The organism is Paenibacillus vulneris (genome assembly GCF_039543185.1).
In the GTDB taxonomy this organism is placed as follows: domain Bacteria; phylum Bacillota; class Bacilli; order Paenibacillales; family NBRC-103111; genus Paenibacillus_S; species Paenibacillus_S vulneris.
Genome location: NZ_BAABJG010000022.1, coordinates 1 through 115,343, shown reverse-complemented (window position 1 = coordinate 115,343; position 115,343 = coordinate 1). Strand labels below are relative to the sequence as shown.

The window sequence follows — 115,343 nt, the reverse complement described above, 5'->3', positions numbered from 1 at the left end:
CCTGGGGAACCAGCCCTGGTATGGGTACGGATATTACAGCGCTTGTACCGGATCCTCAAAGCTTCGCAACAGAGAACGAACGTAAAGCCGCTGAAAAAGCGATCGAATATATGGGCATCACTCCAGGTACTCCGATGACGGACTTGGCTGTTGATTATGTATTTATCGGTTCCTGTACGAACGGCCGCATCGAGGACCTTCGCGCTGCTGCCAAAGTAGCTCAAGGACATAAAGTATCCCCGAATGTGACTGCAATCGTAGTTCCGGGCTCCGGACGCGTTAAAATTCAAGCGGAAAAAGAAGGCTTGGATAAAATCTTCACCGAAGCTGGCTTCGAGTGGCGCGATGCGGGCTGCAGCATGTGCTTGGCGATGAACCCGGACGTATTGAAACCAGGTCAACGCTGCGCATCGACATCCAACCGTAACTTTGAAGGCCGCCAAGGCCGCGACGGACGTACGCACCTGGTATCCCCGGCTATGGCCGCTGCCGCAGCAATCAAAGGACATTTCTATGATGTTCGCAAGTGGGATTTCAAAGTGAAGCAAGAAGCTTAATTCAATTTATTTGAGTGAGGAGATAACGACATGGAAGCTTTTAGCAAGCATACAGGCCTCGTAGGTCCGGTTGACCGCGTAAACGTAGATACAGATGCGATTATTCCTAAGCAATTTTTGAAACGGATTGAACGTTCCGGGTTCGGACAATTTCTATTCTTTGAATGGCGTTTTGACAAGCAAGGTGAGGTTATTAAGGAATTCTCCTTGAACCAGCCTCGTTACCAGGGTGCTTCCGTATTGATCTCCCGTGCCAACTTCGGCTGCGGATCTTCCCGTGAGCACGCTCCTTGGGCAATCCAGGATTACGGATTCAAAGTTATCATTGCTCCGTCTTATGCGGACATTTTCTACAACAACTGCTTCAAAAACGGCATCCTTCCGATCAAGCTGAGTGAGGAGCAAGTGGAAGAGCTGTTCCAACGCACGGCTAAGACTGAAGGCTACAAGCTGACAGTGGATCTGGAAAACAAAAAAATTACGGACGACCAAGGTCTGAGCATTGATTTTGACCTGGATGAGCACCGTCGTCAATTCCTGCTGCAAGGCTTGGATGACATCGGCTTGACTCTTCAGCACGCAGATGCAATCGCTGCTTATGAAGAAGCTCATAAAGCACGTCTTGCATATAAATAAGAACGAATCCTTTATAACGGTTTTTGCTCCCATGGGGCAAAAACCGTTTTTTTATTAAAGAGCTCCCGCAAAGCATTTCCAACCAGCTTCGAAGGCAAGGTCCTACTTTATAGGGGCAAGTGGTTGCAGGAGAAGTCGAGTTTCCTATTGTTGATTCCAGGATCCTATGATAACATGGATAAAATTTACTTTTATCCGAGGGGGTTAGAGAGGCTATGAATGTGTACCATTATGACCGTGCTTCCCGTTTCCTTGAGAAGGTGGAGCCTGTTTTGGAAAAACATGAAGCCGTGAACAACCTTCTTCTGGGCCTGCTTCATATGGAAGCTAAGGGGGAGACTGAAGGAAGAGCTGCCCTGGATTCTTACAAGATGGTTGTAGAGGACGGTGATGAACGAATCCGGCTCATTGTACTCATAAATTCCAATAATGCCATCCTGTACGGAGCAGAGCCGTTTAGTCTTGAAGCTGTAAAAGCGGTGGTGGTCGATCTTAGGGCAAGGGGAGCACAGGTACCCGGCGTGATAGGTCCTAACGAGATAGCGAGGAGTTTTGCAGAGGAATGGGCGGAGAGCAATCGTTTGGTGCCGGTCCTTAAGATGAATCAACGAATTTACCAGCTGGATCGGGTGATTCCCGTCAGCGGCAGCAAAGGACGGTTGAGGCTGGCTACCGTACTTGATCAGGAGCTCATAGCAGCCTGGATCAAGCAATTCGCCGATTCCATTCATGAGCGGATCACGACGGAGGAAGCGTCCAACAAGACGGTCGGCTTCATTAGACAAGCAGCCGTCTATCTTTGGGATGATGATGGGGCGGTCAGCATGGCCAAAACAACCCGGCCGACGAAGCACGGCATCGTCTTGAGCAATGTCTATACACCCCCGGAGCACCGGAACAAAGGCTATGCCTCCTCCTGTGTTGCGGCGCTTAGCCAGCGCATGCTGGACGAAGGCTATTCCTTTTGCAGCCTATACACAGACTTGGCGAATCCGACCTCTAACCATATTTATTCTCAAATTGGCTACCATCCTGTCAGGGATTCTGTCATGTACCGTTTCGCCGGAGAGCCTGGCGGCAAACAGGAGTAATAAGGGGGAGCCGCAGCAATGGACACGATGGACACACGAAAAGAAGAAGCACAAATGCTATTAAGCCGATATGGACAGGAGCATCTGCTTCGGTACTACGACGAGCTGGACGATGCGTCCAGACGGAAGCTGATTAGCGGGATCATACAGCTGGACTTGCAGGCCGTCGAGCAGGCATGGCAGCGCTGGAAGGATTCACCGGCGCAATCATTGGCGGGCATGGAATTGGCACCCCTGCAGGCATCAAGCTGGGACGAGTATACTGAGGAGGAGCGTGAGAGGTATGCCTCTGCAGGCTGGAGCCTGCTAGAGCAGGGGAAAGTCGGCGCCATCGTTGTAGCAGGAGGCCAGGGAAGCCGTCTGGGCTATGAAGGACCGAAGGGTGCATATGATATCGGGCTTCCGTCTGGCAAATCGCTGTTCCAGCTCCAGGCCGAACGCTTGATCCATCTGTCGGAAAAAGCGGGGAAGCCTATTGCATGGTATATCATGACAAGTCCGGAAAACCACGAACAGACCGTCCGTTTTTTCGAACAGCATCACTATTTTGGCTATCCCAGGGAACACTGTACGTTTTTCGTACAGGGGGCTATGCCTGCGATAGATGAGCATGGCAAAATCCTGATGTCGGCCAAAGACGAAATATGCCTTGCGCCAAGCGGGAACGGCGATTGCTTCGCAGCCCTTAAGAGAACGGGAGCACTGCTTGACATGAAGCGGCGAGGTCTGGAATGGTTGTTTTACTATAATGTAGATAATGCGCTGGTGAGGGTCGCTGATCCTTTGTTCATTGGGGCTGCTGCAAGCCATCCCTTTCCGGTAGCTGCAAAATCGGTGGATAAGCTGTATCCCGAGGAGCCGGTAGGCATCTTTTGCTATCGTAACGGGCTGCCGTCGGTCGTCGAGTACACGGTTATCCCGGAGGAAGTAATGTATGCGAAGGACGATCAGGGCCGTCTTCTGTACCGTCAGGGTCATATCTCGATTCAGCTGTTTCGCCTTGATTTCATCGAGAAAGCAGCCGACCTGAATCTGCCTTATGAACTGGCCCGCAAAAAAATCCGGCATATCGATGCGTCTGGGGCTCTAATCAATCCGTCGGAGCCGAATGCCTACAAGATGGAATGTTTTGTCTTCGACTTTTACCCGGCAGCCGGCGATATGACGGTTTGGAAGGTTCGGCGTGAGGAGGAATTTGCTCCTGTGAAAAATAGGGAAGGAGATGACAGTCCGGATTCCGCCAGACTTCTCTTGCTTGAGCATCACCGTAAATGGCTGATAGCAGCAGGTGTAACGACAGAAAGATTAGGCGATCGACAGGTAGAAATTTCCCCTTTGGTCTCGTACGCGGGAGAAGGTTTGACACAAGATGTGTTACGGAGCCTCGGGATATGAAAAAAGGCTGATATCAGCCTGATGGGATAGGACGTTATCCTCCTCCATCTGCCGATATGCGGCCTTACTTTCTTGCTACCTGCCCCGGTGCTTGAGCTTCGCTTTCTGCACCTTCAGAGCAAATTTTCTTTCCTTTAATTCCTCTTGCCGGCGCTTGGAATCGCTCTTTCGTTCTAATTTCCGGTGTTCATACTCCATACTCATGACCTGTTGGGCATAGGTGGATGCTCCCCGCTGGCGTATCTCCTGCGCAGCAAGTCGTGACATCCTCTTCGGATTGGTCCGCCGTTCCTCGCGAGGCGAGGTTTGTACGGTTTGGGTTGTTGCATCCAACAGCCGCTGCAAGTCTAGATGGATAAAATCGAGAATCTCAGCTTCCTTCGGCTCTTTGCCGAAAATATGCCTGACGGCCCTCAGACGTTGTTCGTCCTCGGATTCCACGACACCTACCCAGAATTGGAGCTGTTCATCGAAAAAAACGGTTAGCTTCATCTAAGCTTCCCCCTCTATGTGTAGTGCGGAGTGAGGGACATCCCGAGGGGGAAGGTTACTGACACGAGGCAAAAGCCCAGTGCGCCCGGACTACCGACCGGACCGTGTTTTTACACTCCTATGTGCAGTATATAGCAGCAGATCGCCGGTCTTCAAGCAGGAAAATCCCTATCTCGGATCATCCGTGGGCAAGCAGTCATAATGACGGAGTATGCGGATTCGCATCCGGTGAGGAAGGATTCTTCTCTCCCGCAGCCTGCTGCATCCGGAATGCCTTGGGCGAAATTCCGTACTTCTCCCGAAAGACGCGGTGGAAATACGAGTAGCTTCCGAAGCCGGATGTTTCGGCGATTTGTTCCAGCGTCATGTCGGTATAGTTCATTCGCTCGATGGAGGTGGATAAACGAATCTCCAGCGTATATTGAATCATGGTTTTGCCGAAACATTCCTTGAACAAATGCACGGCCCGCGAAACGCTGAGCCCGACGTGCTGGGCGACATCCTCCACCTTGAACGGCAGTATCGCATGCTCCTCGATAAAGCTTTTCATGCGCGAAGCCAGGAACGAGCTTCCGTGCAGAGTCCGCGTTTCCGTGATGGCACGGTCGATGTATAGACAGAGCGCTTTCAGCAAGTAATCGGACAGCTCTTTATTCTCGTCCTCGATCCGTCGCTTCTCCAATATAATTTGCCGCCACAGGGAAAGCAGCCTTTCGGCAGCTGCGATTCTGACCTTCTGCGGTTTTTTGCTTTTTCTCCACCAGGCCTCGAGCCATTCCCCCTTACACATGATGTAATAATCTCCGCTGGAGATCAGCGTTTGCCCGAGCTTATTCGTATGCTCGTCAATTTTCAGGTCATACACGTCACCGGGCTGGTAGAGCAGCAAATCGCCCGTTTCCACTCCCGACATGGTTCCGTTGACCCATGCTTGGCAGAACCCTTCTGTTTGCAGTCGAAACAAGTAATGCTTCATTTTTTCCCTATGTCCGGTCTGGAATTTTTGCGAATGATAGGAGTAGCCGCAAGATAGAATTTGAGACTGCATAGCGGGACACCTTCTTTTTAAAAGTATAGAATTTCTCAAAATTTCGAGGCTCCACGCAAAGTATTTAAACCCGCTCTAAAAGCCAAGGCCCCACTTAGAATGTAAGTGATTATAGCAAAATAGTTCATGTAACAAGCACATCGTTCATAGTCATTATAGGGCATTTAGGATTAAAATAATATCAAATAGATCAATTTTCCTGGAGGATGAGCAAATGAGAAGAATGGGTATTGGCGTACAGCTGTATACGGTTCGCGACGATTTGTCGAAGGATTTCAAAGGAACGCTGCGGCAAGTAGCCGAGCTGGGATATGAAGGGGTCGAATTTGCCGGTTACGGCGGGCTTCCAGCCCAAGAATTGAAGCAGCTGCTGGATGAATTGAACTTGAAGCCTATCGGAGCTCATGTCAGCTTGAATCAAATGCGTGAGGATCTGGATAAAGAAATCGATTACTTGCTTGCTATCGGAGCCGAGTATTTAATTTGTCCTTATGTAGCGGCCGAGGAACGGGAGAATGCGGAAGCGTGGAAAAGCTTGTTTGTTTTCCTGGGTGAAGCGGCCCGCAAGGCTAAAGCTAAAGGATTGAAGTTCGCCTACCACAACCATGCTTTCGAATTTGAGACGAAAATCGAAGGCCAGTATGTATTCGATGCTCTGTATGCTTCCGCGCCGGAGGATATTCTGGTGGAAATGGATGCCGGTTGGGTGCAATATGCCGGTTTGGATACGCTTCAATACATGGCGGACTATACAGGAAGACTGCCGCTGCTTCATCTGAAGGATTTTAAAGGCATGATCAATAACCAGATTAATACGGTAGAGCTGGGCCAAGGGGAAATCGACTTGCCGGCTGTGATTGAAGCGGCTTCCGAAGCAGGAGTGGAGTGGCTGATCGTCGAGCAGGACCGCTGTCAGAATCCGCCTTTGGAAAGCATCGGCACCAGCTTGAAGTGGCTTCAACAAAACTATTTGAACCAATTCTAATAATGAACCATTTCTCCCATTCTAAATTCAAAGGAGCAAGATCGATCATGAGTAAATTGAAAGTTGCCGTAGTAGGCTGCGGCGCGATTTCCGAGCGTAGACATATTCCGGAATATGAGGCGAATCCGAATGTTGAGCTGGTTGCCTTTGTTGATATTATCAAGGAGCGGGCGGACAAATTTGCTGAGAAGCATGGCGCTAAAGCCTATACCGATTACAATGAAATGCTTAATGAAATCAAGCCGGATGCAGTCAGCGTATGTACACCGAATGCACTCCATGCTCCTGTCTCTATTGCAGCGGCGAAAGCTGGAGCCCATGTCCTGGTAGAAAAGCCGATGGCCGTCTCGGAAGAGGAAGGCTTGGCCATGATCGAAGCGGCGCGGAACAACGGGGTTTACCTGATGGTAGGCCATAATCAACGCCTGATGCCGCCTCATATGAAGGCAAAAGAAATTTTGCAGTCAGGCAAGCTGGGTAAGGTGCTCACATTCCGCACCGCCTTCGGTCATCCGGGTCCTGAAGGCTGGAGCGTGGATGGCAAGGAGAGCTGGTTTTTCCGCAAGGAAGAGGCGATCATGGGGGCTATGGGCGACCTGGGCGTTCATAAATCCGATCTGATCCGCTGGCTGCTCGAGGATGAAGTGGCGGAAGTGGCTGCTTTCGTCAGCACTCTTCATAAGGAAGATACCGATGTGGACGATAATGCGACCTGCGTGCTTCGGATGAAAAGCGGCACGATAGGAACGCTGGTGGCCAGCTGGACTTATTACAAGGGCGGCGATAACAGCACGACATTGTGGTGCGAGAACGGGGTTATGAAAATCGGCACTCATGCGGATGATCAGGTCATTGTCGAGCTGTGCAACGGCTCCGTCGAGAAATACAAGGTAGGCGCCATGGCTACTAATGAGAAGCAGACGGCCAGCGGCGTTATCGATGAGTTCGTTCGCTGCATTACGACAAATACGCCTCCAAGCATCTCCGGAGAGGAAGGCCTGAAGTCGCTGAATGTGATTTTGGCTGCTTTTGCCTCGCAAGATACAAAGAAAGTAATAAGCCTTTAAATAATCAAAGGGAATGTTCAAGTCCTGTGCTGCAGCCGCGGCGCAGGGCTTATTTGTTGTGTGCCCCAAGGGGGCTGTACGGTATGCCAGCACTTCACAACAATGCCACAAGAAGTTTTTTCATTTGGGCTTTCAGGGGTGTATAATAAGCTCAAGCAGGTTAAGCGGCCTGTCTTAATTAACCACTGGTTTATAATGAAATATTGCGAATGAAAGCGGTTAAGGGGGGAACGGCATGCATTGCAGCAAAGTCGGAGTTATCGGTGCCGGTACAATGGGCCAAGGCATCGCTGAGATGCTGGCAGCACAAGGAATGGATGTACTATTAATTGACCGTACATACGAGAAGCTGGAGCAGGCTTTGGAGCAGATTGAACTGAGCCTTGATAGACAGCTGGAGAAATGGGCTATCACCACAGCAGAAAAAAAGCTTGTTTTATCCAGAATTCATAAAGATACCGTCATGTACAGTCTTGCGGATTGCGACCTGGTTATCGAATCGATCAGTGAGGATTTGGAGCAGAAGAAAGAGCTGTTTCAGCGCTTGGACGACATATGTCCATCATCGACTATATTGGCGAGCAACACGTCCACGCTAAGCTTAACGGAAATCGCCGCCGCCACGAAGCGGCCGGATCGAGTCATTGGCATCCATTTTCTACACCCTGTATCAAAAATTCGTTTGGTGGAAATTATTAGAGGATTGAAAACGTCGGAAGAAACGTTTTCGTTTACGAAGCAATTTGTTGAAAATACGATCCAAAGAACGGGGATTCAGGTTTATGAATCGCCGGGTTTTGTCACGACCAGGCTGATTTGCGTTTTAATTAATGAAGCCATGCATACGCTGTCGGAACGGGTAGCGAGTGCAGAGGATATTGATACGGCGATGCGAATGGGTTACGATTTCCATTACGGGCCGCTCGAAACAGCGGATCGAATGGGCTTGGACGCTCTGCTGGTAGCCATGGAACGGATGTTCAGGGAATTCGGTGATGTTAAATACCGTCCTGCCGTGATTCTAAAGCAAATGGTACGCGCAGGCCAGCTTGGAGTAAAGACAGGACAAGGCTTCTTCCGTTATGATAAGGATGGTGACCGTCTATGAAGATCCTCGTAATCAATGCAGGCAGCTCCTCGCTTAAATTCCAGCTGTATAATATGGAGAATGAAGAGGTTCTTGCCAAGGGCAAAGTAGAACGCATAGGAATGGATTCCGCTATTGTGTGCTACGAGCCCGCAGGCAGCTCGGAGGTACGTGAAGTATCGGAAATCTTGGAGCATACGACTGCCATCCGCAAGGTGCTTGAGATGATTGCGCATCCCAAGTACGGCGTTCTAGAATCCATTCAGGAGATTCAGGCCGTTGGACACAGGGTTGTCCATGGCGGAGAATCGTTCACAGGCTCAGTGATTGTCGATGAGAATGTGAAACGAGAAATTCGCAATCTGTTCGATCTGGCACCGCTGCATAATCCGGCGCATATGCTCGGCATCAATGCGGTGGAAGCGAATATGCCGGAGGTGACTCAAGTGGTCGCTTTCGATACGGCGTTTCATCAGACGATGCCGCGGGGCTCTTATTTGTATCCCATCCCTATGGTGCTATATAAAAAGCATAAAATCCGCAGATACGGCTTCCATGGCATCTCTCACGCTTATGTAAGCGAAAGAGCCGCCGAGCTGGTGCAAAAGCCGCTTGAGCAGCTTAAGCTGATCTCCTGCCATATCGGTAACGGGGCCAGCTGCACCGCCGTATTGAACGGAAAATCCTTCGATACGAGCATGGGTCTGACACCTCTGGAAGGATTGATGATGGGAACACGCAGCGGTGATATTGATCCGGCGATCGTTCCTTTTGCAATGGGAAAAGAGGACTTGACGCTGAGCGAAGTCAATTCGATGCTGAACAAACATAGCGGACTTATGGCCATTTCGGGTATCAGCAGCGATATGCGGGAAATACTGGATGCTATGAAGGAAGGTGATCGCAACGCTTCGCTCGCCTTCGATATGTATGAGTACCGGTTAAGAAAATACATCGGTTCATACACAGCGGCTATGAACGGAGTGGATGTATTGGTATTCACGGCCGGAGTCGGTGAAAATTCGGCTGCACTGCGTCAGGCTGTATGCCGCAATTTGACGTTCCTCGGACTGGAGCTGGATGAGAAGGCTAATGAGCAGCGTTCCAATGAAGAGCGCATCATCTCTACCGAGCAATCCAGGGTACAGGTTCTTGTAATTCCGACGAACGAAGAGCTGGTTATTGCCCGCGATACGCACCAGCTCCTGTTAAATAGCAGAAATGTAGTATAATGAAATAACGATTCTGTATGTAGGAAGGATGATCCATTGGATGAGCCGAAATTTGTCCATGATTCGTGATGTCGATCAGCATAAAGATGGTACAGTGACGATCGGCTGCTGGCTGCATAATAAGCGTTCAAGCGGTAAAATCCAGTTTTTGCAGCTGCGTGATGGCTCGGGGTTTATACAGGCGGTAGTCGTTAAGAGCGAAGTGCCTGAGGAGGTCTGGGAAACGGCTGGCAAGCTGACGCAAGAAAGCTCGCTGTATGTGACCGGGACGGTACGGGAGGATACCCGCAGCAAGAGCGGCTACGAGCTGACGGTGACCGGAATTGAAATTATCCAGGTGTCCACTGATTATCCGATAACTCCTAAAGAGCATGGTGTCGATTACTTAATGGATCACCGTCATTTGTGGATTCGTTCGCCGCGGCAGCGGGCGATTCTCGTCATACGCGCGCAAATTATCCGCGCAATCCAGCAGTTTTTTGACGAACGGGGCTTTCATCTGGTCGATCCTCCTATCTTGACGCCATCATCATGCGAAGGAACGACGAACCTGTTTCATACGAAATATTTTGATGAGGATGCTTTCCTGACGCAGAGCGGTCAGCTCTACATGGAAGCGGCTGCCATGGCGCTAGGGCGCGTTTATTCCTTTGGTCCTACCTTCCGGGCTGAGAAATCGAAGACAAGACGCCATCTGATCGAGTTCTGGATGATTGAGCCCGAGATGGCTTTTGTTACGCATGAAGAAAATCTGGAGGTCCAGGAGCAATTCGTATCGCATATCATTCAGTCCGTACTGGAGAATTGCGGCAAGGAGCTGGAAGTCCTGGAGCGGGATACGTCGAAGCTCCGGAACATTCAAGCGCCGTTTCCCCGGATTACCTATGACGAGGCCGTCCAATTCCTCAAAGCTAACGGACATGAAATTGAGTGGGGAGAAGACTTCGGCGCTCCTCATGAAACTGCTATCGCGGAGAAGTATGATAAGCCGGTCTTTATCACCCACTATCCTACGGAGATTAAGGCGTTCTATATGAAGCCGGATCCGAACCGTCCGGAGGTCGTGCTCTGCGCCGATATGATCGCTCCGGAGGGTTATGGGGAAATTATCGGGGGCAGTCAGCGTATCGACGATCCCGATCTGATGGAAGAGCGGTTCACGGAGCATCAGCTGTCCAAGGAAGCCTATCAATGGTATCTGGATTTGCGGAAGTACGGATCGGTGCCGCATTCGGGATTCGGGCTGGGACTGGAGCGGACCGTTGCCTGGATTTGCGGATTGGATCACGTGCGTGAGACGATTCCTTTTCCAAGGCTGTTGTACCGTTTGTACCCATAATGCAGAAGTCTTGAGTTAGAATCGGATATAGGATCAAGTATGGGAGAGTGAGGCGGTTCCGATGCGGGACGCTTCACTTTCTCGCTTTCCTTCCGGTACAATAGTTGAAGAACGGATACGTGTTTTTGGCAAGGAGAGGTGATCGGATGAAACAGCAAAGTAAGGAAAACACGGAACTGCTTGCGGCATTTGCGGCCGGCTGGCGGGAAGGCAGCGTAGGAATTCCGTATCTTCTGTTAAAATATTACCATGAGTGGAAGCTGACTGAGGTTGAGGTCATGCTTATGATTCATGTGATGGCATTCATGGAAAGGGAGCGCAAGGATTTCCCAACACTTGAAGAGCTCCAGGCCCGGATGACGGTTCCCGGCGAGAAAGTCATTGCGGCATTGCAAAAGCTGCTGAAGGAAGGACTGCTTTCCATCGACGATAGCGTGGATCCTGTCAGCGGCGTTCAATATGAAAAGTACAATTTCAGTCCGCTGCTGGAGCGTCTTGCGATCTGCTGGTATGAGGAGATGCAGAAGAATAAGAAGCAGGCGGAGCCGGAAGCCCGCAAAGATATATTTTCCATCTTCGAGAAAGAATTCGGCCGTCCTTTGACCCCTATGGAGCTGGAGTCGATTACAGGGTGGATTGATAAAGACAGTTACCCGGAGGAATTGATTCTGGCGGGCTTGAAGGAAGCTGTATTTGCAGGGAAAGTGCATTTCAGATACATTGACCGGATTTTACTGGAATGGAGCCGCAATCGCATTACAACCGTAGAGCAGGCACGGGAGCACTCCCAGAGGTTTCGTTCCATGCGTTAGTTGAAAGGCATATTGGAATATACAAAACCTTCCCAGGGCAGGGAAGGTTTTTTGCTACATTTATAGGATTGAGGTTCACCCCAATATCAGGCTCACAACTCATGCCTCGTATTATAGAGGTTCTCCTATTATTTTAGCCCGATGGTCAGCGTATCCGCTTCGGTTGAGACCTCGGCTTTAAGAATTCGATCGAAGAAGGAAACGGGAACATATAAGGACCCTTCCTCATTGATAAAAGGCGCGGCGCCCAGTGATATGGGGGCCATTTTGTTATAGGTATAAGCGTCTTTACCGACGGTAACCGCTGTCCATTGTGCGCCCTTATTTATTTCAGCCTGCATTTTCTCCGCATTCCATTGCAGCTTGAAGCCCAGGTCTTCAGCGACAGCGCGCAGAGGGGCGAAGGCTGTACCGTTCTCGTCCGTTAACAACGGGAGCTCCTGACCGTTCACCATGAGCTTGGCCGGCTTGGCTTCTTCTTTGCCGGATGAATCCTTTGGAATGGCGACTCGGAACTCCGGTGATCCGGAAGAATAAGGAGCGATTTCATATTGGCTGAACACAATGACGGCATCCCCTTGTTCGATATAGAAGGATTGCGAATCCGAGATTCCTTTAAAGCCATCCTCGAAATATTTTTCCGGCTGCTTGGCGATTTCCGCTTCAATCTGCTTGTTAATCGTTTCTTTGAAATGCTCTCCGAACAGAGAGCTGAGCTCCAATTTTTCCGCCGGATCGCTATTGATGACGTTGTAGTTATCGATTCGCGTCGCTCCATGCGCGCCGCCAGTGTAGGTGTAGGTAATCATTTGAATAGACAGGCGATGATCGCTGCCGTTGCTTCCATCCGATTTGACCTTATATTGAATCATCAGCTCATAAGGCCGCGGGTCAAGCCCAGCCTTCTTGGCTTCCTCAGCATCCTTTTGGGACTGCTCCTTCATGCTCTCCAAATCCTTAGCGGCATGACTTGCAATCTGTTCATTAAGCTCGGCCTGGTATTTCGTATCCTTCATTCCGCTAATAACAGGGACATCCATGTCCACTTTTAATTGATCGAACTGTTGATGAACTGGGGTGGATGTCACTTGAACCGCCTCTTGATTAGACTTTACATCAGGAATAGAAACGGCAAACTCCGGACTTCCTGCCGCGTAAGGAGCAATTTCATATTCACTGAACACGATATAGGCCTTTCCGTCCTTTAAGTAAAAGATTTGATCGTCACTAATGCTTTGGAATGCATCGGGGAAATATTGTTCTGGATTTTTGGTAATTTCTTCTTTAATATGTTTATTAATTACATCTTTGTAACTGGAACCAAACAGGTCGCTTAATGAAATGGCGGCAGCTTGATCGCGGTCCGCTACGTTATAGGTGTCAATACGAGACATGCCGTGCGCTCCCCCTGTATAGAAGTAGCTGGTTACTTTGATCGATAGGGTGTGATTGGCGTTAGTCATGACCTCGTAGCTCGCATCCAGGGAATAGGGTCTGAATTCGTAGCCGTTCTGTTTCGCCTGTTCAGCCCCTTCCTTAGCCTGCGTTCTTATTGCTTCCAGGTCTTTGGCTGCCGTTTCGGCGATTTGGCTGTTCAGCCTGGTTTGATAGGCCGTATCCTTTAACCCGCTAATCAGCGGCAAGTTCAAGCTTGCTGTGATTTCATCCGAATGTTCTTTTTCCGCTTGGGTGTTGACTTGAATTTGTGAATCGGAAATGAGTGCGGCAACAGGAACTGCGGTGATGGCGCCGGCGGCCGGAAGAGCTGCGGCAAGCGTGTGACTTGTGTATGAACCGAACAAGCAGCATCCTGCGATGCCTAATGATAATAGTTTAAAAGGCGTTTTCATAGCAAGTACCTCCTGGATGATTATGGATTGATGTAAATCCTATAGTCATTATAACGGACCTGATTTTTCCATTGGTTACGGAGAGGTTACAATTCTAGCAAATATAGCATGCGGCTATCAATCCTTTTGAATAGAAAGATAGGATGCCGGAGGAAGATATCGTTGATCTGGCTTCAAGTTTTCCCCAGCACAAACCACAGGAAGCCTTGCTATGACTGGATCCGGATTCCGGAATTGGATAAAATGAGAACTTTTTTGAAGACAATTTGTAACTTTTTTGCTTTATCCCTCGTCTATAATTTGGAAGTACTGGTTTTGCTAGATACATAGAATGATTGTCCAGAACAGCTAGGAGGGTCGAAATGCTTGGTTGGCTTCGCCAAAAGAACAAAAATCATCCTGTAAAGGCGGAAGGGGAAGCGGGAGCCGAAGTGCCTTCCACTATGCCGCAGCAGGGATCTGACATCCTGGATAGTCCGTCAGCAGCGGATGAACCGGTCGATCATACAAGTCCGTTATTGACCGTTCAAGGAGTAGAAAGGTCCTTTCCTGTCGGAGGCCAGGAGCTGCATGTGCTTAAGGGAATTCATATGTCGTTGTATCAAAGGCAGCTCGTCATGCTCAAAGGGCGTTCCGGCTCGGGTAAAACGACGCTGTTGAATTTGATCGGAGGCCTGGATCAGCCGAACAAGGGAGAGATCGTCTTTAAGGAATATCCGTTTCACTTATGCAGCGACGACAAGCGGACCCAAATAAGGCGTAAGGAAATAGGATTTATTTTCCAGTCGTTTGCACTGATGCCTCTTCTCTCCGCTTGGGAGAATGTAGAGCTGGGGCTTCGAATGGCGGATGTTCCGCGTTCGGAATGGAAGCAGCGTGTGTCTCACTGCCTGGAGCTGGTCGGGTTAAGTAAGCGGATGCACCATAGGCCCTTTGAGCTTTCCGGCGGTGAACAACAGCGTGTGGCCATAGCCAAAGCTATTGCCCACAGGCCCAGCCTGCTGCTTGCCGACGAGCCGACGGCGGAGCTTGATTCGCAAATGGGGGCTCAGGTCATGGCGGTATTTCGGGAGATTATCCAAACCGAGAAAGTGACCATATGTATGACAACTCATGATCCAACAATTATGGAGGTTGCCGACCGTGTATTTGAGATGGTGGATGGAAAATTTATTAACACATAATAGAAAGGCCAAACCTCTTCTTGCATTGTGCATGGCGGCCGTATTGACCGTCAGCTCCGGCTGCTCGCTGCTTCCCAAGGAGGCGGAGGAGGAAACGCTGCCTACCGTCACTCCGCCGAAGCTTTCGAAGAAGCCGGAGTATGTCGTGAAGACCGAAACGCTGGAGACGAAGGTTCGAGGCTCCGGCAAGCTGATGGGAACGAAGGAAGAGGATCTTTATTTCACCGATGAAGAAAGCCGCAGAATTAAAGCCGTTTATGTTAAAAGCGGTGACAAAGTGGAGCAGGGACAGGTCATTGCCGAGCTCGATGTGACGGAGCAGGAAAGCCAGCTAAAGCAAAAGCGGCTTCAGACCCGCAGGGATGAGCTTACGATGATTGAGACCTTGCGAAAAGCGGATGAAATGAGCGCAGAGGATCTCGAAAAGGCTAAAATTGATTTTGAGCTGAAGCGTGAGGATTTAACCAAGCTGGAAAACACTATAGCGAAAGCGAAGCTGACGGCGCCTTACTCAGGAACGATCGTTTCCGTGTATGTTCAGAAAGGCGATACGGCTAAAGCTTACGATGCCATAGCCACTATTGCGGATTTGACGCAGCTGGCCGTTGTGGCAAGCTTGAATAATGAAGACTTGAAGAAGGTCGCCGTCGGTATGGAGGCGATCGTTGATATCAACTCTGCCGGTCAGCACAAGGGAAAAGTTATTCAGCTTCCTAATCCGAGTGCGGATACGAATAATAATAATAACAACAACAACGGTTACTATGGCGGGCAGAACGGAAACAACCAGCAGAAAAAGCCGGATTCCATAGACAATTATATGGTAGTGCAGCTGGATCCGTTTCCTGAAGGCTTGAATCGCGGCACGTTCCTGAGTGTATCCGTCATTACGTCGCGCAAGGAAAATGCAGTAACGATCCCGCTCGCTACGCTACGTTCCTACTCCGGACGCAATTACGTGCAGGTTGTTGATGAGCAAGGGAACAAGAAGGAAGTGGATGTCGAGATCGGCCAGCAAACCCCAACGGATGTAGAGATCCTGAAAGGATTAACGCCGGGGCAGAAAGTAGTGGGTCGCTAATGTCGATGCCTATGCTGCGGTTTTTGTACCGCAAGATGTGGAACACTCGCTGGCTGACGCTAAGCTCTCTGGTCGGGCTGATCATGGCGGTCGCTTTTACTACGAGCATTCCGATGTATTCCGACGGGTCGTTAAAGCGGGTCGTCAGCAAATCGCTGGAAGAAAAAAGCGGCGGTTTGCCCGCAGGCTCCGTACTAATTCGCTATCAGGCTGCAGGGTCGGAACGTGCGGAGCTGGACGCGTTGAAGGATGCAGACCAATACATAACTAACGATATACCCAAAGATATTCAGTTCCCATATCAAGCGTTCGTCAGAAGCTATTCGATCCGCGCTTCCCAGCTGGCGCCTGAAGATCCGGCGAAGGTCGATCCGAGTAAAAAACGGCAGATGACGCTGCTGGCTCAGAATGCCTTGAAGGATCAGGTAGAGCTTAAGCAGGGGCAATGGTTTAGCGAGCAGGTCCAGAACGGCGTCGTAGAAGCCGTCATATTGGAAGAAGCGATGTACCGCAACGATATCCATGTAGGGGACGTGTTCAATTATCCTATTAGCGGCGGCTTGGGTATTGCCCCGGTTAAAGTCAAGGTGGTCGGAACCATCGTACCGAAGAATGACCAGGATCCCTATTGGTTTCAAGGAATGGAGGGGGTCATCAACTCCTTCTTTATGAGTGAAGCGGGGTTTGAGGAGTATATTCTGAAAAACAAAAAAATACCGCTGAACCTGGCCAACTGGTATTATGCCTTTGACTTGAAGGAGATTCAAACGAGCCAGTTATCGCCCTTGGAATCCAAGCTGGAGCGGCTGGATATCATTTTGTACCAGAAACTGAAAAATACACGGGTGGATTTGTCTTTTATTCCTATTCTGCAGGAATTTAAGACACAGAGCCTTCAGCTGCAAATCCTTCTGTTTACCTTGGCAGCTCCCATGATTGCCATGGTATTTTATTACATTGTAATGAACTCGAGGCAGTCTCTGGAGAGGCAGCGCAGCGTCATCGCTGTTCTGCGAAGTAGGGGCGGAAGCACGAAGCAAATTATCGGCATCTACTTGCTGGAGGGGCTGCTGCTTGGGTTAGCGGCGATGATCGTGGGCCCTGTGCTCGGATGGTTTATGGCTAAAAGTATCGGGTCGTCCAGCGGTTTTCTCGCTTTTGTAGACCGTAAGGCCGTTCCGGTCGGGGTGTCACGGGAAGCGCTTCTCTACGGTGCGGCAGCCGTGCTTATTGCACTGCTAGCCAGTGTTATCCCGGCGATCGTCTACGCAAGGGCATCCATTGTAAGCTACAAGCAGAAGCTCGCACGCTCAGACCGCGCACCGTTCTGGCAAAAATGGTTTCTCGATGTTCTTCTCATCGGTCTTGTAGGTTATGGCTATTATTTGTTTGATCAAAGGCAGGTGCTATCCGTCCAGACCGGTCTGACTACGGATCAGCTGCAGGTGCATCCGCTGCTGTTCTTCGTCCCTGCCTTATCGATCATCGCTCTCGGATTGTTCTTCTTGCGTATATTTCCTTGGCTGCTGCGTTTGTGGAACTGGCTTGGCAAGAGATTCCTGCCGGTACCGGTCTATCTGACGCTAACCCAGCTGTCCCGTTCCGCGCAATCCTATTATCCGTTAATGCTGCTGTTGATTCTTACGCTGGGCTTGGGAGTATATAACTCCTCGGCTGCCAGAACGATAGATCTGAACTCGACGGACCGTATTCTGTACAATTATGGCACGGATGTTGTCATACAGGCTGCATGGGATGGAGTCTCAGACGAAATGCCCCAGGATCAATCCAACGGGCAAAACAACGGGAATAACGGAAGCGGATCAGCCGGAGGCAATCAAGGAAACGGCAATAACGGGAACGGAGGGGGCAACCCTAGTCCCGGAGGAGGTTCAGGCGGCGGCAATGGTATGGAGGAGCCTCCACCCAAGCTTCGCTTTGTAGAACCGCCATTCATCATCTTTCAGCAGTTGGAAGGTGTAGAGCATGCGGCTCGTGTCCTGAGAACCAAAGGCAATGTCGTCATGTCAGGCAAAACTCTGGGTCAGGGCATGGTGATGGGGATCGATAATGTGGACTTCTCCAAGGTGTTCTGGTACAGGAAGGATTTGTTCAAAGTACATCCGAATGCGTATTTGAACCTGCTTGGGACTTATGAGCAAGCGGTAATTATTCCTACCTCCTTTGCCGAAAAGCATCATATCAAGGAAGGCGATATCATCAGTATCTCGATCCAGCAGCAGCAGGTCGAATTTGTCGTCGTAGCCACCGTACCTTATTGGCCGAGTCAATATCCGGATCAGATGCCTTTCTTCATTGCGAATCTGGACTACATATACGATCAGGCTCCTATTACCCCTTATGAGGTATGGCTGAAGATGAAGGATGGAGCGAAGGTTGCGCCAATCATGGAGGAGCTGGCGAAAAAACAGATTCAGATTGCCAGCGTAAAGGATGTCCGCAACGAATTAATTACACAGAAGAAGCACCCGGCTCGCGGTGGTGTATTCGGGATATTAAGTCTCGGCTTCCTGGTCTCCGTATTCATCTCGCTGATCGGCTATATTCTCTACTGGTTCTTTAATTTGTCCAGCCGGGTCGTGCAGTTTGGCGTGCTGCGGGCGATGGGGCTGTCACGGCGGCAGCTGACGGGAATGCTCCTGCTCGAGCAAGGGTTTACAGCCGGATTGTCTATCGCACTTGGAATCGGCATCGGGAAGCTGACCAGCTACTTGTTCCTTCCCTTCCTTCAGACGGCAGAAAATGTAAAGATGCAGGTCCCGCCGTTCCAGGTTGTCTTCAATGCCCGTGACACTGATCAGCTGTATGTGGTCGTTGCATTCATGATGTTGACCGGAGCCGGACTGTTGTTCCTGCATATCCGCAGGTTGAGGGTTCATCAAGCCGTCAAGCTCGGAGAGGAGAAATAACGATGATTACATGCGAAGAGCTCGTCAAAATATACAAAACCGACGATATCGAGGTCGTCGCCCTCAAAGGCTTGAACATTTCCGTCGCAGCCGGAGAAATGATGGCCATCATCGGCAACAGCGGCAGCGGCAAATCCACCTTTTTGAACATCCTGGGAGGCCTTGACAGGCCTTCCGCAGGCACGGTTCAGGTTGGAGAATGGAATTTGCTTAAAATTACCGATGAAGAGCTGGTCAAGTATAAGCGCAAAACGGTCGGCTTCATTTGGCAAAACAACGCGCGAAATCTGGTTCCGTACTTAACGGCGCTGGAAAATGTGGAAACACCGATGATGCTGAGCGGAGAATATGACAGAGCCTATGCCAAGCAGCTGCTGGAATGGGTCGGTCTGAAGGACCGGATGAGCAACAAGCTTCAGCAATTATCGGGCGGCGAGCAGCAGCGTGTGGCTATCGCCATTTCGCTTGCTAACAGGCCGTCGCTGCTGTTGGCAGATGAGCCGACCGGTTCAGTAGACACGAAGACATCGGATATGATCATGGATATTTTCCGCAGGCTCAATCGCGAGCTGGGCGTGACTATCGTCATAGTTACTCACGATATGGCGCTTGCTAGCAAGGTGGATCGCGTCGTCGCCATTCGCGACGGGATGACCAGCACGGAATTTATTAAGCGAAATCCGAATCTGGAGCAGGGGCAGACGGAAGCTGCTGCAGGGTTGCAGGCAGCGAATAGCGTCCATGAAGAGTACGTAGTTCTGGATAAGGCAGGGAGACTGCAAATTCCGAAGGCTTATCTGCAGGCCTTACAGATAGATACAAAGGCCTCCATGGAATTCGACGGGGAAAAAATTATTATTAGGCCGCCCAAATCTTTAGATTAGGTCGGAATAAAATCAGTTGTATATGTTTCGATGGCATGACTATATTGTTGGAGGGATTAACCTATGAAACCGTGGATGAAGAAATCATTGCTGTTATCCATCAGCGCCGGTCTTATGGTGCCTACGCTGGCAGCTTGTACCAAGACGAAAGGAGCGGATTCCAATACGGAGAAAGTATTGAGGGTCGCTACCAGCTTCGGTTTCGGTGATGATGAATATTTCCGTCAGCAGTTCACCGAAATTTTTGAATTTGCCAACCCGAATATCAAGATTGAAATTATTCCGACGATGGATGACAGCTATCGCTACGGCGGCAGAATGGATCCGAACAAGAAACCGGTTGATCCGATGGAAAAGCTGAAGGAAGTGATGCAGGGAGATAATCCGCCTGACGTCGTGATGGTCGGTTACGAGCAGCTTAACGACTTAATATCGAACAATTTGCTTACACAGCTGGATCCGATGATAACGAAGGATAAATTCGATATAACCGACATGGTCCCTGCCGTTATTGATGGTCTCAAGAAGACTGGAGACGGGAAGCTGTATGCGTTGGCGCCTACTTTCAGCTCTTCAGCGTTGATTTACAATAAACGTATGTTTGACGAGGCGGGAGTACCGTATCCGAAGGACAAAATGACTTGGGATGAGGTCTTTGACTTGGGCAAGCGGTTAATTAAAGGCGAAGGAGAAAACCGCAAGGCCGGATTCTCTTTCAGCACGCAATCCATGGGCGACCTGTTCTACTCGATGCAGATGTATACAGCGCCTTTACAGCTGAGAATGTTCGATGAGAAGGGCGAGAAGATGACGGTGGACTCCGATCAGTGGGAGAAGATTTGGAAATCGATGCTCAAGCTGAAGCAGGATAAAGTACTGCCGGAACAGCAGGACCCTTCCAAGATGAAAGGACAGATGATGAGCGGAGAAAACTTCAATCCGTTTCAATATGATGATTTTCTGTCTAACCGCGTAGCGATGTCCATCATTAATTACAGTCAATTGAATCAAATTACGAATGCCAATAAAAATGCCGCCAACTTCCCTGGCTACACCCCAATTGACTGGGACGTTGTGACTGTGCCGGTTCATCCGGAGGCCCCGGACGTGGGAGGCTATATCGGAATGAACGGCATCATGGGGATTAATGCCAAGGCTCAAAATGTCGAGGATGCATGGAAATTCATCAAATTCATTAACAGTGAGGATTGGGCACGTCTGAAATCCAACAGCTCCTACAACCTCGTAGCCCGTAAAAAATTCATTAAACCGAAGGATGGCATACAGTTCCATATCGAAGCATTTACTACCCTGACACCGGCCCCTACCCAGGACTATAAAATTTATCAGGAGAAGCCGAGCATTTATCAAGTGCAGGATCTTGGACGCCAGCTGTTTAACGATGTAGTCGATGGAAAACTCCAAGTTCGGGACGCGCTGAAAAAATGGCAGACCGACGGGGACGCCATGCTGCAGCAAATCAAGGAAAATCCTAACGGCCCAATCAACAATGGTACTATGATGAGGGTAGGCTAACCATCCTGGTATTGCATTACGAATCTCAATTCTTCAGGGAGGCTAACAGACATCATGAAAATAAATAAGAAAACGACCCAGATTTTGCTCCTCAGCGCGGCCTTAACCTTAAGTACTGCTGTCCCGGCTTTTGCCGACGATAGCAGTAACCCGCCGGCCAACACATCTAATGTTTTGTCCACCGGGTCAGCTCCGGCATTGGGGCAAGTAAAGGTGACGGCCGACAGCTATTTTGAATTGAAGAATGTTACTATCCTGCCGGAAAAGGGCAGCAAGACGGTTACTTTTACGGTGAGCGTCCATAACGAGGGAAGCAGCGACCTGCTGTTTATCGACTACTGGCCTCACCTGAAGACAAAATCCGGCAACCAAATATCCGTCCGCATTCTGCCGCAGGATAAGGATAAGAACCGGATAACGCCGAAATCCGTTCAGGATATCAGCTTCTATGCCTCTGTGAACGAGAATACGGACCTGACCGACCTGATCTTTGAATTTATCAAATGGGACTTCAGTCAGCCGAATTTTGAACGCAGCATAGGTGAGATTGCCGTACCGGACAACTATTCCGTGGTTACGCCGGTCAATGATTCTCACAACATTAATATGGCGGGCACGGAGGTCAAAACCTCGATTAAAAAAATATTCATGACGAAGAACGAGAAGAATGTGACTCCTACCGTCGTGCTGAATATGGAGAACGTCGGAAACCGTTCTGCGGCCGTGCCTGCATATCAATTTTTAATTCGAACCAAGGAAGGCTACATGTACCCGCTCGACGCCAAGAACATGAAGGACTTGGTTATTAACCCGCAGGTAAAGAAAGAGATCGAAATGACAGGTTCGATTCCGGTCGAGGTCAGTAAGGAAGGATGGCAGCTTGTCATCATTCAGAACGCTTCAGACCTAAAGCTGAATCTGCCTATAGCTTACTTCGAGCTGCCTCAGGTATCGGAGCCTGATAGCGTTGATACCGGGATCGAGTACAAATTTACGAACAAGGAAGGAACCTATACCACCAAGCTGAATTCCCTTCAGCGTCTGCCGTTGGAGGATCAGGACATCTTATCCGCGAATATTACGCTAATGAACCAGGGCGAGAATTCACTGCCCATTCCGGAATTGACCGGCCATTTTCTCCTTGATGATAAGGTGAAGGTAGAGGCCAAGCTGATTCAGACCGACAAGGTAATAGGACTTCCCGTTGGCGGCTCCAGCACCTTCCAATTTATTGGCAAGATGCCTTACACCTATCAATTCTCTACGGTAAAGCTTGTCCTTCAGGAGAAAACCGGAGAGAAGGAAACCGAGGATCTGCTGGAATTCGCCCATCGTTCCGAGCTGATGAACATGCCGTATTACAATGTCGGAGAGACGTACAAGAATATCAATATCGGACGAAACGCAAGCTACCAGGTTCGCAATGTAAAAACCTATGCCGGAGATACAGCCGATATTTTCACGGTTCAGATGGAAGCCGTCAACCTGGAGAAGCGCTATACCGATGTAACGAAGCTGGTGGCGCAATTTAAGACAACGGATGGCTCCGTCTATCCCGCTGCGGTTTCGGAGATCAAGAATAAGATTACCCCGGGAGGAAAAGCGCTGCTTATTTTGTCCAGCACGCTGCCCAAAGGGTTCCCGACCTCGAATATGAATGTAATGATCGGCGAAGCTGTAACCGATAATAAATTCTCGACAAGTAAGGATGCACCAGATGCTTATGTGAATGCCGTCGGCTTCTGGCTTCCTTTGGAGAACTTCGAGGTCAAGGATAATTTATTGGATATCGACCTGCTGCCTTATACGCTTTCTATTAATAAAATTAACACATGGCTCGACCGGGAGAAATTAAAGGTTACCTTCAATTACGAGCTGACCAAGAACTTATTGATGGAAACCAACACGGAAGGGCGCAAGCTGATCATCGGTCTCGAGGATGAGAATGGCAACAAATCGTTCACGCGGGAATTTGATTTCAAGGATTTTGACATGGTTGATGCTTCCGCGAATACGGAGACGAATAAGGATACCAAAATCAGGCTCGGCAAGCGGGATAAATTTGTTATTGAAGAGCAGGACCAGGACCTTATTTTCCATTTAGAAACATTAAAGACGTACAAGCTTAGCGTTTACGATTCCTATCAAGGACAAAAGAAATTGCTCGCTTCCCAAAAAATCGATTGGTTCTCTACAACGGACTAATCCTGAAGTTGAAAACCGCCTATGTCCATGCGTATAAGCATAGCAAGGCGGTTTTTTCTTGTGCCATTAATGGGGCTAGCTTGCCGTTTTGAAGCGATTGTTAAGAGAGAGTTGGACCCATTTATAAATGAATGGTTAAATTTGTCTTGGAAGTATTGACACATTTTTCAAAACGAATTATGTTATTATCGTTAACAACATTCTTAACGATAATAAACAACAGTGAGGAAGAGTGATATGAAACCACCGCATCCGTCTTTTGCTGCCTTGAAGCAAAGCATTAGCAACCATATGTCTCTCTCTTTTGAGGCGGAAGGCTTCAGCCCGTTGGTTGGTAAAATTTTTGCTTTCCTGTTATCTGCTCCTAGGCCTGTAAGCTTGCAGGAAATGGCCGATGAGCTGGGAGTGACTAAAGCGGCAATCAGTGTACAGGTGCGAACGCTTGAAAAGCATATGATGTGCCATAAAATTCCGACAAGCAACGATCGCAAGGATTACTATTTTATCTCCGACGATATCTGCATGACGGCCCTGCAAGCGAACATACAGAAGATGAAGAGAATTCAACAACAAGTAGAACATACACTACATATTTTCGAGCAGCTGGAAGAGATCGGAGAGGATGAGCGGGCATCCCATGATGCATGCAAAAAACGCTTTATTGAAATGCAGGCCATGTACGAAATGTTCTTGAATCGGCTTGACGGACTGGAGGAGGAATGGAGTCAACGAAGGCGGCAAATATTCACTCATTTAGAATAGGGTCTTCATTATGAAAAAAGACCAAAATTTATGAAAAAAAATGAAGGGGTAATGAAAAGCGCCTCGTCTAAAGGTTCAGTTAATGTAATGGAGGAGTAGAGATGAATAAATTAACCCAGTTTTCAATGAAAAACATTACGGCCGTCATCATCATCGTCCTTCTGCTGTTTGGAGGAGGCATTTATGCCGCCACCAGCCTGAAGGTTGAAAGCATGCCGGATATTTCGTTCCCGGTCGTATTGGTTAACACTCAATACACAGCTCCCCCCAAGGACGTTCTGGAGGACGTAACGAAGCCGCTGGAGAAGGCGGTTGCCGGCTTGGAAGGGATGAAGAATCTGACGTCGACATCAAGCGATAACTTCTCATCCATCGTCATCGAGCTTGAACAGGATAAGAAGCCGGAAGACGTCAAGAAGGACGTGGAGAGTCTTATCGCCAACGTCAAGCTTCCACAAGGCTCGGAGAAGCCGAAGGTACAGACATTTGGTTTTGCGTCGCAGCCGGTATACTATTTATCCGCTTATGCATCAAACGGAATGAATCAGGAAGAACTTGATAAAGTCTACAAGGATGTGATTCTTCCGGGATTTAACTCCTTGAAAGGCATCGATCACGTTGATTCTATCGGCAATCAGGAATCAGTGCTTACGATGAAGCTTGACATCAATGCCATCAACAACTATGGTTTGACCCCATCCGGAGTTTCCTCCAGTATTAAAGCCGCATTGCTTACAAGCCCGGCTGGATCCGTTGATTTCAACGGCAACACGCAAATGGTCCGGGTAAGAAGCGATCTGAACTCCATTTATAACCTGGAAAACATGAAAATCACGACGCCGAACGGCGATACCCTGCTGCTTAAGCAAGTAGCTAAAGTCGAGGCGATTACCGAATCGACTTTCTTATCGAGGCTGAACGGACAGCCGGCCATCGGCATTAACTTGTACAAAACGAAAAATGCCAACGCCGTAGAATTCGCAGCCGATGCCGACAAGCTGATGGCGCAGTGGAAAAAGGACTTCCCCAACATTACGTTCCACACCATCTACAATAGTGCTACCGACATTAAAGAATCGGTCAACGGTATGGTTCGCGAAGGCGGATTAGGAGCGATTCTTGCGTCCATTATGATTTTGCTCTTTTTAAGAAATGTACGGATGACCGTTATCGTACTTGTATCGATTCCGCTGTCGATTCTGGTGACCCTGCTCGTTATGGCTCCGCTAGATATTTCGCTTAATATTATGACGCTGGGCGGCATGGCCATTGCTGTCGGGCGTGTCGTGGACGATAGTATCGTTGTTATAGAGAATATTTACAGCCAGCTGCAAAAAGCTCAGGAGCGTAACGAGTCCGTTATTAAGCTGGCAACCTCTCAGGTGGCATCAGCCATTACATCATCGACCATTACGACCGTAGGTGTATTTGGGCCTATTGCCTTCGTCGGCGGGGTGCTCGGAGAAATCTTCCGACCTTTTGCGATAACACTTGTTGTTGCTCTGCTCTCTTCCTTGCTCGTAGCCTTGACTGTCATTCCTATGCTTGCGAAGCTGCTGGTGCTTAGGAGCAAGCAATTCAAGCATCATGACGAGCATCAGATGGGGAAATTTTCGCTTGGCTACAAAAGAATCTTGCTCTGGTCTCTCGGTAACAGGAAAAAAACGATTTTCCTTGCCATTCTGCTGTTCTTTGTCACCATCGCAGGTACCGTACCGTTCTTGGCAGTCTCGTTCATGCCGGAGAGCTCTACGGATAAGCTGATGCAAATTACGATCAAGATGCCCCGTGAAACGACCATCGAAAGCATGGATATGAAAGTAAAGGAAATCGAAGCGAAGCTGCTGGCCTCTAAGGACCCGGCAGGTCAACCTACGTTCGTCTACTTCGATGCATTGATCGGTTATGATCAGGGCGAGGATCGGATTCCGTACCGCAGCTCCATGTTTGCGGAAGCGTCGCCGGCCACGGATGCCAAACAGCTTGTTAAGGATTTGAAGGAAGAGATCTTGTATATGCTGCCTAAAGGCTCCGAGGCGGAGGTTCAGCTTTTGAGCTCAGGCGGGCCGCCATCCGGGGGAGCGGATTTCTCCTATATGCTGAAGGGCGATGATTTGCTCATGCTCTCCAAAGGTGCGGAGCTGGTTAAGGAGAATATGAAGGAGTTCCCGGCCCTTATTGATATTAAAGATTCCTTGAGCGAATCGAAAACGGAAGTGGAAATCAGCGTTGACCAAAATAAAGCGCGCATTTACGGCTTATCCTCGGCTCAAGTTAACGAATCCGTTCACAGCTGGCTGGCCGAAGAGAAGATTGGCGACCTGAAGTTTGATAACACTACATTTAAAACGAAAATTATGCTGGATCCGAACTTCAAAAATTCCATCGACAAAATCGGGCGCTTCCAGATTAAAACGCCAACCGGGGTAACGATCAATTTGAATGAAATAGCCAAGGTTCGGCAAATTGACGCGCCTGTAGCCATAACCAGGGAAATGCAAGAGCAGTATGTAAAGGTTACGGCCAAGATCGATAATGTCGATAAAGCCGGTATCAGCAAGCAAGTAGCCGAAGCACTGAAAACCGTTGACCTGCCTTCCGGTGTAAGAACGGAGGTCAAAGGGGTTTCCGACGACATTCAAGAGAGCTTCAGCCAAATGTTTGTCGCTATGGGAGCATCCATCTTTATTGTCTATTTGGTCATGGTATTGGCCTTTGGCAACGGCAGCGCGCCATTTGCCATTCTATTCTCCTTACCGCTTGCCGCCATCGGCGGTTTGCTAGGGCTATTGGTTACTCACGAATCGGTTAACATCACTTCATTGATTGGTTTTCTGATGCTGATTGGAGTCGTGGTCACCAATGCGATTGTTTTAGTCGATAGAGTGCAGCAGCTTCGTGAAGATGGCTATGAAGTGAAGGAAGCGCTGATTGAAGCAGGGTTGACGCGTCTTCGTCCAATTATTATGACGGCGGGAGCAACGATTATAGCTTTGCTGCCTCTCGGCTTGGGATTGTCCAAAGGAACTTTGATATCGAAAGGCCTCGCCGTAGTTGTTATCGGCGGTTTAACAACGTCTACCTTGCTAACTTTGATTGTCGTGCCTGTCGTTTATATCATGATCGATAATATCAAAAAAAGGTTTGGAAAGATGTTCAGAAAAAACAAAGCCACGTTGGAAGCGAACGCTGCTTCCGGAGCTAATTAATCGGGAACTCGGAAAAGGAGAAGAAGCTAATGAATCCGACATTTGCAAAAACGCTAAAACAAAGCACCAAAGTCATGGGGGCCGTAGTCATCAGCTCGGCACTGATCGCGGGGTGTACTTCCAAGCCTGCGGCTCAGCCCGAGGCAAGTGCAGCTGAAACGAAAATCAAGACCGTTAAAACAGCCAAGATTGAAAAGAAAAAAATCGGAGATCCACTCGAGCAGGTAGCCGACGTGGCCTCTTCCATTCAAGTGGATGTCGTGAACAAGGTTGGCGGCGACATTCTGGAAATATTGAAAAAACGGGGAGACTCGGTAGAAAAGGGCGAGGTTATTTTCCGGATCGATCCTACCGACGTGCAGCTGCAAAAGGAAAGAGCTCAAATCTCGCTAACCGGCAGCCAGCAGCAATTGGTGAAATCCAAGGAGGATTTAGTCAACTCCCGGCAAGAGCTTCAGAACGGGATCACCAAGCTGGAAACCTCAATAAAGGATACTGAGAAAAATTACAGCAAAATGCGCAACGACTACGATATGGGGCTGGTCACCAAGTACCAGCTGGAGCAAATGGAAAGTCAGCTTAACAATCTTAAGCTTGACCTGGAAAACTCCAAAGCAAAGCTGAAAACTTTGGATACGACCAATTCTTTATCCCAGGTGGAGCAGTCGCTGCAATCTTCTGAGCTATCCATCCGGGAAGCGGACCGGACGTTATCCAATATGGAAGTAAAGGCGCCGGTAAGCGGTGTGTTGACGGATCTCCCTATCGAAACAGGAATGACGCTGCAAGCGGGCTTCCGAGCGGCACAGGTTCAGCAGCTTGATCCGATCAAGATTAAAGCGGAGCTGACGGAGGATGCGGCGAACATGATCCGCGGGAAGCAGGAGCTTACCTTCTACGTACCGGGCACGACCGATAAGCAAACAGCCAAGGTGAGCTATTTGGCCGATGTGATGAGCGCTCAGTCCAAATCGTATTCCCTCGAGCTTGAAGTGCCGAATGCGGACCGCAAGCTGAAGCCTGGCATGAAGGCTCAGGTGCTGCTGTCCGAGGAGAAGGACCAAGTGGTTGTTACGGTACCGACCTTGAGCGTTGTACGTGAGGGTGGAGATACCTTCGTATTCGTCTTGGCAGGCGACTCGGTAGAGAAGCGTAAGGTTCAGCTTGGCCGTCTGAACGAGGCGGAGCAGGAAGTGATCTCGGGAGTGAAAGAGGGGGAACAGCTCGTCATCTCCGGGCAGAATCAGTTAAAAGATAAGGAAAAGGTAGAGCTTGCGAAATAATCGCATGAACTGGAGGAGAACCAAGTGAAAATGTACTGGAAAAAGACCGTAACATCCGTCGTCATTACGACCTCGCTAATGACAACAGGCTATACCGCGCTGGCTGCGGAACCCACAGAAACAGCTAATCTGGCGGCTCCGGCTGCTTCTTATACCCTAACCGATGCTTTGAGCGTGGATATCAAGAGTGTATTGAACGAGCATGTACTCGAAGGCACGAGAATCGGCGTTGTCGTTCGCATGAAAAACAACAGCGGAGCCATTACCCGGGTTCCTGAATACGAGCTTCGCGTCAAAACCGCTGACGGAGTCGAGTACACGCTGCAGCCCAGCGCCTCGAACCCTAAGTCTATCCAACCAAGAGCCAACACGGAATTGAGCTACATGTCTGTAATTGACAGGACGGACAACGTGACGCTGTCCGAAGTGAATTGGACCGATGTCGATTATTATGTATATCCGAAAACGGAAACTCTGATTGTAGCAGCTCCGATCGCCGGCCAGTCCTGGAAGGGCAGCGATATGGCGATCACCGATCCGATGGCCGTCAAAAAATGGGGAGAGACCTTCAAAATCGCATCCTTCGAGTCTCCCCTGGTATACACTCCCGTTAGTATTGAGAAGGAAATGACCGATAAAGGAACGGTACAAGTTGTTCAGCTGTTAGTGAAGAATCCGTCGGAGGGAAGGGAGACGCTGCCGGACTTCACATTGGATGGCAAGTCAGACACGCAAGTGTATGCAGGCAAGAGAGTCGAGCAAGGAGACATCGTGCTGGAAGCCAAGGAACAAAAATATATTCATTACGCTATTTCTACCGATAATGACACGGTGCTTTCAAGCATCAACTTGCTGACACCGGAGAAGTTTGCCCAATCCGGAAACGGCGGACAGCCCACTTTGGTCAATTATAACGTCGGAAGGCTGAACATCTTACTGCAGTCTACTGGGGCAGGTACGGCTTATCCGGTTTATCAGATGGGCAGCGCCATGAAATTCGACAGCTTGAGCGATTTGATTCATCCGAACATGCAGGTATCCCTGGTAGAGTTTCATATGGATGCTAATGAAGAAGAGGGCTCAAAGAATGTAACCGCCAAGTTTAAGTTAACTAATAACAGTGATATGCCGATTGCGGTTCCGGAATTCCAGACGGATCTGGTCAGTGCTGACGGCTATACGTATAGCGGTAACCGCCAACTCATTTCAACCAAAAGCGTACTGCCGAACTCCAGCCTGGTTGTCTCTTATTCTTATACACTACCGAATTCAGAGCAGGGTAACGGGCTTGCATTAAAAGTACAGGATACCCAGAAGGCAGCTCCGTACAAAACAACGATTGCGGCTTATAGCGTTGTCCTTCAGCCGGATGAGCCGGAGAATGAATTTAAAGTATACCCATTTGGGGCAAAAGTAACCTACTGGACGATCACGCCTATTTTCAACCGGCTGGGCAATTCGCTAACCTATTCTTACAAAGCTAGATTTGATCTGGAGCTGACCCGCGATGAATCGGTTCAGGTTGATCCAAGCTTTTCCAAGCTGCAGTTTGAGATCTATGATTCTATCGGTCGGTTGATAGGTACAACGACTGGCAAGTTTATCGGTGCGGGAAGACTTGTAACCGGGGAAAATAACATTATTTTCGAATCCACGACCGAGCAGTTTGAACGACCTCTGACGATTCGCGTCTATGAGCTGTTTACTACACAAGCCGGTGAATCCAAACGTTTGCTTGGTGTATTTAAGCAATAATCCATATATCATCAAGGAGGCTGCCTTCGGGCAGCTTGAGTCTGTCGAGAAACCTTGTTTTGCGAGAACTTTGCTAAATATGGAGGTGGGGTATTCCTCGGAAGAGTTTACGTCCGCCTTTGAAACCCGTGAAAATACAACTAAATCTGATCCCTTTCACGGGTTTCAACAGCGGCTGGAGGGGCATACCCCACCGCAGTTTATTAGCAATAGTTCAAGCCTTATAGGTTTCTCGACAATCTGAGGCTGCCTTCGGGCAGCTTCTTTTTTTCTTAGAATATCATTATGAAATATCGGAAAGTTCGCAAGGTGCGTGAATCAGCCCAAAAAATTATCTCCTATATTATGGTTTTGTTGAGTAAATGTGGAGAAATAAAAAGAGGCGGGATGGAAAATAAGCCAATTGATTTTTGGATATGCTATATACTAACACACTGAAATATGAATTAATCGGAGTGAACGAACATGAATTGGGTATATTGGGCTAAGCTGTACGAAAGCAAATTTCAGGCCGGCTGTCTTGCCAAGAGAATGGAAGAGGATTGGTGGATTTACGGCTACGAGTGCCCTCAAGAGGTTGAAGTGTACCGCTCCAAAAAAGGCCGTTTTGGGGTCCGTTACATCGTATAAAATTTTTTGTTATTTTTTTCTTGACAACTCTTCTATCTATATTGTATTATTGAGTTCGTCGCTAAGACAACTAGCCAACTAACGCGGGGTGGAGCAGCCCGGTAGCTCGTCGGGCTCATAACCCGAAGGCCGCAGGTTCAAATCCTGCCCCCGCAACCAAACCCATCTTGTGGGCCCTTAGCTCAGTTGGTTAGAGCGGTCGGCTCATAACCGATTGGTCGGGGGTTCGAGTCCCTCAGGGCCCACCACCATTGCAATTTGATCGTGGTCATCATCATGTTTGCCGGAGTGGCGGAATGGCAGACGCACAGGACTTAAAATCCTGCGGGGGCGACCCCGTACCGGTTCGAGTCCGGTCTTCGGCACCACAATCATTCCATAGCGTACATAACAGTCCCGTATGATTCATGCAGCAGCGTGAACCTTACGGGATTTTTTATTGGAGCAGGCCTTGAACTCGTTCCCCTATAAGGGCTTCCTGGGAAGCCCTTGTTCGCTTAGAGAAAAGCGGATGATCAAATTTTCTCGTTATTGTATTCCATTCTGGTATCCACCTGGATAGTCCACTTGCGCGAATCCAGGTCATAATGAATTTGAGGCTTATCTTTATCATAAAACCAATATTTCCGAATAGGCTTACCAGGCTCTTCAAAAAAATAAAACAAATTAAGATTCCATATGTTATTCTCCACCAATGCGGCCGCCTCCGGCTCTACATCCTCGACTGTAAAGATCCACTCGCCTTCTTTTCCATCGAGAGAGAATGACTTTTGCTTCCCGCTGACATCGAACAGCATACGGCTGCCGATAGCATGCTTAATATAAAAATGAATTTTGGACATCCTCTTGTTCACTCCCCGGCTTTATGACCTTTTTATGGCAAATCGATGAGCAGCAGCGTCGCACCTTGCTCTGTATTCAACGACAGATCGGTTTCATGAGTGATTCTAGCCGCATCCCGGCGGTTCAGATGATTCGACTCGTTAATAGATAAAGAGCCCTCTATCACGAAGATATACGTTCTGCGGTCCGGCTTTTGCCGGAATGTGATCGATTGTCCAGGATCCAGCTCCGATAAATACATCGTTAGATTTTGATGAATGTGTGCGATATGAGGTCCTGATGCGTCCGAAACGATAGGAAGCAGCCGATTTTTCATTAGAGCAGGATCATAGCTCGTCGTTTCGTAAGAAGGCTCTAACTGCCGCTGATTCGGTGTGAACCATATTTGCAGCAGCTCTACTTCCTCATCTCCGGGATTGACTTCCGAATGGATAATGCCGGTCCCCGCCGTCATTCGCTGGATGCCACCGAAGCCGGTGACTGCCTTGTGCCCCGTGCTGTCTTCGTGCTGCAGCTGGCCTCTCAATACAATGGAGACAATCTCCATCTCGCGGTGGGGATGAGCGCCGAAGCCTCGATGTCCTGCAACCACATCGTCATTAAAGACGCAGAGGGGGCCGAATTCGGTATTCTCCGGATCGTAGTAATCTCCGAAGGAGAAGCTGAAATTGCTTTGAAGCCAGCCGTGGTCGGAAGAATAACGGGAATCGGCAGGATGGATTTGTATCATGGGATTCACTCCTTTACAAAATATAGTTGCTTATCTTTAGTATATAGAAAGGGTGGAACAATTTCAATGATTGTCATCCGGTTCTTTTTTCGATAATATGGACCATGATTGATAAAGAATTCCATTGGAAGTGAATGAGGAGGATGTGAATATGGCAAGAACCAAAATGGAGCATGTCGGCGTTATGGTAACCAATTTGGAGTGTTCTATTACTTTTTATCAAGAGATAGTAGGACTGACCTTGAAGGATACGCTGATTCATTCCAATGGCGTAATGAGGCTTGCATTTCTTGGCTTCGGCCAAGCAGGCGAGACGGAGCTGGAGCTGATTGAAGGGTACAATGACGGGCTGCCCGTTGAAGGGAAGGTACATCATATTGCCTTCACTACAGACGATATCGAAGAGGAATTCACGAGAATCCAGTCGCTTGATGTGAAGCTTATCGATTCGGAGATCACTACACTGCCTAACGGCTCGCGGTACTTCTTCTTTCACGGACCTGACGGGGAATGGATCGAATTTTTCCAATCGACAAGATAACAAAGCTTAGGATTCATGTGTGATATACTAAGGAGGCTGGTTTTTCACAAACCGCTAAGCAACCAAGAGGAGTGAAAGACCTTTGTCCAAGCAGGCAAGAGTTGAGGAAATTCAATATTTACGCGGCTTTGCTTTCCTGGCCGTCGTGCTTCAGCATGCGATTGGTCATTACGCTTATTTGCCCGAAACGGGGCTAGATAATGGCGCTGTACTCGGACTGCTGCTTATAGCGGCGAAATTTGCCGTACCGATCTTTATTTTCATTACCGGATTTGTCTTGTTCTATAATTATAGAGACAAGGTCCCCTTTGTTCCTTTCATCCGCAAAAGGTTTAAAGATATCGTGCTGCCTTATTTGATCTGGTCTACCTTGTACGCGATCTTTTTTGGAGATTTGGGTGCCGAATGGCGGGATGTAGGCAAGCGGATTCTGCTTGACTGGGTGACGGGGAAAGCATCGTACCATCTTTGGTACGTTGTCATGAGTATCCAATTGTATCTTTTGTTCCCGCTCCTTCAAAGAGGTGTGCTGCGCATTTGGGAGATAACCAAGCCTTGGATGCTTAGGGCTGGCTTTATTCTGTTATGCCTGGCCTATATCGGCTTGACTACGAAAATAGGTGACATAAGTTCTGCGGCCGAAAGCTGGCATCTTCCGGTTGTTACGCCCTTGTTCACCGAATACGCGGATCGTAATGCATTGTACTTTTTGCTTTATTTTATTATGGGCGCCGCAGCCGGTCTGAATATCCGGTACTGGAAACCATGGATGATGAAAACAAGAATGGTCTGGCTCTCGCTGTACCTTCTTTGCAGTCTGGTATTATTCTACAAGATTGTTCACAGCTTTCCGACCGGCAGCGGCTACGTGATTCAGTACAATGCGACATTGCTGCTTCAGCCTTTTATGGTCGTATTTCTGCTGCTTTCCGTCATAGCCATGTGCATCATGGCGGTTTGGCTGCAGGAAGGGACTAGCGATGCGCTTCGCAGGACATTCCATTATTTGGGCAAGCATTCCTATGGAGCTTATTTGGCTCATGCATTAATGCTTACCTTCGCAACCGGTGCGGCGGATTATATGCTTCCAGGGGGAAATATTTCGATAAGGACCGTAGCGGCCTTCCTTCTATGCGCATTCTTATCGGTGCTGACAGCGGTGGTGTTGAGCAAGCTGCCTATCGGCCGATGGCTGGTTGGGGCCCCCTCTCCCCGCAAGAAGATAGCCTAAGCTGCCGCTTTTCCAGTAACATTCGCAAAAGCCGAGTCTTCGTCAGAAGGTTTCGGCTTTTGTTATATACTTTTTGATTTGTGCAGCTTGCTGACAGTTGGGATTTATAGCATCCATGCAACATTTACCATTGCATAAGCCAAGTCCTCTCAGGATATAATGGAACATATGTTCTGTATGGAGGGATGGCAGGTTGTTCAAGGAGCTTAAAAGGTATGCAGGCCGACATGTGCACATCATCTACTGGGATCGGAAGGGAGCTATGACCCAGCGCCGGATTTGGATTCAAACGGTTGACGACATGCTGCTGCGTGCTTATTGCTGTGAGCGGCAAGCGCCAAGGGTTTTTGCCGTGAATCGTGTATTGGCGGTTTTCCCCGCTTATGGAGAAGCTGTTTCATCTAGAAAATAATAAGCGCTGCCGTGCTTTATGCGGGTACAATCCGGCTTCCGCCTACATAGTATACATCAACCCTAGTGTTGAGGTGATCGCTATGAGTGGCAAAAAAGTCAAAAAGAAAAACACTCCCGTTTCAAGCATTGATAAAAACAAGTTCAATATGAAAATCGTTACCTCTGATGTGTGCAGCCGATGCAGAAAATGCGAACGCGGACTCCGTTACCTGGAAAAAATGTTTCAGCCAGGCGCAATTGGAAAAGGAGTTCCCTGTATTTTAACGAAAGGTAAGGCATATGTCTGAACAGTACAGGTGAGGGGGTCCGTAAACTGCGGACCTTTTTTTGGTTTTTGGAGAAATAGGGAGTACGTGTAGCAGCTTACTTGGTAGAATCCGGTCCCGCTTTGATAGGATCGAAGTCTATTTTTTTCTTACATATATTGACTGCGAACAAATGTTTGGTATAATAGAAATAGAACAAGCGTTCCTATTAATGAGAGGGGTGTATGCTATGAATTCGAAAAAAGTTAGATTTATTGAACGAGACTATTACAGAACGTTGATGGTTAACAACAGCAGCTATTTAAGCGATAGTCAGATCGACAAAATCCTTGACGCAGCCGGCACGCAATGGGCAGATCTCACTTTTAAATTTTTCGATGACGGTTCCTTAACCATCATTGACAATGATACGGATCAGCATATCCCTCTCAAAGAGTTGAAGGGAGCCGCTTATGATTTTTATGTAAGGCAAAGAATATCCATGATACGTACGAATCTGGAGAACAAAATTCTGCAGTCTGCTTGATGGCTAGGTTTAACGGCAGGATGCTGCTTCATCATATAAGTCCCTTTTCTTTGTCCGTTTAAATACGTTATAGTTATGGGAAACGATGTAATCAGGGAGAAGGGTTGCAGAATGACGACAGAGTTCAGCATCAAATTGAAGCAGCTGAGGATGCAGCAAGACATCTCATTACGTAAGCTGGGGGAGAAAGCGGGTGTAAGCTACTCTATTATCAATTCAATTGAGAACGGGAGATTTCAGCCGACTCGGGAGACGGTAATCGCAGTAGCTAAGGCTTTGCGTTATGAACCGGTCACTGATCTCCTGGTTCTTGCGGGTTACCAGGACGAACTATAAGTAGGTCATTGTGACTACGAAATTCGACAAAAACTTCCAAACTCCAGTATAATAGTAGCAGATAGAGAGAGGAGAGACTTCCTATGTTACTAATTTGGAATGTTATAGGCTTGATTTTATTAGGTGCACTTCTATACTTATCCCTTAAAACACTTCTGCAAAAGGTGGATTAGACGAACAAGATGCAGCAAGATCAGCATAGGCCAATATGTAAAACGGAAGATCAGGAAACCTTAAGACTTAACAGATTGATGCGCGAAATCAAAAAAATAATAAATCATAAACAAGAACAGAGCATCATAAAGAGGTATATTCGTTACAGGAGGAAGCCAAAGACGAAACCACAGGGATGGTCATAGACCGCTGTTTATATGCTCTATATAGATGATTCATGGGAAAGTATGTGTTCGAATGAATGCGGTGAAGGGTTCACTAGCATTCTTTTTTATATCTTAGTTGCTAAAAGATACTTTTTGAAATGGAAAAATAATGATAATATTGTAAGAATATAGAGAAATGGTGTATAAGCGGATAAGGGACCTTTCCGAGTGGTAGATGAGAGCATTCCAATTCCTGCATGGTCAGAGAGGTGTAGTAGATTGAGAATGGCGTTTACTGTGGATGTTGAGGATTGGTTTTGCAGCCCGGAGTTATCCCTAGATGAATGGGAACGTTACGAAATCAGGTTGGAACGGCCGCTTCATCACATATTAGACCTGATGGAAGAGCGGAGTGCCCACGGCACTTTTTTTGTATTGGGCTGGATAGCCGAGAAAAGGCCGGATCTGGTGAAGGAAATCGCTCGAAGAGGCCATGAGATCGCATCGCACGGGTACTCCCACCGTCTGGTATACCATCAATCGGCCGATGAGTTCCGAGAGGATATCCGGAAGTCCAAGCACATATTGGAGCATATCACTGGCGAGCAGGTCCTTGGGTATCGGGCACCTTGCTTCTCTATAACGGAAGCGGCTTTGGATATATTATCGGAGGAGGGCTTTGTCTACGACTCCAGTATCATTCCGAATACACTGAACACCTCTTATTCCAAATTTAATTTAGCCCCATCCTTGCTGACTCCTTTCCGGATAAAACGGAATCTATGGGAAGTTCCGATGCCTGTTTTACCTGTGGGCAGGCTTAACATCCCGTGGGGCGGCGGAGGCTATTTTCGAATCTACCCCTATTGTCTCTTCTATAGCGGGGCCCGATCGATTATCAAAACAAACGGTTCGTTTATTTATTACACGCATCCGTATGATCTCGATGAGGGTCAACCGCAAATTTTCAATTCATCCTGGATTAACAGCCTCAGGAGATATTACGGTTTAAAAAATACGGCAAACAAAATAAGGCGCCTGCTATCTCATTTCACGTGTACCTCGATCCGCGAATATCATCCTGTCATTTTCGAGAGGAAGTAAACCGTTGTGGATATGAAAGCGCAAATTCTGCTGAACAATGGACTGCTGCGTAGTGTAGCCTCTATTTATGCCTGGCAGGAAGGATTACAGCTTAACGGAACATCCGGTTTGCTTGAAGAAAACAAGCAAGTTCTCTTGGCTCATCGGATTGTATCGGAAGATTTGAAGCTATTGGACAAGCGATTCGGCTACACTTGTTATGAGCATTACCGTCAGAACCTCGAGCCGGAATATTTTGATACCTTGTTAATGAAGGAATCGATACATCGTGAATCCATATTAGATCTTTGCTGTGGAGGAGGCGCGACCATTCGGGCGCTGCTTAATCATGAGCCGCGGATCATCTATGGAATAGATTCAGATGCGGAGCAGCTGCAGCTGCTTCAATCAGTCTACAGCTCCATGAGGGGGATGAATACCCAGCTTGTCACCAAGGTGTCCGATGCACATAGCATTCCGCTCGATAATGAGTGCGTTGATATGGCAGTCTGCCGGGTTGCCTTGCATTATTTGAATGAAAATCTTGTGCTGACCGACATTTACCGCATCCTTCGCCCGCATGGAAAGCTGTTTTTGCTTGTTCATGGAATCGGCTATATCTATCATTACTTGTTTACTAGAAAAAGGATTTTTAGCAAACAGATGATTCACTTTCTCTATAATCATGGGGTACGACGCAACCCTATATCACACTCCCTAAATCAACGTTCGAGCGCAAAGGTGCTCACCATTCGTCAGGTAAAACGGCTCCTTGCCGATTCGGGATTTGTGAATGTGCAGGCTTACACGCACAGCAGCATGATGATATTAGGGAAGCTTCCCGTATATTTCGCCGTTGTTGCTGAGAAGTCAAGGACGAAAGATACGAGATGATAAGAGATGAAGGAGAGATAATCTGTGGCAGAGCGTGTTGAATTAGTGAAACCGACGGCAGATTGGCAAAACGAATACATGGAGTTTTATCTCGAATGGAAGCGCAGCGGGGAACATATGGTTCCGTGGGTTATAAGTAAGGATCCTTCCGATTTTCAGGGGATGCTGCGATCCCTTCAAGATAATGAGAAAGGCGATAACTTGCCCGAACACTGGGTCCCGGATTCTACCTATTGGCTGGTTACCGAATCCCAAAAAATCGTAGGAGCAGTGAACATCAGGCATCGCTTGACGGATAAGCTTCTTCAATCCGGCGGCCATATCGGATATGGCATTCGTCCATCCGAACGGCGTAAGGGATATGCAACAAAGCTGTTGTCGTTAGCGCTGAATAAAGCAAAGGATTTAGGGATTCAGAAGGTTCTAGTTGTCTGCGATGCTTGGAATATAGGGTCGGAGAAAACGATTCTATATAACGGCGGGATCGAGGATTCGAGCTATACAGAGGAAGACGGCAATATAATCAAGCGATTTTGGATTGAAGTATGAGCAGAGCGGGGTTACTAGTCGTTCTAAATGGTTTGTGTTATAGCCATTTCTACATTCAGATGGGGTTAAATGCTTTTGAAGTGTCCTATCCTTTCCTGGAGGGTGGGCACTCTTTTTCTTTTAATTAAATGATTCCCAATATTTTTTTAGGAACTCTTCGTGGTTTACCTTGCATTACAAGACTAATAAAGTTATACTAACTACATCATTATCATGTAATGCAAGATATTTTACAGTTATATATCTTGTATTGCAAGCTACCGGAGAGGGGGGGAGATATTTGTCATCAACAACACAAATGCTAAAGGGTATTATTGATGGATGTATACTGGCGATTATTGGAAAAAAAGAGGTGTATGGATATGAATTGGCAGAGGAATTGGGCAATTGTGGGTTTGAGTCCTTTAGTGAAGGGACCATTTATCCATTGTTGATGCGGATGCAAAGGGAAGAATTAGTTACATCAACACTAAAAAATTCAACAGCCGGACCAAAAAGAAAATATTACTCACTAACAACTAAGGGTGAGCAGGAATTGAAAAATTTCGTGGAACGTTGGACCGCGCTGCAGAACAATGTTAACAGAGTATTAGATTATGGGTCAGATACAAAGTTTGCAAAAGGAGATGAGATGGTTGAAGAATGAATTACAGCTTTCTAAAAAGAGCCGAGATTTCTTAGAAAACTTACGGCTATACTTATTTTCGAGTGGAAAAAATTCCGATGAAATCGAAGATATTGTAACAGAGTTAGAAATCCATTTATCAGAAGCCGAAAAAAATGGTAAACCCATCGAAAAAATTATTGGTAAATCACCGAAAGAGTATATGAAGATGGTTTCTAATGAAATGACCCTTGACTACCGAACATGGTTCAAATACATTTGCATCATCGTTTTCGGGTCGTTTTCATTTACGGTTTTCCCTGATTTATTAGAAGGCAACCTTTCTTATTCCGTCTTGGAAATTTTCGGGCATATTGTAATTGGCATTATATTTATTGCTTCTATTTTCACTGGATTTAAATATATTGCTTCAGTTCATCTATCTATCAAAAAGCAGGGAATGATCATATTCGGTATAGGGATACTGCCAATCGTTCTGTTTATTGGTTTAATCTACCTAAATAGAGCCATCGACACTCCCGTCATTCATTTTGGCCATACGGGGAGCTTGATTATCGGCGTAATCACAGCACTGTTGATAGTAGGCGTATCCATTTGGGCAAAATCATGGACTCTAATCATTATCATGGCATTGTTAACATTGCCAGATTATTTACTTAATCTAACGCCACTTCAAAATGAAACTCAACTCATCATAAGTACGATTATAACCTTTGGTGGAATTGCCATTTACCTTTGGATATTATCTAAATCGGAAAAAAGTAGATGAGGATTGAAATCTGTAACTACAGACTCGTGGAAACTTAAATCAAACCCTTATTTTCATTATAATTTCCACGAGTGTTTTCGATAGCTATTATCATTTATATTTTGATGAACGTATTATAGAAATTAAACATAGTAAAATAACTATTGGGGAAATGATGTAGATTGTTGTCTGGGTAACGCTTGTGTCATTTGGACTAACGGTAATCAAAAGAATGACACTTGTTATTATGGTTAAAAAACTGGTTATATTGTCACTTTTCATTTAATCAACACCTTTCTTTTAAAGGGGAGATGCCATTGTTGGATAAAGAATTACTATTTACTCTTGATAGAGTTCCAAAAGGTCAAAAAGACATCATAAAAAATCAATACATTGAAAAATTCTTCTCAACAAATGGTGAGTATTACGAAAATTATGTAAATGTCGGTGATGGATATTACCTTTGGTGCTGTTTTAAACAGCAAGGCCAGATTTATACTTTCTCCGTCGAAGAGTTTGGAATTGAAATGGATCGTACGGCCGCAAAAGATGTGTTCCTGTTCTGGGATCACCACATACTACCGGATCTTATGGATTTGGGGCGGAAGGAGTTGTTCACTTGTTCAAGGCAATTTTTAATTGATAATGTAAAAGCTTTTCCGCGTGATTTTTACGTATTTGATAATACTTTAGAGTGGACAATCATTATGACTCACGAGTATCAGAATGAAACAGCGGATGGAGATAATGGGTTCGTCATAAACCAAAATGAGGAGCAAAATAAAAATAGACAGCAAGAAACCCCTTAATTAATAAGGGGCTTCGCTATACATCGTTATGACCTGTGCTGGGTTCGAACCAGCGACCCCTACCCTGTCAAGATAGTGCTCTCCCGCTGAGCTAACAAGTCTTATTAAGTTCGTCACCTCATCAGCGACAAGTATTAATATACCAAGATATTGGGTCCATGTCAACGGTTTGCATAAAAAAATATGAAAAGTTTACTTTACGGGTTTGTGATGAAGATTGCAGCACGCAATCCGATACCTTATGCTATAATATTAGGATATCAACCTAGTGAAAGAAGGTACAGGATGAGGGAGTTTCAACGGTCATTTCAACCTATTCAATTGCAAATGCAGCAGGAGCCGCTCCAAGACGAATCCATCGATTGGGGAAGCAAGGAATGGGGTACTCACCGGTTTCATATTCGCCAGCTGGTGACTCATGCCGTCGATCAGCTGCAGGTGAAGGATAAGGCGGTTGTACTCGGGGCGGGGACTCACGGGGATGTTGATTTACCTGAGCTCGCCAATCAATTTATGCAGGTTTTGGTGCTTGACACGGAGTCCAATGCTCTGGAAGATATTATAGAGTCGAGCGGCGGATTATTATCTGGTAAAATGAAGTCTGTTACCCATGTAGACTATACTTGCTTGGATCAGGTGCAGTTCTACGAGACTTGGGAAGAAATGCTGTTGAACCAAGCTCCCGCCGCTGAGATGGCGGCTTATATAAAAGATTGTTCGTTTCGAGTCCGACATCGCGAGGCCTTCCCGCAATGGAAGAAGAGCTTCGCTCTTGTTGTGTCATCCTCAGTACATACGCAGCTGTTTTATATTCATGCGCTGACCCAATTTGCGGGGTACGCCGATCAATATGAAGAAGCGGATGTTCGTCTGGTGATCGAGGCGTTAGCGTATCTTCGCGACAGTCTCGTCACGGATTATAACAAGCTGTTAAGCACGCTGCTGAAGCCGGGCGGCAGGCTGGTGATGTGGTCGGATATGATTCGGCTGGACGAGCATAATGAAGCATTGCTTGAGACCTTGTACCAATTGAAAACAGAGGAAGAGCGGCTTCGCTTTTTGTTCCAGGCCTTCGGTCAGTATGGTATGGAAGCGGCCGTCCTCGGCTTGAAGGATCTTCATGATCAATTGCTGCCGGATCACCGTTTGTTTAAGTGTTGGGTTTGGATGTCAGATCAGGATAAGAAATATATTACGGCCGGCTTTTCCGGTACGTTTCGCGGATAATCTCATTACATCAGGGTAAGGCATAATAACAAGGAGCAGGTTCCATGAAAAATGATATAGAAGGCATCGTTACGGAAGTTTTGGAGAACTATTTTGAAGACAGCCAGTGGAGGGTTGAGGCGAAGGAAAGCGGCGTCAACAACACGACCCGGTTCGTGTACACTCCAATGGGCGCATTTGTATTACGAATTTATGAAAACCATGAAGATATGAATAAAATTATCTATGAGAGCACTGTATTGCAGCAGCTTCAAAGGGTAAAGCTATCCTATCGCGTACCGAAGCCGGTTGCTACTATCAAAGGAATGCCCTATGTAGTTACGGTGTCAGGCAAAATAGCCGTCTTATTCGAATATATCGAAGGCGAACGGGCCGATTTAGCCGATCCCGGACATGCAGAGGCGATAGGCAGGGCTATGGGGGAATTGACGGATGCACTGTCTCGAATCCAGCTGGATGTAGACGCAGCATACGAGCCTTATTACGAGCTCTATGAGGTCCACCCGCTGGTGAAGAAGGACAGGCTGGATGCCTGGATGAAAGAGATGAGTGAAGGACCGTATCACAATGAAATCCAGCTGTTAAGCGGAGGGATAGACCGTTTACTCAATAATATTCCAGGGTTATGCCGCTTGCCGGTCCAATTGACGCATTCCGATATCGTTGCGGGCAACGTGCTAATCCATGACGGCGAAATATCCGGCGTACTGGATTTTGAATTTGTCACCCCGGATCTTCGTGCCATGGACGCGGCTGTATTTCTGTGCGAGCTGATCCGCCAGCAGGAAGCGAATGGCTGGAGCTTGGTAGAGGCTTTCATCGCAGGCTACGGCCAAGCGGCCCGCTTGAATGAGGATGAGATTGAAGCTTTGCCGCAGTTGATTTTGCTGCGCAGTATGGTGCTCTGCATCCATTTCCTTGGAAGACATTGGGACGGTATCGATGAGGAGCAGGTTATCGGCCGTTATTTAACCGAGCTGAGTCAAGTATATGCATGGCTGGAGCAAAATAAAGAACAGCTGATGGACCTTTGCCGGGCACAATGGGGGTGATTGGATGAAGAAGCTGTACAGCCAGATGTCGCCGGGAGAGCTTGATGCGGAGCTGGCGGACATTCTGGAAGCGCTGGCCAAGGCTGAGTTTCCAAGCCAGAAGGAGCTTTTAGAACGCAAATATTACACTGCCAAATCGTATTTGCTGGACCCGTCGGATTTTCAGCCTGGCACATATCATGTTGAGGGGTTCGAGGAGCCCTTCGAGCTGGAATATATCAACGGAATGATGGGCTGGGGCAAAATGGGAAGTGACCCGGAGGCCAGCTTTCCTATCTCGATGCTGACCCGGGCCTAAATCCGGCACATATCTTTGGGACAATTCTCGCATTGACATACGTTTTTCAAATATTCGATATTTTCAATAACCATATAGCCGTTATCCACGGACAGGATGCCTAGCTTCTTAAGGTCGCTGAGCATGCGGTTGACACTTTCGCGGGTTGCGCCGATCATATCGGCCAGCTCGCTATTGGTCAATTTCTTCGTGATCAAAATTTGGCTGCCGCTGCTTTGTCCGTAAGAGTTGCTCAAGCGGATTAACGTCGAGCATAGCGCCCCGGGCTTTCCGAACATCATCAGGTCACGAAACTTTGTTTGTGTCATCCGATGCATAAGTCCCATCCATTTCATAAATTCAATGGATAGATCTCCATGCTGCCACAGCAGTGTCTCCAGGTCCTTTTGCTGAATAATCCCGATCATGCTGTCTTCCATGACCTCCGCATTAAAACTATGAACCGATTGATGGAAAGGGTCCAGCTGACCGAATAAATCTCCATCCCCGTACATGTATAGAATAAAGCTTTTCCCCTCATCGCTTGTTTTCGTAATTTTGACCCGTCCCTGAATCATGAAATATAGCTTATCCGCAGGATCGCCTTCCCAGAACAAATACGAACCCGAAGTCACCTTCTGTTCATACATGATGTCCTTCAGCTTTTGCAGGTTTTCCTTAGAAAAACAGTCGGTATTATGAACGCCGTCCACCATAAGAGAACAGTGCAGCATGTAATTTTCCTCCTTGCCCTATCGCACGTTACCCGCATGTTGTATAGGACTTAGTTTATTAAACCAATCCCTCTTGGAGCACGCGGGAGGTGTCTCGCCGATAAGGTTTTTCTTTTGCTTTAACCATATCGGATTCATCTCACAGGCGATGTGACAAAAATCACGCTTTTCCTGAAAAAGCGCCCAATTCTGTGATATTTGTAACATGCAGAGGCGTCCCCGGCTTGATATAGTTATAAATAGCAACAGGCAGGGGATTTCAGCTTTGCAGGAAAGGATGTGAAAGACACATGCTGAGCGGAGTCATACTGGCCGGAGGAGAGAAAGGAGTAGCGAGGTCGCTGCGTCTCGTCGGCGGTGAAGCTTTCATTGAATGCCAGATTCGCGAAATGCAAAAGGTGTGCCAGGAAATCATAGTTGTAACTAACGAACCGAGGAGGCTGCTCCCAGTGGTTCCGCGGTCCATCCGGATTTTGACGGACTATTATCCCGGGTTCGGTGTATTGAGCGGTATGCATGCCGCCTTTGCATTAAGCAAGTACGACGATTTATGGGTCATAGGAAGCCATGCTCCCTATGTGTATTCTTCAAGCTCCATTCTCCGGTTGTCGGAAACAAAGCAGCGGCAGTCCGTTCAAGCGGTCCTGCCGGTCATGGAGGAGAAGCCCGAAGCGCTCGGAGGCGTGTACAGCAGAAGCTGCCTGGACGTCATCACGGAGCTGATCAGGCAGGAGGAGAGCGGGGTTATAGAGCTGCTTCAGCGTATTTCTTGGATAGGGATAAAGCTTACCGATTGGCGTATATGGGATTCTTATGTACCAACCAACCCTAATCCCTGTACGAATTAAGGTTCGGCTGGTGAGTAGAAGTAATAGGGGTCACATTCTGCAAATATCCGGAGGGCAATCGGGGCACTGGACAATAGAACGCAAGTAAGCAAGATCGGTAATGACAAGGTGACCGTCCATATAGGTGATGGCGCCTTGCTCCTGATATGCGCTCAGCATACGGCTGACCCCTTCTCTAGTCGTTCCCATCAGGTTGGCCAGCTCGGTTTTGGTCATCTTTAATTGAATACGAATGCCTGCCTCGCACGGCTCGCCGTAAGAATTGCTCATACGTATCAGTGTGGAAGCCAGTGCGCCGTTCTTGCCATACAGCATCAGATCGCGGAACTTGGACTGCGAGGTTCGATGAAGCAATCCCATCCATTTCATGAATTCTACCGCGAAGCTCCCGCTGCCCGCAACCAGCTCTTCCAGAGCATCGCTCGATATCAACCCGATTTCGCTGTCCTGCATCATTTCTGCACTGCAGCTAAACTGCGCCTCTCCGTTGCCTATCTCCATATAAAAATCCCCGGGTTGAAGCAGCTGTAAAATAAGCTCTTGACCGTCCTTAGTGACTTTATACACCTTCACCAACCCATGCTTGATGTAAAAGCAAGAGCGTGCCGACTCACCTTCCCAAAACAGGTGATTTCCGGATTTTTTATGTTCAAATGCCAGCCGCTGCTCCAGCTGCTTGAAATTAGCTGCGGATAAATAGTCGGCAATTTGTGTATGAGCATTCATTCTCATGGACATCGTCAGATCAAACCTTTCTGCGTAGGTCGTAGTTCTATTGTATCGGAATTAAATCCAATAACCTACAAAAACTTTATACAATATTCATATTATTTGTGCTAAGATGATGTTAAAGGAATATTGAAAGCGTTGTCATTTGATGTAGGACGGTGTTGCTTTTTATGGGCAAAAAGGTAGCTGCATTCTGGATTTGGCTTGGTTTATGTATGGCATATTCCTGCATCATTTTAGCTCAAGATAAAGAGCCGGCATTTACCTATATAAGTCCGGAAGGGATTCGCTTTCAAAGCTACAGCACGAAGTGGGATTTGGATAAATTGAAGGGATTGTATGAAATGCTGCTTCATTGTGAGCATGGGGAGGAATTGGCAGAGCTGAAGCAGGTCGCCCTTTATCCGGATCGAAGTGTAGGCAAGAGCGGCTACAGAGTGGGCTATTACAATATAAAAAACAAAAGTATTGATCTGTACGAAGTCGATGCGCTGCCTATTGAACGGACGCTGATTCATGAGTACGGACATCATTTTACTTATTATTGGCTGCAGAAGAAGGAAGGCATCTATCCTTCCCAGTTGACGGAAGCATCCCAATGGTCACAAATCCGCCGGCTGGATGGTTTTCCTATCCGGTGGGCGGGAACTACTTTACCCTACAGCCATAAATGGGACCCGGAAGAAATTATGGCGGAAGATTATGTATTGCTCTTCGGTATCGACTCCAGACCTCTTCCTGACAGACCTAGCGATGTTGTGAATTGGTTGCGGCACGAGAATGATTACATTCCATCCGTGCTGTCCATTCCGGCTGTGCGAAGTTATTGGCAGACCGCGGCGGGACTTCCGCCAAAGCCGGCATTGAAAATGCCTGTTCTTCAACAGTGGGAGCTGGTAAAGGATGAAACGCCGGACGAAGCCGGCCCCAAAATTCATGTTGCGTTCTCCTCGGCCGCGCCGTCTAATGAGCATAAGCTCATGTATGGCATTCGCATCATGGGCTTCGGTGAGCAGGGAGGGATTCCTGTCAGCATAACAACAGGGCTCGAAGCAGAAGGCAGGGGACAAGTGGAAGCCAGCCTGGATATGCGGCCTTTGACACAGGAGCTCCAAACATTTTATCTCCATATTCAAGTATGGGCCTTGGAGCCGGAGAGCAAACAGATCATGTATACCCCTTATTATATGAATTGGTTCTCATTTGATACGGAGACCGGGACGCTGAAGCCGATGACACTCCCGCTGGATAAACAAGGCCTTCGCACTATGCTGAAGAACGAAGGGATGGAGAGCTGGCCGCTTGTTCTTATGTATTTGAACGGAAAGCCTTATAATGCCGTACGGAAGTACCAAGAAAGCGGCGTCGACTATATTCCTCTAAGATTATTTTCTGATGGGGATGACGCTAACCAGCCATTGAACAGCGATGGCAGGCCGCTGGACGTTCAGTTTCAACAGCGATCGGTGAAGGTTCAAATGAATCAGGACGAAGCCTGGATTGACGGCAAGAGTGTTAAGCTTGGACATTTTATCAAAAAGCTGGGGTCGGAGCCCGTTGTAGCCGTCAGTGAGCTGCCACAGCTCTTCGGCGTGGTCATTCAATGGGAGGGAGACGGCAGCGGAAGCATTGTTCAAATGGATACACCTTAGGATGTATAGAACGCCCCAAGATACAAAATGCTATGCTTGAGGTGATACGATGAACCGTGCTTTAACTACGGCTCTGCTCTCCGTCGGCTTGGCCCAGCTGGCCAAGGTTCCGCTCGCATACCAGCAGACAGGCAGGCTGGACTGGTCGAATTTGCTCAGAACCGGAGGAATGCCAAGCTCACACTCCGCTGGTGTAGCCGCATTAGCCTCCTATGTCGCCTTAAAACGAGGAGTAACCTCTATCCATTTCGCAACAGCCAGCATGCTCGGCCTTATTGTTATGTTTGATGCAATGGGAATTCGAAGACAAGCGGGAATTATTGCGACGGAAGTGAACGATTTGGGAGATACCGTTGCTCTAATGGCAGAGAAGGACCCGTCCTTAGGGCATGAGAAGCGGGAGAAACAGCTGGAGGAAAGGCTTGGCCATATCCCGCAAGAGGTGCTTGGAGGAGCGCTGATGGGCACCTTTATCGGGGCGGGCAGCTTTTTGCTGGAAAAGCCGGCGCGGAAACGCAAATTATTTATTCCATGGTTTGATTAAATCAACGAACCCTGTATGGTCATCATGACCGGTACAGGGTTCATTCTTTGCTACATGGAGCTTCTATTCCCGCTAAGGCTCATCTGAGGAGAGGCGTCCGGATGACTCAGCGGCACCGTGATCGTAAATTTGGTCCCTTTACCGATTTGGCTTTCCACTTCCATCGTGCCTTCGTGGTCCTGCACAATTTTATGGCAGATGGATAATCCCAGGCCCGTACCGGATTCTTTGGTTGTATAGAAGGGAAGGAATATTTGGTCCAGCTCGTGCTCGGGAATGCCTTGGCCGGTATCGGATATTTCTATGACGGCATGATCCTTGTCCTTAGTAAGGCGAATTCGCACAAGTCCTTCATCAGGCATGGCTTCGAAAGCGTTTTTTATCAGATTCAGCAGCAGCTGCAGCATTTTATCCTGATCCATCAGCATCATAAGCGGCTCGGAGGATGATTCAAAATCGATATGATGCCCCAGCCGGGATGTTTCCGAGTCCAGCAGGGAGATGACCCTTTGGATGCAATCCTTAATCGAATGGACTTTGAACTGCGTAGCATGCGGCTTGGAAAACTGAAGGAATTCGGCCGTCAGCATACTCATGCGTGTAATTTCATCCATAATTAAATCATACCACGGTTTAATATTATAATTATCCGATTTTGATATTTGCAGGAAACCCTTAATAGTCGTAAGAGGGTTTCGGATTTCATGGGCCATGCCCGAGGCTAGCTCTCCGACGACACGCAGCTTTTCGGAACGAAGCATATGCTCCTCGCGTTTTAACCAGGACTCTCTTTTCATAGTATACAGATTGCGCTCTGCTATAAAAAACAAATCATCCTTGGATGCACCGTCATCGGGGTAAAATGCCATACCGTAGTTAATCTCGATCCCCGTAAGCTTAGGGAATTCCGAGGCCATTAATTGCGAGATATTATTCTGCGTATGGCCGGTATCACTATAATCCAGAACGATAGCAAATTCGTCGCCTCCATAGCGGGAGATAACGAGGGCTTCGGGAAACATAATCCTCAACAGCTGAGCCACCTGCTTCAGTATCCGGTTCACTCCATGAAAACCGTTGATCGTATTGAGTGATTTCAAGTCCTTGCAGTCGATCAGCACAAGCGCTACGGACTTGTGAATTTGCACCAGATGCTCCAGCTGGCGGTGGCATTCCTCATAGTTGTACAGCCCGGTTAAAGCGTCGTGGGTGCTTAGGTGCTTTTTCTCATTGTCCAGCTGCAGCGTTTGGTTCTCAATGACATGCAAGTACCTTTTAAACAAATAGCCTACAATCAGGCAGCTGCACGCGCAAAATAGCAAAATAAACAACCGGTAGCTTGTAAATGGCATATACATACATGCGATAAGCACGTATCCGGCAGTATAGATGATAGTGACGGGAGTTGCGAACTGTGGGTTTTTGATGGAGTGCATCGATTTACAGATTTGAACGATATAGAGCGGTAAGATTAAATCCATTTGGCTTATCCAGTGAAAAAGCATAACCAGACCCATCTGGAGGATAGGAGATCCTTTAAGCTTGTTCTCGGCAAGATGGGCAGCCAGGTAAGCTATGGCACCTATAATTAGCAGCCAAGGATGATCCGTTATGTCAAATCCAATGGAGGAAGCGCAAATAACGGCAGTGTAGGCAATCAGAATCCAATGATAGCTCATGCTTTCATACTCCTTATCATAATTTAGGAATGAAAGGGTATTAATGGAATTCTCTGTGAAGCGTTCAAATCCTTCCGTGTAAATCGGAATTATCCGGCTGTTTAATAAAAACTTTTGATTGCTATCCTAGTAACCAAGGGCAAGTGGTTGAGGAAGCCCCCAACGGTTTTAAGGGGTAAACGTTTTCATGTGCATGGACAAAGAGCGTACATTCGGCTAAATGGCCGATGTCCTTCGTATACCCCAATATTGATCTGTACGGTGAAGTGGATCATGATAAAAACCTGACCTTCATAGGAGGTCAGGTTTTCTCATGATAGGCAGCAGCCATTAAGAAGCCGGTAAGACATCGCCTATCATAGTTTGAACATCCTCTCGATCCGTCACACTTAATCGAAATCGTAGCGTTTATGTTGTTCGATGAAGGACATCTCACCTGTCTTGCCTCTATATTGCTCCATAGTATCGTCGTAATGCATCAAGTATACGCTGCGCTGAATGTGGGAAGGCAGAGTAAGCAGCTCTTCGAGGCACGCATGCACAAGACCGGGAGATGATAGCTGGCAGTCATGCAAAATATACTTGCATCTTTGATTCTCATATAAACTCATTAGAAGGGAAGGATTGAACGTCGTATCGGCGCTGAAAAAGACAGTATCGTTCAAAAGCACAGAATAGCTTGGTTTATCAGGTATATGTATAGAACGGATGATCTCAATGACTAATCCCGGCGAGAGATGAATCGGAGAGGCTTCGTCCAAAGCGACAACGTCGAAATAATCCTGCAGGCTGGTTAAGCCTTCAGCTGCATTCTCAAGGCCTCCTCTCAGGGAGTGGTCCCATAAGGCTTCAAGAACTTTGTCGGGCACGAACAGCTTGATTTTTCGCTTGAATTCATATTTAAACCGAAAAGCGAATTCTTCGAGACCTCCAACGTGATCCGCATGAATATGGGTGATAAGCAGGGCGTCAATCTGGTCTATATCGATATCCAGAGCATGCAGTGCTCTAGGTGCTGTCGCTCCGCAATCGATTAATAAGACGAACCCGTTACAGGTTACCAGAGCATTATTGTTAAAATATTTTTTTGAAAAAGCACTTCCCGTGCCGATCATCTGAATTTGCAGGCTCACAAACGATCCTCCACTCGTGGTTCCGTAGCACTTAAGTCATTTTTAAATCTACCATGTCTTTGAACCTATTTACAAGAGAAATTTGACAAGCTTATTTTGATTTCATTTGTTCTAGGATATAAGAGTCCAGCTTTTGACTGATGGCTAACACATCCGGATGACCGAAATTGTACTGGTGCTTCACTACAACTTGCGCCAAGTGCCTCTTGAGAGCCTCAATTTCCTCTTCCAGCCGACTTGGGTCTGATGACATGCTACCATCTCCATATGACAGATTAGGATTGCGATAATTGCAATATACCACGTTTAGTATGGAAAACAAAGCAGTGTTCAATTTCCCGGGGAAGCGCAAAAATCGTCAAAAGCTTGCATGGAGTGATCCGGACAGGCTGCAGATAACTGCAGAATTGGCGTATTTTGTATGAAGGCGGGAAGAAAATTGGTTATTATTACTATATCTAGTCTATCGGAAAAACATTTTTTTTGTTTAATAAGGAAATGAGCGCAACTCTTTCCACCGATCGGAGTATAAGCATATAGAACAAAGTACAAGACACGATGGAGGTTGCTGGAATGTTTAAAGTACCGCGGATGCTAACGCTGGTGCTCTCTTTATCACTCTTCGGAGCAACGGGGGCTATGGCCAGTTCAATATGGGGCGACTATGAGGGCTTCAGCAAGATCAAATTGGTAGTGAATGATGTGGAAAAGCAGTTCAAAGATAACGAGACTCCGGCCTTTTTGATTAAAGGCAATGCGGTTTTGCCGGTTCGCGCTTTATCCGACTCGCTGCAATCGCTAGTTCGTTGGGACGACACTACCAAGACCGTATCCGTCTTTAAGCCTAACGTTCATATGTTCGTAGCGGAAAAAGTGAACGACGATTACTCGGTAAAGTCTCCGTTTGGACGGGTGCCAAAGGGGAAAAAGATTGATTTTGCCGTCTTTGCTCAAGTGGACAGCTTGAAGACGCCATTTTACTCTTTCAAAATTTCCATAGTAACACCTAGCGGTAAAGAAGCGGTGCCGGCCCACGAGAAAATCGTCAACGGGCAAAAGGAAAACTTCTGGTACCCGTGGCCGTTCTCGGTTTCTTTCAACGAGGCGGGGGATTACAAGATCAAATTCTCCATCAAGCTGGATGAAGACGGAGAGTACACGGACGTTTCCGAGAAGGTCATCGTATCCGAGTAAAGGAAACCCGAAGGCCAAGCTGCCTTACATTGACCTCAACCTACGAAACGTGTTACCATACGAGGGATGACTAATTTAGATGAAATGAGGTTTTCCCATGAGCGATCACATACACGATGAGAACTGTGATCATGACCACGATCACGAAGACGATATTTTTATCGTAACAGATAAAGACGGCGTTGAGCATGAAATGGTTATGGTATATACGTTTGAGGCAAGCGACCAGCCTTATGCAGTCTTGCTGGACCGCAATGATCCGGAAGCGGACGGGGTTATTTTCCGAATCGAGGAAGAAGATGACGAGGCTTATCTCGCCAGCATCGAGGACGAGGAAGAATGGGACCGCGTGGTTCAGATTTACAATCAGATTATTGAAGAGCAAGCAAACGAATAATGAGCAAAACCTTCTTGCCGAAGCAAGAAGGTTTTTTAACATTGTAGTGTTTATGAAATTGGAAAGGAAGCCTTGCCGTTTTACATGAATCCACTCAAAGCAGCCTCCCCAGTTCATGAGGGGAGCTTTACACACAGTCACGCTAGGACGGGAATTACTTGCGCGGATTGAAGTACATAATACGTCCATTGAATAGATGAAGCTCGGCTTTCCAAAGCTTGGCTAAATATTTACAAAACTCGTTGCCCTTGGATTTGTCCCCATGCGTACAATCGTCTGGAAGAACGACTTGAATATAGTGCCGTTCCTGATCCGTATGCTGGTCTTTGCCTGACCCCATGACGATATATTTGTACAAGGCGTTCTTGCCTTTGAGGTAAAACCATTTGCCCTCGCCTTCGGGCTTGGACTCTATGCTGTACGGGAAACCGGCATCTTCATAATCCCACCCCAGCTGCTTGCCGGTGAGATTCAGCTGCTCTTTGTAATGCAGCAATTGATCTTTCAATTCATCCAAAGTTACGGAAGAAACGGTGGAGCCTTCTACAAACTTTATATAAGCGCTTTGAGCCATAACCGATACACCTGCCTGTAAGATGGACTGGAAAGGGTTTCACAATCATAATAAGACCATCATAGCATTTCAAGGTTGGATTGACAATATGATCAAGCATTGTATCATTATGGAGAAACTATCAACATGTTAGAAGCAGGGAGAGGAGACCGCAGGAATGAAACGATTTGAAGGCTATTTGCTGGTAAGCGATATGGACGGTACTTTATTGGACAGCAGCAAATCAATTAGTGAAGAAAATAGGAGTGCGATCGAACGATTCGTTGCAGAAGGCGGACTCTTTACATTAGCAACAGGAAGAATTGCAGGCTCGGTAAAGCGCTTCGCCGATGTTCTGCCTATTGGTGCGCCGGCCATATTATATAACGGCTCCGTGATTTACGATTTCTCGACGGACAAGGTCGTCTGGCAGCGTACGCTGGACAGAACCGTGATGCCGGTGCTGGAGCAGGTTATGCGGCAATTTCCTGAGATTGGCGTAGAGGTGTACTGCGGCAGCGATCCGTTCTTTCTTCGCGAGAACCGAATGACAGAGCATCATCGGCGAATGGAGAATTTCAGGAGACCGTTGACTGAAGACATGCATCAGCTGACAGATCCATGGTTGAAGGTACTTCTTGCTTGGGAGCCGGAGCATCTGGATGAGGTGGAAAGCTATGTTCAGCAATTCAGCGACCATTTTACCTGGGTGCGGTCTGACGACAAATACCTGGAAATATTACCGGCAGAAACGACCAAGGGTCATGCCTTGGAAGAGCTTATAAGCATGACGGGAATCGAACGTTCTCGCTGTATTGCGATGGGAGACCATTTAAATGATCTGGAGATGCTTCGCAGAGCAGGGGTCGGCGTTGCCGTAGCCAATGCGCATCCATCGCTTGTGGAAGTAAGCAATCGGTCCTGCAAGCATCATAATGAGCATGCCGTCGCAGATGTGATCGAATGGCTGGAATCTCAAGTGTAAGGACGGGATATAAAGGAAGGGAACACGACGTCATGGCCGTGTTCCCTTCTGTCTTTATTAGCATTAGAAAATCGCTTGAGTTTCTACTATGACCTTTACATTCTGAATGCTTCTGTCTTCCGGGCCCTTGACCGGAAGGCCTACTTCCACATGCTCGGTAATGTAATCGATCAAATCCTGAGAGATAACCTCACCCGGCAGCAAAATCGGAATTCCAGGAGGGTATACGTAGATAAATTCCGCAATGATCCGGTCAGCAGACTCCTTGAAAGGAACGACTTCCGTATCGCCGTAGAACGCATCCCGCGGCGTTAAGGTGAGCTGAGGAATTTTCGGGATTTTGATGACCAGCTCGTTGACTTCCCTTATATTATAATTTTGTTTGGAAAGCTCTCTTAGCGCGGTCAGCAATATATCGACGTTGTCTTGGGTATCTCCGGGAGTGATGAGACACAAGATGTTATATAAATCGCTTAGCTCGACTTCAATATTGTAATGCTCACGAAGCCAGTTCTCCGCATCATAACCGGTGATGCCCAAGTGCCTAACATGGATGTTCACTTTGGTCGGGTCATAGTCATAGGTTGCTTCCGTACCGAGAATTTCTTCCCCAAAGCAGCTAAGCCCCGGAATTTCATTAATCGATTTGCGGGCATATTGCGCCAATTCGATCGCGTGGTCGGCAAGAGCCTTACCGTTCAAAGCCAAATGGCGGCGGGCCGCATCGAGCGAAGCCAGCAGGACGTACGAGGTCGAAGTCGTAGTCAGCATGCTGATGATGGTTTTGGCACGGCGCACATTGACCCGGCCTTCCTTGATATTAAGAACGGAGCTTTGCGTCATCGAGCCGCCCAGCTTATGAACGCTGGTTGCAGCCATATCAGCCCCTGCGCTCATAGCAGACATAGGCAGCTTGTCGTTAAAATGAATCAGTACTCCATGAGCCTCGTCTACCAATACGGGTATATTGTAGCTGTGAACGAGATCGACGATCTCCTTCAGGTTGGCGCACACGCCATAATATGTTGGATTGATGACGAGAACGGCTTTGGCATCAGGATGCTTCTCAAGAGCCCGTTTAACGGAGCGGGTAGTAATTCCATGATCGATTCCCAGGTTTTCATCACGGACGGGTGAAATAAAGACAGGCTTGGCTCCTGCGAAAATGATCGCGGACATAATGGACTTATGTACGTTCCGCGGTACAATGATTTTGTCTCCCTGAGAGCAGACGGTTAAGATCATTGTCATGATGGCGCCGCTCGTACCTTGAACGGAAAAGAACGTATAATCGGCACCAAAAGCGTCGGCGGCAAGCTTCTGGGCTTCCTCAATGACACCGGTCGGCTGATGCAGATCATCCAGTGGTGCTATATTGATAAGGTCGATGGACAGGGCGTTGTCTCCGATAAAATGCCGGAACTCCGGGTCCATCCCGACTCCTTTTTTATGGCCTGGAATATGGAATTGAACGGGGTTATGCTCTGCGTGCTGCTTTAACGCAGTAAAAAGAGGAGTACGTTGATGATCCACTGTCATGCCTACCTTTCATAGTAAAATAAATACGGGAAGAGGTCCGGTATGGGACCCCAACTAAGTTATACTAAACCATAATGGGATAGGGATGCAAGAGGATTTTTTGATGTGTGGAGGAGCATCCGAAGATGGAAGGGATTTCAGGAAGCGGAAGGGCAAAGAACATGCATCCTCCGGCGGTTTTGTCCAAATTGTTAATCTTCGCTGAGAAGATTTCCCTATGGAAAAAAGTTATGATACCATAGCAGTATAACTATATATTGGGGGGCAATGGATAACACTATGAAAAAACAGCTGGCCATCATTATGGTACTGCTGATGACGATATTTATCGGCTTCGGCATCATCATTCCGGTGCTTCCCGATGCGGTGACAAGCTCTGGAGCTAGCAGCTTTCATTTAGGCATGCTGCTGTCGATCTACTCCTTGGCTTCCTTTCTCATGTCGCCCATTTGGGGCAGCATCTCGGACCGGATCGGCAGAAGGCCGCTAATTATGATCGGAACGCTGGGATTCAGCGTGAGCTTTCTTATATTCGGGCTGGCGGACGGCAATTTGCTGCTGATGTATGTGTCCCGCATTCTGGGCGGGCTGTTCTCCGGAGCGGCAACCGCATGCGCTGTAGCTTATGTGGCTGATATTACGACGGAAGAGAACCGTACCAAGGGCATGGGGCTTGTCGGCATGTCCATCGGGCTTGGCTTTATTTTCGGCCCTGCGGTGGGCGGGATCTTAAGCCACTGGGGCTATCAGGTTCCCTTCTTCTCTTCCTCCATCCTGGCATTGCTGACCTTCCTGTTTGCCTTGGTCATGCTGCCGGAATCCTTAAGCGAAGAGAAGCGGCGCAAGCCGCAAGCAGGAGAGGCCAAGCCTTCGCGCTGGTCGGCCTTTGTCGGCTCGCTCAAATATTTATATGTGCTGTCCTTCTTCGTTTCATTCACGCTGGCCGGGCTTGAAGCGACGCTGCTCTTGTTCGAAAAGGACAAGATAGGAGCTTCTTCGCTTGACCTGGGCATCATGTTCGCGGTGAGCGGCGTTGTTGGGGCATTGATTCAGGGCGGGGTCGTGCGAAGATTCATTAAAAGAGGCGATGAGGCGCGCGTCGTTGGGCTCGGCTTGATCTTGTCCGCCATCGGCTTCGTGCTGATCTTATTCTCGAGCAGCCTGGTGACCGCTTCCATCTACCTGTCGGTATTCGGCGCAGGAAATGCATTGATTCGTCCTTGTGTGACTTCGCTGATCACCCAGAAAACGAAGGTCGGACAGGGGGTTGCTTCCGGACTCAGCTCCTCTATGGACAGCTTGGGCCGCATCACAGGACCTCTGCTAGGAGCTGGAATCTATCAGTACAGCATGAACCTTCCGTTCTACACGGGGGCAATTTTGTCTGTGGCAGCGCTGTATTTGCTTTACCGGTTCATGGTTATTGACAAGGAAACCGCTTCGCTCGGACAAAGAGCTTAAGCTTCATAACGCGTGGAAAGCCGCAGGCGCTTCAAGGGAGCGACTGCGGCTTTCTTTTGCATTATAGGCTTTCTTTAGCATAAAAGGATGGGTTCCATGCAATCCCCCTGAATCGAACCTCTGTAGCATGGTTCACGTAAAACTAGGTTTTTAACAATCTGGCCCCACAATGTGGGGTTATTTTGTTATGCAGCAGGATGGAGCAGCCGGTAAATGACGGCGACGGCCTCGGCGCGAGTCATTTTCTGGTCGGGACGGAACGTTCCGTCCTCGTATCCGTCAAATAGGTGCGCTTCCTGAACCGCACTAATAGCCTCTCCAGCCCAATAATCGGACGGTATGTCGCTAAAAGATGGGGAAGAGGCAGCTGCCTTCAGCATTTCGCTTCGTGACAGTATAGCCGAAATTTCAGCGCGCGTTATCGTATTGTTCGGACGAAACGTGTGATCCGGGTAGCCGTTAATAAGCCCGTATTCTACGGCCGTAATAATATAAGTCCGGTCTTCCTTATTAGAGCCTATATCCGTAAATTCAGTTTCGGTGCTGTTGGACAAAAACAATTCCTTCGCTTTCACAAAATACCGGATAAACTCGGCACGGGTAATGTACTGATCCGGCTTGAAGGCCAGCTTGTCCGTCTGTTTGTCCAAATAACCGTCGATATACTTTTTGTCGTATAAATCCGTTATCTCTTTTTGAGCCCAGTGTCCTTGTATATCGCTAAAATCCGTAGGAATACCATTTAAAGACAGCACGTACTTGCTTACGGCTTTGTATTCGTCTTCGGTCAAGGAGCCGGGTGCACTTTCTGGCATGTTACGGCTAATAAAATCGTAGGCTTTATCGTACGTGCCCAGCTTCTTCTTAACATGATCGCTCGCTATGGCGGGGAATTTGCCAGAACCTTTGCCATCCGCTGCATGACAAGACAGACAGTGCTGCTGGTAGACCGCCTCGCCGCTTACAGGAACGGCCGCTGAAGGTTCGGGAGCCGCTGCCGCTGCTGCCGTCCTATCCTTAGGTAACGAAGTCTGGAGCAGCATGCCTCCGGCTAGCAAGGCAGCGCCGAGCAGCAGCAATGTGCTTTTTCTAATGGGTCGATTGCGAAACATAGCAGGCACTCCTTGTGATTGTCACTTTTCTCCATTATAAACGAAAAAGATGACGGAAGTGTGAAATTAATCACGTTTTTTGCTGAAATTGCGAAAAAAAGCAGTCCCCCGTCATATCCAATGCGGAGGACTGTGTTTGCCTTAACCTTTCGGGTTGAACGGACGGTTACTTAGCTTCCTTGCTTTTTTCTTGCAGAGAGCCGCGCTTGTGCTCCACCATTTTCTCGATCCAAGGAGTCATTTCCTCCTTAATCTTGGCGACCAACTGCTCCTTATTCATGCCTTTGGCAGCGGCGATCTCGGCCAGGGACTTGCCTTCCTTCAGCTCAGCTCTCAGCTGATCCTCCGAGATTCCGATAATCGCGGCAAGCTTGTCCGGCGCCGGGAGCATCTTATGCTTCATACCGTGCTTGCCATGCCAGAAACCGCCTTTATGGTTCACCATAAATTTCAGATGCTTGTCCATATTGGCTTTCATCTTCTCGGCCTGCTCGGCTGTCAGCTTGCCGGCTTTAACTGCCTCATCGATTTTACCGCTGCGAACGGCTTTCAGCTTGCTGATCAGATCCGTCTCGCTGATTCCTTTTTCCTTTGCGATATCCACAAGCGACTTTTCTTTGAGTGCAGCAGAGAGAGCGGCCTTATCCATATTTAGAATCGCAGCGGCCTCTTCGAGAATAGGGATGGCTCTGCGCTCGCCCTTCTCCAAATGTTTGCCTTCCTTGCCTTTTTCGCCGCGGTCCTGCTTTTGATCCGTGGGCCCTTGCTGCTCAAGGGTTGTCCGTTCCGAAGGATCGGCAAATGCTTGCTGCTTAGACCCGGAGAGAGCGACTCCGCTCAGCAGTAAAGTGAAAGCCAGGCTTGTGACAATAACCCTGTTCGTATGAACGCTTCTCATCTTCTGTCCGCCTTTCGCATGATAATTTGATCCCCCATTGGATGAGGTAACCAATTATAGCGTGTGCAAATGAACTTAATGTTACTTTAAGAGAACCTTAGTGCTACATAAATTTTCTAAGACACTCGTATAACATTACGAAACTAAGAGTTTGCAGTTTCAGCGGCTTTTATACGAAAAGGAATTAGTTGGAAGCCCTTCTGGCTATTTGGTACAGCGGCATTAATGTTTGAATAGTGCTTCGCACGAGCTCAAGAAATTGCGGGCCGTTGGAAAGTACGGGATCGGCGGATGACAGGCTGAGACCGATCAGCAGCTCGGCCTTCTTGACGTCACGGAATCTCTCCAGCGCCTTTTGCAGCTCGGTATCGCTCAGTTCGCTGATCGTAACGGCATCTTTTTGCATGTGGTCGAACGATAGCTTATAAGAATCCGGAATCGCCGAACGAAATTCGTCGAATTCATTCAGGTACGCTTGGGCTATATTTTGTTTTGCAGGGAGCTCATAGATAAGGGCAAGCCATATAAATACGCGATCATCGAAAAGCCCAACCTGGAAATGGGGGTACATCTTATATCCCCGTTTGTTATGACAAATGGCCATCCAGGTGTCTACAGGGGCGTTAACCGTACGCCGGGCGTGCTTGGCGATGTGCAGGAACATTTCGTCCCCGGCGAGCATAGCCGTTTCATCACACAGCGCATCTCCAATAGCCTTGAACTTGGGCTGAATTCTTTGCTGGATCCCTTGCATTCGGCCCTCCAGGCCGGGGATCGCGAATACGTCAAAATCCTCTTGCTGAAAACCTTCGAAAGTCATGTCCATATCCTCCTGAGCGACAAAAATCCTTATGTATAAAAATACTATATCATACCGCTCGCCTGCCAGGCGAATAAAACCATAGTCATAGGAGGCTGCCGAAACAAGAAAAGCCAGCAGAGCGTGAACGGCACACTCCACTGGCTTTGGGGTTGTTATGTCAATTAATCCTGGTTCGGCTTGACGAGAATTTTGCATTGTTTTTTATCATGGCTCAACAGCTCAAAGCCCTTTTCAACAATGTCGTCCAGATCGATGATGCTGGTAATGACAGCTTTGCCGTCAATGACTCCGTCAGCTAACAAACGAATGACCTCAGGGAACAGACGGATATAAGCATAAGAGCCGCTAATTTTTGCTTCGGTACGTACGATGGTATTCGGATCGAAGGTGACGGGTTTTTCCCATACGCTCACAATTTTGAACTCTCCATACGGACGTACGGCACGGACCCCGGAGTGGAAGGTGGCTTGAACGCCTGCGGCGTCAAAGGCTACATCTACACCGCCTCGAGTCTCATCGAGAATAAATTGGGTGGCGTCGACTTCCATAGGGTTGAGAGTTACTGCAGCTCCAAGCTCCATTGCCTTTTGTCTGCGTTCCTCGGAAACCTCCACGACATAGATCCGGCTTGCTCCGGCCGCTTTTACGGCTTGCAGCAGCAGCAGCCCGATTGGACCTGCACCAAAGATAGCTGCGCTGTCTCCAAGACGAAGCTGGCTTTGCCGAACGGCATGAACGGCTACGGCAGTAGGCTCCACAAGAGCACCCAGCTCCAGGCTCATATGCTCGGGTAGCAAGAATATATTTTCTTCCTTGGCAACAACATATTGGGCAAAACCGCCGGATATAGTATAGCCGTATCCTTGACGGCTGATGCACAGATTCACAAGACCTCTTTTACAATTGTCGCATTTGCCGCAAGGGATCAAAGGCTCGACGGCTACTCTGTCACCAACCTTAATGGTAGTAACATCCGGTGCGACTTCAACCACAGTACCGGAAAATTCATGACCCAGCACGGGCTGCGTTCGCATCGGATAGACTCCGGCCATATATTCATGCATGTCGCTTCCGCATATTCCGGCAAATTCTACTTTGATTTTAGCCGTTCCAGCTTCCAGTACAGGAATTTCTGCATCCTCCACTCGAATATCTTTAGGGCCGTAAATTTTGGCTGCTTTCATTTGGGAACAGCTCCTTTATGAAGAGTAAGTACGAAAAAAATGATGAAGAAACATTGTTCGCTTCTATTGTAAATCCGCTTATTGTTTAAGTAAATTTATATATATTTAAGTTTGGTTAAGCATAACTTAAGTAAAAATCGCAAGAAGCATCACCCGAATGGAGGGGCGGCCTCATTTTCAAAGCAGCTATGGCTGCAGGAGGGTATGCTTCAAGTGATTGATAAATATTTTGGCGGGATTGGACAATTTCTTTTCCTTGGACAAAACCAGGCTAAGATGTATCGTTCTTTGGAAAGGGTTGTCCAGTTCAACGACGACAAATTCACCCTTTAAGTATTCGGGCTGGTTCCTGAAGGAATAATCTAGCCCGATCGTAACCGCGGTACCGTCCTCTGTCGCCCTTCGAATCGCATCCTTATTATTGGTGGAGAAAAGAATGGTGACATCGCCGTACCGGTTCTGGAACTGGTCCATGTACCACTTCAAATAGTCGTCATTATACAAAACGATAGAATGCTTTCTTAATTGTTCCGGCGAAATGGACCTGTTCAAGGCAAGCGGCGATTTACGGCTTATGCACACGACGACCTTGCCTTCCAGCAGGGGCTCAAGCGTTAAACCGGCGCGGTTCTCCAAATAAGGCTCGAACGCGATGATCAATCCCATATCGATCTTATTATGCCGAACCTCCTCAATGATCTCCTGTGTCCCTTTCTCGACTATTTCCATTTGTATCTTGGGGTACTGCTTCTTTAAGCTCAGGATCGTATCAAGGTATAGCGATAAAGGACCCGGAATGGTCGCTATCCGCAGCTCGCCGCTCTGAGTGTTGGCATACCCGCAGGCTTCGTCACGAAGCTCCTGTAATTTGCCGAGCACTTCGGCTGCCTTATGGATGATGGCTTTTCCTTCGGCTGTCGGAACGGCTCCCGAGCGGGAGCGGGTGAATAAGGTGATGTTAAGCTCGGCCTCCAGATTGGAGATCGATTGGCTGACGGCGGATAAAGTGACATGAAGATTTTGTGCGGCCGCAGTTAACGAGCCCGTCTTGGCTACCTCGACTATGAATTCAAGCTGTTCCAAATGCATAAGATCATCCTTTTGCGTTTTATAAAATGGAATAAATAGATTGTATCCGACTTTTTGTAGAGTAGCAAAAAATGAACTCCACCGACAAATCGGAGCTCTAGGTTGAAACCAAGAGCGATTTGTCCTGCCTGAAGGAAAAAATAAGAACGTTCATATTCATAATTTGCCAGACATGGTACAATCATATAGAGCGGTTTCAAGCAGTTAAGTAAGCGTTTTCTATAGGGAAGCTAAACAAACTTGCCGGAGGTGGATCTTTTGAACACGAGTTTAAAGGGGAAAATCGCACTGGTTACAGGCTCGAATACGGGCATTGGGCGTGCTGTCGCCATTCTGCTGGCGTCTCACGGTGCAAAAGTTGGGATTACTTATTTAAACCATAAGGATCAAGGAGAGGAAACGGTAGCGAGGATTCGCGAAGCGGGAGGGCAAGCCGAGCTGTTCCGTGCCGACGTGACCGATATCCGACAGATTGACGATTTGGTCGGCGCCGTCGAAGCGGCATTCGGAGACACTGTAGACATTCTCGTCAATAATGCGGGACATCTGGTCGAGCGTCGTTCGAATTATGAGATGAGCGAAGAGCTGTATGATCAGATCATGGACGTCAATTTCAAGAGCACCGTCTTTATGTGCAAAAGAGTGCTGCCTGGAATGAAGGACAAGCGGGCGGGCCGCATCGTCAATATGTCATCGATAGCGGCGCATAATGGGGGCGGCGCAGGTGCCAGCATTTATGCAGCGAGCAAGGCTGCGGTATCGAGCTATTCCAAGGGGCTGGCCAAAGAGGTAGCCGGGGATGGGATCACAGTCAACGTAGTATCCCCGGGCTTTATCGGGCAAACCGCATTTCACGCTACGTTCACAACGGATGAAGCGAGAAAAGCGACCGTTAACGGAATTCCGTTAAAACGGGAAGGTACCCCGGAGGACGTGGCTGGGGCGGTACTGTATCTGGTCTCCGATCTGGCAGCTTATTTGACGGGAGAGACGATTGAAATCAATGGCGGCATGTTCATGCGCTAAACTGCATGCAATCTACAATCGAGTTGAACCAAGAAGGAGCCATATCTTATGAGCCACCTGTTATACCAACCTATTGCCGGGCCTCTTACGGTCCAATACCAACCGGACAGCGACACGCGGCTGACGGAGAACCCTCCCCGGTTTACCTGGATTCCTGCACAGCTGGAAGAGGACCGTTATACGCTGCAATATTCCCGTTCTCCTGAATTCGAGGAGGGTTGTACGGTAACGGTGAAGCGGATTCCGTATAATTTGTACACTCCGGATGAGCCCCTGGAGCCGGGAGCCTATTATTGGCGCTATGCCTTGCTCCTTGACGCTTCATCCAATGAACAAGGAGACGAGCATTCCGAATGGAGCGTAATAAGAAGCTTTACGGTTCCCGAGGGGCTTCCGCTAACGCCTTTGGCCCGGAGAGAGGTACGCTATCAGCAAGCGGCTGCCGGGCATCCACGTCTATGGCTGCAGGCCTCGGAGCTGCCGGATTTCAGACGCAGGGTCAAGCAGGATGCCGCATTCTGCGGGTGGGACGTGTTTATTGAGAAATCCGTTCAGCCCTGGATGGGGAAGGAGCTGATCGCCGAGCCGAAGCCTTATCCCGACAACAAGCGGACGGCTAAGCTTTGGCGTCAAATGTACATGGACTGCCAGGAAGCGCTGTATGCGGTTCGTCATTTGAGCGTTGCAGGACTTGTACTGGAGGATGAGCTGATTTTGGAACGAGCCAAGCAATGGCTTCTTCATGTGGCCTCCTGGGACCCTCAAGGGCCTACAAGCCGAGACTATAACGATGAAGCAGCCTTCCGGGTAGCCGGTGCTCTTGCATGGGGCTATGACTGGCTTTATGACCGTTTGACGGCTGCGGAACGGGAAGAGGTCAGGGGCAAGCTCAGGAAAAGAGCGGAGCAGGTTGCATTCCATGTAATGGAGCGATCCAAGATTCATCATGTTCCATTTGACAGCCACGCGGTACGCTCGCTTTCCTCCGTGCTAGTTCCGTGCAGTATCGCGATGCTCGGGGAGGAAAGCAAAGCCGTGGAATGGCTGGATTATACATTGGAATATTACGCATGCTTGTATACACCTTGGGGCGGTGCGGACGGCGGATGGGCGGAAGGGCCGATGTACTGGACGACAGGCATGGCGTTCGTTACAGAAGCGATGAATCTGTTAAAGAAATACACGGGCATTGATTTTTACCAAAGACCCTTCTTCCAAAAAACCGGCGATTTTCCGCTTTATTGCTTCAGTCCCGATACAATACGGGCGAGCTTCGGAGACCAATCGACCCTTGGAGATCCGGTCAGCTTGAAAACGGGCTTCAATATCCGGCAGTTCGCAGGAATTACGGGTAACGGATACTATCAATGGTACTATGAGCAGACAAAGGCGATCGATACCGATTCGGAGCTGAAGTTCTATAATTATGGCTGGTGGGACTTCCGCTTTGACGAGATGATGTACCGGTACGATTATCCGGAGATACCTGCACAAGCTCCATCGGATATTGAGCCCGTAAAATGGTTCCGGGATATCGGATGGGTCGCCTTTCATGCCAGGATGGACAAGCCGGAGGAACATATTATGCTGCTGGCCAAGAGCAGCCCGTACGGTTCCATTAGCCACAGTCATGGAGATCAGAACGGATTTTTGCTCCATGCCTACGGGGAGCCATTAGCCATCGAGAGCGGGTATTATGTCGCATTCGGCAGTACGATGCATATGAATTGGAGGAAACAGACCCGCTCCACGAATAACGTGTTAATTGATGGACTGGGACAGTATGCCGGAACGAATAAGGCACTCAATATCGCTGCCTCCGGAACTGTTGAGGACGTGGAGCAGCATCCCGGCTATACCTATACCCGGTGCAATGCAACGGCGGCTTACCAAGAAAATGTACCCTATCTGGAACGATATGTCCGCGAGCTGTATTTTGTTAACGAGTCCTATATCGTCGTCGTTGATAGCCTGGATTTATCTCGGCCAGGAAGAGTGGATTGGTTGTTCCATACCCTGTACGAAATGAAGCTTGGTCCTCAATCGTTCCGGGTCCAAGGCCGTAAGGCCAATATGGACGGCAGGTTCGTGTACTGCTCTTCAGGGGAACTGAATCTATCCCAAACCAATGAATTCGCGGAGGTTGATCCTTCCGAGATCGAGGGACTAGATCTTCAATGGCACTTGACCGCATCGACGGAACCGTCGGCAAGTCATCGCATAGTAACCTTGCTGGTACCCATGCGGAAGGACGACCCGAAGTATGTATCCTATTTTATGGACGATCAGGGTCATGGCGTTGACTTGTATTTTACGGAAGACGGTCGAACGCATCGTATCGAGGTCGCCAAGGTATATTAATCGGTCTTATTTCATTAGAAACATACAAAATCCCCCTTCACGGCAGCAGAAGCATTCATTCCGCCGGGTGAAGGGGGATTTCTTATTATTGAATACAGGGTGAATTATTTACCTGCTTTGACTTCTTCGAGAAGGCTCAAATCTACGAACTTGCTAAGATCGAGTTCTTCCTTCTTCACATCTTTAATGTAGCCGGCATCGATAGAGACTTTTGCCATCTCCTCGATAGCTTCCTTGCTTACGTCGGTCGTCAAATTCAAACGGGAGAGGGCTGCTTTAATGAGTGCAATGTCCATCCCTTTGCCGCTGAGTGCTTTCAAACGGTTGTTGATCAGCTCATAGGATTGATCCGGATTTTTCTTGATAAAATCAATGGCCTCGGCATTGGCTTGAATCGCTTGCTTCGCCATATCGCGGTGCTCCTTCAGGAACTTGTCGCTTGCCACCAGAATCGTCAACGGATAGTTGCCATTGTTAGGCGGGATTTTATCCCAATCCACGATGATTTTCCCGATGCCTTCCTGTTCCATTTGGGTGCCCCAAGGCTCTGGAATCAAGGTAGCGTCAATTTCTTTTTGGCGCATGGCTACCATGGTATCGGCAGGAGCGCGCGCGATAATCTGAACTCCGCTTTTATCTGTTGTAATATTCAGGTTGTTTTGCTTCAACAGCAAACGCAAAGAAATTTCATTCGTGCTGCCTTTGGTTGGAATTGCGACGGTTTTGCCAACCAAATCTTTGACATTCGTAATACCCGAATCTTTGCCGGCAACCAATACGGCGCCGCCGTTGTTCGAACCGGAAATGACTTTGAAGTTTTTACTTTTGATATATTGGTTCGTCGAAGGGCCTGGGCCTACGAAGCCAAGATCGATTTCTCCTGTAGCTAACGCAGTGGAGAAATCGGAGCCGTTATCGAATGGTGTGACTTCGATTTTTACGTTCTCACCCCAATATTTTTGGAATAAACCTTTTTCCAATGCGACATAGCCTGGGGCGTGGGTAACATTTTTGAAAATGCCTAGCTTGACCGTTGATGCAGGTGCCGATTTACCGCTGCCGTTCGCTGCATCCTTGGAAGTCTCCCCGCTCTTGCCGCAAGCCGACAATACCAGAACGACGACCAGCAAGAGGGCCAGTGATAAGGAAATGCTTTTTTTCATGAAAATAACTCCCCTTTGAAAGCTTATTTTTGTTTGCCTGATAATCCGTAGCGGACCAGTATCGTATCTTCCAGCTTTTTGAAGCAGAAGTGGTCGGATAACGTGCCCAGAATGGCGATGATAATGACAATACAGAGCATTAATGCCGTGTCCATCAGATTGCGGCCGTCCTGCAACAGCTGTCCCAAGCCGACGCCTTTGGCGATTAATTCACCGGAGACAAGCGCGCGCCAGGCAAAAGCCCACGCAACGCGAACGCCAGTAATCATATGAGGGAAAGCGGCAGGGACCATCACTTGGTAAAACATTTTGAACCCGTTGCCGGTTCCCATCGTCTGGGCCGCCTTGAGATAAATCCGGGGGATGTTCATAATCCCTGTTCGGCTCGACATGGCCATCGTCCAGGTCGCTCCCAATGTCGTAATAAAAATAACGGAGAAATCGTTCATACCGAACCAGATGATGGCGAACGGGAGCCAGGCGATGCTCGGAACTGTCTGCAAAGCGACAACCAGGAAGCCGATCGTATCGTCCAAGAACCGGTATCTGGCGAACAGGAAGCCAAGCGTAGTACCAATGACAATCGATATAATAAATGCGGTAAGCAGCCGGCGGATACTTTCCAGTGTGGCCTCAAGCAGCTGGCCGTGAACGAAGCCGTCATAGAAAGCTTGGAACGTTTGTGAAACCGAAGGGAATTTCCAGCCCCAGTCAAAGATTCTAAATCCCGCTTCCCATGCTATCAGCAGCAGAACCAGAAAGAGGGTTCTTCTTAATGCTGTACTCATCGCCCATTTCCTCCTTTACCACTTTTTCCAGCTCATCGGCCAGAGCATCCATGATGCTGTTTTCCACGTGATGGAGGAGGGGATCCGACCAATCTCTCGGCCTTGCCGCTTGCACGGCGAATTCCTTCTTGATCGTACCGGGACGCGTTGACATAACCAGAACCCGATCCGAAAGAATGACTGCTTCGCGGATATTGTGCGTAATGAACAGTATCGTTTTGCGCGTCCGCATCCAAATATCTTCCAGCTCTTTATGCAGGATAAGGCGTGTCTGCTCGTCGAGCGCAGCGAAAGGCTCATCCATCAATAAAATTTCCGGATCCATAGCCAGAGCTCGTGCTATCGCTGCTCTTTGCTTCATACCGCCGGACAATTCATGTGGATACCGATCGGCAAATCGGCTTAAGTGAACGGATTTGATCTGCTCCATCGCGAGCTCTTCCCGTTCCTTCTTGCCAATGCCCTTCTGCTTCAAGCCGAAGGCCACGTTATCCAGTACGGTTAACCAAGGAAACAACGCATGCTCCTGAAAGACGACTACGCGATCCGGTCCAGGTTCCTTACAAGGCTTTCCGTTGACGGTTATTGAGCCCTGCTCGGCCTGCTCCAAGCCCGCTACCAGATTCAAAAGCGTAGATTTGCCGCAGCCCGACGGACCAAGCAGGGAAACAAACTCCCCTTTTTGAATCGTAAGAGATACATTATCAATGGCTGTAAAAGAACCACCCGTTCGCTGATGAAACGTCTTGCTGACACCTGTGATTTCGATCAATGACGCTCACTCCCCTGAAATCCGAAACATAGTTTTTCTTTTGTAAGATCAAACATGAACCGCATGAACAAATATCGAAAAACGGTACTGGTCCAAACGTCCTATAACATTTTCGGCCGCTGTGTACGATAAATAAGTAGGAGTATGCCGATTAACGATACTATTTCGCTTTCTGCGTGCGATTCCGCTTTCTTATACCAACCTATTCTATCGGAATTAATATGTTTGTCAATATAAAGTTTTCATTTGCAGGAAATGGTTGGACTTTCGGCATAGACGAGGCCGCTTGAGGCTGCCTTCTTGTCAAAATTTCAATGGGGAAAGGTTTGAGCTGTGATGAAGCAATGGAAGAGATTTTTGATTATGGGTGCGGTGCTGGGAAGCACTTTTACCGCGGGTGTGTATGCGGAAGACATCTTACAAAGAGTCGAAGCCTACCTGCGTCCGGATTTCAATATCGTCGTGGACGGCAAACCGGTGAAGCTGGAAGGACCGACGCTGGTATACCAGGATAAAAGCTATTTGCCATTAAAGGAGCTGGGCAATATGCTGGGTGCTAATATTTTGTGGAAGAGCGACAACAAGACGATATACATTAACAGCCGCATTAATTCGGAGCAGCCGACTGAGGATAAAGACGCGACCTATGAGGAGTTTACGCTTCGCTCGCCTGCCTCCCAGTGGGTGACGTATTTAGGGGCGGATTATCCGCTGCTAACCGTGTACTCCGACAAAGGTTCCGGGGTTTATTACCGGCTGTCTGATTTAAAAAGGATGGGGATTGATACGGAAGGCTTGAAGAAGAACCGGGAGAAGCTGACCGGGGTTCTGTATGTAAGCGATGCGGAAGCGAGAAAGCGGTGGCGGCAAGCGCCGTCCGTGTCCCGCCAGAACAAGGAGAATTACATCATTGCTAACGAGGTGAATACGGAGAAGCTCGCCAAGCTCAAGGAATACGTCAAAAGCACAGCCAATTTTACAATCAAAGATTATTACTACTCGACCAAACCGATCATGATAGAGAAGATTGATGGCGAGGATCGTTACGAATATTTGGTGTACCAGACGATGAGCGGCAGAGGCAACGGCTTCAACATCAACCAAAGCCATTATTTCCGGGCTATACTCCGTTTGGACAAGCAAGGGTTTGGGGATAACTTGACGTATAGCGTCAATGTGGAAACCCGTACCGACTTGAATGACGAGCTCGACCGCAAGATCAACCAGGCAAGCCAGCAAAGCGATGAACAGAAATAATAGCCGAGTCCATTCAAGGATCGTCTCCAGGAGGCGGTCCTTTGTTTTTCTTATAGCTGCCGGGTCTTTCTGCAAAGTTGTGTAGCCGCTTCGAAGTTATGACCCCGCTTTGCAGAGGTATCTTATTAAAAAAATGGATTGAAATTCAAGGAAAAAAGTCAATAATCCAAGTTGCTAAATCATATGATTCATAATAAGATAGAATTAAGTAACTGAATTGTCTGAAAATTCTATCAAAATCCGGGCTATCCAGATCAGTCGATAATAAGGGATAGATGGCCATGGGTTATGTACCATTTGGGAGGGGATTGCCGTGAGTAAAAGTCATGAAGTGGAATATTGCAACCTTGAGTTACGATTTGACCGTCGGCTAATCCGTAACTTCATTAAAGCGCTGATACAAGAGGGGTATTCTCTATATTGGAACGAGAGCGATCAACAATTCATCGTCTCGATCCGAACCGGCCGCAAGCTGGTGAAATTGAAGTTTCAGCGCATAGGAGACCGATACAAAATTGTCGGGAATTATTCGTTCAAGGACGAAAAGCTGGCGGAGCTGATGGAGAAAATGATCGGCGATACGCGCGGGCATGCCGTAGTCAAACGATTCAAGGACAGACAAATATTAATCGAAAATATTATGTTTGGTGAAATCATCCGAATGGTCGAAATTTCCGGTGTCGAGCATAAAGTACTTTTTCAAAAGGAGCCGGTGGTTACGGTGGAAGAAATGATGCAAGCTTTCCGATCGAAAAGACCTGATGACCGTATTCCTGTCCTGAGGCTGGAGCTAGATTATGAGCTTGCAACTCTCCATGATGCATTGAAGTCGGGAGATGCCAAAACGGTGAAATTGTGCAAAGAAAGGTTGATGGAACTCAGGCATGAAATGTTGCAGCTCGAAATGTAAACGTTACGATTAGAAGGGTCTGTGTATAGTATGCACAGACCATTTTTGTTGGCTTTTTGGGTCATACGGGGGAACGGGAAGGGGAAATGCCGTGTCGCAGCTGCAGAGGGAGCTAAAGAAGCAGCGGCACTACGGGGTGGAGACAGGCGATATTTGCGTAAAAAGAGCAAAACAGATCAATACTTCGCAAAAAATGTTCGTTGTTAACGTGTGCAGCTGTATGATATTATAAAACGGAGGTGGTAGGATTGAGTGTTACGATCAAAGACATTGCCAAGCTGGCGAATGTTTCGCATACTACGGTCTCCAGGGCTTTGAACGACAGTCCGCTGATCAATCAGGAGACAAAGGAGCGGATCCAGCAGCTCGCGGCAACCTTGAATTACACCCCGAACTACAGCGCCAAGAGTCTGGTCCTTGATCGATCATACAACTTGGGATTGTTTTTTTCAACTCTTCATACCGGTACATCTGCCGGCTTCTTGTACGAGGCGGTTAAGGGGGTCAACGATGTCATACAGGATCAATACAATTTGATCGTGCGAGGCATTGATGATTACAAAAGCTATCATAAAATTAACCGCAAAAGCTTTGACGGCATTATCGTCATGAGCCAAAGCTCCTCCGACCAGCCGTTTATCGAATATGTGACGGAGCGGGAAATTCCACTGGTCGTCTTGAATCGCCAGATCGATACTCTGCCTGTCATGAATCTTATTCCGGATGACTTGCGCGGAGCGTATCGCGTGGTGGAATATTTGATTCAGAAGGGCCACAGGGATATAGCGATAATTGAAGGGAAAGAAAACTTCAAATCGACGCAGGCCCGCCGCGAAGGCTATCTTGAAGCGATGAATCAGTATAAGGTGACCGTAAGGGAAGAGTACAGGGTACAGGGAAATTACGACGTGGAGAGCGGATATGCCGCTATGTCGCGGCTGTTGACACTGGACCACAAGCCTACGGCCGTTTTTTGCTGCAACGATGAGATGGCGTTAGGAGCCATTAAAGCGATTACTGAGAAGCAATTGTCCGTACCTGGAGATATCTCGGTCGTCGGGTTCGACGATCAGCTGTTTTCCGCATTCGTGACTCCGGCATTGACTACCGTCAGGAGGCCGATTGAGGAGATCAGCCGGGAAGGCGCGGCGAAGCTGCTCACTTTTATAGAAAGCAAGCAGGTGGAGAAAGAAACCATCTTCATTCGAACGGAGCTCATTATTCGTGACTCCGTCAAAACAATCGCAGGAGGCGCTTAGAAGCTATGAGTATTTTGAGACAGGTTCTAGAAGACATTCCTATTCCGCAAATGGTACGTATCCGCCAAAAATTTGATGACACCAAGATTGATAACCTGAAAGAAGTGCTGGAGCAGGAGCTGAAAAAGCCCGGTACCATCGACCAAATCAAGCCGGGCCAGCAGGTAGCGGTAGCCGTGGGCAGCCGCGGTGTGGCGAATATCGCTTTGTTTACGAAAGTAACGATCGATGCCATCAAGCAAGCCGGCGGAGAGCCGTTTATCGTGCCTTGCATGGGCAGCCATGGCGGCGCTACGGCTGAAGGGCAAAAAGAGGTTCTGCATCATCTTGGAGTAACGGAAGAAGCGATGGGAGCACCGATCCGTTCCTCGATGGAAGTGGTTAAAATCGACGAGCTTCCTAACGGCCTGCCTGTTTATGTAGATAAAATTGCTTCAACTGCAGACGCTATCGTAGTCATCAACCGCGTGAAGCCCCACACGGCGTTCCGCGGCCGCATCGAAAGCGGTATTATGAAAATGATCTCCATCGGTCTTGGTAAGCAAAAAGGGGCCGAAGCCTGCCATCAATTAGGCTTTAAGTATATGGCGGAGAACGTTCCGGCTATGGCCAAAATTATGATTGAGAAGCTTCCGATTGTTTTTGGCGTAGCATTGGTTGAGAATGCTTATGACCAAACCTGCCGCATCGAGGCGCTTCCGGCTGCGCAAATCGAAGAGCGCGAAATGCAGCTGCTGGAAGAGGCGAAGGCGCGCCTGCCAAAAATTTTGTTCGACCAAATCGACGTGCTTGTTATCGATTATATCGGCAAGAACATCAGCGGCGACGGCATGGATCCAAACGTAACCGGCCGTTATCCGACTCCTTATGCGCATGGCGGACCTGACGTTTCCAAGATGATCGTTCTCGATCTGACACCGGAAACCAAAGGGAATGCCAACGGCGTAGGTACAGCCGACTTTACTACGCAGCGTCTGGTCGACAAAATGGATAGAGCAGCTACCTTCGTTAACGGATTGACTTCGACGGTATGTGCTCCAACCAAAATTTCGACCACGCTGGATAACGATTATTACGCGATTAAAGCAGGCGTTAAAACCTGCAACATCCTGGATTATACCAAATGCAGACTCGTACGCATTCAAGATACGCTGCATTTGGGTGAAATCGAAATTTCCGTCAATTTGCTTGAAGAAGCCAAGCTGCATCCGGATATTGAAATTTTGACGGAACCTTATGACTTGCAATTTGACAGCGAAGGGAACTTAGCGAAATGAGTTTGACAATAGCAAAGCCGTACATTATTGCAGCCGATCTCGGGACGACCAGCGCGAAAACGCTGGTGATCGACCGGGACGGCCGCGTTCTGGCATCGAATTCTATTGAATATCCTCTGAATACGCCTAGACCGGATATGGCGGAGCAGAACCCGGATGAAATCTTTCATGCAGTAGTGACAGGGATTCAGGCTGTCATCACCAAGGCTAAGATTTTGCCTAGCCAGGTGCTGTGCGTTTCGTTCAGCTCGGCGATGCACAGCTTAATTGCGGTCGATCGCGATTTGAATCTGCTGACACAATCCATCACGTTTGCGGATAACCGCAGCGTCGGCTACGTCAAGCCTTTGAAGGAAGAATTAAACGGGCACCAGATTTATTTGAATACCGGAACGCCTCTTCATCCGATGTCGCCTTTGCTGAAGCTGATGTGGCTTCGCGACAACCGTCCGGATGTGTTTGAGAATGCGTACAAGTTTATCGGGATTAAGGAGTATGTATTTGCCAAGCTGTTCGGCAAATTTATCGTGGACTATTCGATCGCGAGCGCTACGGGGCTGTTCAATCTTCGCAACCTGGCTTGGGACGAGCTGGCATTGAAAGCCTGCGGCGTACGTGAAGAGCAGCTTTCCGAGCCGGTTTCCACCGTATACCACATTTCCGGTATGAAGGAGCAGTACGCTCAGGCAATGGGCCTGCATGCGGATACGCCATTCGTTGTGGGCGCATCGGATGGAGTGCTGGCGAACCTTGGAGTCGGCGCGTTCGAAGAAGGCATTTATGCCGTAACGATCGGAACCTCCGGCGCGGTTCGCGGGGTTGTCCGCGAGCCTGTAACCGACCCCAAAGGAAGACTGTTCTGCTATGCTCTCAAAGAGGATTTCTGGGTGGTCGGCGGAGCCATCAATAACGGCGGCATCATGTTCCGTTGGGTCAGAGACCAGCTGGCGACGGCCGAAGCGGAAGAAGGCCGCCGCAGAGGCCTGGATCCGTATGACTATCTGACTTCGCTTGCCGAAGAGGTATCCGCGGGCTCCGACGGACTTATCTTCCTCCCGCTTCTAACCGGGGAGCGCGCACCTTATTGGAATGCTAATGCACGTGGCGTCTTCTTTGGCTTATCGCTTTATCATCAGAAGAAGCACATGATTCGTTCTGTCCTTGAAGGAGTTGTCTATCGGATCAACTCCGTATTAAGCGCATTGGAAGAGCTGTCCGGGCCGACCAAGGAAATTCGCGCATCCGGCGGCTTCGCACGATCCAGCTTCTGGCTGCAGTGTATGGCCGACGTAACGGGCAGCTCGGTAGCCGTACCGAACTCGATCGAGAGCTCCGGTTTGGGCGCTGCACAGCTCGGTATGCTGGCGATGGGAGAGATTAAAGACTTCTCCTCCGTACACAATTGGATGCAGGTTCACCATCGCCACCAGCCGGATTCCGGCAACCATCAGCTGTACCAACAGTTGACAAATATTTATAATCGTGTGTACCATCAGTTGAAGGATGAATTCGATGCGATTGCTGCGTACCAACAGCAGCATGCAAAGTAGTTCCGCCCAACAGACGGTTCATGCAATACCTATACATGAGGAGGATCATCATGAATTTGTTCGATTTGACTGGTAAAACAGCAGTAATTATTGGGGGTAACAGTACTCTTGGGGGAGCAATGGCTGTAGCACTGGGCGGTCATGGCGCCAATGTGGCTGTCGTAGGACGTAACGCGGAGAAATCCGAGGCTGTTGTCAAAAAAATTGAGGAAGTAGGCGGCAAAGCCAAAAGCTTTTCGGCAGACGCTACCAAAGTCGAGGATCTTCAAAAGGTTCTTGAGGACGTTCTGGCTTGGACAGGCCGCTGTGACATCTTGATGAACTGCCCTGGCATGAACAGCGCGACTCCGTTCTTTGAATTGAAAATGGAAGAATGGGACGCTATTATGGAAGTAAACCTCAAAAGCGTTGTGTTAGCTTGCCAGGTGTTTGGGAAACATATGGTGGACAAAGGTGAAGGCGGCAGCATTATCAACATTTCGTCCGTATCCTCCGAGCCACCGTTGTCCCGCGTATTTACGTACTCGGCTTCCAAAGCGGCTGTGAACAACGTAACCAAGTTTTTGGCGCGTGAATTCGCACCGGCTCGCGTTCGTGTGAATGCAATTATTCCCGGCTTCTTCCCGGCTGAACAAAATCGTAAAATCCTTTCTCCTGAGCGTACGGAATCGATTTTGCGCCATACTCCAATGAACCGTTTCGGTGAAGCGGAAGAGCTTCAAGGCGCAGCTGTATACCTTGCTTCCGACAAGGCTTCCAGCTTTGTGACCGGCTCGCTGCTTCGTGTAGACGGCGGCTATGGAGCAATGACGATTTAATAGATAAAAAAATTGAAAAAGGTTAGTTCCACGAGAACTGGTCTTCAAGCGGCATCCATTGTCAGCCTTGCTTCCATCGGGCGGCAATGATGCTGCTCGCGGCTGGTCGGAATGAGCTTTTTTCAAACAAGAGAACATCACAACTAATTAATTCAAAGGAAGGAAGAGTAACCATATGTCCAAACAACAAGTTGGCGTTATCGGATTGGCTGTCATGGGTAAAAACCTGGCATTAAATATTGAAAGCAGAGGTTTCACCGTATCGGTATACAACCGTTCCCGTGAAAAAACAGATGCTTTGATCGAAGAAGCTAAAGGCAAAAACCTGGTAGGTACATACAGTATTGAGGAATTCGTAGCATCTCTCGAAAAGCCTCGTAAAATTTTGATCATGGTTCAAGCAGGCGCAGGTACTGACGCAACCATCAATTCCTTGATTCCTCATTTGGAAGAAGGGGACATCATCATCGACGGAGGGAATGCTTACTTCCCGGATACCCAACGCAGAAACAAGGAATTGTCCGCTCACGGCTTGCGTTTCATCGGAACGGGCGTATCCGGCGGGGAAGAGGGCGCTCTGAAAGGTCCTTCGATTATGCCTGGCGGTCAAAAAGACGCTTACGAATTGGTAGAACCGATTCTGACAGCTATTTCGGCCAAAGTAAATGGCGATCCATGCTGCACGTACATCGGACCGGACGGTGCGGGACATTACGTGAAAATGGTGCATAACGGCATCGAGTACGGCGACATGCAGCTGATTTGCGAAGCTTACCAATTGCTGAAAGACGTATTGAACGTTAGCACAGAAGAGCTTCATGAGATTTTTGCCGAGTGGAATAAAGGTGAGCTTGACAGCTATCTGATCGAGATCACTACCGATATCTTCACGAAAAAAGATCCGGAAACCGGCAAGCCTATGGTTGACGTTATCCTGGATTCCGCCGGCCAAAAGGGTACTGGTAAATGGACCAGCCAAAGCTCTCTTGACCTTGGGGTACCATTATCGATCATTACCGAGTCCGTATTCTCCCGCTTCTTGTCGGCTATGAAGCAAGAGCGCGTAGCTGCAAGCAAAGTGCTGAGCGGCCCGCAAGCACCTGCTTTCGAAGGAGACCGCAAGGAGTTCATCGAGGCTGTACGCAAAGCGCTGTACGCGAGCAAAATTTGCTCCTACGCTCAAGGCTTCGCGCAAATGAGAGCCGCTTCCGAAGAATATAACTGGGGATTGGATTACGGCAGCATCGCAATGATTTTCCGCGGCGGCTGCATTATCCGTGCTCGTTTCCTGCAAAACATCAAAGATGCGTACGATCGCAACCCAGAATTGAAAAACCTGCTTCTTGACGAATATTTCCAAGGCGTTGTGAGCAACTACCAAGACGCTTGGAGAACTGTAGTGTCCGCAGCTGTAACACGCGGTATTCCAGTGCCTGCGTTTGCATCCGCATTGGCTTACTATGACAGCTACCGTTCCGAGCGTCTGCCTGCGAACCTGCTGCAAGCGCAAAGAGATTATTTCGGTGCACATACATTCCAACGCTTGGACAAAGAAGGAACCTTCCATTTCAACTGGATGGAGAACTAATCCTTGAATGCCCGGCCGTTCGGTTTCAAGGGATGCAGCCCGTAGGAAGCCTCGGAAATCCAGTGCTTCAGGCGGTCTGCCTCCTGATCGAAGCCGTTGCGACGCTGGATAAGCATTAAAGCAATTTCGGCAAAATAGCGAAAATTTTGTAATAAGCGTGGTTGGGAAAGATCTGCTATCTGCGGATCTTCTTCAGCCACCTTTTTTTTAATAAATTCCAAAATCCAGACAACGTCATCTTTGCATAACGGATGGGAAGGATTTAGAATTTGCTCCAGCTTCCGCTGTGCGGCATTAGGAACGGGGTTCTGGGATTGAGACATGGCTGAATGCATCAACAATTCATCTCTCCTCGAAATGGTTTCATAGTATCATCATAGCAGAAAAGACTGGAATCTATTCACATTCCATCATATGAATTTCTCGTAATTTCTATTCATCAACATCAACCTATGATATGATTGTAGGGTTAGACAGAAGCTGTCAAGAGGTGTAGGAATTTGGAAAAACATAATATCGTATTAATAGGATTCATGGGTACCGGCAAATCGACGGTTGGACATGCATTGGCTTCCCGGTTGGGATGGCGGTTCATCAATACCGATGACGTCATTGAAGAGCAGCAGGGGATGTCAATCAGCGACATGTTTGCAAAGCTGGGAGAGCCTGTATTCAGGCAAGTGGAGTGCGATGTCATTCGGAAATCCCTTGAAGGGATGAACTGCATCATTGCCACCGGAGGTGGCGCAGTTTTGGCAGAGCAAAACCGCGCTGTCATGAAGGAGAAGGGCTATGTCGTGGCCTTGACGGCTGATGCGGACACAATCATTGAACGTGTGAGTCAGGATCAAAACCGGCCCTTGGTTCAAGGGGACGTAGCCGAGAGGGTGCATACGCTGCTGGAAGCCCGCAAGCATGCCTATGATTTCGCGGACCGCAAGATCGACACGAGCAAGCTGTCCGTTCAAGAAATTGCAGAGATGATCACAGCGGACCTGCAGCTTTAAAGCTGCTCCCATTCCAGCATGCCGCCGCTCATGTTTTTCAAATTGGTAAACCCTTGAGCGCTGAGAAAATCATAGGCTCTGCCGCTGCGGTTGCCGCTTCGGCAAACTAGAATGGTTTCTCTGTCGCGGGGGATGTCATTTAGGCGATCCGGAATTTGCATCAAAGGTATGTGGACAGCACCGGGAATCATGCCGAGAGCAACCTCTTCGGCCTCGCGGACGTCAATGATATCCAGCTTATCACCTTTATCCAGGCGTGACTTTAGTTCTTGCGGGGTAATGGTTTGCATAATTAAGAAGCCTCCAAATAGGTTTTTTGTAATAGGCACATCTTCCTTAATCCCATGATATAGAGAAACCCGTATGGGTGTCAAACTTGCGGTTTCCAAGCCCCGGAGGGTATGGTACACTGGCAATAATCTGAAATAAGTCTAATGATTTCGTAACTTTTATGCGGAACAGGAGAGATACATATTCATGAAAGCGATCGTAAAGCCGACAAATAACTTAGAAGGTACGATTAATGCGCTATCTTCCAAAAACTACACGACCCGCTATTTGCTCATCGGAGCATTGGCAGACGGGACAAGCACTGTATATTATCCTGCCCACAGTGAGGACAGCGATGCGATGCGCCGTTGCATCCGTGATTTGGGAGCTGTCGTTGAAGAAGATGAAGAGAAAATGACGATTCGCGGCTTCGGCAAGCATCCTAAGCATGTAAGCGAGCTGAATGTCGGCAATGCCGGCGCAGTACTTCGCTTTCTGATGTCTGTCGCCGCATTTTGCCCGGAGGTTACATTCGTTAACCAATATCCGGACTCTTTGGGAAAAAGGCCGCATGACGATCTGATCGACGCTCTGAAGCAAATGGGAGTAGAGGTCGACCATCGGGAAGGCAAGCTGCCTATCACAATTCGCGGGGGCAAACCGCGCGGCGGCAAAATTAAAGTATCAGGCAACGTGAGCTCCCAATTTCTAAGCTCCTTGCTGTTTATGACTCCGCTTCTGGAAGAAGACAGCGAGATTGAAGTACTCCATGACCTGAAATCCAAGGTAATTGTCGGGCAAACTCTCGAGGTTATTGCTCAGGCGGGCATTCGGATTGAAGCCTCCGAGGATCTCATGCATTATAAAATTCCTGGACGTCAGCAGTACCAGCCTCAAAAGTATGTCGTTCAAGGCGATTATCCTGGCTCGGCCGCTATTTTGGCTGCGGCGGCTGTCACTAATTCCGATGTTAAAGTGCTGCGGCTGGAAGAAGAGAGCAGACAGGGTGAGAAGGCCGTTGTCGATGTTCTTCGCGCTATGGGGGTTAACTTAACGCACGAGAACGGTGTGGTTCATGTCAAAGGAAACCAGCGATTGCAAGCAGGGGAATTTGACGGGGATCATTTTACGGACGCCGTTCTGGCGATGGTGGCGGCAGCCGTATTTGCCGACGGCACCTCCCGTTTCTATAACGTCGAGAATTTGCGGTATAAGGAATGTGACCGGATTACCGATTTCCTTGCCGAGCTTCGTAAGGCCGGCGCCGACGTCGAGGAAAGACAAAGCGAAATTATTATCCATGGCCGTCCTCAAGGAGTAACCGGCGGAGTCGAGATCAATGCTCATTTTGATCATCGTGTCATCATGGCATTAACTCTAGTCGGTTTGCGTTCGGAGAAAGGGCTCATCATCAACGATGCTCACCATGTCGCCAAATCGTATCCTCATTACTTTGAGCATCTGCTCTCGTTGGGCGCTCACATCGAGCTGGTTGAGGAATAGGATTTTGAATTTCAGTGCTACCCGTTTCCGAGCGGCGATCCAGTAGCCTACTATCTAATAAAATCAAGCGGGTTGAGTCATAATGAAGGTGCTTTGGAAAGGAATCCAGGTAACACTCGGCTTTTTTACGATCATAGGGCTCATGTTTATCAGTGGAGTATTATGTATTCTCTTATACGCCAAACTAACGGGACAGGCTTGGTATGCAGAAGAGTCGTCCGTGGCTTATGCAGAAACACCGGCTTCAAATAAGGCTCAAGAAGCCCTCCCGGATCCTCCGGCTCCGCGTGCTGCTTCTGTATTGCTGGATGCGCCTGCTATAAGGCAATACCCTGAGCTGCCTTCCGGCTGCGAGCTGACAAGCCTTACGATGCTGCTTCAATTCGTCGGCATTGAGAAAAGTAAAATGGAGCTGGTACCGGAGCTCAAAAAAGATCCGACCCCTCTCAAGCGGAATCCGGATGGTTCCGTCGCTTATTGGGGCAATCCTAATACGGGGTTTGTCGGAGACATTACAGGAGGCTCCAAAGGCTTCGGCATTTATCATACCGCATTGATGGAGCTTCTGAATAAATATGTACCGACGGCCAAGGATTTCACACGGCAGCCTTTTGAGAAGCTGGAGGACCAGCTCCGTGAAGGAATTCCGTCCGTTGTATGGACGACGATTAATTATCAGGTTCCTGACCGGTGGGTCATCTGGGATACACCTATTGGTCCCATCCAAACGACTTTTATGGAGCATGCGGTATTATTAGTCGGTTTTGATGAAGAGAATGTGTATGTCAATGACCCGTATAACGGAAAAAGCAAAGTGAAAATCAATAAAGCCCAGTTTCTCGAAACATGGGAGGCCATGGGAAGCCAGGCTATCTCGTATACGAAATCATAAGGGGATGAACGTAATGGCATTTGAAAATCCGTCTCGTGACCGCATTAAAGAAATCTTGTCCGCTGCAGGAAATGTAGCCGTAGTAGGATTGTCTGACAAGCCGGACCGCGTTTCGTACATGGTTGCAGAAGCGATGCAAAAGAAAGGCTACCGCATTATCCCTGTAAACCCGAATGCGACTGAAATTTTGGGAGAAACCTGCTATCCTTCCCTATCGGATATTCCGGAGCCAGTGGATATTGTGAACGTATTTCGTCGGAGTGAAACCGTAGTTCCCGTCGCAGAGGAAGCTGTCAAAATCGGTGCCAAAGTATTCTGGCTTCAGCTGGGCATCTACAACGAGGAAGCGGCCGATATAGCCCGCGCAGGCGGACTGGAAGTCATTATGGACCGCTGCATCAAAGTAGAGGATTCCATTCTGCTGCCAGGAGGGAAATAAATTGTACCGTGAACGGATTGCAGATTATCTCCCGGTCTACCTGGTGATGGGCCTGGAGCATCATGGAGATCGTACTGCCCTGGAGATCGCTAGGGAAGCGCTTGAGGGGGGAGTAACCCTTTTTCAATTAAGAGAGAAGAAGGCGCCCTTGAGACAGGTTCTTGAGCAAGGTGCCGAGCTGCGCGATTTATGCCGACAGTATGGCGTCCCTTTCCTTGTTAACGACAGGATTGATGTCGCTCTGCTGCTAGACGCTGATGGTGTACATGTCGGGCAAGACGACGTACCCGGACTGGAAGCCAGAAAGCTACTTGGCGACAGCAAAATCATCGGGATTTCTGCGGGTAATAGGGAAGAAGCGGAGTGGGCAATAGCCCAAGGTGCGGATTACCTTGGCGTTGGTGCCGTGTATGCAACCTCGACCAAAGAGGATGCCGGCGCCGCCATAGGAACGGGACTGATTCGGGAGATCGCCGGCCGATGGGATGTTCCGATGGTCGGCATCGGCGGTATTCACAAGGATAATGCGGCTGCCGTTATTCAAGCGGGAGCACGCGGCATTGCCGTAGTATCGGCAATTACGAAGCAGTCGGATCCAAGGAGCGCTGCAGCTTTACTCAAGCAAACGGTGCTTCAAACCAAGGAATAAAATAGCATCTGCAACCCAAGAGCTACCATAAATAAAATAAAACCTCCTTAGAGACAATAAGAAAGGCTTCTGGTAAAGCAACGGTTGAGGTAACCGACCCCGGAAGACTTTTAACACTTCCTAAGGAGGATTTTTGTTATGTATCAGAACTTTCAACAAAATAGCTTTCAACCCCAAGTAGGTTCCGGGAACGTGGTATCCCAGTATCGCGGATTGGAAAACAGATACCAACCGGTGGGTACAGTTCAATCCCAATATCAATCCGGTAATCAACAATTCCAAGGCTCTAACCAATTCTCCAGCTTCCAAAGCCCGCAAAATTATCACACAGCAAACTACCGTGGAAATCAACAAGGTCATGATGCCTACCTGCGTTCGGACTCCAATCAGCCTGCACAGCAATTTGGCGGCAGCTTCTTGAATCAAGCTCCATCTTTCAACAGTAACTTCAACTCCTCTTTCTCTGGCCAGCAATTTGTACAGCAAAACCCTGAAGCTTATCATACCGCTAACTACCGTGGTAACCAACAAGGTCATGATGCCTACCTGCGTTCGGATTCCAGCCAACCAGCTCAGCAACAATTCGGCATCGGTCAATCCTTTAATGCCGGCTTGAACTATGGTGGTTCCCAGCAGTATGGTCAAGTACAATCCTCTCAAGCTTACCATACCGCTAACTACCGCGGTAACCAACAAGGTCATGACGCTTACCTGCGTTCAGATTCCAGCCAACCGGCTCAACAACAATTCGGAATCTCCTCTTTCGGATTTAACAGACAGTTTTAATTGGCAAATAGAATGGGCGGGCTTATTAGAGCCCGCTCTATTTATCCTAGTATGAACAAGTCAGGAGGAATTTCGTATGAACAATCAGCAAAACATGACGGCGGACAGATCCTTATTGTCCGAAAAAGAGTTCAGCTATATTAAGGATTTTTTATCCTGGGAGCTTCTAGCCATGAAAAAATGCAAGGAGACGGCAAATCTATGCCAGGATCCGCAAATCAAACAGCTGATCGAAAAGACGGGCCAAGCTCATCTTGACCAATACAACGCCATATTAAACCATTTACAATAAACAAGGAGGATAAGAAGCTATGCCAACGATGGATATCGCTAAGCCCCAGACCGGACAGCTGCCGCAAGTCAAAGGCCCTGAAATGAATGATAGAGATCATATCAATGATATTCTCATGCTCGAAAAATATATGACGACCGGCTTTAATACCGGACTCAACGAGGTGCAAAATCCGGAGCTTCGCAAAACGATCTCCTCTATTTTAAACACGCAGCATGAATCGCAATGGCAATTGTTTAATCTTATGTTCGAAAAAGGCTGGTACAAGATGAAAGCGGCCGATAAACAAGAAATTTCTCAAGCGAAGCAGCAATTTAGCGGATACTCCTCCCAATTTCCGACCTTTTCATAATTGTGCCGACCAACCCCGAACGAAAACATGTTTGGGGTTGTTTGACAAAATGGAGCATTGGCCTTACCATCGAGTAAGAAAGGAGGGAGCGGTTGTTTGAACTGGATGGGTAACTTGCAGCAGTTGGGTCGGTCCTTAATGCTTTCTACTATTACGATCCCTGTTGCGGCTATTTTACTGCGTCTCGGGACGCTGCCTTGGCAAGACGTACATATGTCCCGTGTCGGGGAAATTATGCTGTTTTTTGGCAATACCATATTTACGTACTTGCCGGTGATTTTTGCGGTTGGCGTTGCCCTCGGCTTAACGGAAGGCGCAGGTATTGCCGGAATGTCGGCATTGATCGGTCAAATTATGTTTAACCAGGCGATCCGGCATTACTTAGGGGATGAGTTTCATCTCGGTGTACCTGGCGGTATTTTAATTGGACTTATCGCGGCTATCCTGTTTCATAAGGTGAAGCATATTCAATTGCCGGAATACATCCAGTTTTTTGGCGGGCCTCGAATGGTTCCGTTATTAATGGGCTTATGCATCCTGGTGCTGACTCTGATTGTTATTGAAATCGGACCATATTTGGAATATTTTATGCAAACCCTTTCTTCAGCGGTATTGGGCCTAGGCGGCTTTGGCACCTTCGTTTATGGAGTGATCCATCGTCTTTTAGTACCTTCAGGGCTGCATCATGTATTCAACAATTTGTTTTGGTTTCAACTTGGAGCCTATGAAAAGCCTAGCGGTGAGATGATCTTCGGCGATTTGCCGCGTTTCTTTGCGGGTGATCCGAATGCAGGTATCTACATGGCCGGATTATATCCGATCATGATGTTTGCGCTGCCTGCTATTGCCATGGCGATTATTCATGAGGCAAGGGAAGATTTGAAGCCGAAAATCCGAATCACCTTTCTAACGGCGGCGCTGGCCTCCTTCTTGACCGGGGTTACGGAGCCGGTCGAATTTGCTTTCCTGTTCGTTGCGCCTTATTTATTTATCGTTCATGCGATCCTGTCGGGACTTTCCATGTGGATTGCCTATTATTTCGATATCCATCACGGATTCTCTTACTCGGCCGGGGCTATTGATTTTATCATCAACTATCATTTGTCCCATAACGGGTGGATGCTGATTCCTATCGGACTTGCGTATTTTTTTGTCTATTATTTCTTGTTTCGCTGGGCCATACGTAAATTCCGTATCCCGACTCCAGGCAGGGAGGAAGGCTCTCAGCTGGAAGAATGGGCAGGAGATATCCCATACCGCTCTCCGTTAATCCTGCAGGCACTTGGGGGCAAGAACAACATTAAAAAAATTGAAGCCTGTATCACCAGGCTAAGGCTCACTTTGGACAACGATAAGCTGCTGGATACGGCTGCGCTTAAGCACTTGGGAGCGGCAGGCGTCATTCGGCTTGGCGGCGGTAATGTTCAGGTTGTCTTCGGCACCTATTCCGAATTAATCCGTGAAGAAATCAAGAAAGTTCTGATGAAGGATATTCAGAGGGTCTTGTTCAGCGCACCAATGCAGGGACGGATGATGCCTTTGGAAGAGGTCCCCGACCAAATATTCGCCGGCAAGCTGGTCGGCAATGGGGTCGCTTTCATGCCGGATAAAGGGGAGCTGGTTGCGCCGGTTGCCGGGAAAATCATCATTTTGTACCCATCCCTTCATGCAGTAGGCATCCAAACGGAAGAGGGACTTGAGGTACTGCTGCATATAGGCATAGATACTTCACAGCTGCAGGGCAAATGGTTCACGGCTTATATTAAAGAAGGCGACATGGTTGAGGCGGGACAGCTATTAATCCGCTTTAATCTGCATAAAGTAAAGCAAAACAGCAAGTCGCTGGCGACGCCGATGATCATTACGAATGTAGATAAAGTGAAATCATGGAGCTTTGCGCCGTTTAAAGCGGTCAAGAAAGGTCAAGCATCCGTCATGTCGGTTGTATTGAAGGATGCTTCAGGGGGAGGGAACACTTTTGGCTAAGGGGATCGGAGCTTCATCTGGAATAGCGATGGGGAAAGCTTTCGTCATTCCGACCTGGGAATGGGATTTCCCGGATAAGCTGATCGATGTCACCGATTTGGCATTTGAATTCGAAAGGCTGTACGACGGAATTCGTTCTTCCAAAGATGAGATAGAAACCATCAAACAGGAATTCGTCTCCGTACTAGGAGAGGAGCAAACGTCCATCTTCGATGCTCACCTGGCGATTCTGGAGGATCCTATTTTTATGAACGAGGTTCAGGGGATCATGCAGAAGCAGTACAAGGCAGCCGAGGTCGCCGTCAAAGAGGCGATTGAGAAGTTTGTCAATATGTTCGATTTACTGGACGATCAATATATGAAAGAGAGAGCTCTTGACATTAAGGATGTCGGCAACCGGCTCCTCAAGCATTTGCTGGGGGCACTGGAGGAGACGCTTCCTCCGAAGGATCAGCCGTATCTGGTCGTAGCCAAGGAGCTCTCCCCGTCGCAAATGGTCCATCTGGACACCAATTTGGCGTTGGGGCTCGTTACTATGCTCGGGGGGAAAACATCGCATGTAGCCATAATGGCACGCGCTATGGGCGTTCCCTACGTGCTGGGCTTAGAAGGCAAGCTCAGCACGCCGATTCAAACCGGAGACTACCTCATCATCGATGGAGATGAGGGATGCGTCTATATCAACCCCTCGGACGAGCTGGTGGAGGAGTATAAGAAACGCAAGGCGATATTGCAGGTCAGGAAGGATAAGCTGCAGACGCTGGCGCATGTTCCGTCACAAACCGCAGACGGCCTATCCTTTCAGCTGGCAGCGAATATCAGCTCGGTAAAGGAGCTCGATCAGGTTCTCAAGAACGGGGCCTCCGGAGTAGGGCTCTTCCGAACAGAGTTTCTGTATATGGACAGGGACAGCCTGCCGCAGGAGGAAGAGCAGTTTGTGGTCTACAAGCAGGTAGCCGAGAAGCTGGAAGGAAGGCGCGTTGTTATTCGGACGTTGGATATTGGCGGCGACAAGAGCCTCGATTATATCGAGCTGCCGGAAGAGGATAACCCGTCGCTGGGATATCGAGCGATCCGCATTTCACTGGATCGGACCGACCTGTTCAAAACCCAGCTCCGCGCCATTCTAAGGGCAAGCCATTACGGTAATATCAAGATATTATACCCGATGATTTCTTCCCTGGAAGAGCTGAACAAAGCTAACGAAGTGCTTGAGGAAGCGAAGCGGGAGCTTCAGCAAGAAGGAGTTCCATTCAAGCAAAACATTGAAATCGGCATTATGATCGAAGTCCCTGCGGCCGTCATTATTGCTGATATTTTGGCGCCCCATGTTGATTTTTTCAGTATAGGGACCAATGATCTGGTACAGTACATCCTTGCGGTGGACCGTATGAATGAAACCGTCGCCCATTTATATGATCCGTTTCATCCTGCCGTGCTTCGCATGCTGAAGACTACGGTGGAAGCCGCGCAGGCCTCGGGCGTTCATGTGAGCGTCTGCGGGGAGATGGCCGGCGATATCCGTGCTCTGCCTATATGGCTGGGACTTGGCATTCAGGAGCTCAGCATGTCGGTGCAATCCATATTGCCGGTCAAAAACAGCCTGCTGCAAACAAGCCACAGCGAAGGCAAAGTTATCTGGAAGCAGCTTCTAAGCTGCAAAAATAGCAAATCCATTCTGGAGGTGCTGAATTCTAATCTGCGGCAGGATGTCGTTGCAAACTAGAGAAGCTATTAATCAGGAAGGTGGAGAGGTCAATGGAATTAACAGGCCATAAAGTGCTGGCATTCGTTGATGAAGAGTTTGAGGATTTGGAGATGTGGTATCCTGTCCTTCGCTTGAAGGAAGCGGGAGCAGAGGTGCATCTGGTGGGGCCGAAGGCCAATACTGTGTACCATGGAAAGTACGGGGTGCCGTTGACAACTGAATATGCGTTCGGTGATGTAGCAAGCAAAGACTATATCGGACTTTATGTTCCGGGCGGCTGGGCTCCCGATAAGCTTCGCCGCTATGCCGATGTGCTTCGTTTGACCAGGGAATTTCATGAGGCTGAGAAGCCTATTGCCCATATATGTCATGCCGGGTGGGTCCTTGTGTCTGCAAAAATATGCGAGGGCTATACGATGACTTCCACGCCCGGTATAAAAGATGATTTGGAGAATGCCGGCGCTATTTGGGTTGACCAAGAGGTGGTTGTCGACCGGAATATCGTATCAGGCAGAAGACCGCCGGATCTTCCAGCGTTTACGAAAGAATTCGTGCGGGTACTGGCGGATTATACACGCAAATAACCTTCAAAAGATCGTTGTCCCTTCCGGGGATCACGGTCTTTTTGCTTTCATTGTGGTTAATATTACTAACGCTCTTTCAGAAGGAGTTTACAGGCGAAAGTAGAATATTTGTATCATAGAGGAGCAGGCTTAATGATCCCGATACCTTATATCAACCTCGATACATACCCCCTGCATGCTGAGATGTAAGGGGTGAATGACCTGTTTATGAGAAACTGGGAACGTTGTATTTAGAAGTCGGTTTGAATGTGGGAGGTCATTAGATTGCCGCTCAATGATGGGTTTGTTGGAACGAAGGAGTGGTACTAGTTGCAGAAGCAGTGCAAGTGTGGCAGCGCGATGGGCATCAAGCTGCGGACTGTCATTTATCAGAACAAAGTCGAAATTGAAAACGTCCCGGTCTTTTCTTGCGAAACCTGCCAAAGAAGTGAAGTGGTAGCCCAGGTTAAGCCTGAATTGACAGGAATCATCGGAAGCCTTGGGAGCGTACCGGAAAAGCAGCTGCTGCATTTTAACGACATCAGCGAGATCGCGCATCTCCTGAAAATGGTGACAGACAAATATTACGCGGCGGCTCCTGTCGAAAAAATTGTAGAAGACCGGATCAATGAGCTGCTGGATCTTATGCTGCTGGCTCAATCGTTAAAGGATGATGACTGGATGGAGGATATTCGTAAGCGTCTCGGTCAGATTGCCATGCATTCCATGTCCGTTAACGATATTGCTTAAGGGACTGGGATGGCCTGTCTTACGATGATACTATGAAAGCTTGAAGCATGTATTTTCACAGACAAAAAATGGGTTCTTTCATTGCCAGCTGCGCTGCAGTTGGCTTTTTTTGCAATTTTTTGATACTATACATGTAAGAAGGTCCCGAATTTATTGCTTTCAACATAAATTTGTCGTATGATAGGGCTTAATAGTATACGATCGCAGCATTATACATTTTACTATAATGGAGAGAATGACCGTGACTGTAACCATTTATGATGTAGCCAGAGAAGCAGGCGTTTCCATGGCAACCGTATCGAGAGTTGTCAATAATAATCCCAACGTAAAGCCCCAAACCCGCAAAAAAGTATTTGAGGCCATTGAACGTTTGGGTTATCGGCCTAATGCCGTTGCCAGGGGCTTGGCAAGTAAAAAAACGACTACAGTCGGTGTCGTTATTCCTGATATATCGAACTCGATCTTTTCTGAAGTTGCCAGAGGGATTGAGGATATCGCGAATATGTATCACTACAACATCATTTTGTGTAACGCGGACAAGAAGAAGGAGAAAGAAATCCGCGTTATCAACACGCTGTTGGAGAAGCAAGTGGACGGGCTGTTATTTATGGGCGGCGTTGTAACTGAAGAGCATATTCAAGCCTTCAAAACATCAGCCGTACCTATCGTTCTGTGCGCTACGACCGACGAGAACAATACCATCGCTTCCGTCGACATTGACCACGAGAAGGCCGCGTATGACGCAGTGAAGGTATTGATTGATAACGGTCATCGCGATATTGCGATGATCTCAGGTACGCTTCAGGATCCGGCCAACGGATTTGCGCGTTACCAAGGATATAAGAAAGCGCTGGAGGAAGCGGGAATTCCTGTACGTGACGACTACGTGCGGATCGGCAATTACCGTTATGAATCCGGTCTGGAAGTAACGAAGCATTTCCTGGAGCTGAGCGAGCGTCCGACCGCCATATTTGCGGCGACAGACGAAATGGCGATAGGAGCCATTCACACGCTGCAGGATAACGGGTATAAGGTACCGGATGATATGTCCGTCATCAGCGTTGACAACATTCGCATGGCTTCAATGGTACGTCCTCAATTAACGACAGTGGCAATGCCGATGTATGATATCGGTGCCGTATCCATGAGGCTGTTGACCAAGCTTATGAACAAAGAAACGAAAGATGCATCGGAGCAAATGCAGGTAATTCTACCGCATGACGTCATTCATAGAAACTCGGTGGCTCATCGTTAATATGAGCCTCTTTCTTTTGTGAGGGTATAAATTACTTGTGATGTTAGTTTGCTTCGCATGCTTGTTGCGTTGCCTTAGCGAGTAAACCTTTGGGGGGAAAAGACAGTTGTCTTACGGGAAAATCGGCGTTATCGGCGCCATGAAAGAAGAAATTGAACTATTTTTGCAGCACATGGAGCGAGTGAACGTATCGGAGAAAGCAAAGGTACAGTTCAGAGAAGGGCTCTTTTACGGTAAGCCTATCGTGCTTTGCAAGTCCGGAGTAGGCAAGGTAAATGCGGCGGTCACGACTCAGGTGCTGATCGATACATATGGTGTCGATGCCATTATCTTCACCGGCGTAGCCGGAGCGCTTGATCCCGAGCTGAACGTAGGCGATATTGTCATTTCATCGGAATCGATGCAGCATGACATGGACGTCACGGCTCTTGGATTCCCTGTGGGAACGATTCCCTATGAGGAAACCTCCGTATTTGCGGCGGATGAGTCCTTACGTCAGCTGGCTATTAACGCGAGCTCGGAATTGTTTCCGGGGCGCGTCAAAGTGGGACGGATTCTATCGGGGGATCAATTTATTGCAAGCCGGGAGACCGTATCCAGATTGTACAGCGAGCTTCAAGGTACATGTACGGAAATGGAAGGGGCTTCAGTTGCGCAAGTATGCACGATGAACGGCATCCCTCACGTCATCATACGTTCCATGTCCGACAAAGCGGATGGCTCCGCTCATGTTAATTTTGCCGAATTTACGGTACAGGCATCCGAGAATTCTTATCGTATCGTAGAGCATATGCTGAAGCAACTGTAGAAAGCAGAAGGAGAGAACAATCATGACAGTAACGATGGATCAAATTGTAGCCTTAGCCAAACACCGCGGATTTATTTTTCCCGGATCTGAAATATACGGCGGATTGGCCAATACTTGGGATTACGGTCCGCTTGGTGTTGAACTGAAAAATAACATTAAACGCGCTTGGTGGAAAAAATTCATTCAACAATCCCCGTATAACGTAGGTCTCGACGCAGCGATTCTGATGAACCCTCAAGCATGGGTAGCATCCGGTCACGTCGGCAACTTTAACGATCCGATGATCGATTGTAAAAAATGTAAGTCCCGCCATCGTGCAGACAAAATTATTGAGAATGCACTTGCGGAAAAGGGTATGGAAGTGGTCGTTGACGGTATGACCTTCGATCAAATGATGGGGCTGATTCAAGAGCATCACATCGTTTGTCCGGATTGCGGAGCTTTCGATTACACGGACATCCGTCAATTCAACCTGATGTTCAAAACATTCCAAGGCGTAACCGAATCGAGCGCTAACGTGGTTTACATGCGCCCCGAAACTGCGCAGGGCATTTTCGTGAACTTCAAAAATGTGCAGCGTACCATGAGGAAAAAACTGCCATTCGGTATCGGCCAAATTGGTAAAAGCTTCCGTAATGAAATTACCCCGGGCAACTTTACGTTCCGTACCCGCGAATTTGAGCAAATGGAACTCGAGTTTTTCTGCAAACCGGGCGAAGATTTGCAATGGTTCGAATACTGGAGAAATTTCTGCTATCAATGGCTTTTAAGCTTGAATTTGAAAGATGAGAATATTCGTCTGCGCGACCACTCCGAAGACGAACTGTCCCATTACAGTAACGCTACAACGGACATCGAATTCAAGTTCCCGTTCGGCTGGGGCGAGCTGTGGGGTATCGCAGATCGTACCGATTACGATTTGAAGCAGCATATGGAGCATTCCGGTGAAGATTTCAATTATATCGATCAAGAAGCGAACGAACGCTATGTGCCTTATTGCATTGAGCCGTCTCTTGGCGCCGACCGTGTGACTTTGGCGTTCCTGATCGACGCTTATGAGGAGCAGCAGCTTGAAGGTGATGACAGCCGTACGGTGCTGCGTTTCCACCCGGCACTGGCGCCTATCAAAGCAGCGATCTTCCCGCTGTCCAAAAAACTGGCCGACGGCGCACACAAAATTTTTGCAGATTTGTCCCAGCACTTCATGGTGGATTATGATGATGCAGGCTCCATCGGGAAAAGATACCGCCGTCACGATGAGATCGGTACTCCTTTCTGTATCACATATGACTTTGAGTCGGAGCAGGACGGCCAGGTGACGGTTCGCCACCGGGATACCATGGAACAAACCCGTATGCCGATCAGTGAACTGAAGGCGTTCATCGAAGCCAATATTCAATTTTAATAGCAAAGCCCGCAGTAGAGGGAAAAGAGATCGATCATCTTTTCCTCCCTGCGGGCTTTTTTGCTGCTACAAAAGAATGGTAAGATTCGAGGCAATCGGATGCGAAATTCGAAAGGGCGATAACTAATCATGCTAAAAAAGTGATGGGTACGGATGCAAAGCTGCAATCACAGTGGCGTATGAAGCTAATGAATTCGCTTAAGTAAAGCATAGCAAGCTCTTTCGTCTGACGGTTCTTGGTTGTGATTTCCTGTCGCCGCGGCATGGGAGTCCAATCCGCCTCATCCAGCCAGGTGGTCGGCAGCTCGACGGGACTCATCGGTTGCCACTGCTTGAGCCAAGCTGAAGGCAGTTTTAAAGCCCGGTTCTGCTCCAGAAGGGGGATGAGCGGGTTGTTGCTCATTTCGAGCCACAGAAGGCTCCAGGCGCGCGGTACGACGCGCCAGAAGTCATAGCCTCCTCCTCCCAAAGCAACCCATCGCCCGCCGCTGTACTCGTGCGCGATGCGATGAATAAGCTTTGGCATCGCCAGGTAGATGTCCATGCTGCAATGGACATGGGACAAAGGATCATAAGCATGGGCGTCGCACCCATGCTGGGAGACGATCAGGTCCGGCTGAAATTGCTCTGCGACCTTGCTTAGCACCTCTTCGAGACATTCCAGCCAGGAGGCGTCCTCGGTGTACGGCTCGACAGGAATGTTAATACAGGTGCCGAAAGCGGTTCCTTCTCCGCGCTCATTAACGGCCCCTGTACCTGGAAATAAATATTTCCCTGTTTCATGAATGGAGAGCGTGCAGACATCAGGCTCGCTGTAGAAGCTCCATTGGACGCCGTCCCCATGGTGAACGTCCGTATCAATATAAAGAACTCTGGCTCCATAGCGGGTCTTGGCATGCTCAATCGCCACCGAGGCATCATTGTAGATGCAGAAGCCCGCCGCCCGGTTTCTTAATGCATGATGAAGCCCGCCGCCCAAATGCAATGCGTGCTCTGCATGTCCGCTCATCACCTCATCCACCGCTCGGACAGAACCGCCGACCAAGAGCGAAGTGACTTCGTGCATGTCCTTGAAGTAAGGAGTGTCCTCCAAATCAAAGCCAAATTTGTCGGCTTGCTTCTGCCACGCTTCATCGGGACAATCTGCGCTAAGCGCTTTCACGGCTTCTATGTAGTCCATACTATGAATGGACTGTAATTGCTCCTCGGAAGCCGGGGACGGAGCGCGTACGATCGACTCCGGTATGGCTTCCAGCTTTTGCAGCAGATCGATGGTCGGAAGAAGTCTTTCCTGATTGAAAGGATGTCCCTGCTGCAGCCGATAACCGGTTTCCTGTTCACTGTAAATAAATAACGATGACTTCGTCATTCTGTTGCGCCCCCATGACTCGTTCCTCTCGGAGAAATGTTGAAATGCAAGTGACCCGGTCAATACATAAACCTCTGTCTAAACCGAACGCGGTCAAATTGCTCGACAGAGGAGAGCGGGACATGCTTACCGATCCGTACCATAAGGCAGTTGGCGGGATGGGAGCAGATCTCCGGGTCGTCCGTAGCAAACCATACCATGTCAACGGACTTCATCAGCTTTTCCATCATATTTCTGTAATCCCATACGTTCAATCCGCTTTTTTCCAAATCCCAATGCCAGTAATATTCGGTTGTAAAAGTAATCATATTTTCCAATTGATCGCCTTCGAAGGCGAGAACAATCATTTGTTTGCCGAGGCCAAGTCCCCGGTAATCATCGGCAACCTCAATCGCGCCAAGCTCGATAAGATCCTCCATATTGCCTTCGGACCAACGCTCCATCTCGTCCGGATAATGGAAGGTGACATAACCGATAATCTCATCGTCAAGCCTGGAAATGATAATACGCCCTTCAGGCAATTCGGCAATTTCGATTAATGCTTCGAACTGTTCCTTAGGACGGCGAAAAGCGTCCAGGTCCGGATGCATCCGATACGATTTCAACCGTTCAGGAGGGACAGGGCCTTCCACTATAATCTGCGAATCACGATAGGGCACGTGACGGGAATGATATATTTTGTAATGCTCCATTGCCTGTAGTCTCCCTTCCTGCGGATCAAGCGGACTTCCTGGGTATGCTTATGTACCCACACTTGCTTGTTACTATATCAAAAAAAAGGAACTAAGAAAAGAAATAGTGGAAACAGTAAGGTTGTGATATAATATCATTTGTAAAAAAACTACATTCGAAATTCAGATGTAAGCGTTTCAATGAAAAATGGAAATTGTTGATATCGGGAGGTAGTGGCATGGATCACACAAATATTGAAAGCATTGAACCCGTTTCCAAAACGTCCAACATGAAAAATTACGAGGAAGAGCGGGCCCAGTTCAGCTGGGAGACTGTTGAGAAGCAGTTCTCATGGTCTACTACCGGCAAAGTGAACATGGCCTATGAAGCTATCGATCGCCATGCGGATTCCGACAAAAGCGATAAAATTGCCTTGTATTATAGTGACGACAAACGGGATGAAAAATACACGTTCCTGGACATGAAGCTGCAGTCGAACCGGTTCGGCAATGTGCTCCGCAAGCTGGGAATCGCCAAAGGCGACCGCGTTTTTATCTTTATGCCAAGAACGCCGGAGCTTTATTTTTCGTTAATCGGCTCCCTTAAAATCGGTGCTATTGTAGGTCCATTATTCGAAGCTTTCATGGAAACGGCTGTCAGAGACCGTTTGCAGGACAGCGGTGCAGCTGCCATTATTACTACGCCTTCATTAGTATCAAGAATACCCGTAAGTGAACTTCCTGAATTGAAGCATGTGATTATCGTCGGTGAGAACCTCGAGCTGACCGACGGTCAAGTCGATTATCATAAAGAAATGGCGCAAGCATCCGATCAGTTGGATATTGAATGGGTGGACCGCGAGGACGGCTTGCTGATTCATTATACCTCCGGTTCTACCGGGAAACCAAAAGGCGTGCTTCACGTTCATAATGCCATGCTGCAGCATTATTATACCGGCCGCGTCGTCCTTGATTTGCAGGACCAGGACGTGTACTGGTGTACTGCGGATCCGGGCTGGGTTACCGGTACGTCCTACGGCATTTTCGCTCCTTGGTTGAATGGGGCGACGAACGTCATTCGCGGCGGCCGTTTCAGCCCGCAGGATTGGTACCGCACATTGGAGAAATACGGAGTAACCGTTTGGTACAGCGCTCCAACCGCATTCCGTATGCTGATGGGTGCAGGAGACGACGTATCCAAGCAATTTGATTTGTCTGCGCTGCGCCATGTGCTGAGCGTCGGCGAGCCGCTTAACCCTGAAGTCGTACGTTGGGGCTTGAAGGTATATAACCAACGCATCCATGATACCTGGTGGATGACCGAAACAGGCGGCCAGCTGATTTGTAACTACCCTTGCATGGCTATCCGTCCCGGCTCTATGGGTAAACCGCTTCCGGGAATTGAAGCCGCGATCGTCGATGACGCGGGCAATGTTTTACTTCCTTACCGCATGGGGAACCTGGCCATCAAAACGCCTTGGCCGTCCATGATGAGACAAATATGGAATAACCCTGCGAAGTATGAGGAATATTTCCGCATAAAAGGCTGGTATATCTCCGGGGACTCGGCATACTGCGATGAAGACGGATATTTCTGGTTCCAAGGCCGCATCGATGATGTAATTAATACGGCTGGTGAACGTGTAGGTCCGTTCGAAGTAGAAAGCAAGCTCGTTGAGCATCCTGCCGTTGCAGAGGCTGGTGTTATCGGGAAGCCGGATCCGATGCGCGGAGAGATTATCAAGGCATTCATCGCGTTGCGTGAAGGGTTCGAGCCTTCAGAGGAATTAAAGGCGGATATATCCAAATTCGTCAAAGTAGGCTTGTCAGCGCATGCTGCGCCTCGCGAGATCGAATTTAAAGATAAGCTGCCTAAAACCCGCAGCGGTAAAATCATGCGCCGCGTCTTGAAGGCGTGGGAACTGAACCTTCCGACTGGCGACTTGTCCACAATCGAGGACTAATGCCCTAGGCTGTAATATAGGTTTAAAAAAAATGGAGCTCACCTAAGGTGGCTCCATTTTTATTTGAGTGCTTTTTAGTAGGCCTCGGCGCTCCACCACAAAGTAGCCGGATCAGCCCCGAGGCCAAGGCCCACCCACTTTGCGTGGGATCTCAGCCAACTCACTTTTTGAAATGTACCGGGGCTGTGGGCTTGGATTCACCGAGCTCGTTAACCGCCGACACTTTGTAGTAGCCTTCATAGCCTGAAGCGTAATAGCGGAATTCGGTACCATTGCTTACATTGCCCAGTTTCGTATAGCTTCCGTTTTCCTTTTCGCTGAAATACACGATATATTGCTGTACCTTATCTTTTGCTGCATTGGCCTTCCAATTGACAACGATGCCGGCTCCGCTGGCTTTGACCGATACTCCGGTCGGAGCTGCCGGCTTCTCCTTGGCAGGACCTGGACTTGGCGTCGGAGTAGGGGAGGCATTGTTGTCGCCTGCTCCAGTTCCCTGAGGGGTTTCGCCGGCTCCCGGTATCAAGCCGCCACCGTTATCGGGCGTCATGAGAAGGAGATCCTTGCTCGAGCCATCGGTATAAGCTCCCTTGCTCGGAAGGGATTCATTACCCGCTACATCTACCGCTGTTACATAGTAACCAATAACACCATTGGTGTGGGTCTGTTCTGTAAACTTCGTTTCCTCGCCAGCCATGACGATTTTATTGCTTACACGCTGGAACGTACCGTGGTTAACGGATTTGTACAACCGGTAGCCGACCACGTCGGCACTGGCGCTTGCCTGGAAGGTAATGACACTCGTGTCTCCCGAATGGGTGGCCACTACCATAGTCGGCGCTTCCGGGGCTTTCCCGTCGTCGGTACGAGGGTCTGTCTCGGATGGGGCATCCTCGTTGTAATCAATCGGCCGATACATGTCTAGGGATTGCTGTCTGCCTGCCGGAAGCCTCGGAATAATGGATTGTAGTTCCTTCATCAGAGCGCCCAACGATTTTTCTCTCTTGATGACGGTTTTTTCTTGCACGAATTCTTGAGGTGTCGAGGATTGGGCAATGTAGTTGATGCCGTTATAAGAAATAATCGGCAGCTTCACCATCACATTATCCTCTTCCGTAGGAATATCCTTTTTATTAAAAATATCGGTCACGAGCTTGCCCGCTTTGGTGGTCGCTTCACTTGGAAGCTTACCCGATAAGCTGGATACCGTCATTTCGACGATATTATCCGGACGTACAAACGATTTTGTTGGGAAATATTCCGGCTTTTTATCGATGGCGGCATCCATGGCTTTCGCCCAAATGTCTTTGGCGCGGTTCGTTCCGCCTGTCTTTTTGCTCAATTTGAAGGCAGGAGAGTCATAGCCTATCCATACACCTAATGTAATATCGGGCGTATAACCCATGAACCAGGCATCCGCATCATCCTGAGTGGAGCCCGTTTTCCCTACGATCGGCACCTTGCCGTAATGCTTGAATTTGCTCATCAAATCGGTGGCTGTACCGGAAGTGATAACAGTCCTCATCATGTCGGACATCAAGTAGGCTGTTTGCTCCGAGAACAGAGAAGTCGGTTGAAGCTCGTGCTCATAGACCGTTTTTCCGTTGGAATCCGTGATTTTACGGATCATGAACGCGTCGTTATGTACGCCTTTATTGCCAATAGTGGAGTATGCGTTGGTGAGCTCCTTTACGGAAACACCGTATCTCAAACCGCCTATAACCCCCGTCTGAGCTACATAATCCTCTTTGGTAATGGTGGTGATCCCCATTTTTTTGGCGAAATCCCATGCTTCCTTAATGCCGACCACGTCCAGGAACAGCTTGATAGCTGGAATGTTATAAGATTGATCCAGAGCTCTTCGGGCTGTAATTAGGCCGTGATACCGGTCATCCCAGTTCTCCGGAATATGATAGCCGACCTTGGTACCGTCTTTTAATATGATCGGTACATCGTCAATGATTGAAGCAGGTTGAATTGCGCCTTTCTCGATGGCAGGGACATAGGCTGCGATGGGCTTCATCGTAGAGCCGGGCTGCCGGAAGGCCTGCGTGGCATGGTTAAGCTGCTCCTTGAAGAAGTCCCTTCCTTCAATCATGCCGAGTATGGCGCCGGTTTTGCTATCCATCATCACCGCACCGACCTGTTCAATCCCCTTGGTCGGATCATCCGGAGTGAAGTTTTTAGGGTTATCGGCGATGGCATGCATAGCATCGTAAATGTCTTTATCGATCGTCGTATAGATTTGATAACCGCCGCGGTTCATTTGGGCCTGAACGTTTTTGAGGGCCTCGTTGTAGGCGTCGGTATTCGGCTGCTCAGCCAGCTTGGGATCCTGAACCTTCAGCAGCGCCTTGGCAGCCTCCTTCTCAATCTCCAGCATGAGATAAGGGTAGGTCGAGTACGCTTTCTTGGAAGGCTCTGCCAGCGATTTGCGCAGGTCAAAATTAAGGGCCTCCTGGTATTGGTCGGAATTGATCTTTCCTTCCTCCAGCATTCTCCGCAGGACAAGCTGCTGTCGGGCAACGGCTCTTTTGAAGGCGGCTCCGTCAAATTGTCCCTTGCTAGTAAACGTAGAATAATTGCTCGGTTGCTGGGGCAATCCCGCCAAATAGGCAGCCTGCGCGATATTAAGCTCCTTCAGGTCATCGATATTAAAGATTCCTTTGGCGGCTGCTTTGATCCCGTACAGATTATAGCCTGAAGAGCCATTGCCGTACGGAATTTTGTTCATATAGGCCAGCAGGATCTCGTCCTTGGACATGAGGCGTTCCATCCGCAGGGATAAGAAGATTTCCTTGGCTTTACGGCTGTCCTCACGATCAAGAGATAAGAATACCCGTCTGGCCAGCTGCTGGGTAATCGTGCTTCCTCCAGTCTGAATATCCTCTCTTAAAAGCTTTTGAATGACGGCTCTTCCGAGGCCTTTGAAGTCAATTCCATGGTGCTCGTAAAAATGGTTATCTTCAATAGCAAATACCGCATCCAGCATGATCTGCGGAATATCCTTGAGCTCAACCATTCTGCGGTCTTCCTCCGAGCGCAGCTGGCCGATAACCGTATCATCATTAAAATAGACGAAGCCAGTTAGGGCATTCTCCTGCACCTGCGCCATCATGCTCTCCTTGCTTCGTACAGGATCCTCCTTTACCAGGGCGGACACGTAACCAAAGGCGGCGCCTCCTCCCAGAAATCCGGCGATGATAAAGACGATGAACATCCATTTTAACGTAATAAGCGTATATTTACCGATGCTCCATAGTACGTCTTTTGTCTTGCTTTCTTTTTTCTCCATCTCCATATTGATAGAAATCCTCCCGAAATTGGAAAACATACGTAGTTCATTATATCATAAAGAAGGAAAGTGTGGATAATAGCATCCCTGACGTTTGCTTGAACATTAGGTTTGACAAATGAAATCGAATTGTGATATAACTTGGTTTAATTGCATATGACAAATGCTATGATGGACATGACGACGGGGAAGGGTTTTCCTTAACCGCGCAGCAGTAGAGGAAGGAACCAAGCTTTCAGAGAGCCGATGGCTGGTGAGAATCGGCAGTTGCCCTTCATTCGAAATACCGTCCGGAGCAGGGGAAGAGAACACGGCATAAGGTGGCCTATCGCCGGCGAGCCTGTATGCTAACGTAAGTAGCTTCCTATCGGGTCTGACCCGTTATCGTTGCAAAGTGAAAGCAGAGACAAGAGCTGTTTCGGTTTCGGATACAGCATTCGTGTTCTCGGCTTTAATTAGGGTGGTACCGCGAGCAGCAGCCTTCTCGTCCCTTTGTGGATGCGAAGGCTTTTTTGTATTTATTTCATAAAGAGAGGGAGTCAGAACTACGATGGATATTTTAAAGGAATTGCAGTACAGAGGATTGATCCAGCAGCTCACCGATGAAGAAGGCTTGGCCAAGAAATTGAGCGAAGAGCCCGTTGTCCTCTATGCAGGCTTTGACCCGACCGCGGACAGCCTTCATATCGGTCATTTGCTACCGATCCTATGCTTGAAACGGTTCCAGATGGCAGGTCATCTTCCGATTGCCTTAGTAGGCGGCGGTACAGGTTTAATCGGCGACCCGAGCGGCAGATCGACAGAACGCTCCTTAAACACGCAGGACATTGTAGAAGAGTGGGTAGGAAAGCTGCGGAATCAGCTGTCCCGATTTCTGGATTTTGATTCGACCGTAAATCCTGCACGGATGGCCAATAACTACGACTGGCTGGGGAACTTGAACGTTATCACGTTCTTGAGAGATATCGGGAAGAACTTCTCCGTTAACTATATGCTCGCTAAGGACAGTGTAGATTCTCGTCTGAGCAACGGGATTTCGTTTACGGAGTTCAGCTACATGATTTTGCAGGCTTACGATTTCTACCGGATGAACACGGACATCAACTGCTCCTTGCAGGTAGGCGGAAGCGATCAATGGGGGAATATTACGGCGGGGCTCGAGCTAATCGGCAAAACGACAGGCAATAAAGCTTTCGGTTTGACAATGCCGCTTGTAACGAAGAGCGACGGCTCTAAATTCGGTAAAACGGCCGGCGGAGCAGTGTGGCTTGATCCTGAGAAAACATCCCCGTACCAGTTCTACCAGTTCTGGATCAATACTCACGACAATGACGTTGTGAAATTCCTGAAATACTTCACCTTCCTGTCGCATGAGGAAATCGAGCGTCTGGAGGAGCAAGTAAAGACCAGTCCGGAGAAGCGGGAAGCTCAACGCGTGCTTGCCAAAGAGGTTACCGAGCTGGTGCATGGGGAAGAGGCGGCTCTAAGCGCCATCAAAATCTCCGAGGTGTTGTTCAGCGGTAACGTCAGCATCCTGACAGGCCGTGAAATTGAAGACGCGTTCCAGGACGTTCCATCCTCTGAAATCAGCGGAGAGACAGCTCTTATTGATCTGCTGATCTCGGTCAAGGCTGCTCCTTCGAAGCGTCAGGCAAGACAGGATATCGAGAGCGGTGCGGTATCGGTTAACGGAACGAAAGTGACGGATCTGGACAAAGTGCTTCAGCCAAGTGACGGGCTGGAAGGGAAATATATCGTTATTCGCCGCGGCAAGAAAAACTACTACCTGGCGAAGTTTGTGTAAAAATATATGGGGGCTCTTCTATCTATCGGCTGCATGGACCGGGGAATGAGGGCCCCTTATTTTTGTGAGTACAAGTTAGCTCTTGGCATCGAAGGTGATTCAGGTGCGATGCGGGGGAGTCTCCAAATGTAAAAATGCAATAAAAAACTGCCCTCCATAAATGAAGGACAGTTTGCAAGCCATAGATTAACGGCTGTAGAACTCGACGATTTGTTTTTCGTCAATTTCTTGAGGCAATTCGGAACGCTCAGGAAGACGAGTGTATTTACCTTCTACTGCAGCGTCGTTGAATTCCAAGTAAGCTGGCAAGTAGTTGCGGTTAGCCAAAGCTTCTTTAACGGAAGACAGACTGCGGCTTCTTTCACGAAGACCGATTACATCGCCAGTGCTTACAGTGTAAGAAGCGATGTCGACTTTTTTACCGTTAACGGTAATGTGACCGTGAGAAACCAATTGACGAGCGCCTGCACGGGAGTTAGCAAAGCCAAGACGGTAAACCAGGTTGTCCAGACGGCTTTCCAGCAGGATCATGAAGTTCTCACCGGCGATACCTTGGATTTTGTTAGCTTTGTCGAACAAGTTGCGGAATTGCTTCTCGTTCACGCCGTACATATGACGCAGTTTTTGCTTCTCTTGCAATTGAACGCCGTAGCCGCTCATTTTTCTGCGTTGTCCTGGACCGTGTTGTCCTGGAGGGAATGGGCGTTTCAATTCTTTACCAGTGCCGCTCAGGGAAATACCCAGACGACGGCTAAGTTTAAATTTAGGACCTGTGTAACGTGACATGTATTGTGAGCTCCTTTAATAATTAGAATGGTGGTTGTTGTATCCTCGGGTGAAACATATGCTCAATTTTGTTTAAAGCCTGTGGATATAAATCCGGCACCTGACAAGAATCTCAGCCGCTGTCCTGTCAGCAACAAAATCGGTGAGGGTGACACATGCTTCCACCATAAGTATGATTTCTATTAACAAGTAAACATACTTATCTCGACTTCTAATTCTATAAGAAATTGCCTATCGATGTCAAGTAGTCCGCCTTGATATCTTGCGCATGAACATAGACTTTTTTCGCTTTGCTTATGTTAGGAAATGAATTTGAAAAGTGGTACAATGTTATAATGTAGAAGGGGGAATGTTCTTTGGCCGAATGGAATGTCCGGCATTTGTCCGACATTTTGCAATCCTGGGGACTGTTGGGACATCTGGCAGGGGCGATATTGGCTTATGTGCAGACGGTGGTGCCGTTTGTGCCTTTTGTTGTGGTTGCAGGGGCTAACGTGCTGCTGTTCGGAATGTGGGCGGGCTTTGCCGTCAATTATACGATGTCGGTATTGGGAGCCATCACCGCATTTTGGGTTGCGCGCAATTTTGCAAGAGATTGGGTAGAAAAAAAGCTGGAACACTATGAGTATATCGGGAAATTCAATCAAAAGCTCGAACAGAACGGATTTCTTTACATAGCGATTTCGCGAATCATTCCTATCCTGCCATCGTTTGCGATTAATTTGGCGGCAGCGGTTATGAAGGTAAGGACCAGGGATTTCATATTGGGAACCATGGTCGGCAAACTGCCTATGATTTTTTTGGAATCGTTAATAGGCCATGATTTGCTGCATTTTAGTCACAATAAGGGCAGACTTACCCTGTTGGTGCTTATTTTTGTCGTCCTGCTCATTATCGGCAATATTTATAAGAAAAAATGGTTTGATAGCGAAAAAAACAAATCCACGTAGAATGACCAATTAGAGAAGGAGGCCAAAACAATGCGTGATCCCAGATTACAGCAGTTGGCAAAAAATATCGTAACGTACTCGCTGGATGTACAGCCCGGTGAGAAAGTATTGATCGAAATGATAGGCTCCGAAAGGGAGATCGTGAAGTGCCTGATTGAAGAAGTGTATGCCCGCGGAGGACAGCCATATGTCGAGCTGGTCGAGCCATCCGTGAGAAGCTCCTTATTGCAATCGGCCACCAAAGAACAAGTCGAGTACTGGGCTGCTATGGACTTGAAGCGAATGCAGGATATGAACTGCTATGTCGGTATCCGGGGCGGCTCCAACGTAAGTGAGCTGTCGGACGTTCCCGAAGCGCAAATGAAGCTGTACGAGATGTACTACAGCAAGCCAGTTCATATGGAGCAGCGCGTCAAAAAGACACGCTGGGTCGTCCTGCGCTATCCTAACGCTTCTATGGCCCAGTTGGCTACCATGAGCACGGCTAAATTCGAGGATTTCTACTTTAATGTATGCAATCTCGATTACGCCAAAATGTCGGTAGCGATGGATCCGCTGCAGGAGCTTATGAATCGTACGGACCGTGTCCGAATCGTATCGCCGGGAACGGACATTCAATTTTCCATCAAAGGCATCGGTTCGGTCAAATGCTGCGGCAAACGCAACATTCCGGACGGAGAGGTGTATACGGCCCCTGTCCGTGATTCCGTTAACGGAGTGATCCATTACAACACGCCTTCGGTGAAGTCAGGCATTACGTTTGAGAACATTACCTTCCGTTTCGAGAACGGGAAGATCGTCGAAGCGACATGCAATGATACGGAAAGATTGAATAAAATTTTGGACTCGGACGAAGGCGCACGTTACATCGGCGAGTTCAGCCTTGGGTTCAACCCTTATATTTCAACTCCTATGAAGGATACGTTATTCGATGAGAAAATTGACGGCAGCCTTCATTTCACTCCGGGCCAAGCCTATGAAAAAGCGGATAACGGCAACCGTTCCTCGGTACATTGGGACCTAGTCCTAATTCAACGGCCGGAGTATGGCGGCGGGGAAATTTATTTTGACGACGTGCTGATCCGCAAGGACGGCCGGTTCGTCATTCCTGAACTCGAAGGCCTAAATCCGGAGCATTTGAAATAGTAGTTGCGTGTTAATCTTTTCCCATGTATCATACAAAGTAAGCGATTTAATCGTTTACCAATGTTATTGATCGCATGGAGGGATTCAATATGTCAAGTGCCAACAACGCTGCTATTGTAGAAATTTCACAAACTGCTAACAAATTTAGATCTTCCATTGTTTTACAGTATGATAATAAGTATATCGATGTAAAAAGCATCCTGGGCTTGTTCACTACTTTGCTGACAAGCAGCCACTATGATCTCCATGTTCATGGACCTGATGCGGAGGAAGCTAAAAAAGCTATGGCTGAAGTATTTGCGAAGCACAATCTGCAAATCAACAGCATCCAGGATTAATCGTACATAACGGTATTTCCATCGATGGGTGGGAATGCCGTTTTCTCATTCTAGAGGCTGCCGCCAGCTGCGGCACGGATCCATATCTCCAATGGGCTTGGACCATTGATGTTCATAGCGGTATGAACAGGAAAAAAGAGACAAGTATAAAAGTAGATGCTCCGCTCTCTTGTGTATTGATGCGATTTCGACTAATATTAAGCTATGAACTCGTACGTACAGGGGGGGAAGCTTGATGTCATCATCCGAATTGTTACTTGGCTTGTCACAGAAAGCCCTTTATCTTCTTCAAGAGGATGCAGATAAAATTGAGAAGCTCATCGAAGTACAGATGGAGAACTTAACGACACGTAAATGTCCTCTGTATGAAGAGGTATTAGATACACAAATGTATGGTTTATCGAGAGAAATTGACTTTGCTATCCGGGCGGAGCTGATTACAGAGACCGTGGGCAAACAAATCCTGGTAAAGCTCGAACGTAATCTTGCTCAGCTCTATGAAGCTTTAAACAAAAAAGAGTAGCCTTCGTCATTGAAGGTTACTCTTTTTTGTTGTTGGAATAGAAGCGCGCGGCAGTTATACCAGGTAGAAAGCAATCCCCAGGATGCAGTAAACGACCAGCAGCAGAACGCCTTCATACCAGTTGGTTGTTCCATCCTGGGAGATAGATTTGGCTATAATGACGGCTACGCCTATAGCTACAAGCTCGAAGGTACTGAATACGATGTTCATCGTTTTTCCAAACAGCATAGACACAAGGACAAGCACGGGAGCTACGAACAAGGAAATTTGCAGACTGCTGCCAACGGCGATCTCGACAGCGGCTCCAATTTTATTCTTACGGGCCATCATAACGGCAGCGCTATGCTCTGCTGCATTCCCGATAATAGCAATCAGGAAGGCTCCGACGAACAGCTCGGATAAACCGAATTTATGCGTTATGCTCTCGAGGGTTCCGACCAGCCATTCGCTTTCGAATGCGACCATGACGGTAGCAAGGATCAGGAACAGAATGGAAAGGCCTTTGGACCAGGCCGGTTCGCCGTGTTCAACGACTTCGTCAGACAGCTCGTTCTTATGAGTCACCATAGAGAAAAACAGCCACAGCAGGTAAGCTACGATCAGGATGGTCGCGACAAGAATGCTCATGTTGGCCGTTTCAAAGGTCGTCAGGCTTTTGGCGAAAGCGGCCGGAACGAACAAGGCGATTACGGCTAAAGTCATTAACGAACCGTTGTGGCTGGCGAGCTTCACATTAAAATGCTGCTCCTTGTATTTCAAACCGCCTACGAACAAGCTAATTCCAAGAACAAGCAGCAGGTTGCCGATAATGGAGCCGGTGATGCTTGCCTTTACGATATCGAACAATCCGTCCTTAACCAAAAAAATGGCAATGATCAGCTCCGCCGCATTGCCGAAGGTGGCATTTAAAAAACCGCCCAGTCGTTCTCCTGCATAGTGTGCGACGCTCTCGGTGGCTTTTCCCAAAAAGCCGGCAACGAACAAAATGGCAATGCAAGATATGATGAACTGAACGGTAGGAGATGCCCAACCGGAATAATGGGCAATGGCGCTAATGACGAAGCTTCCTATAAGCCCTATTTTAAACATATGGCGTTTCAAAACATTCACCTCATATGGTAAAGTAACCTTATTGAATAAAACCTATTCTAATATACCCATAATTTAGGATAAAGTAAACATGAATCCGAAGGAGAGACAGGGAATATGGATTTAAAGCTGAAGGGGAAAACCGCCGTAGTCACCGCATCCAGTAAAGGGTTGGGACGGGCTGTTGCAGAGCAGCTTGCCGCCGAAGGGGCGAATCTGCTGCTTTGCAGCCGAAGCGGGGAGGCAATTGCAGCGGCGGCTGAGGAAATCCGCAATCAGTACGGAGTAAAGGTAGAATCACTGGCAGTAGATGTCAGTCGCAAGGAGGACATCCAAGAGCTGATTGAACGGGCTTCGGCCCAGTTTGCCACCGTGGACGCGTTGGTGTGCAATGCGGGAGGCCCTCCAAGCGGGAGCTTTTTATCCTTCGATGATGTAGCGTGGGAACAGGCATTTCTAGGCAACATGATGAGTGTCGTCCGGTTGATTCGAGGCTTTCACCCGTTTCTTGCAAAGCAGGGGGGCCGAATCGTCACTATTGCTTCCACATCGGTGAAAATGCCGATACCAGGGCTCGTATTATCGAACACGTTTCGGACAGGAGTCGTCGGGTTGATGAAAACCTTGTCGATTGAATTTGCGAAAGATGGCATTTTATTGAACACGGTTTGCCCGGGCCGTATCATGACAGATCGAATTATGGAGCTCGATTCCTTGAAGGCGGAGCGTGACAATCGAACCATAGAGGAGGTCCGGGAGACCCTTAGTCAGGACATCCCGCTAGGCCGGTACGGCGAACCACATGAGCTGGCGACGATTGCAGCGTATCTCTTGTCCCCTCTGAACAGCTATATGACAGGGTCCGTATTCTACGTTGACGGTGGAGCCGTTAAGTCGTTATAAACGTTGGTCAGACGTCAGCTTGGACAAGTTGATTTCCCCGTTGGAAGTCATTACAATGGAACTATAACCCATTAAGGAGTGATCCGTATGTCCGAAGAAATTCAAGCAGGTCTCATTCGCATTTCAGATGATGTCGTTTCGACTATCGCAGGCTTGGCTGCGTTGGAGACTCCTGGGATCGCCGCAATGTCGGGAGGTATTTCCGAGGGACTAGCCAAAAGGCTTAGCGGCAAAAATGTGCAAAAAGGTGTTTCTGTCGAAGTAGGTCAGGTGGAAGCAGCTATCGATTTGCGAGTCATTGTCAATTACGGAAGCAAGATCCAAGAAGTTTGTCATAATTTGCAGTTGAACGTTCGCGAAGCTGTCGAGAATATGACAGGATTAACCGTCGTTGAAGTGAATGTGAAAGTGGAAGGCGTTGCGTTCCGCGAAGAAGAGGCCGTAGTCGCGGAAGATCTACATAGAGTGAAGTAATGATTTCCGCACCTCCTAACCTGCGCAAAGAGCACATCTCTACTGCGCCCGGGCACCAGGAAGCAGAAGAGGGACATAAAAAAGAGAGCCGATTCAGGCTCTCTTTTTCTTTGCAGGTTCTTTATCAGGCTTGTTATATTCCCTGGATAAGCTTAGTAAGATGCCGACACTGGTTAACATAACAAGCATGGAAGAGCCGCCGTAGCTGATCAATGGCAGTGGAACTCCGGTCAGCGGAATACTTCCAGTAACTCCTCCCAGATTGATCAACGCTTGAATCGCGATCATTCCGACAATGCCGACACCGGCTAAAGTACCGAAGGGGTCCTTGCAGCGGACGGCAACGGTCAATCCGCGCCATAAGAAGGCTAAATAAATGAAGATGAATAAGGTGGCACCAACAAAGCCAAGCTCTTCACCTATGATGGAAAAAATAAAATCTGTGTGCGCTTCCGGCAAATAATTCAGCTTTTGAATCCCTTGTCCGAAGCCTGCTCCGGAGAAGCCTCCATGTCCAAGCGCATAAAAGGATTGAATAAGCTGATAGCCGGAAACCAGCGGATCGGCCCACGGATTCAAGAAGGACGTAAAACGGTCGATTTTGTAGCTGTCGCCCTTGGATTGAATCATATGAATGGCAACAGCTACGGACATGACCCCTGCGCCTGAAATACCTAGGAAGAATAAGTGCTTTATGTTGGCTCCCCCTACGATGATAACGATGGCAGCACACATAACCAGGATCATGGTAGAGCCAAAATCAGGCTGCAGCATAATTAGCGCGGATATAAATCCGACAATGACAAGTGCCGGTAACAGACCTTTTTGGAAATCATTGAATTTGTCCTCTTTTTTGCTTATTAAATTGGACAAATATAAAATAACGGCAAGTTTGGCGAATTCGGCCGGCTGAATACCGAAGCTTCCGATCCTGAACCAGCTTCTGGCACCATTAATCTCGGTTCCGATGACAGGAACAAGAAGCAGCATGATGACTACGACGATGAACATGGGACGAACCCATGTTTTAAGCTTGTTGAAATCGATGTTCATACAAAAAAACATGGCTACGGTACCCAAAGCAACGAAGATCGCCTGACGAATAACCAGATACGAAGGATCGTTGACCGTTATCTTCGCACCGTCAATTTGTACAGAACGCGTATACGCCATGCTTGCGCTGAATACCATAGCCAAACCGAAGCAAACGAGCAAAAACGTTAAAAACAACAGCAAAAAATCCGGTGTTCCTCTTCGCGGGGAAGTCATGATGACCTCCGCTTATTCAGACAATTCGGTTTTGAGCTGCGACAGCTTTTGTTGAGCGATTTTCATTACGGAATCAGGAATCGGAGATTGATAATCCAATCCATGAGGGAAGGTTGCCACTCCGATGTAAACGTCTTCTATGTAAAGAATGGCGTACGGAGACTCCAGCTTGCCAGATTCAACACGGGTATTTATGCGCAAAAAGTAATCTTTGTTCGACGCATTGTCGGTAATTTTCAAATCGTAAGTGGCGCGGTAATATTCCCATTGCCAACGGACAAAGCCCAGTTTGGCTGTGCTTTCATCTAAATGGGCAAGATCGCTTTTAAGCCCTTTTAAGCCGCTATTTTCAATAATCACTTGTAAAAGCCCTCCTAGAAAGTCAAGTCCAAAAATTCTCATTTCTTTTTATCATGATAGTATGTTTCCCAAAGTTGTGCAAGCCTATTGCTAAATGTCCAAACGAAGACGCAAGAAAAATTTGAAATTCTTGTGACACATGGATGAAAGAAAGTACGGCATTTGGTAAAATAAGAAGAAGTCTAAAACCGGAGGTAATAGCCATGGAATCGCTAATGAACAAAGTGGATCTGTTATATCCGGAAATGGTGGGCTGGCGCAGATACTTGCATCAGCATCCGGAATTATCGTTTCAGGAACAAGAAACCGCGTCTTTTGTAGCCGCGCATTTGCGGGAATGGGGCCTGGAAGTGACTACAGGGGTTGGCGGGAATGGAGTGGTCGGACGTTTAACAGGCCGCGGCGGTGACGGACCTACCATCGCGCTTCGCGCCGATATGGATGCCCTGCCGATCCAGGATGAGAAGAATTGCGAATTCTCCTCCAAAGTACAAGGTGTCATGCATGCATGCGGGCACGATGCCCACACGGCAACATTGCTCGGAGTAGCGAAGCTCTTGTCGGAGAATCGAGAGCAGCTCAAGGGCACGATTGTCTTCCTGTTCCAGCATGCGGAGGAATTAACCCCCGGAGGGGCTTACAGTATGATAGAAGATGGGGCGCTCGAGGGCGTTGACTTCGTTTACGGGATTCATCTATGGACTCCGTTCCCGGTGGGAACAGCCTACTGCAGGCCCGGTCCTATGATGGCGGCAGCGGATGAATTTGAAATTGTCGTGAAGGGAAAAGGCGGGCACGGAGGACTTCCTCATGAAACCGTGGATAGCATAGCGATAGCTTCACACCTGGTGGTCAATTTACAAACGATTGTCAGCCGTACCGTCGATCCGACTCAGCCCTGTGTCGTCAGTGTAGGCTCGTTTCATGGAGGGACGAGTTTCAATGTAATCGCAGAGAAAGCTTCATTGAACGGCACGGTCCGAACCTTCGATCCGAAGCTGAGAATGGAGGTTAAGGAAAGACTGGAGTCCATCGTAGAACAGACCTGTAGCATGTATGGAGCAGAAGTTTCCATCGATTATAAATTGGGATACCCTCCGGTTATAAACGATCCAGGAGAAGCAGACAGATTTTATAGAGCGGCCGCCAAGTCGGGGACCGCAGAAACATCGCCGCTTATCATGGCAGGGGAGGATTTTGCCTATTACCTTCATCATCGCAAAGGCTGCTTCATGTTCGTAGGAGCCGGCAATCCGGAGCTCGGCATTGTGTATCCGCATCATCACCCGAAATTCGATATCGACGAATCGGCAATGGCTGCGGCGGCCAAGTTGTTTATCGGTATGATTGACGACTGCCAGAAGGAATGGAATTCCGATAAGTGCTAAACGCCAGGGCGCATGCTGCGCAAGGTTTAGGGAAAATCTATGGTTGCACAGAAGGGCAAGCACCCGTGCGGTGATTTGTTTTTCTAGACAACTTCCTTGGGAGGGATTTTCCTTGAGTAGAGCATTGAAGGACATCATGACGACAGATTGCTCGACCGTCACCTTGCTGGATAATATTTATGAGGTTGCCGTAAAAATGAAGAACGAGGATACCGGCTTCATTCCCGTTGTGGAAGGCAAGAAGCTGATTGGCGTTATAACGGACCGTGACCTCGTTATTCGCGGCTTTGCTGAGAAGCGGGAAGGTTCTACTTCCGTTAAAGAAGTCATGAGCAGCAATCAGATTACTGCCGCCTCCCCGGAAACGACGGTGGATGAAGCCGCCAAAATGATGGCGAAGCAGCAAATTCGCCGTCTTCCGGTATGCGAGAACGGCGAGCTGGTAGGTATCGTTTCGATCGGTGACCTCGCCGTAAGGGATAAATTTGAAGATGAAGCCGGAGAAGCATTGAGTAAAATTTCCTCGGACGGAGTTAAGGCCTAAATCGCAGATCATCCCATTTATAAAGGATAAAAATCGTTCTTCTATTACAGAGGAACGATTTTTGCTGTTTATACCGAAATTGTTATTGTAATGTTAACGTGTGCATTATATAATAAGGTTGGTAGAACGATTGCTAATCATCTTATGAAAATAAGAAAAAATGGAAGGTGACAAACACGAATGGATAAAGTGCGTATCGGTTTGATCGGTGTGGGCAACATGGGTAAGGGCCACACAGAATATTTGGTGAACAACCAAGTCAAGGGTGCAGAGCTGACAGCCATTGTGGATACCGACGCTTCACGCCTGGAATGGGTAAGAAATAATCACGGCAGTAAAAATATTCAACTGTTCGATAATCTGGATGCATTCTTCGCATCGAAGGCATTTGACGCAGTGATTGTCGCAACGCCTCACTACGATCATCCGACTTCTGCAATTAAAGCGTTTTCTCACGGATACCATGTGCTGGTAGAAAAGCCTGCTGGCGTTTATACAAAGCAAGTGCGTGAAATGAACGAAGCTGCAGCCAAATCGGGTAAAGCCTTCGGTATTATGTATAATCAGCGTACGAATCCTCTCTACCAAAAGCTGAGAGATTTGATTACATCCGGTGAGCTTGGCGAGGTTCGCCGCACGAACTGGATCATTACGAACTGGTACCGCTCACAAAGCTACTATGATTCCGGCGGCTGGCGCGCAACATGGGCGGGCGAAGGCGGCGGTGTCCTGATCAACCAAGACCCGCATCAGCTTGACCTGTGGCAGTGGACTATCGATATGATGCCTAAGCGTGTCAGAGCATTCTGCGGATTCGGCAAATATCGCAATATTGAAGTGGAAGATGACGTAACCGCCTATGTGGAGTACGAGAACGGTGCTACCGGCTTGTTCGTTACTACGACAGGGGAAGCTCCGGGGACGAACCGTTTTGAAGTTACAGGCGACCGCGGCAAAATCGTTATCGAGGACGAGAAGCTAACCTTCTGGCGCTTGCGAACGCCTGAGCCGCAATTTAACAAGGAATACACCGGCGGTTTCGGCTCCCCCGAGTGCTGGAAGTGCGAAGTACCTATTAAAGGAGTGCCGGGCCCGGGCCATAAAGGCATTACGCAAAACTTCGTCAACCACATTCTGAACGGAACGCCGCTCCTGGCTCCAGGGGAAGAAGGAATCAAAGGCTTGACGCTTTCCAATGCGATGCATTTGTCCTCCTGGATCGATAACTGGGTGGATCTTCCGATCAATGAAGATTTGTACTACGAGAAGCTTCAGGAGCGCATCAACAACTCCACCTACAAAAAAGAAACCAAACAGCTTGAGATGGACGTTAAAGGAACTCATTAATCTTCCATTAATACCAAAAGGTGCTCTCCATGGGGCGCCTTTTTCTTTTGCAACAGCAACATGACTTGACAGATTATAAAAATTGGTATATAAACGGAAGTAAGTAAATGATAAATTCGATGACGAGAAAGAGTAAACTATGATGTTGATCCCCAGAGAGCCGGTGATTGCTGAAAGCCGGTGTTCATGTCCTAGTTGAAAATCATCTCGGAGAAGTGAAGCTGAAAGGTCAATCGAGTAAGCTTAACCGGGGGTCCGCCGTTACAAGGAACGCGTATGATGGTACGTTGATGAGTGCTGCGCCGCTTTATGCTGTGGTGCGGAACAAGGGTGGTAACGCGAGCGATGACTCGTCCCTTCTGGGGGACGGGTCTTTTTTGTTTTTACAACTAAACTGGGAAGGTGACTTCGATGAGGAATGTAGACCCTAAGGAAAAAGCGAGAAGCAGGGAGCTTCGCGTTCTTGAGCATTGGCAGCGGCAAGGCACGTTCAGGAAATCAATCGAAAACAGGGAAGGCAAGCCGAATTTCGTGTTCTATGAAGGGCCGCCGACCGCAAATGGCGCACCTCATATCGGGCATGTATTGGGCCGGGTCATCAAGGATTTTATTTGCCGGTACAAAACGATGACAGGTCACCAAGTCATCCGCAAAGCAGGCTGGGATACGCACGGTTTGCCAGTTGAGCTCGGAGTGGAAAAGCAGCTGGGCATTTCGGGCAAGCAGGAAATCGAGCGATATGGCGTAGCCGAATTCGTCGCTAAATGTAAAGCAAGCGTATTTGAATACGAAAAGCAATGGCGGGAACTGACGGAGGCCATCGGATATTGGACGGATATGGAGCACCCGTATGTTACCCTGGATAACAACTATATCGAGAGTGTCTGGTACTTGCTGTCGGAAATCCACAAGAAGGGGCTTCTGTACAAAGGCCATCGCGTCAGTCCATATTGTCCGTGCTGTCAAACGACGTTAAGCTCTCATGAAGTGGCCCAAGGCTATGAGGATGTCAAAGATTTGTCAGCGACGGTGAAGTTTAAACTAACAGGCCGGGAAGAAACGGTGCTGGCATGGACGACAACGCCGTGGACGCTGCCTGCGAACGTAGCTCTAGCGGTGAACAAGCAAATTAATTACGCCAAAGTGCTTCAGAACGGCGAATGCTTTATCGTTGCCGAAAATCTGGTTGAGAAAGTGATGAAAAGCGATTATGAAATCGCAGGCACCATGAAGGGCGAGGAGCTGGTGGGACTGCACTACTCTCCGCCTCTGCCTTACGTTAAAGCTCAGAACGCCTATGTAATCATTGACGGTGATTTTGTTACGGATGCAAGCGGTACAGGAATTGTTCATATCGCTCCTGCGCATGGTGAGGATGATTACAAGGCTGCAATGAAAAACGGAATCAGCATGCTAAGCGTAGTCAATACGGCCGGGCGCTATATTGATGAAGTGACGGATTTGGCAGGCCGGTTCGTCAAGGATTGCGACGTCGATATTGTAAAGCTGCTGGCCGAGCGGGGGCTTTTGTACTCCAAGGAGAAATACGAGCACAGCTATCCGTTCTGCTGGCGCTGCAAATCGCCGCTGCTCTATTATGCTACCGAGAGCTGGTTTATTCGTACGACAGCTGTCAAAGAGCAGCTCCTCGCCAATAACCGGGAGGTAGCGTGGTACCCCGAGCATTTGCGGGATGGCCGATTCGGGAACTTCCTTGAAGAGCTTGTCGACTGGAATATAAGCCGGAACCGGTATTGGGGGACGCCGCTGAATGTCTGGGTATGCCCGGATTGCCAAGGCGAATACGTGCCGTCGAGCGTAGCTGATTTAAAGGATAAGGCTGTTACGGAGGTGGCTGCCGATTTGGAGCTGCACAAGCCATTTGTAGATGAAATCAAGCTGAAATGCCCTCATTGCTGCAAGGGGTCAATGGATCGCACGCCTGAGGTCATCGACGTATGGTTCGACAGCGGCTCTATGCCTTTTGCGCAGTATCATTCTCCTTTTGAAAATAAGGAAATGTTTGAACGGCAATATCCTGCGGACATGATCTGCGAAGGGATTGATCAGACAAGGGGCTGGTTCTTTAGCCTATTGGCAGTCTCTACGCTCTTTAACGGAAAAGCGCCGTATAAAGCGGTTCTATCAACAGGACATATTCTGGACGAGAACGGCCAGAAAATGTCCAAAAGTAAAGGGAACGTCATCGATCCATGGGAGATCATCAATGAATTCGGGACGGATGCGTTCCGTTGGGCCTTGCTGTCGGATAGTGCGCCTTGGAACAGCAAACGGTTTTCGAAGCAGATCGTGGCAGAAGCTAAATCCAAGGTTATCGATACCATCGTGAATGCGCACGCCTTCTACACCCTCTATGCTTCGATTGACGGTTACAAGCCCGGAGAGCATGGCAGCGTTCAGAGCAGTCATATTTTGGACCGTTGGATCATATCCCGATTGAACCGATTGGCTGCTGCTGTAGGCAAAGGGCTGGAAGTCAACGACTTCCTGAACCCCGCCAAGGCGATAGAAGGCTTCGTCGATGAGATGAGCAACTGGTACATCCGCCGCTCCAGAGACCGGTTCTGGGGGAACGGTCTTACGGAAGATAAGCTGGCCGCTTACCAGACGCTTCGAACAGTGCTGGTGACGTTGGCGAGGCTCATGGCTCCGTATACTCCTTTCTTGTCCGATGAATTGTATTTGAACCTGGGTGGAGAAATGGATAGCGTACATCTCACTGATTACCCTCAAGCTGAAGCCGGACTAATGGATTTGCGGCTGGAGCAGGAAATGGAGACGGTTCGGAACATAGTGGAGCTTGCGCGCAGCGTCCGAAACGAAAGTGGTGTGAAAACGCGGCAGCCGTTGTCCGAGCTCATCGTCGCTCTTGACCAAACCGTCGATTTGTCCGGATACGAGTCCATCATTAAAGAGGAAATTAATGTAAAAGCCATTCGATTAGAGCACAGCGCAGAAGGCTTCGTCGATGTCTCTTTGAAGCTGAATTTAAAGACGGCAGGGCCCAAGTACGGCAAACACGTTGCCGAGTTGCAGCAGGCTTTGCGTACCCGATCTGCCAAGGAGGCTGCGGATATTGTCCGGGCAGGACACTATCTGCACCATACAAGCAGCGGAGAAGTGCTCGACATTCCTATAGAAGAGCTCCTGGTTGAAAAGGTCGCGAAAGCCGGATTTGCCTCTGCTTCCGGTTACGGTTTGACAGCAGCATTAAATACAGAGCTGACCCCCGAGCTTGAGCAGGAAGGGCTCGTGCGCGAATTAGTGCGGGCAGTGCAGGACTATAGGAAGCAGCTCAATCTTGCCGTTGACCAGCGGATCCATCTGGAATTGGATGCGGACTCTGAAACCCAGGAAGCCGTGGAGCGATTCGAACATGTTTTGAAGGAAAATGTACTTCTGAATCATTATAGCTTCAACCGGCGGGAAGAAATGGAATATGTAAGCTTGGGAGAAGGGCGCAAGGCAGGCTTGTTTATACAATAATACAAAAGAGCGGAAGCGCATTTGGCACTTCCGCTCTTTTGTATGTACGCCCAGCATGGGCGTCATCTCTACGGTGAAAGTCCGGAATGGGGGCTGGCAAGCGCCTA

At 48.3% G+C, this 115,343-nt stretch carries 108 protein-coding genes, 4 tRNA genes and 1 other annotated feature (1 of these 113 running past the window's edge); of the genes, 82 read left to right on the top strand and 30 right to left on the bottom strand.

Features of this window, described 5'->3' with window-relative positions; all coding sequences use genetic code 11:
* From leuC to ABEA66_RS20345, 4 genes are all read left to right on the top strand, one after another.
* Positions 1-557, top strand: partial view of a 3-isopropylmalate dehydratase large subunit gene (gene leuC / locus ABEA66_RS20360; protein WP_079910638.1) — the 3' end only. 862 nt of this gene lie to the left of the window's left edge; the window shows 557 of its 1,419 coding nt (coding positions 863-1,419); its start codon lies off the left edge, out of view; the stop codon is at positions 555-557.
* 30 nt (positions 558-587) lie between these two features.
* Positions 588-1,193, top strand: a complete 606-nt coding sequence (gene leuD / locus ABEA66_RS20355; RefSeq protein ID WP_079910446.1) for a 3-isopropylmalate dehydratase small subunit — start codon at positions 588-590, stop codon at positions 1,191-1,193.
* 215 nt (positions 1,194-1,408) lie between these two features.
* Complete coding sequence (locus tag ABEA66_RS20350; RefSeq protein ID WP_345590283.1) at positions 1,409-2,284, top strand: GNAT family N-acetyltransferase; 876 nt, start codon at positions 1,409-1,411, stop codon at positions 2,282-2,284.
* Positions 2,285-2,302: 18 nt separating this feature from the next.
* Positions 2,303-3,679: a UDPGP type 1 family protein gene (locus ABEA66_RS20345; RefSeq protein ID WP_345590281.1), complete on the top strand. Its 1,377-nt coding sequence runs from the start codon at positions 2,303-2,305 to the stop codon at positions 3,677-3,679.
* Positions 3,680-3,754: 75 nt separating this feature from the next.
* Here ABEA66_RS20345 and ABEA66_RS20340 read toward each other — a convergent pair whose 3' ends face one another.
* Entirely contained in the window at positions 3,755-4,171 is a 417-nt protein-coding gene (locus tag ABEA66_RS20340; RefSeq protein WP_345590279.1) for a YjdF family protein, read from the bottom strand.
* A gap of 196 nt (positions 4,172-4,367) precedes the next feature.
* On the bottom strand, positions 4,368-5,219 hold the full coding sequence (locus tag ABEA66_RS20335) for an AraC family transcriptional regulator (RefSeq protein ID WP_345590277.1): 852 nt from the start codon (positions 5,217-5,219) through the stop codon (positions 4,368-4,370).
* 214 nt (positions 5,220-5,433) lie between these two features.
* Between ABEA66_RS20335 and ABEA66_RS20330 the strand changes: the two genes are divergently transcribed.
* The 6 genes from ABEA66_RS20330 to ABEA66_RS20305 all read left to right on the top strand — a co-directional run bounded on the left by ABEA66_RS20330 (position 5,434) and on the right by ABEA66_RS20305 (position 11,741).
* The gene (locus ABEA66_RS20330) at positions 5,434-6,204 is read left to right on the top strand and encodes a sugar phosphate isomerase/epimerase family protein (RefSeq protein ID WP_079910442.1); all 771 of its coding nucleotides are present in this window, start codon (positions 5,434-5,436) and stop codon (positions 6,202-6,204) included.
* 47 nt (positions 6,205-6,251) lie between these two features.
* A complete protein-coding gene (locus ABEA66_RS20325) occupies positions 6,252-7,271 on the top strand; it encodes a Gfo/Idh/MocA family protein (protein WP_345590273.1) in 1,020 nt (339 codons plus the stop codon).
* A 235-nt stretch (positions 7,272-7,506) separates the two neighbouring features.
* Positions 7,507-8,379: a 3-hydroxyacyl-CoA dehydrogenase family protein gene (locus tag ABEA66_RS20320; protein ID WP_079910440.1), complete on the top strand. Its 873-nt coding sequence runs from the start codon at positions 7,507-7,509 to the stop codon at positions 8,377-8,379.
* Positions 8,376-9,590, top strand: a complete 1,215-nt coding sequence (locus ABEA66_RS20315) for an acetate/propionate family kinase (RefSeq protein WP_345590270.1) — start codon at positions 8,376-8,378, stop codon at positions 9,588-9,590. Before ABEA66_RS20320 ends, ABEA66_RS20315 begins: the two co-directional genes overlap by 4 nt.
* A gap of 40 nt (positions 9,591-9,630) precedes the next feature.
* Entirely contained in the window at positions 9,631-10,929 is a 1,299-nt protein-coding gene (gene asnS, locus ABEA66_RS20310) for an asparagine--tRNA ligase (protein WP_345590268.1), read from the top strand.
* Positions 10,930-11,075: 146 nt separating this feature from the next.
* Positions 11,076-11,741 (top strand): DnaD domain-containing protein, encoded by a 666-nt coding sequence (locus ABEA66_RS20305; protein ID WP_192702656.1) that lies wholly within the window; start codon positions 11,076-11,078, stop codon positions 11,739-11,741.
* A 128-nt stretch (positions 11,742-11,869) separates the two neighbouring features.
* Here ABEA66_RS20305 and ABEA66_RS20300 read toward each other — a convergent pair whose 3' ends face one another.
* Positions 11,870-13,591: a PdaC/SigV domain-containing protein gene (locus ABEA66_RS20300; protein ID WP_345590264.1), complete on the bottom strand. Its 1,722-nt coding sequence runs from the start codon at positions 13,589-13,591 to the stop codon at positions 11,870-11,872.
* A gap of 443 nt (positions 13,592-14,034) precedes the next feature.
* Here ABEA66_RS20300 and ABEA66_RS20295 point away from each other — a divergent pair, with 443 nt between their 5' ends.
* The 14 genes from ABEA66_RS20295 (at position 14,035) to ABEA66_RS20230 (ending at position 31,418) form a co-directional block, all read left to right on the top strand.
* Entirely contained in the window at positions 14,035-14,775 is a 741-nt protein-coding gene (locus ABEA66_RS20295; protein ID WP_377739586.1) for an ABC transporter ATP-binding protein, read from the top strand.
* Complete coding sequence (locus tag ABEA66_RS20290; protein ID WP_377739563.1) at positions 14,735-15,856, top strand: efflux RND transporter periplasmic adaptor subunit; 1,122 nt, start codon at positions 14,735-14,737, stop codon at positions 15,854-15,856. The genes ABEA66_RS20295 and ABEA66_RS20290 overlap by 41 nt, the downstream gene beginning before the upstream one ends.
* A gap of 5 nt (positions 15,857-15,861) precedes the next feature.
* Positions 15,862-18,786 (top strand): ABC transporter permease, encoded by a 2,925-nt coding sequence (locus ABEA66_RS20285; protein WP_345590552.1) that lies wholly within the window; start codon positions 15,862-15,864, stop codon positions 18,784-18,786.
* Positions 18,787-18,788: 2 nt separating this feature from the next.
* Positions 18,789-19,670, top strand: a complete 882-nt coding sequence (locus ABEA66_RS20280) for an ABC transporter ATP-binding protein (protein ID WP_345590260.1) — start codon at positions 18,789-18,791, stop codon at positions 19,668-19,670.
* Between the two features lie 63 nt (positions 19,671-19,733).
* Positions 19,734-21,206, top strand: coding sequence for an ABC transporter substrate-binding protein (locus tag ABEA66_RS20275; RefSeq protein ID WP_079910433.1), 1,473 nt, complete (start codon positions 19,734-19,736; stop codon positions 21,204-21,206).
* A 54-nt stretch (positions 21,207-21,260) separates the two neighbouring features.
* On the top strand, positions 21,261-23,411 hold the full coding sequence (locus ABEA66_RS20270; protein WP_345590257.1) for a hypothetical protein: 2,151 nt from the start codon (positions 21,261-21,263) through the stop codon (positions 23,409-23,411).
* Positions 23,412-23,648: 237 nt separating this feature from the next.
* Positions 23,649-24,173 (top strand): GbsR/MarR family transcriptional regulator, encoded by a 525-nt coding sequence (locus tag ABEA66_RS20265; protein WP_345590255.1) that lies wholly within the window; start codon positions 23,649-23,651, stop codon positions 24,171-24,173.
* Positions 24,174-24,274: 101 nt separating this feature from the next.
* Entirely contained in the window at positions 24,275-27,382 is a 3,108-nt protein-coding gene (locus ABEA66_RS20260; RefSeq protein WP_345590253.1) for an efflux RND transporter permease subunit, read from the top strand.
* A 29-nt stretch (positions 27,383-27,411) separates the two neighbouring features.
* Complete coding sequence (locus tag ABEA66_RS20255) at positions 27,412-28,665, top strand: efflux RND transporter periplasmic adaptor subunit (protein ID WP_345590251.1); 1,254 nt, start codon at positions 27,412-27,414, stop codon at positions 28,663-28,665.
* Positions 28,666-28,695: 30 nt separating this feature from the next.
* Positions 28,696-30,420: a hypothetical protein gene (locus ABEA66_RS20250; protein ID WP_345590550.1), complete on the top strand. Its 1,725-nt coding sequence runs from the start codon at positions 28,696-28,698 to the stop codon at positions 30,418-30,420.
* A gap of 465 nt (positions 30,421-30,885) precedes the next feature.
* A complete protein-coding gene (locus tag ABEA66_RS20245) occupies positions 30,886-31,050 on the top strand; it encodes a hypothetical protein (RefSeq protein WP_179135985.1) in 165 nt (54 codons plus the stop codon).
* An 82-nt stretch (positions 31,051-31,132) separates the two neighbouring features.
* A tRNA-Met gene (locus ABEA66_RS20240) sits at positions 31,133-31,209 on the top strand.
* A gap of 12 nt (positions 31,210-31,221) precedes the next feature.
* Positions 31,222-31,298, top strand: a tRNA-Ile gene (locus ABEA66_RS20235).
* A gap of 34 nt (positions 31,299-31,332) precedes the next feature.
* Positions 31,333-31,418, top strand: a tRNA-Leu gene (locus ABEA66_RS20230).
* A 147-nt stretch (positions 31,419-31,565) separates the two neighbouring features.
* Here ABEA66_RS20230 and ABEA66_RS20225 read toward each other — a convergent pair.
* A complete protein-coding gene (locus tag ABEA66_RS20225) occupies positions 31,566-31,892 on the bottom strand; it encodes a hypothetical protein (RefSeq protein WP_345590249.1) in 327 nt (108 codons plus the stop codon).
* Positions 31,893-31,924: 32 nt separating this feature from the next.
* On the bottom strand, positions 31,925-32,623 hold the full coding sequence (locus ABEA66_RS20220; protein ID WP_079910426.1) for a pirin family protein: 699 nt from the start codon (positions 32,621-32,623) through the stop codon (positions 31,925-31,927).
* Positions 32,624-32,774: 151 nt separating this feature from the next.
* Between ABEA66_RS20220 and ABEA66_RS20215 the strand changes: the two genes are divergently transcribed.
* The 12 genes from ABEA66_RS20215 to ABEA66_RS20160 all read left to right on the top strand — a co-directional run bounded on the left by ABEA66_RS20215 (position 32,775) and on the right by ABEA66_RS20160 (position 40,965).
* Positions 32,775-33,164: a VOC family protein gene (locus ABEA66_RS20215; protein ID WP_345590246.1), complete on the top strand. Its 390-nt coding sequence runs from the start codon at positions 32,775-32,777 to the stop codon at positions 33,162-33,164.
* A gap of 82 nt (positions 33,165-33,246) precedes the next feature.
* The gene (locus tag ABEA66_RS20210; RefSeq protein ID WP_345590244.1) at positions 33,247-34,395 is read left to right on the top strand and encodes an acyltransferase; all 1,149 of its coding nucleotides are present in this window, start codon (positions 33,247-33,249) and stop codon (positions 34,393-34,395) included.
* A 193-nt stretch (positions 34,396-34,588) separates the two neighbouring features.
* On the top strand, positions 34,589-34,807 hold the full coding sequence (locus ABEA66_RS20205) for a hypothetical protein (protein WP_345590242.1): 219 nt from the start codon (positions 34,589-34,591) through the stop codon (positions 34,805-34,807).
* Positions 34,808-34,889: 82 nt separating this feature from the next.
* Complete coding sequence (locus ABEA66_RS20200; protein ID WP_345590239.1) at positions 34,890-35,096, top strand: hypothetical protein; 207 nt, start codon at positions 34,890-34,892, stop codon at positions 35,094-35,096.
* 208 nt (positions 35,097-35,304) lie between these two features.
* Positions 35,305-35,601, top strand: a complete 297-nt coding sequence (locus ABEA66_RS20195; RefSeq protein ID WP_345590237.1) for a hypothetical protein — start codon at positions 35,305-35,307, stop codon at positions 35,599-35,601.
* A 111-nt stretch (positions 35,602-35,712) separates the two neighbouring features.
* Entirely contained in the window at positions 35,713-35,937 is a 225-nt protein-coding gene (locus ABEA66_RS20190; protein ID WP_144027846.1) for a helix-turn-helix transcriptional regulator, read from the top strand.
* Positions 35,938-36,542: 605 nt separating this feature from the next.
* Positions 36,543-37,361 (top strand): polysaccharide deacetylase family protein, encoded by an 819-nt coding sequence (locus ABEA66_RS20185; RefSeq protein WP_345590548.1) that lies wholly within the window; start codon positions 36,543-36,545, stop codon positions 37,359-37,361.
* Positions 37,362-37,373: 12 nt separating this feature from the next.
* On the top strand, positions 37,374-38,234 hold the full coding sequence (locus ABEA66_RS20180) for a class I SAM-dependent methyltransferase (protein WP_345590546.1): 861 nt from the start codon (positions 37,374-37,376) through the stop codon (positions 38,232-38,234).
* Between the two features lie 24 nt (positions 38,235-38,258).
* A complete protein-coding gene (locus ABEA66_RS20175) occupies positions 38,259-38,783 on the top strand; it encodes a GNAT family N-acetyltransferase (RefSeq protein WP_345590234.1) in 525 nt (174 codons plus the stop codon).
* A gap of 280 nt (positions 38,784-39,063) precedes the next feature.
* Complete coding sequence (locus ABEA66_RS20170) at positions 39,064-39,429, top strand: PadR family transcriptional regulator (RefSeq protein ID WP_192702639.1); 366 nt, start codon at positions 39,064-39,066, stop codon at positions 39,427-39,429.
* Positions 39,419-40,177, top strand: a complete 759-nt coding sequence (locus tag ABEA66_RS20165; RefSeq protein WP_345590231.1) for an HAAS domain-containing protein — start codon at positions 39,419-39,421, stop codon at positions 40,175-40,177. Before ABEA66_RS20170 ends, ABEA66_RS20165 begins: the two co-directional genes overlap by 11 nt.
* A gap of 299 nt (positions 40,178-40,476) precedes the next feature.
* A complete protein-coding gene (locus ABEA66_RS20160) occupies positions 40,477-40,965 on the top strand; it encodes a hypothetical protein (protein WP_345590229.1) in 489 nt (162 codons plus the stop codon).
* Positions 40,966-40,994: 29 nt separating this feature from the next.
* On the opposite strand, the gene ABEA66_RS20155 is transcribed toward ABEA66_RS20160, so the two are convergent.
* A tRNA-Val gene (locus ABEA66_RS20155) sits at positions 40,995-41,066 on the bottom strand.
* A gap of 184 nt (positions 41,067-41,250) precedes the next feature.
* On the opposite strand from ABEA66_RS20155, the gene ABEA66_RS20150 reads away from it, so the two are divergent.
* From ABEA66_RS20150 to ABEA66_RS20140, 3 genes are read left to right on the top strand one after another with little or no spacing between them, the layout of a single operon-like run.
* On the top strand, positions 41,251-42,192 hold the full coding sequence (locus ABEA66_RS20150) for a hypothetical protein (protein WP_345590227.1): 942 nt from the start codon (positions 41,251-41,253) through the stop codon (positions 42,190-42,192).
* Positions 42,193-42,236: 44 nt separating this feature from the next.
* Complete coding sequence (locus tag ABEA66_RS20145; RefSeq protein ID WP_345590225.1) at positions 42,237-43,244, top strand: phosphotransferase; 1,008 nt, start codon at positions 42,237-42,239, stop codon at positions 43,242-43,244.
* Between the two features lie 4 nt (positions 43,245-43,248).
* Positions 43,249-43,542 carry a DUF1811 family protein gene (locus tag ABEA66_RS20140; protein ID WP_079910413.1) on the top strand — a complete coding sequence of 98 codons (294 nt, stop codon included), beginning with the start codon at positions 43,249-43,251 and terminating at the stop codon, positions 43,540-43,542.
* Here ABEA66_RS20140 and ABEA66_RS20135 read toward each other — a convergent pair.
* Positions 43,539-44,255 (bottom strand): Crp/Fnr family transcriptional regulator, encoded by a 717-nt coding sequence (locus tag ABEA66_RS20135; RefSeq protein ID WP_079910412.1) that lies wholly within the window; start codon positions 44,253-44,255, stop codon positions 43,539-43,541. The two genes, ABEA66_RS20140 and ABEA66_RS20135, sit on opposite strands and share 4 nt — an antisense overlap.
* 290 nt (positions 44,256-44,545) lie before the next feature.
* On the opposite strand from ABEA66_RS20135, the gene mobA reads away from it, so the two are divergent.
* On the top strand, positions 44,546-45,103 hold the full coding sequence (gene mobA / locus ABEA66_RS20130) for a molybdenum cofactor guanylyltransferase (RefSeq protein WP_079910411.1): 558 nt from the start codon (positions 44,546-44,548) through the stop codon (positions 45,101-45,103).
* A gap of 30 nt (positions 45,104-45,133) precedes the next feature.
* Here the strand turns inward: mobA and ABEA66_RS20125 are convergent, their stop codons facing one another.
* Complete coding sequence (locus ABEA66_RS20125; protein ID WP_179135983.1) at positions 45,134-45,829, bottom strand: Crp/Fnr family transcriptional regulator; 696 nt, start codon at positions 45,827-45,829, stop codon at positions 45,134-45,136.
* A gap of 173 nt (positions 45,830-46,002) precedes the next feature.
* Between ABEA66_RS20125 and ABEA66_RS20120 the strand changes: the two genes are divergently transcribed.
* Both ABEA66_RS20120 and ABEA66_RS20115 read left to right on the top strand, forming a co-directional pair.
* Positions 46,003-47,484 carry a stalk domain-containing protein gene (locus ABEA66_RS20120; protein ID WP_345590219.1) on the top strand — a complete coding sequence of 494 codons (1,482 nt, stop codon included), beginning with the start codon at positions 46,003-46,005 and terminating at the stop codon, positions 47,482-47,484.
* Between the two features lie 49 nt (positions 47,485-47,533).
* Positions 47,534-48,028 carry a divergent PAP2 family protein gene (locus ABEA66_RS20115; protein ID WP_345590217.1) on the top strand — a complete coding sequence of 165 codons (495 nt, stop codon included), beginning with the start codon at positions 47,534-47,536 and terminating at the stop codon, positions 48,026-48,028.
* Positions 48,029-48,078: 50 nt separating this feature from the next.
* Here the strand turns inward: ABEA66_RS20115 and ABEA66_RS20110 are convergent, their stop codons facing one another.
* The 3 genes from ABEA66_RS20110 to ABEA66_RS20100 form a co-directional block, all read right to left on the bottom strand.
* The gene (locus tag ABEA66_RS20110; RefSeq protein ID WP_345590215.1) at positions 48,079-49,707 is read right to left on the bottom strand and encodes an ATP-binding protein; all 1,629 of its coding nucleotides are present in this window, start codon (positions 49,705-49,707) and stop codon (positions 48,079-48,081) included.
* A gap of 389 nt (positions 49,708-50,096) precedes the next feature.
* Positions 50,097-50,840: an MBL fold metallo-hydrolase gene (locus tag ABEA66_RS20105; RefSeq protein ID WP_345590213.1), complete on the bottom strand. Its 744-nt coding sequence runs from the start codon at positions 50,838-50,840 to the stop codon at positions 50,097-50,099.
* 91 nt (positions 50,841-50,931) lie between these two features.
* Positions 50,932-51,093 carry an aspartyl-phosphate phosphatase Spo0E family protein gene (locus ABEA66_RS20100; RefSeq protein WP_079910406.1) on the bottom strand — a complete coding sequence of 54 codons (162 nt, stop codon included), beginning with the start codon at positions 51,091-51,093 and terminating at the stop codon, positions 50,932-50,934.
* A gap of 320 nt (positions 51,094-51,413) precedes the next feature.
* Here ABEA66_RS20100 and ABEA66_RS20095 point away from each other — a divergent pair, with 320 nt between their 5' ends.
* Positions 51,414-52,034, top strand: coding sequence for a stalk domain-containing protein (locus tag ABEA66_RS20095; protein ID WP_079910405.1), 621 nt, complete (start codon positions 51,414-51,416; stop codon positions 52,032-52,034).
* A 97-nt stretch (positions 52,035-52,131) separates the two neighbouring features.
* Complete coding sequence (locus ABEA66_RS20090) at positions 52,132-52,431, top strand: DUF1292 domain-containing protein (protein ID WP_079910404.1); 300 nt, start codon at positions 52,132-52,134, stop codon at positions 52,429-52,431.
* Positions 52,432-52,585: 154 nt separating this feature from the next.
* Here the strand turns inward: ABEA66_RS20090 and ABEA66_RS20085 are convergent, their stop codons facing one another.
* Positions 52,586-53,005 (bottom strand): DUF1885 family protein, encoded by a 420-nt coding sequence (locus ABEA66_RS20085; RefSeq protein ID WP_345590210.1) that lies wholly within the window; start codon positions 53,003-53,005, stop codon positions 52,586-52,588.
* A 157-nt stretch (positions 53,006-53,162) separates the two neighbouring features.
* Here ABEA66_RS20085 and ABEA66_RS20080 point away from each other — a divergent pair, with 157 nt between their 5' ends.
* Entirely contained in the window at positions 53,163-53,969 is an 807-nt protein-coding gene (locus tag ABEA66_RS20080) for a Cof-type HAD-IIB family hydrolase (protein ID WP_345590208.1), read from the top strand.
* A gap of 63 nt (positions 53,970-54,032) precedes the next feature.
* Here the strand turns inward: ABEA66_RS20080 and ABEA66_RS20075 are convergent, their stop codons facing one another.
* Positions 54,033-55,502: an aminotransferase class I/II-fold pyridoxal phosphate-dependent enzyme gene (locus ABEA66_RS20075; RefSeq protein ID WP_455430508.1), complete on the bottom strand. Its 1,470-nt coding sequence runs from the start codon at positions 55,500-55,502 to the stop codon at positions 54,033-54,035.
* Between the two features lie 285 nt (positions 55,503-55,787).
* Between ABEA66_RS20075 and ABEA66_RS20070 the strand changes: the two genes are divergently transcribed.
* Positions 55,788-56,969, top strand: a complete 1,182-nt coding sequence (locus ABEA66_RS20070) for an MFS transporter (protein WP_345590203.1) — start codon at positions 55,788-55,790, stop codon at positions 56,967-56,969.
* A 185-nt stretch (positions 56,970-57,154) separates the two neighbouring features.
* Here the strand turns inward: ABEA66_RS20070 and ABEA66_RS20065 are convergent, their stop codons facing one another.
* From ABEA66_RS20065 to ABEA66_RS20045, 5 genes are all read right to left on the bottom strand, one after another.
* Positions 57,155-58,081: an S-layer homology domain-containing protein gene (locus ABEA66_RS20065; RefSeq protein ID WP_345590201.1), complete on the bottom strand. Its 927-nt coding sequence runs from the start codon at positions 58,079-58,081 to the stop codon at positions 57,155-57,157.
* A 166-nt stretch (positions 58,082-58,247) separates the two neighbouring features.
* Entirely contained in the window at positions 58,248-58,979 is a 732-nt protein-coding gene (locus ABEA66_RS20060; protein WP_345590199.1) for a DUF2680 domain-containing protein, read from the bottom strand.
* Between the two features lie 184 nt (positions 58,980-59,163).
* A complete protein-coding gene (locus ABEA66_RS20055) occupies positions 59,164-59,799 on the bottom strand; it encodes a DUF1054 domain-containing protein (RefSeq protein WP_345590197.1) in 636 nt (211 codons plus the stop codon).
* A gap of 164 nt (positions 59,800-59,963) precedes the next feature.
* Positions 59,964-60,986 carry a 2,3-butanediol dehydrogenase gene (locus ABEA66_RS20050; RefSeq protein ID WP_345590195.1) on the bottom strand — a complete coding sequence of 341 codons (1,023 nt, stop codon included), beginning with the start codon at positions 60,984-60,986 and terminating at the stop codon, positions 59,964-59,966.
* Between the two features lie 186 nt (positions 60,987-61,172).
* Positions 61,173-62,075 (bottom strand): LysR family transcriptional regulator, encoded by a 903-nt coding sequence (locus ABEA66_RS20045; protein ID WP_345590192.1) that lies wholly within the window; start codon positions 62,073-62,075, stop codon positions 61,173-61,175.
* 258 nt (positions 62,076-62,333) lie between these two features.
* Here ABEA66_RS20045 and ABEA66_RS20040 point away from each other — a divergent pair, with 258 nt between their 5' ends.
* Positions 62,334-63,101, top strand: a complete 768-nt coding sequence (locus tag ABEA66_RS20040) for an SDR family NAD(P)-dependent oxidoreductase (protein ID WP_345590190.1) — start codon at positions 62,334-62,336, stop codon at positions 63,099-63,101.
* Between the two features lie 48 nt (positions 63,102-63,149).
* The gene (locus ABEA66_RS20035) at positions 63,150-65,462 is read left to right on the top strand and encodes a DUF4962 domain-containing protein (protein WP_345590188.1); all 2,313 of its coding nucleotides are present in this window, start codon (positions 63,150-63,152) and stop codon (positions 65,460-65,462) included.
* Positions 65,463-65,566: 104 nt separating this feature from the next.
* On the opposite strand, the gene ABEA66_RS20030 is transcribed toward ABEA66_RS20035, so the two are convergent.
* Genes ABEA66_RS20030 through ABEA66_RS20020 form a run of 3 tightly spaced genes read right to left on the bottom strand, consistent with a single transcriptional unit; the run spans position 65,567 to position 68,185 of the window.
* Entirely contained in the window at positions 65,567-66,625 is a 1,059-nt protein-coding gene (locus ABEA66_RS20030) for an ABC transporter substrate-binding protein (protein WP_079910394.1), read from the bottom strand.
* Between the two features lie 23 nt (positions 66,626-66,648).
* Positions 66,649-67,413 carry an ABC transporter permease gene (locus ABEA66_RS20025; protein ID WP_079910393.1) on the bottom strand — a complete coding sequence of 255 codons (765 nt, stop codon included), beginning with the start codon at positions 67,411-67,413 and terminating at the stop codon, positions 66,649-66,651.
* Positions 67,346-68,185 (bottom strand): ABC transporter ATP-binding protein, encoded by an 840-nt coding sequence (locus ABEA66_RS20020; RefSeq protein ID WP_345590184.1) that lies wholly within the window; start codon positions 68,183-68,185, stop codon positions 67,346-67,348. Before ABEA66_RS20020 ends, ABEA66_RS20025 begins: the two co-directional genes overlap by 68 nt.
* Before the next feature lie 336 nt (positions 68,186-68,521).
* Between ABEA66_RS20020 and ABEA66_RS20015 the strand changes: the two genes are divergently transcribed.
* From ABEA66_RS20015 to gndA, 7 genes are all read left to right on the top strand, one after another.
* On the top strand, positions 68,522-69,442 hold the full coding sequence (locus tag ABEA66_RS20015) for a stalk domain-containing protein (protein ID WP_345590544.1): 921 nt from the start codon (positions 68,522-68,524) through the stop codon (positions 69,440-69,442).
* Between the two features lie 313 nt (positions 69,443-69,755).
* The gene (locus ABEA66_RS20010) at positions 69,756-70,352 is read left to right on the top strand and encodes a hypothetical protein (RefSeq protein WP_079910390.1); all 597 of its coding nucleotides are present in this window, start codon (positions 69,756-69,758) and stop codon (positions 70,350-70,352) included.
* A gap of 248 nt (positions 70,353-70,600) precedes the next feature.
* Complete coding sequence (locus ABEA66_RS20005; protein ID WP_079910389.1) at positions 70,601-71,611, top strand: LacI family DNA-binding transcriptional regulator; 1,011 nt, start codon at positions 70,601-70,603, stop codon at positions 71,609-71,611.
* A 5-nt stretch (positions 71,612-71,616) separates the two neighbouring features.
* The gene (locus ABEA66_RS20000) at positions 71,617-72,888 is read left to right on the top strand and encodes a nickel pincer cofactor-dependent isomerase, group 22 (RefSeq protein WP_079910388.1); all 1,272 of its coding nucleotides are present in this window, start codon (positions 71,617-71,619) and stop codon (positions 72,886-72,888) included.
* The gene (locus tag ABEA66_RS19995; protein ID WP_192705686.1) at positions 72,885-74,438 is read left to right on the top strand and encodes a gluconokinase; all 1,554 of its coding nucleotides are present in this window, start codon (positions 72,885-72,887) and stop codon (positions 74,436-74,438) included. Before ABEA66_RS20000 ends, ABEA66_RS19995 begins: the two co-directional genes overlap by 4 nt.
* A gap of 50 nt (positions 74,439-74,488) precedes the next feature.
* Positions 74,489-75,256, top strand: a complete 768-nt coding sequence (locus ABEA66_RS19990) for an SDR family oxidoreductase (RefSeq protein ID WP_179135982.1) — start codon at positions 74,489-74,491, stop codon at positions 75,254-75,256.
* Between the two features lie 175 nt (positions 75,257-75,431).
* On the top strand, positions 75,432-76,844 hold the full coding sequence (gndA, locus tag ABEA66_RS19985) for an NADP-dependent phosphogluconate dehydrogenase (RefSeq protein ID WP_079910386.1): 1,413 nt from the start codon (positions 75,432-75,434) through the stop codon (positions 76,842-76,844).
* Here the strand turns inward: gndA and ABEA66_RS19980 are convergent.
* Complete coding sequence (locus tag ABEA66_RS19980; RefSeq protein WP_079910385.1) at positions 76,841-77,179, bottom strand: hypothetical protein; 339 nt, start codon at positions 77,177-77,179, stop codon at positions 76,841-76,843. The genes gndA and ABEA66_RS19980 overlap by 4 nt on opposite strands.
* A gap of 165 nt (positions 77,180-77,344) precedes the next feature.
* On the opposite strand from ABEA66_RS19980, the gene ABEA66_RS19975 reads away from it, so the two are divergent.
* A complete protein-coding gene (locus tag ABEA66_RS19975; protein WP_345590176.1) occupies positions 77,345-77,851 on the top strand; it encodes a shikimate kinase in 507 nt (168 codons plus the stop codon).
* Here the strand turns inward: ABEA66_RS19975 and ABEA66_RS19970 are convergent.
* Complete coding sequence (locus ABEA66_RS19970; protein ID WP_079910384.1) at positions 77,848-78,141, bottom strand: rhodanese-like domain-containing protein; 294 nt, start codon at positions 78,139-78,141, stop codon at positions 77,848-77,850. The genes ABEA66_RS19975 and ABEA66_RS19970 overlap by 4 nt on opposite strands.
* A gap of 187 nt (positions 78,142-78,328) precedes the next feature.
* On the opposite strand from ABEA66_RS19970, the gene aroA reads away from it, so the two are divergent.
* From aroA to ABEA66_RS19900, 14 genes are all read left to right on the top strand, one after another.
* On the top strand, positions 78,329-79,624 hold the full coding sequence (gene aroA, locus ABEA66_RS19965; RefSeq protein ID WP_345590174.1) for a 3-phosphoshikimate 1-carboxyvinyltransferase: 1,296 nt from the start codon (positions 78,329-78,331) through the stop codon (positions 79,622-79,624).
* An 82-nt stretch (positions 79,625-79,706) separates the two neighbouring features.
* Positions 79,707-80,516 carry a C39 family peptidase gene (locus tag ABEA66_RS19960; RefSeq protein WP_345590172.1) on the top strand — a complete coding sequence of 270 codons (810 nt, stop codon included), beginning with the start codon at positions 79,707-79,709 and terminating at the stop codon, positions 80,514-80,516.
* A 13-nt stretch (positions 80,517-80,529) separates the two neighbouring features.
* Entirely contained in the window at positions 80,530-80,955 is a 426-nt protein-coding gene (locus ABEA66_RS19955) for a CoA-binding protein (RefSeq protein WP_345590170.1), read from the top strand.
* Between the two features lies 1 nt (position 80,956).
* Positions 80,957-81,604 carry a thiamine phosphate synthase gene (thiE, locus tag ABEA66_RS19950; RefSeq protein ID WP_345590168.1) on the top strand — a complete coding sequence of 216 codons (648 nt, stop codon included), beginning with the start codon at positions 80,957-80,959 and terminating at the stop codon, positions 81,602-81,604.
* Between the two features lie 138 nt (positions 81,605-81,742).
* Positions 81,743-82,390: a hypothetical protein gene (locus ABEA66_RS19945; protein ID WP_079910379.1), complete on the top strand. Its 648-nt coding sequence runs from the start codon at positions 81,743-81,745 to the stop codon at positions 82,388-82,390.
* 76 nt (positions 82,391-82,466) lie between these two features.
* A complete protein-coding gene (locus tag ABEA66_RS19940) occupies positions 82,467-82,682 on the top strand; it encodes a hypothetical protein (protein WP_144027840.1) in 216 nt (71 codons plus the stop codon).
* Between the two features lie 19 nt (positions 82,683-82,701).
* Entirely contained in the window at positions 82,702-83,034 is a 333-nt protein-coding gene (locus ABEA66_RS19935; RefSeq protein ID WP_079910378.1) for a spore coat protein, read from the top strand.
* Positions 83,035-83,130: 96 nt separating this feature from the next.
* Positions 83,131-85,020 carry a glucose PTS transporter subunit IIA gene (locus tag ABEA66_RS19930; protein WP_079910377.1) on the top strand — a complete coding sequence of 630 codons (1,890 nt, stop codon included), beginning with the start codon at positions 83,131-83,133 and terminating at the stop codon, positions 85,018-85,020.
* Positions 85,013-86,746, top strand: coding sequence for a phosphoenolpyruvate--protein phosphotransferase (gene ptsP, locus ABEA66_RS19925; protein ID WP_079910376.1), 1,734 nt, complete (start codon positions 85,013-85,015; stop codon positions 86,744-86,746). Before ABEA66_RS19930 ends, ptsP begins: the two co-directional genes overlap by 8 nt.
* Positions 86,747-86,778: 32 nt before the next feature.
* Entirely contained in the window at positions 86,779-87,312 is a 534-nt protein-coding gene (locus ABEA66_RS19920) for a type 1 glutamine amidotransferase domain-containing protein (RefSeq protein ID WP_079910375.1), read from the top strand.
* A 309-nt stretch (positions 87,313-87,621) separates the two neighbouring features.
* Complete coding sequence (locus ABEA66_RS19915; RefSeq protein ID WP_345590159.1) at positions 87,622-88,041, top strand: hypothetical protein; 420 nt, start codon at positions 87,622-87,624, stop codon at positions 88,039-88,041.
* Positions 88,042-88,282: 241 nt separating this feature from the next.
* Positions 88,283-89,296, top strand: coding sequence for a catabolite control protein A (ccpA, locus tag ABEA66_RS19910; RefSeq protein WP_079910373.1), 1,014 nt, complete (start codon positions 88,283-88,285; stop codon positions 89,294-89,296).
* Between the two features lie 106 nt (positions 89,297-89,402).
* Entirely contained in the window at positions 89,403-90,104 is a 702-nt protein-coding gene (locus ABEA66_RS19905) for a 5'-methylthioadenosine/adenosylhomocysteine nucleosidase (protein ID WP_345590156.1), read from the top strand.
* A gap of 22 nt (positions 90,105-90,126) precedes the next feature.
* Positions 90,127-91,509, top strand: a complete 1,383-nt coding sequence (locus ABEA66_RS19900; RefSeq protein WP_079910371.1) for a glycine--tRNA ligase — start codon at positions 90,127-90,129, stop codon at positions 91,507-91,509.
* Between the two features lie 127 nt (positions 91,510-91,636).
* Here ABEA66_RS19900 and ABEA66_RS19895 read toward each other — a convergent pair whose 3' ends face one another.
* Positions 91,637-92,878: an acetoin utilization protein AcuC gene (locus tag ABEA66_RS19895; protein WP_345590152.1), complete on the bottom strand. Its 1,242-nt coding sequence runs from the start codon at positions 92,876-92,878 to the stop codon at positions 91,637-91,639.
* A 59-nt stretch (positions 92,879-92,937) separates the two neighbouring features.
* Entirely contained in the window at positions 92,938-93,570 is a 633-nt protein-coding gene (locus tag ABEA66_RS19890) for a GNAT family N-acetyltransferase (protein ID WP_345590150.1), read from the bottom strand.
* A 218-nt stretch (positions 93,571-93,788) separates the two neighbouring features.
* Here ABEA66_RS19890 and acsA point away from each other — a divergent pair, with 218 nt between their 5' ends.
* The gene (gene acsA, locus ABEA66_RS19885) at positions 93,789-95,513 is read left to right on the top strand and encodes an acetate--CoA ligase (protein WP_345590148.1); all 1,725 of its coding nucleotides are present in this window, start codon (positions 93,789-93,791) and stop codon (positions 95,511-95,513) included.
* A 160-nt stretch (positions 95,514-95,673) separates the two neighbouring features.
* On the opposite strand, the gene ABEA66_RS19880 is transcribed toward acsA, so the two are convergent.
* The gene (locus ABEA66_RS19880; RefSeq protein WP_345590144.1) at positions 95,674-98,814 is read right to left on the bottom strand and encodes a transglycosylase domain-containing protein; all 3,141 of its coding nucleotides are present in this window, start codon (positions 98,812-98,814) and stop codon (positions 95,674-95,676) included.
* A 544-nt stretch (positions 98,815-99,358) separates the two neighbouring features.
* Between ABEA66_RS19880 and tyrS the strand changes: the two genes are divergently transcribed.
* Entirely contained in the window at positions 99,359-100,612 is a 1,254-nt protein-coding gene (gene tyrS / locus ABEA66_RS19875; RefSeq protein WP_079910367.1) for a tyrosine--tRNA ligase, read from the top strand.
* A gap of 186 nt (positions 100,613-100,798) precedes the next feature.
* Here the strand turns inward: tyrS and rpsD are convergent, their stop codons facing one another.
* Positions 100,799-101,398, bottom strand: a complete 600-nt coding sequence (gene rpsD / locus ABEA66_RS19870) for a 30S ribosomal protein S4 (protein ID WP_345590141.1) — start codon at positions 101,396-101,398, stop codon at positions 100,799-100,801.
* 356 nt (positions 101,399-101,754) lie between these two features.
* Here rpsD and ABEA66_RS19865 point away from each other — a divergent pair, with 356 nt between their 5' ends.
* The 4 genes from ABEA66_RS19865 (at position 101,755) to ABEA66_RS19850 (ending at position 104,355) form a co-directional block, all read left to right on the top strand.
* On the top strand, positions 101,755-102,348 hold the full coding sequence (locus ABEA66_RS19865; RefSeq protein WP_079910365.1) for a TVP38/TMEM64 family protein: 594 nt from the start codon (positions 101,755-101,757) through the stop codon (positions 102,346-102,348).
* Positions 102,349-102,378: 30 nt separating this feature from the next.
* Positions 102,379-103,494, top strand: coding sequence for an aminopeptidase (locus tag ABEA66_RS19860; RefSeq protein ID WP_345590138.1), 1,116 nt, complete (start codon positions 102,379-102,381; stop codon positions 103,492-103,494).
* An 89-nt stretch (positions 103,495-103,583) separates the two neighbouring features.
* Positions 103,584-103,832, top strand: coding sequence for an HPr family phosphocarrier protein (locus ABEA66_RS19855; RefSeq protein WP_079910363.1), 249 nt, complete (start codon positions 103,584-103,586; stop codon positions 103,830-103,832).
* A gap of 235 nt (positions 103,833-104,067) precedes the next feature.
* Entirely contained in the window at positions 104,068-104,355 is a 288-nt protein-coding gene (locus ABEA66_RS19850; protein WP_079910362.1) for an Fpa/YlaN family protein, read from the top strand.
* Between the two features lie 54 nt (positions 104,356-104,409).
* Here ABEA66_RS19850 and cax read toward each other — a convergent pair whose 3' ends face one another.
* The gene (cax, locus tag ABEA66_RS19845; protein ID WP_377739589.1) at positions 104,410-105,444 is read right to left on the bottom strand and encodes a calcium/proton exchanger; all 1,035 of its coding nucleotides are present in this window, start codon (positions 105,442-105,444) and stop codon (positions 104,410-104,412) included.
* A gap of 117 nt (positions 105,445-105,561) precedes the next feature.
* Here cax and ABEA66_RS19840 point away from each other — a divergent pair, with 117 nt between their 5' ends.
* Together ABEA66_RS19840 and ABEA66_RS19835 are read left to right on the top strand one after the other, a co-directional pair.
* Positions 105,562-106,347: an SDR family oxidoreductase gene (locus ABEA66_RS19840; RefSeq protein WP_345590130.1), complete on the top strand. Its 786-nt coding sequence runs from the start codon at positions 105,562-105,564 to the stop codon at positions 106,345-106,347.
* 87 nt (positions 106,348-106,434) lie between these two features.
* Positions 106,435-106,821 (top strand): Asp23/Gls24 family envelope stress response protein, encoded by a 387-nt coding sequence (locus ABEA66_RS19835; RefSeq protein WP_079910359.1) that lies wholly within the window; start codon positions 106,435-106,437, stop codon positions 106,819-106,821.
* 93 nt (positions 106,822-106,914) lie between these two features.
* Here ABEA66_RS19835 and ftsW read toward each other — a convergent pair whose 3' ends face one another.
* Together ftsW and ABEA66_RS19825 are read right to left on the bottom strand one after the other, a co-directional pair.
* A complete protein-coding gene (gene ftsW, locus ABEA66_RS19830; protein ID WP_079910358.1) occupies positions 106,915-108,090 on the bottom strand; it encodes a putative lipid II flippase FtsW in 1,176 nt (391 codons plus the stop codon).
* A gap of 12 nt (positions 108,091-108,102) precedes the next feature.
* Positions 108,103-108,450: a YugN family protein gene (locus tag ABEA66_RS19825; protein ID WP_345590126.1), complete on the bottom strand. Its 348-nt coding sequence runs from the start codon at positions 108,448-108,450 to the stop codon at positions 108,103-108,105.
* A 203-nt stretch (positions 108,451-108,653) separates the two neighbouring features.
* Between ABEA66_RS19825 and ABEA66_RS19820 the strand changes: the two genes are divergently transcribed.
* From ABEA66_RS19820 to ileS, 4 genes are all read left to right on the top strand, one after another.
* The gene (locus ABEA66_RS19820; RefSeq protein ID WP_345590124.1) at positions 108,654-109,838 is read left to right on the top strand and encodes an amidohydrolase; all 1,185 of its coding nucleotides are present in this window, start codon (positions 108,654-108,656) and stop codon (positions 109,836-109,838) included.
* Positions 109,839-109,974: 136 nt separating this feature from the next.
* Entirely contained in the window at positions 109,975-110,382 is a 408-nt protein-coding gene (locus tag ABEA66_RS19815; RefSeq protein ID WP_192705992.1) for a CBS domain-containing protein, read from the top strand.
* Positions 110,383-110,562: 180 nt separating this feature from the next.
* Complete coding sequence (locus tag ABEA66_RS19810; protein WP_079910354.1) at positions 110,563-111,729, top strand: Gfo/Idh/MocA family protein; 1,167 nt, start codon at positions 110,563-110,565, stop codon at positions 111,727-111,729.
* A gap of 110 nt (positions 111,730-111,839) precedes the next feature.
* Positions 111,840-112,090 (top strand) — a binding site (T-box leader).
* Positions 112,091-112,140: 50 nt separating this feature from the next.
* Positions 112,141-115,236 (top strand): isoleucine--tRNA ligase, encoded by a 3,096-nt coding sequence (ileS, locus tag ABEA66_RS19805; RefSeq protein WP_345590118.1) that lies wholly within the window; start codon positions 112,141-112,143, stop codon positions 115,234-115,236.
* The last annotated feature ends 107 nt before the right edge of the window (positions 115,237-115,343 follow it).

Bases quoted from the DNA above. Each gene is read 5' to 3' on its own strand.
- ABEA66_RS20195 (WP_345590237.1), top strand. From the start codon at position 35,305: ATGAATTCGAAAAAAGTTAGATTTATTGAACGAGACTATTACAGAACG.
- ABEA66_RS20220 (WP_079910426.1), bottom strand. From the start codon at position 32,623: ATGATACAAATCCATCCTGCCGATTCCCGTTATTCTTCCGACCACGGC.
- ABEA66_RS19980 (WP_079910385.1), bottom strand. From the start codon at position 77,179: ATGCATTCAGCCATGTCTCAATCCCAGAACCCCGTTCCTAATGCCGCA.
- ABEA66_RS20030 (WP_079910394.1), bottom strand. From the start codon at position 66,625: ATGAAAAAAAGCATTTCCTTATCACTGGCCCTCTTGCTGGTCGTCGTT.
- ABEA66_RS20115 (WP_345590217.1), top strand. From the start codon at position 47,534: ATGAACCGTGCTTTAACTACGGCTCTGCTCTCCGTCGGCTTGGCCCAG.
- ABEA66_RS20285 (WP_345590552.1), top strand. From the start codon at position 15,862: ATGCCTATGCTGCGGTTTTTGTACCGCAAGATGTGGAACACTCGCTGG.
- ABEA66_RS20335 (WP_345590277.1), bottom strand. From the start codon at position 5,219: ATGCAGTCTCAAATTCTATCTTGCGGCTACTCCTATCATTCGCAAAAA.
- ABEA66_RS20245 (WP_179135985.1), top strand. From the start codon at position 30,886: ATGAATTGGGTATATTGGGCTAAGCTGTACGAAAGCAAATTTCAGGCC.
- ABEA66_RS20190 (WP_144027846.1), top strand. From the start codon at position 35,713: ATGACGACAGAGTTCAGCATCAAATTGAAGCAGCTGAGGATGCAGCAA.
- ABEA66_RS19850 (WP_079910362.1), top strand. From the start codon at position 104,068: ATGTCATCATCCGAATTGTTACTTGGCTTGTCACAGAAAGCCCTTTAT.
- ABEA66_RS20345 (WP_345590281.1), top strand. From the start codon at position 2,303: ATGGACACGATGGACACACGAAAAGAAGAAGCACAAATGCTATTAAGC.
- ABEA66_RS20085 (WP_345590210.1), bottom strand. From the start codon at position 53,005: ATGGCTCAAAGCGCTTATATAAAGTTTGTAGAAGGCTCCACCGTTTCT.
- ABEA66_RS20025 (WP_079910393.1), bottom strand. From the start codon at position 67,413: ATGAGTACAGCATTAAGAAGAACCCTCTTTCTGGTTCTGCTGCTGATA.
- ABEA66_RS20340 (WP_345590279.1), bottom strand. From the start codon at position 4,171: ATGAAGCTAACCGTTTTTTTCGATGAACAGCTCCAATTCTGGGTAGGT.
- ABEA66_RS19955 (WP_345590170.1), top strand. From the start codon at position 80,530: ATGGCATTTGAAAATCCGTCTCGTGACCGCATTAAAGAAATCTTGTCC.
- ABEA66_RS20250 (WP_345590550.1), top strand. From the start codon at position 28,696: ATGTACTGGAAAAAGACCGTAACATCCGTCGTCATTACGACCTCGCTA.
- ABEA66_RS19880 (WP_345590144.1), bottom strand. From the start codon at position 98,814: ATGGAGATGGAGAAAAAAGAAAGCAAGACAAAAGACGTACTATGGAGC.
- ABEA66_RS19895 (WP_345590152.1), bottom strand. From the start codon at position 92,878: ATGACGAAGTCATCGTTATTTATTTACAGTGAACAGGAAACCGGTTAT.
- acsA (WP_345590148.1), top strand. From the start codon at position 93,789: ATGGATCACACAAATATTGAAAGCATTGAACCCGTTTCCAAAACGTCC.
- ABEA66_RS19860 (WP_345590138.1), top strand. From the start codon at position 102,379: ATGCGTGATCCCAGATTACAGCAGTTGGCAAAAAATATCGTAACGTAC.
- ABEA66_RS20150 (WP_345590227.1), top strand. From the start codon at position 41,251: ATGAGGGAGTTTCAACGGTCATTTCAACCTATTCAATTGCAAATGCAG.
- ABEA66_RS20255 (WP_345590251.1), top strand. From the start codon at position 27,412: ATGAATCCGACATTTGCAAAAACGCTAAAACAAAGCACCAAAGTCATG.
- ABEA66_RS19935 (WP_079910378.1), top strand. From the start codon at position 82,702: ATGCCAACGATGGATATCGCTAAGCCCCAGACCGGACAGCTGCCGCAA.
- cax (WP_377739589.1), bottom strand. From the start codon at position 105,444: ATGTTTAAAATAGGGCTTATAGGAAGCTTCGTCATTAGCGCCATTGCC.
- ABEA66_RS20185 (WP_345590548.1), top strand. From the start codon at position 36,543: ATGGCGTTTACTGTGGATGTTGAGGATTGGTTTTGCAGCCCGGAGTTA.
- ABEA66_RS19835 (WP_079910359.1), top strand. From the start codon at position 106,435: ATGTCCGAAGAAATTCAAGCAGGTCTCATTCGCATTTCAGATGATGTC.
- ABEA66_RS20015 (WP_345590544.1), top strand. From the start codon at position 68,522: ATGAAGCAATGGAAGAGATTTTTGATTATGGGTGCGGTGCTGGGAAGC.
- asnS (WP_345590268.1), top strand. From the start codon at position 9,631: ATGAGCCGAAATTTGTCCATGATTCGTGATGTCGATCAGCATAAAGAT.
- ABEA66_RS19900 (WP_079910371.1), top strand. From the start codon at position 90,127: ATGACAGTAACGATGGATCAAATTGTAGCCTTAGCCAAACACCGCGGA.
- ABEA66_RS20125 (WP_179135983.1), bottom strand. From the start codon at position 45,829: ATGAATGCTCATACACAAATTGCCGACTATTTATCCGCAGCTAATTTC.
- ABEA66_RS19945 (WP_079910379.1), top strand. From the start codon at position 81,743: ATGTATCAGAACTTTCAACAAAATAGCTTTCAACCCCAAGTAGGTTCC.
- ABEA66_RS20055 (WP_345590197.1), bottom strand. From the start codon at position 59,799: ATGACTTTCGAAGGTTTTCAGCAAGAGGATTTTGACGTATTCGCGATC.
- ABEA66_RS19940 (WP_144027840.1), top strand. From the start codon at position 82,467: ATGAACAATCAGCAAAACATGACGGCGGACAGATCCTTATTGTCCGAA.
- leuD (WP_079910446.1), top strand. From the start codon at position 588: ATGGAAGCTTTTAGCAAGCATACAGGCCTCGTAGGTCCGGTTGACCGC.
- ABEA66_RS20080 (WP_345590208.1), top strand. From the start codon at position 53,163: ATGAAACGATTTGAAGGCTATTTGCTGGTAAGCGATATGGACGGTACT.
- ABEA66_RS20215 (WP_345590246.1), top strand. From the start codon at position 32,775: ATGGCAAGAACCAAAATGGAGCATGTCGGCGTTATGGTAACCAATTTG.
- ABEA66_RS19815 (WP_192705992.1), top strand. From the start codon at position 109,975: ATGACGACAGATTGCTCGACCGTCACCTTGCTGGATAATATTTATGAG.
- ABEA66_RS20145 (WP_345590225.1), top strand. From the start codon at position 42,237: ATGAAAAATGATATAGAAGGCATCGTTACGGAAGTTTTGGAGAACTAT.
- ABEA66_RS19820 (WP_345590124.1), top strand. From the start codon at position 108,654: ATGGAATCGCTAATGAACAAAGTGGATCTGTTATATCCGGAAATGGTG.
- ABEA66_RS19970 (WP_079910384.1), bottom strand. From the start codon at position 78,141: ATGCAAACCATTACCCCGCAAGAACTAAAGTCACGCCTGGATAAAGGT.
- aroA (WP_345590174.1), top strand. From the start codon at position 78,329: ATGAAAGCGATCGTAAAGCCGACAAATAACTTAGAAGGTACGATTAAT.
- ABEA66_RS20000 (WP_079910388.1), top strand. From the start codon at position 71,617: ATGAGTATTTTGAGACAGGTTCTAGAAGACATTCCTATTCCGCAAATG.
- ABEA66_RS20200 (WP_345590239.1), top strand. From the start codon at position 34,890: ATGAGTGGCAAAAAAGTCAAAAAGAAAAACACTCCCGTTTCAAGCATT.
- ABEA66_RS20045 (WP_345590192.1), bottom strand. From the start codon at position 62,075: ATGCATTTGGAACAGCTTGAATTCATAGTCGAGGTAGCCAAGACGGGC.
- ABEA66_RS20350 (WP_345590283.1), top strand. From the start codon at position 1,409: ATGAATGTGTACCATTATGACCGTGCTTCCCGTTTCCTTGAGAAGGTG.
- ABEA66_RS20275 (WP_079910433.1), top strand. From the start codon at position 19,734: ATGAAACCGTGGATGAAGAAATCATTGCTGTTATCCATCAGCGCCGGT.
- ABEA66_RS20050 (WP_345590195.1), bottom strand. From the start codon at position 60,986: ATGAAAGCAGCCAAAATTTACGGCCCTAAAGATATTCGAGTGGAGGAT.
- ABEA66_RS19990 (WP_179135982.1), top strand. From the start codon at position 74,489: ATGAATTTGTTCGATTTGACTGGTAAAACAGCAGTAATTATTGGGGGT.
- gndA (WP_079910386.1), top strand. From the start codon at position 75,432: ATGTCCAAACAACAAGTTGGCGTTATCGGATTGGCTGTCATGGGTAAA.
- ABEA66_RS19960 (WP_345590172.1), top strand. From the start codon at position 79,707: ATGAAGGTGCTTTGGAAAGGAATCCAGGTAACACTCGGCTTTTTTACG.
- ABEA66_RS20320 (WP_079910440.1), top strand. From the start codon at position 7,507: ATGCATTGCAGCAAAGTCGGAGTTATCGGTGCCGGTACAATGGGCCAA.
- ABEA66_RS20110 (WP_345590215.1), bottom strand. From the start codon at position 49,707: ATGAGCTATCATTGGATTCTGATTGCCTACACTGCCGTTATTTGCGCT.
- ABEA66_RS20325 (WP_345590273.1), top strand. From the start codon at position 6,252: ATGAGTAAATTGAAAGTTGCCGTAGTAGGCTGCGGCGCGATTTCCGAG.
- ABEA66_RS20295 (WP_377739586.1), top strand. From the start codon at position 14,035: ATGCCGCAGCAGGGATCTGACATCCTGGATAGTCCGTCAGCAGCGGAT.
- ftsW (WP_079910358.1), bottom strand. From the start codon at position 108,090: ATGACTTCCCCGCGAAGAGGAACACCGGATTTTTTGCTGTTGTTTTTA.
- ABEA66_RS20330 (WP_079910442.1), top strand. From the start codon at position 5,434: ATGAGAAGAATGGGTATTGGCGTACAGCTGTATACGGTTCGCGACGAT.
- ABEA66_RS20315 (WP_345590270.1), top strand. From the start codon at position 8,376: ATGAAGATCCTCGTAATCAATGCAGGCAGCTCCTCGCTTAAATTCCAG.
- ABEA66_RS20095 (WP_079910405.1), top strand. From the start codon at position 51,414: ATGTTTAAAGTACCGCGGATGCTAACGCTGGTGCTCTCTTTATCACTC.
- ABEA66_RS20305 (WP_192702656.1), top strand. From the start codon at position 11,076: ATGAAACAGCAAAGTAAGGAAAACACGGAACTGCTTGCGGCATTTGCG.
- ABEA66_RS19855 (WP_079910363.1), top strand. From the start codon at position 103,584: ATGTCAAGTGCCAACAACGCTGCTATTGTAGAAATTTCACAAACTGCT.
- ABEA66_RS19810 (WP_079910354.1), top strand. From the start codon at position 110,563: ATGGATAAAGTGCGTATCGGTTTGATCGGTGTGGGCAACATGGGTAAG.
- ABEA66_RS20225 (WP_345590249.1), bottom strand. From the start codon at position 31,892: ATGTCCAAAATTCATTTTTATATTAAGCATGCTATCGGCAGCCGTATG.
- ABEA66_RS20300 (WP_345590264.1), bottom strand. From the start codon at position 13,591: ATGAAAACGCCTTTTAAACTATTATCATTAGGCATCGCAGGATGCTGC.
- ileS (WP_345590118.1), top strand. From the start codon at position 112,141: ATGAGGAATGTAGACCCTAAGGAAAAAGCGAGAAGCAGGGAGCTTCGC.
- ABEA66_RS20260 (WP_345590253.1), top strand. From the start codon at position 24,275: ATGAATAAATTAACCCAGTTTTCAATGAAAAACATTACGGCCGTCATC.
- mobA (WP_079910411.1), top strand. From the start codon at position 44,546: ATGCTGAGCGGAGTCATACTGGCCGGAGGAGAGAAAGGAGTAGCGAGG.
- ABEA66_RS20270 (WP_345590257.1), top strand. From the start codon at position 21,261: ATGAAAATAAATAAGAAAACGACCCAGATTTTGCTCCTCAGCGCGGCC.
- ABEA66_RS19840 (WP_345590130.1), top strand. From the start codon at position 105,562: ATGGATTTAAAGCTGAAGGGGAAAACCGCCGTAGTCACCGCATCCAGT.
- ABEA66_RS20135 (WP_079910412.1), bottom strand. From the start codon at position 44,255: ATGCTGCACTGTTCTCTTATGGTGGACGGCGTTCATAATACCGACTGT.
- ABEA66_RS20180 (WP_345590546.1), top strand. From the start codon at position 37,374: ATGAAAGCGCAAATTCTGCTGAACAATGGACTGCTGCGTAGTGTAGCC.
- ABEA66_RS19995 (WP_192705686.1), top strand. From the start codon at position 72,885: ATGAGTTTGACAATAGCAAAGCCGTACATTATTGCAGCCGATCTCGGG.
- ABEA66_RS20120 (WP_345590219.1), top strand. From the start codon at position 46,003: ATGGGCAAAAAGGTAGCTGCATTCTGGATTTGGCTTGGTTTATGTATG.
- ABEA66_RS20060 (WP_345590199.1), bottom strand. From the start codon at position 58,979: ATGAGAAGCGTTCATACGAACAGGGTTATTGTCACAAGCCTGGCTTTC.
- ABEA66_RS20090 (WP_079910404.1), top strand. From the start codon at position 52,132: ATGAGCGATCACATACACGATGAGAACTGTGATCATGACCACGATCAC.
- ABEA66_RS20140 (WP_079910413.1), top strand. From the start codon at position 43,249: ATGAAGAAGCTGTACAGCCAGATGTCGCCGGGAGAGCTTGATGCGGAG.
- ABEA66_RS20065 (WP_345590201.1), bottom strand. From the start codon at position 58,081: ATGTTTCGCAATCGACCCATTAGAAAAAGCACATTGCTGCTGCTCGGC.
- ABEA66_RS19920 (WP_079910375.1), top strand. From the start codon at position 86,779: ATGGAATTAACAGGCCATAAAGTGCTGGCATTCGTTGATGAAGAGTTT.
- ABEA66_RS20100 (WP_079910406.1), bottom strand. From the start codon at position 51,093: ATGTCATCAGACCCAAGTCGGCTGGAAGAGGAAATTGAGGCTCTCAAG.
- tyrS (WP_079910367.1), top strand. From the start codon at position 99,359: ATGGATATTTTAAAGGAATTGCAGTACAGAGGATTGATCCAGCAGCTC.
- ABEA66_RS20265 (WP_345590255.1), top strand. From the start codon at position 23,649: ATGAAACCACCGCATCCGTCTTTTGCTGCCTTGAAGCAAAGCATTAGC.
- ABEA66_RS20070 (WP_345590203.1), top strand. From the start codon at position 55,788: ATGAAAAAACAGCTGGCCATCATTATGGTACTGCTGATGACGATATTT.
- ABEA66_RS20280 (WP_345590260.1), top strand. From the start codon at position 18,789: ATGATTACATGCGAAGAGCTCGTCAAAATATACAAAACCGACGATATC.
- rpsD (WP_345590141.1), bottom strand. From the start codon at position 101,398: ATGTCACGTTACACAGGTCCTAAATTTAAACTTAGCCGTCGTCTGGGT.
- ABEA66_RS19890 (WP_345590150.1), bottom strand. From the start codon at position 93,570: ATGGAGCATTACAAAATATATCATTCCCGTCACGTGCCCTATCGTGAT.
- ABEA66_RS20035 (WP_345590188.1), top strand. From the start codon at position 63,150: ATGAGCCACCTGTTATACCAACCTATTGCCGGGCCTCTTACGGTCCAA.